The sequence below is a fragment of the Mesorhizobium sp. LNJC394B00 genome (assembly GCF_000502555.1).
Taxonomy (GTDB): Bacteria; Pseudomonadota; Alphaproteobacteria; order Rhizobiales; family Rhizobiaceae; genus Mesorhizobium.
In genome coordinates this window covers 220441-330529 of the sequence record NZ_AYWH01000003.1, presented here as the reverse complement: position 1 = coordinate 330529, position 110089 = coordinate 220441, and the positions used below count along the sequence as shown (strand labels likewise).

Sequence of the window (110089 nt, the reverse complement as noted above, 5' to 3'; positions counted from 1 at the left end):
AAACGACATCAGTGACTTACCTGCGCGCACCAGTTTCGTGAGCGCGAAAGCATGCTCGAATCGTTCGATTAATTTCGTTTGTGAGCCGGTGCAGCTCGGGCTGCCTGGTCTGCCGACTGCAACGGCTTGCTGCCGGCATTGCGGCGAGATGTTCGCGGTCGGCCAAGCGCGCCGCGGTCGGCCACAGGCATTCTGCTCGCCTCCTTGCCGCCAGGCGCATGGCGCCGCGCAGCGCGAGGGGTGGCGAATAGCGCGGGGCGACGGATCATCCTCGCCGCATGCCGAGGGCCAGACCGGCGAAACCGCCGGTTGCTGGACCTGCGGCAGCGCGTTCGCAACAGCGCCGAAACGTGCTGGCCGCCTGGCTCGTTTCTGTTCTCCGGCGTGTCGGCACAAGGCCGTGCTACGTCGCCGGGCGGCGTGGCGCGCGCGCCGCCGTCGGATCCCCGCGCCGTGAAATCCGATTTGCTGATTTTCAACTGCGCCTTACGGGATGAATTGATCCGCCGCGCTTATGCAGGCGACAAAACGGCGCTTCGCCTGCTAATCCCCGCGCTGCCAACAGACATGCCGCCTTCTGTGGTGACGGCATTTCGAGACCACCACCTCCGCGAGCTTCGGCGATGGCTGCAGGCAGAGATACCGAACGTCACAAAACATCGCTGTGCAACCATCATCACGGCGGCCGCCGCCAGTCTCCTTGCTGGCCGCGGCCTAAGCGATCGGTCCCCGTTCGATCTGCTGAAAATCGAAGAGCGGTCCTATCTCGAGGCGGCGGTCTCCGAGTTGATACACTGGACCCGGAAGTGGCCGCGCACCGTGAAAGCGATTACGAAAATCATCGGCTAATGTTGGAACTTTTTCACCCTTGAAACTTCCAAGATATTTCGGCGACGGTCGCGGAATGAACCTGTTCAGCAAACCATCATCCGACACTGATCTGACAGCATTTGTTGCCGATCTACGCCAGAAGTTGTCCAACGCAAAGCCGGGCCAACTGCTCGCCGCTGAGCGCCGATTGACGCTCGCGCGCGGCGCCAGAGCGGAGATCAACGAACGGCTCCGTGATCTAATCCGAACTTCGCGGGAGGATGGCGCTGGAGGCCGGGAAACAGTGAAGGCGATTAAGACGATCCAAGAGGAGCTCGCAGCTGCCGACGAGAAGATCGGCAAGTTGCGGGTTGAACTGAAGACGGAGCGCGAGCGGTTCGAACCGACCCTAATGAAGGTGATTCAGCCCTATCGTACCCGTATCGCGGACCTGATCGCCACGGCGGTCATTCACGTGGCGGCGGCCGCCGAAGGGCTGCGCACAATGGAGGAATTCCAAGCCGCCGCGGGAGCGCCTATGGCCCGATCATCCGATCGTTTGCCCAATGTGGCCATTCTCTGTCAACTCGCCGAGGAGCTTCGCAAGTGAGCGAGATCAGCCCTTGGACAATTCGCGGCTTGGCTTTGCCGTTCGACGAGGAAACCTGGTTCGCAGGCGCATGGGAAAGCGTGGCCCCATGCGCGATCACCCTCGGCGCCGGGAACGTTGGGATGTTCTTCGCAAGCCACAGCCAGCAAGTACCTTGGGCCTCGACAGGACGGAGCACGCTGCGATTGTTCACCGATGAGCGTGGCCTCTGGTTTGAAGGCGAGCTCGCCAACAGACCAGGTGGCGCCGAACTCTTGGCTTCCATTGGAAGCGGTGCCGTTGACGGCTGTTCAGTCTACTTTGCTTCCGAACTGCGAGGCAGGGAGGGTGTCGAAAGAGGAGAGCCGTTCAGGCGGATCCTTGAGGCCCGCGTCGACCACATATCGCTGTGTGCTGACCCGGCTTACTGCGGCACGGGCGTCTGGCGTGCTGACGTCGATGAGTACACCCTTCCTGCTCGACTGCGCTCCCTTGCCAGGCAATGGGTTGCGGCTGACAGAAAGTCTCAGCGGGAACATGGCCGTGCGCCCGCTGGCATGCGCGGCGGTGCCGCGACCTTGGCGGCGGGGAGCGTCCCTCGACAAGATGTTCCCCGCCGGTCCAAGGTGCCTGCATCTGTTCGAGCTATCTTGGCCGACCCAGAGATGGAAGCCGCGTTTCATCAGGGCCTTCGAAGCGCGTCTTCCCTGGTTCGGCGATGATGACCACCGCCCGCGATCTGCTCACCGCCGCGCACGAGGGCATGACGCCGGCCGAGATCGCCGCGCATGCGATCGACCGGGCCGACGAACTCGAGCAGATGCACCAGGCTTTCAACGCTGCCGCCTCAGCGCACAATGGCCTGGTGACCTCGCTCGCCAACCTGGTTGCCACCCAGAAATCGGCGGTGCCTGCCTGCCGGGACATGCAGAGGTCGATCAATGGTCGATAGGATGCCGGCGCCGGCCACCTTTCCGAACCTCTACCAGTCGCAAAGCGCTGGCGGCGATTGCCTGGGCTCTGCTTTGGCCGGCTCTCTATGGTCGGTGTCGGCGTTGGATGAGCCCAAGGAGGGCGACATCGTCGCGATCTGGCTTGTGCCAGGGCGCTTTTCAGACGGAACCGAGGGTGACAGCATCGGCCACCGCGTGGCGCGCGGTGAGGCCTGCCTGATGAAGGTTTTGCTCACCCAGGATGCCACCCGCATTACCGTGATGACGCTCAAGCCTTTGGCAACCGCGACAATCTTGAGAACCGACATCGTTGCGATGCACAGGGCATTCGCAGTCCGGACTCCGGACGGCATTCAGCGCTTCCTACGGCTGCAGGGAGCCGGTTGATGGTCTGGTTTGCAACGCCGGACAGTTCAAATGTCGGGTCGTCTTGGGGCGGCTGGGGTTCCGAGCAGACGACAAAGCAGCCCGACCCCGTTTCTTCTGCTGCACCTTTTTCTTTTTCGTCAGTCCTTGGCCGACAGATCCCGATCGTTGTCGGAACCTATCCGGTCGATGGAATTCCGGTTATTGGCGGTGCCGCCACGGTCACCAACATATCAGGATACACGCAGGTCAAGTTGACCTCACTGCAGGGCTTGAGCGACGTCGGCGGCACGGGCTGGCTGAACAATGACCCGTTCTCCCGCGTCGCGCTGGTGCCGATCCAGGGCGCGAGCCAGGTCGCATCCATGGGGTATCTGCTGGCCTACGATCCCTTCGGGGACGGTTACAAGCTTGTGCAACTCAAGGTCAACGACGAGGTGGTCTTCGACGCCGAGAAAGGTTTCGGAGCATCGACCACGTTCCGCTTTTATGGGGGCACGCAGACCGAAGCCGACCCGATCACGAAGGCTGTCATCGGCACCAATGCCGGAGCATGGCAGAACTTCGCCATGGTCTATCTCGACGGCTTTTCGGCAACCAGCCCGCCGACGGTGAAGGCGGTGATTTCCAACGCGGCAACGGAGACGGGCACAGGCGGCGATATCGCGTGGACGGGTGAGGCACCAAGCGGAATTCTGAACGCCTTCCCAAATGGTTCGGCCTATGATCCGGCCGAGGGTGTGATCTATCAGATCTTCGACCCGACGGATATTCCCAGCCTCACTCAAATCTATCTTGCGGTGCTGGACGTCGACACACTTCAGGAGCGCTATCGGGTGCCGCTTGAAGGCTCCGAACCCTATGCCGTCGGCCGGGATGTCAACGATTCTCAGCTGACCATTCCGATTGCGATGGCGGGCACCGGTTTGCTCTTGATCCAGTTGTACGGCGCGGAGGCGACGCCTCGTCTATCCGGGATCTACGATTCTGCGACTGGGCACCTCATCGCGTCTCAAATCGACACCGCCAATATGATCTGGCTGACGGTGCAGCAGTTCGGTCAACTTTGGATCTTTATCGGTCACAATTTCGACGCCGGCATGGGAGTCACCGGCATCTTTGATCCCGCCGAGGGAACTTTCGAAGTCGATCCTGAAGGTTTCCCCGGCAGATATCTGGTTGTGAACGGCAGGGTGACCACTGAGTTCACGTCTTTCTTCACCGCAACGTCGAGCTTTACGGGCGATGCAGACATCTACGAGTTGCGCTTCAACGGTGATGCCTGGACCTCAACGCTGCTGCACTCGCTCACTGGCCTGTCCGGCTTGTCGGCAAGCGTGCTCTGGTTCGACCCGGCAACCGGCTATCTTGTGGTCGGCTCCGCTCTGGACGGCTCGATCAATCGATGGCTCTACATCGACCCTGAAGACGGGTCGGTGATCGACACCTTCGACACGGCCAAGATGGGGTTCAATTCGGTCTTCACACTGCCCCGCTTGCACAACCGCCTAATCAGCCTGCCTGGCTTCGTGATGATGCTCTGGTCCGACGGCGATCCCGACGAGCCCGCTTATGAAATTATCACGCTGGATATCCAGGCAAAGACGATTTCCACCTTCGCCGATGAAGTGGTGCCGAGGTTCACCGTTGGCGAATTTTCATACCTGATCGCCGACCAGGGCCGATCGCTCTGGATGAGCGCCCTTGGCGAATATGTGTGGACGGTTCACAGGCAGCCGAACACCATTCCTGGCTCGGTCAGCCTCAGGTGGATGCTCACCAAGATCATGTCTCTGGCTGGCTACACTCCAGAGGAACTTACCTTCGACGGTCCCGACTGGGGCGGCGACCCCGACCCAGAACCAGATCCGGATCCTGAAGAACCCGAAGACGCCTTGGTCGCTCTCAAGTTCCTGACCGAGGTCTACACCGTTCATGGCGACACCGCGGCGGCCGCCGATGTCATCGACAAACCTGAGCGCGTCGGTGCCAGCGGTCTTGAGATCCCGTTGGAGGAAGCCGACGGTGTCGTCTCTGCGATCGGCGATTGCCTGGCCGATCTGCTCACGATGTACTGGACGGTCGTGATCGAGTGGGAGGAGCTGACCACGGATGGCGCCACCTATCTGCTGTATCTGGCCGATGTCGATGACAATCACACGATAGTCATTGAGCGCAGCACCGCTTTCACCGGCCTGCGTGTTGACACGCACGAGGCGAGCAACAACACCCGGAACGTTGAGATTAACACCTCGCATGGCCCAGGCGTCCACAAGATCGCGGTGACCAGGACCGACGCCTTCATCAGCATGTCCTGCGACGGCAGCGATGTCGTTACCCAGGTGGTCGCGCCGATCTCGATGAACCCAATGGCAACGGCTTCGTTCGGCGGTGACCCAACCGAGGGTTATGGGAGCAACAACAACACCTTCATCCGCAAGTTCTACCTGCTGCCGCCGCGGGACGACGCCGATCTGCCGGGGCTTTCGATAGTGGTGCCGTGAGGTCCGCAACGCCTTGGCTCGCCTTCGCGCTGTTCGCTGGTGTCGTGCTGGCGCTGGCAATGGCCGTTCTGGTCCGCGTCTCCTCCAAAAATCCCCCAGTTTGCTTTGCAACCAGGAACGGATTATCCATATACGCATTGCCATAAGGGATGCCGCAGACGTCCTTGGAATGGTTTTGAGGGACGAAAGGGTCGAAGAAGATGGCGGCGGCGGCTAGTAAGGTCACGCTTTTCGAAGGAGTTCTGGGGCTCGCCGTCGCGGTGTCGGTAGGCCTGCTCAGTGTCATTGTCGGATATCAGATTTCACAGGCTGGCACCCTCGGTGAACATTCCGAAAAGCTGAATGCGCTTCAGGCGTCGATTACGACCCGCATTGACACGCTCGAAACAAATCTCAGCGCAAAGCTTGATGACGCGGGCGCGACGCAGAAAACTATCCTCAAGGCCATGGACGTCAACGCCAATGATCCAACCAAGTTGCTCGTCCAAATGGGGGTTATTGGACAGGGCGATGCGTTCGCGGCGACTGTCCATGATGGAGGACTGTGGGTCATTCCGGTCCAAGACGCCGTTGCGGCCAAAATCGAAAAGGCGGGCTTAAAGCGACAGCAGATCAACAACGGCGTGACCGGCTATCGGGTCCTGGACCTGAAAGCAATGGCACCGCCATCGTTATCTGTCCAACCGCAATAGCCCGACGGCCAAGCCGAAATTCGCGACACCTAACTCACACCCCGCTGGGCTGGACTGGCTTGCCTATAAGCCGCGACTTATGCAATATCGCCACGTTCTCCAAAGCGAGGCGCGGCATGCTGGCACGGACAGATCGTCATCCCTGCGATATCCACGCCATTGCCCGCACATGCGGCGTCACCCTGCACGACAGCGCCGATAATCGGTCGACCGGCCGCAAGCCTGGCCACTGCTACTGCAAACCCGCGGTCCGCGACATAGGGCGCCGGTACGGGGAATCGCACCTCGCCCTGGTGCTGAAGCTCATCAACTCGACTGGCAACGGCCTTGAGCTCCATGCCGCCACGCTGCAGGCTGTTTCCTATCTGGTCCGGATCGAGGTCATGCCGATCGGCTCGGGCTTGTTCGAGGCCCTCGACAGGATCGACCTTGGCCACGTCCGTCGGCTTGCCAAGGCGATGCCAGGCAGCACGGCAAACAACATGGTGGCGATGCTGTATCCGATGCTGGCCGGAACGGCGCTGTTCGAGAAGGTGGCAGCATGACCGAGATCGAGGGTGTGGGCACCTATCGCCTTCCCAATCAATGGCAGGGGCAGCGGCTGAGGCGCCTTCGAGGCGATGAACGCCATACCGCTGTGCTGGCGATCGGTTGCGGGATGACCGTCAGGCAGTTCAACAAGCTCCCCGCCGACAAGCAGCAAGAAGTGCACAAGGCTTATCTGGCGCTGATGTCGCCATCCAATGTCGTGCCTCTGGCGGAGCCGGCCGCAACACGCGCCATCCCCCGCGGGCATCTATCCGACGGTCAGAAGCTCGCCATCGGCCGCTGGCTGCTGCACCATAAGGCCTCTCTGCCTCACGGTCATTTCGGGCCATGGCTCGACAAGCAGGATGGCGTGCTGGCGGGCTTCTGTGAGGCACCCACATTCAAAGGCGACAGGGCACCTGTTAACGAGCACATCGCCGCATGAGGTACGCAAAATCCTCGAACCGTTCTGTGAATTCTTTCAACGGCCCGAGCGCCTGATCTTTGGCGGCCACCATCGCGTCGAAAGCTTCAAGCTCCGTGCCGTGCAACTGTGGCCGCGCAGAGGGGTAGTCCACGCTTTCGAGCGCTTGAACAAATTTGCGGCTACCTCCAGCCGCCTCGTCCGACGGTCCAGCGAGGGCTTCACATATCGAGGTATCGGTCTGTGCGGCGGCGGCAGATAAGCCGGAAGCGACAATCAGAATTGCTGCTAGTATAGACGTCTTCATCCTATGCGGCACAGTAATACCCCTCCCGTTATTTCCCCGCTTCAGCATCGCGCAACTGGCAGGCGCGCGCAAGCGTCGCCTCGAAACACTTCGGGCGGTCGCACTGTTCGCATTTCAGTGTCTCCCAAAGCTGCCCACTACCTGAAATTGTGGTGGGCTTTTTTGACTATTAGCGGAACCTGAAATTTGGGGGCTTGTTGATAGACCGGCAGCGAGTGGGTGTTCGCTGCTGGTCGAGGTCCCGCAAGACTCGGCCGGGCTCGCATCACCTACCCCGGTCGGTGCGAGCCCACTGTTGGGACCTGCATCCGCCCCTATTTGATACTAGGGGACGGTGGTTTCACCATCACGCGCAATTGCATCTGGTCGATCGTTGCGACGATGGCAGCCGCCAGCGCTTCCGCCTCATCCATGAGCCCCGGCCCATAGAGACCGTTCACCGCTTCCTCGCTGGGCAGCACGCCGGGCGGGCAGTGGTCCTCGATCGTGCGCCGGATGAGCGTCAACGCTGCCCGGCATTCGTCTGCTTCGATCTCCATAATTCTTGAAACATGCATTTGAGCTAAAATGTTCCGGAACCGATTTCAGGTTCGCGGCTTGAATCGCCGGACGGTGGGTCAGTGCATGCGTTTGAAGTTCGTCGCGCCGTTGATGCCGACCCTGGTGGAGAAGCCTCCCGAGGGCGACGACTGGATTCACGAAGTGAAGTTCGACGGCTACCGTTCGCAGCTCATCATCGATGAAGACGGGATCCGGATTTACACACGCAATGGCCACGACTGGACGGCGAAATACCGCGACCTGGTGACAGAGGCCAAGACCCTGGGCGCCGAAAGCGCGATCATCGACGGCGAGATCATCGTGTTGAACGATGCCGGCCTGTCCGACTTCGGCGAGCTGCGCAAGGCGATCACCCGCCGCCAGCAAGACCTCTATTTCGTCGCCTTCGATCTGTTGCACCTCAACGGGCACGATCTTCGCGATATGGCGCTCGAGGAGCGGCGCGAAATCCTCGCCAGTATGATCGAGCCGGGCGGCCGGATCCAGTTCAGCGAGCCGCTGCCGGGTGAAGCCAAGGCCATCTTTCACCTGGTCGACCAGGCCGGGCTCGAGGGAATGGTGTCGAAGCGCCGCGACAGCAAATACCGCAGCGGAGCGTCGACCAACTGGCTGAAGGCCAAATGCTATTCGATCGACGAGTACGAGCTGCTCGGCGTCGAGCGCGAGGCAGGCAAGCCGGCGTTCGCTCTCATGGCCGAGCGCGGCACCGGGCGCTATGTCGGCAGCGCTTTCGTCACCTTGAACCGCGAGATGCGCGAACGGCTCTGGAAACGCGTCCAGGAACACCCAGGAAAGGCGCCGAAGGGGATGAAGCGTCCGGCGACGCAGTGGGTCAAGCCGGGGCTGATCGGCCGCGTGAAGCACCTGCGCGGAGAGGAAGACCTGCGCCATGCCTCTTTGCAGGATTTCAGGGAAGAGACGCCTTAGCCGGGCGGCTTCTCACGCGGCTGTGCCGGCCCTGTTCCGTTCCATTGGATAAACTGCGCCTTTTGTCCGGTGATGGTCTCGATCGACTTCAACAGCGGTCGATGGACTTCACGCAGGGCTTGGTAGTGCTCGCTGTGGTACGCCAGAAGCGGCCCGACGATGCTCTTGTGCAGCGCTTCGGCTGCCGCCAGGAAGCGGTCGATTTCAGCCCGGGAAAGCTGTTCGGAAGGTTTGGTTCTGGCCATTTGGCGCTCTCCATTGAAGGGGGTCGCCGCAACGAGGACAATAATCCTACAGGCCGGGCCGGTTGGCAAGCGCAGTGTTGAGGACCCTCTACCGCCGGGCCTTCCGCCAGCCGGCGGCCCGTGCCTCCGCCTCGCTGCAGAACCAGCGCTCGCCGTACTGAGGACTGATCTTCGTCTCCCAGTAATGCTCCTGCCCTGGGACGTGATAAATCCGCTCGCCCGTATTGATAGAAATGTTGCCCTTGATCGCAGCTGCCGGCGCCGGCCGTGCGGGTGCCACTCAGCCAGCCAGTTGGGACGAGCCCGACGGCATTATCGAGCGCTTGTGGGTTCACGGTGAAAAACGCAGTCAAGGGAACCATCACCAGCGCCGGCAGATATTGCCATCGCCACAACCGCCGCCGCCTGGCGTTCTTGCGCCAGCGGTCGGCCTGATCCGCACCTCGATGACGCTGGACTTTGCCCACGCCTTTTGTTCCCCCGTGTGGGGGAAATGCGTCCATTGCGGGGGAGAGTCCAGCCTCCCAGCGACGACGGCATTCCATCGGGCGCGTAGGGACGCGCTGGCGGGTCTGTTCCTGCGGCGGTAAGCTGCCGCCGCAAAATGGGGGACAGGGCAGAATGACACGGGCGAGCATGGCATGAGCGCTGGCTACGTCGGGATACTGGTCGGCCTGCTGTTCGGCTTCATCGTCGCCGCCACCATTTGCGGCACGCTGGCAACGCTGATCCTGATCGAAAACCATCTGCGGAATTTGCTGGAGAGCGACCTGCGTCAGTGGCACGTTTCACGTGACCAGCACTGAAACAGTCACTCATCGGAAAAATTCTCCTCTCGATCGAGAGCGGACATGTACCTTGCGGATGCAGGCAAGATCCCGCAGCGACGGTCGAAGAAAATGTCGACCGCGCGACGGTCAGTTTTGTTAATCAGGCTGTCCTTAACGGGGAATTTGCGAGTCGCTCGGAGACGGTCGAGAGCCCGCACCGACAACCCGAAGAAAGCGCGCAGCTCCGTGTCGGTCATGAAGCGCGGTGCGTGAAAACATTCCCGTCCGGAATGTTTTTCGGCCACGTTGAAGGTTCGATCCATAAATGGTCCCATACTTTGCCGGGTCTGCAAATTTGCAGACCCGGCAAGCTCGTTTTTAGGCGGCGTTTGCAAGCCCTGTTGGGTACCAGATTGTGTGGTCGCCAGACGTCGACACCAGCTGGATGCCATGGAGGCAGTCAGCTTTGCGAATGTACGCCTCGCTCGACACGGCGATCGCCCTGCCATTCACGGCATGGTAGGTCCACCGCCATTGGCCGGCGCTGTCCTTGTAGACCCAGTACGAAGGAAAGGTGCGGTCGGCCATCAGATCGCTCCTCCCACATGGCCGGCCGATGCTCGGCTGCCGACATGCTTCCGTTCTTTCAGCACATCGTTGACGCGAGCCGGGTTCACACCGAACTTCGCCGCGATGTTGTGCTGAAACCAGCCTTCGGCCCGTAGTTTCCAGACCTCGATGGCTTCCGAGTAGGTGAGAGACTTGCGCATTTCATGTGAGGCCATTTTGGCGCTCCTGTTCACATTGTGTGATCTCAGGCTTGACCGATGGCTTTCACCCGGACATGCTTGTCCGGCTTTCAACAGCCTCGTCCCGCGCCTTCGATCGATTGAGCGGGATGCGATTTTGGAGAGCCGTCGCTTGGGAGGGAAACCGTGCGACGGCCTCTTCGAATCGCATTCACCCGAAAAGATATCATGGAAATTTCGGGGCTCGAGAGAGCCGTTCCCTATTTGATCTCAAATGGTCAAAAACCAGCATCAAAACAGCAACTTGAAGGGTGTGGAAACCGGGGGAAACGCCGCGCGTGGGACTGATCGGTTCCCGCTTAAGACCTATTTGACCCGAATCACCGCTTTAGAGCGGGCTGCTTTCTGAGCCGCACGCCTGGCCCTTCGCCGTTCTCAGCGACAAAGATCACGCCTGCCGATTCCAGAGCGGCTTGAATTGCTCGCGCAGAATCGTCGGAAATCTGCCGGCGGCTTTTTTCGAAGTCGACCACGGTGGAAAGCCCAAGGTTCGACGCTTCAGCCAGCCTCGGCTGCGTCCATTCGATCAAGGCCCGTGCGGCCCGGGATTGGCTGGGTGTAATCATTTCAACATTTTCTGTTGACGGCATTTGACCCGCAGCGTATCAACATAATCTGTTGATTGCAACGCTACTGGAGGAATTGAAATGCCGAACACGTCTGTTCGGGCAGCCGCCGAAGGCTTGCCCAATTATCCCCGAGAGTCACACGGCCTCGGCTTCGTACGTAAGCTGCTGATGGCCTGGGCTTCGCGTGCGGGAAACGAGCCCGCGGCGCGTAAACCAGTACAGGAGAGTTTCATGTATCAGCACGTCCACCGCAGAGCCTTGATCGCAGCTTCGACAGGCGCAGCATGTGCTTTGGCCGTCGCCGGGCCGCACAGCTCAGCGATAGCGGCGCCAGAGAGCTTCGAGAACTTCCGGCCCGACCCGGCGTTTGCCGCGCTCGATCGTCTCAAGGCCGCCGACCGAGCACTCAGCCGTTCTCATTGGCGTTTAGAAAATGCTGAGGCCCGGGCCCGCCCAACGCACGGGTTTTGGCCGAGTCGGCTGATTGCCTGGCGCCACTATTCCGCGATCGGCGGACGAGAAATTGAAAAGGCGCGCATCGAATTCCTGGGCCATCCGGGCGCCGACCTTGTGCGGATCGAGGAGGAGTATCACGACGCCAAAAAGCGCTATCGTGCGGCACTGCGGGCCGGCGATGATTGGGACAGGCGGGCAGGGCTGACCGAGGTTCGAAGCCGCGCACGCGAAGCCGGGAAAGCGTTCAGACGTGAGACGCGTCGACTTGCGCAAACGCAGGCAACGACGCCGGCGGGCGCAGCTGCCATGATCGATTTCGTGGCTCGCGACATGCAGACCGGCGATACCGAATGGCATCTTCCCGCTCTCAAGGCAGCCGCTGTCGCACTGCGCAAGATGGCTTGAAGGCTGTTTCAGGGTGACTGCTGCTGTAACCGCCTGAAGTGGTGGCTAATTTAGCCAGCGTCCCCGTTTAAAACCGTTCCCGACCGGAACGGTTTTTTTGATTGTCACAGGAAAGTATTCCGGGCGGGAAGACTTTAATGTTCCAGCCTGGAACATTTTCAATCAGGTGCTATCGGTCCGGCAGGTTTTTAGGTTTGACAGAGCGCCGAATCGAGGCGTAGAAAGTTCGTCAAAACCTAGAGGGCTTTTAGCATGCCATCCATTGGCGAGTTTACGCGATCGTTCGCCGCTATCATTGGCACCGAATTCGGCAGCGTTATGAAATTGCAACGTGTCCTTCGCGATGCCGGCCTGCTCACCACAGGTGCCAGGGGCATCAACGCGCCCGAGTTGGTACCATTGGACGCAGCGCGCATGCTGATCGCGGCCCTTGTCACCGACAAACCCTCGCTAGCCCCTTTGGCAGTGGTGGAGTTCGGCAATTTGCCCGCTGCCGATGCGATGTTAAGTGCGAGATCCGAGGAAGGGGAGATTTTCGCCGGCTGGACGGACAAAATGACGTTCGAGCAAGCGCTCGCTTTTTTGATCGAGGCCGCATCGACCGCGCCACCAGAGCATCGGCAAATCCTGACACGAAATATACAGGTTACGTGCGATCCAACTGAAATGAAGGCGACGCTGAGTTGGCGCGACGGATCATGCAGTTATAGCGCCGGGGGACCGTGGCTGATGCTGCTGGCCGAAGGAAAGACGGACCGGCTTGACGAAGTGGCCGCAGCGCAAGAGTCGGCCAGACTGCGTGCTCGGGCATTTGCGGGATACAGCGCGCGAATCTCAATTAATCGCAAAATGGACGGCGATCTCTTGTTGGAGGTGGCCGATCTGTTCCGCTCCAACAACATTGAAGCTGCCTCCGAAGCGCGGAGGGCTGGCTAATGACAGTTCGGTCTACATTGCTCCCGGAATACACGACGCCGGAACAGCTGGCCGAACACCTCGGCGTGTCAGCGCGATGGCTAAAGGAGAGAGCCCGCGAGCTCGGCGCCTGCTCTCAATTCGGCAAACGGATGATCCTCACCGAAAGCGACGTCAGCCAAATCATGGAGGCCACGCGGCCATGCCCCTCAAGCTCTACAGACGGCCAGGCGGGGAAATCTGGCATTACCGCGGCACAGTTGCCGGCCGGCGGATACGCGGCACTACGGAAACTGAGGACAAAACAAGAGCGCAAAGGATCGCGGCCGAAAGAGAGCGGCGCGAATGGACGCGTCATCTCGATGGACCTGGCGCGACGCTGACATTCGCCGACGCTGCAATAGCCTATCGCGAGGCAGGCAAGCCGACGCGCTTCCTCGAAGCAGTTGAGGACCATTGGAAAGACACCCCGATCAGGGAGATCACCGAGAATGCCGTGCGCCGCGCTTCTATTAAGCTCTATCCGATGGCCGGGCCCGCCACGCGCAACCGCCAGGCGATCGTGCCGACGCAAGCGGTGATCAATTTCTGCGCCGAGGAAGAATGGTGCCCCCGGCTGCGCGTCCGGCGCTTCAAGGTGAATACGAAAATCAAGGATCCGGCAACTCTAGCTTGGGTAACTGCTTTCGTGGCCAATGCATCGCCTCACCTTGGCGCGCTCTGCATGTTCATGTTCGCCACCGGCGCGCGCGTCGGCGAGGCCGTGAGCGTCGAATGGACCGACGTCGACCTCAACGCTCGCACAGTCAAGATCCGGCAGACGAAAGTTGGCGCTGAGCGGATTGCGCATCTGCCACCGCAGCTCGTAGCGGCGCTGTCAAATATCCCGTCGAATCGCAATCCAGAAGATCGGGTGTTCCGCTATGTCAGCCGCGAGAGCGTGCGGCAGGTTTGGGATGCCGCCATTAAGCGCGCGGGCATCAAGAAACTGTCGCCGCATTCATGCCGTCACGGCTTCGCAACGACGATGCTGCAGAGCGGAATCGACGTCAAAACCGTGGCGAAGCTGGGCGGATGGAAAGACGTCGCCACGCTGGTCAAAACCTATGCACACGCGATGTCTGATCTGACCCTTACAAACGTCATTTTTGGCACAAATCTGGCACAGCCTGAAAATAGCAGGGTAGTAAGGGGTTGAAACATAAAAAGAAATTGGAAAGCGGCATCAACCCTCGTTGGGGAGGGGTGGCCCACGGACGGCGATATGCGTTCAGCCCTCAGGCGTCAAGAGGAAAGTTTTTGTCGCTGGCGGGATACCGGCGATACGGGATCAGCATGTCGTGGGCTAAAACGCAAACAGCGGATCGAAGAGATCCGCCGTTGGGCTTCCGAACAGCAAGCTTCCTACCAGAGGTCGTAGCGCAGGCCGAGCTTGACCTGATGATTGCTGATGCCCTTGCGGATCGGATAGGAGGTCAGGCTCTCGGCCGTGACATATTCGGCATCCGGCGCGGAGAAGTACTGGTAGCCGAGATCTACAGAAACATTCTTGGTCACCTGATAGGCCAGGCCCGCATCCAGCGTGTAGGCGAGGGAATACTGGGTCTTGTTGTCGTTCCGGACGAAATCATCCGTAGGGTCGACATTGTCGGTGAAGTAACTCGCCGACAGCTTGTATTTGCTCCGGACCAGCCCAATGCCGGCGCCGAGGTAGGGCGTGATCCCGACATAAGTGCCGAGATCGACATAGCCATTGACCATGCCCGACAGGGAATAATTTTGCAGCGATGCCGACGCGATGGTCGCACCACCCGGCGGCGGCGTCGCCGAATCGTCAAAGCCGACGCCGATCTTGTTGCCGGGCAGATAGCCAAGATTGACGTCGCCGCGCAGATAGTCGTTGAAGTGGTAGCCGAAGCCGATGCTGGCAAAGGCCGGATCCTGCTTCTCGCTGAAGCTCGCGGGGGCGAAGGTGAAATCCTGATCCTCGTAGCTCTTCTGCGCCAGATAAGAGACGTCGCCGCGCAGATACCAGCCCGAGCCGACCTCGACCGGTTGATAGTCCGGCGCCTGATCGACATAGATCGGCGGATCGTAGTCCGCGGCCTGCGCCGGCGTCAGCGGCACAAGGACGAGTGCGGCGAGCGCCGGCGCTGTCAGCGATTTGAAATTCATGGGTCCCCGGCTCCTGAAATTGGCGCCCGTCATTTTGATCGCAAGCGCCGTTTCACCAAGCATTGTTAACCATAGTGGTTAAGTCAGGGTTAAGGATAACGCGGCGTACCGAATTGATTTCGATTGGGTTTCTTCGGCACACGCGGCCGGTTGAAAACGCGCAAACATCGGCAAACGAAAACCGCCCGGCAAGACCGGGCGGTTCGCGAATTCCTAGATTTCGAAGCGACTACTTGGTGTAGATCGGCTCCGGCTCTGGAACGTAGGGCTCCGGCGATGTGCAACCATTATTGCCGCCGAACTGATAGCGCAGACCGCCTCGTACCTCATGTGTGTTGATGCCATGGTCGAAGCCGGGCCCGGAACTGCTCACGTCGAAGTCGAACATGCGGCCCCCCTCAATGTGAGAGTAGCGATAGCCGGCATCCAGGATCACCCTGTCGGTAAGGCAATAGGACGCGCCGGCCATGAGCGCGTAGGCAAAGCGCCAATTCTTCGACCCGGGGTTGGTCTCGGTTGTGTTCGGGTCGTGGACGGTATCCCATTTGACGTGCGCGCCGCCGATGCCAGCGCCAACATAAGGCGTGATGCCGTGCCAGGTGCCGATATCGTAATAGGCGTTGGCCAAGAGCAGCAATGCGCTCATTTTCGACACTTCGACGGAGGTCGTAACGCCATCGTTGGTTGATCCGTTGAAGTCCGAAGCGAACCAATAGTCGGCTGTCAGGTCGGTACGGAAATGATCGTTGATCTTGTAGCCAATGCCGGCGCCGAGTGAGAAGCCGCCCTTAAGCTCGCCGGAATCGAAAACATTGCTGCCGGGAGGCGGCCCGTAAGTGATATAGTCGATGCCGCGCAAATCCGATTTATGATAGTCGATGTCGCCGCGGATGTACCAGCCGCCGAAATCGGCCGGCTGCTCGTAGGCGATCGGCGCCGGCGCCTCTTCGACCACCGGCGGCTCCGCCAGATCGGCGGCGAATACTGGCCCGGCCACACCTGCGAACAGCGCGGCAAGGAGGGCCTTTTTTGCTGTATTGAACATGTTTGTCACCCCTGAGAACCGTCGGGAAAGTCCAACTTGCCCGAATGTGATTGACCTCAGTTGTGGATAATGAATTGGAAAAGTTAAAAGGCGTTTAACCCTGTCGATTAACCACGAATTCTCGACATTTTAGCAAACAGTCTCCGCCGGCATAACGCTGGGACCAACCCTGGCCGAAACAAAAAGCCCGCCTGCAGGCGGGCTTGAAGTCTTGAGCCGGCAGTTCGCCCCTGCCGTTGGAGGCAGCGCAATCAGGCGGCGCTGCGCGTTTCCGAAATGATGTCGACGATGTCGTTGACCACGGCCTCGACCAGCTGTGGGTCGTCGCCCTCGGCCATGACGCGGATCAGCGGCTCGGTGCCGGAGGGCCGTATGACCAGGCGGCCGGCCTTGCCAAGACGGTTGCGCGCATCTTCGATCGCCGCCTTGACCAAGGCTTCTTCAAGCGGCTTGCCGCCGGCGATGCGGACATTCTTCAACAGCTGCGGCACCGGCTCGAATTTCTTCGACAATTCGCTAACCGGCCGGTTCTGCCGCTTGATGCAGGCCAGCACCTGCAGCGCCGAGACCAGCCCGTCGCCAGTGGTCGAGAAATCGGACAGCACAATGTGGCCCGACTGCTCGCCGCCGACATTCAACCCATGCGCGCGCATATGCTCAACGACATAGCGGTCGCCGACCTTGGTGCGATGCAGCTGCAACTTCATGTCGCCAAGGAAGCGTTCGAGGCCGAGATTGGACATCACCGTCGAGACGACGCCGCCGCCGGCCAGTCGCCCGCTCTGGTGCCAGGACTCGGCGATCAGCGCCATGATCTGGTCACCGTCGACGATGGTGCCGTTCTCGTCGACGATGACGACACGGTCGGCATCACCGTCGAGTGCGATGCCGATATCGGCGCGCACTTCATGCACCTTCTTCTGCAGGCCGGCCGGATGGGTCGAGCCGCATTCCTTGTTGATGTTAAAACCGTTCGGATCGACATTGATGGCAATGACCTCGGCGCCCAGTTCCCAAAGTGCGGCAGGCGCCACCTTGTAGGCTGCGCCATTGGCGCAATCGACGACGATCCTGAGACCCGACAGCGACATCGAGCGCGGCAGCGTGCGCTTGGCGAATTCGATGTAGCGGTCATGCACGCCGTCGACGCGCTTGGCGCGGCCGAGCCCGTCGGAATCGGCGAGCGCCAGTTCGATATCCTTGTCGAGCATGCTCTCGATGCGCTCCTCGATCTCGTCGGAGAGCTTGTAGCCATCGGGACCGAACAGCTTGATGCCGTTGTCGTAATAAGGGTTGTGCGAGGCCGAGATCATGACGCCGATATCGGCGCGCAGCGAGCGCACCAGCATGGCGACCGCCGGTGTCGGGATCGGGCCGAGCAGGAACACATCCATGCCGGCCGCGCACAGGCCGGACACCATGGCGTTTTCGATCATGTAGCCGGACAGCCTGGTGTCCTTGCCGAGCACGACGCGGTGGCGATGGCTGCCGCGCTGGAACGACAGGCCGGCGGCCATGCCGACCCGCATCGCGATCTCAGCCGTCATCGGAAACTTGTTGGCGCGCCCGCGAATGCCGTCGGTGCCAAAATAACGTCCTGCCATGCTTGCCAGAATCCCCGTCGGTTTTCAGCCGGCTCGTAGTGCCACAATTGGTCCGAGCCCGACTATCACATTGTGTGATTGTATATTACCAATTCTTAGAAAATCATTGTAGCAGGCTGTTCGGAGCGTTGGCAGCGTATCATGACACGGTGTTGCCGCAATATAGCATTCACACTGGGCCACACTGCGCAGATTGGGCCGGTAAGGCGGACTGTTGGAGGGGCAGATCGCAAGGGTCCATCACCTTATCGGGAGAACGCCGTTTAGCATCTGGCGCAGCCTAGCGTTGAGAGCTATTGATTGACACAGGTACAACCTATGGGCGCAGCAACGGGAGAAACGCCATGCTCATCCACCGACTTGCAACTTTGACGGGTCTTGCCGTCGCAACCTTGTTCATGGCGGCGCCCGCCAACGCGCTGACCATGGCCCAGTGTAGTACCAAGTATAAGGCCGCCAAGGACGCCGGCACGCTGAACGGGCAGACCTGGAATCAGTATCGGAAGGCCGAGTGCGGCACCGACGCGGCGGCCACCACCGAGACCGCAAAGCCGGCGGCCAAGAAGGCCGCTGCGGCCAAGACGGACACGACCAAGGCCGCCGCCGCTGCTGATGACGGTGCCAAGGGTCTGACGGCCAAGGAATGCAGCGCTAAATACCAGGCTGCCAAGGCCGCCGGTACGCTCAATGGCGCGAAGTGGAACGACTTCCGCAAGACCGAATGCGCCGCCGGCGCATCCGCCGCGGCAGAACCCGCCAAGGCCACGACCAAGGCCGCAGCCACAACCGACGATGGCGCCAAGGGCCTGACGGCCAAGGAATGCAGCACCAAGTACCAGGCGGCAAAGGCCGCCGGTACGCTCAATGGCGCAAAGTGGAACGACTTCCGCAAGACCGAATGCGCCGCCGGGGCCTCGGCCGCGGCAGCACCCGCCAAGGCAACCACCAAGGCAGCTGCCGACAGCAGCGGCAAGGGCCTGAGCATGGCCGATTGCAGCGCCAAGTACCAGGCTGCCAAGTCTGCCAATACTCTGGGCGGCAAGAAGTGGAACGACTTCCGCAAGGCCGAATGCGGCGCAGGCGCAGATGACGACGACACCGTGCCCGCTCCGAGCGAGGCGACCTATACCAGCGAGCCCGAGAAGCCCTCGGTCACCGCTCCCAAGGGCGTGAAGTTCCCGGCCGCGATCTCGAAGAAATACGCCGGCGAGACGCCGGCCAAGGGCCGCATGCACACCTGCCTCGAGCTCTACTACGCCAATAAGGATGCCAACACGCTGAATGGCCTGCGCTGGATCCAGAAGGGCGGCGGCTTCTACAGCCTCTGCAATGCCAAGCTGAAGAGCTGATCGCGTAGCCATATTCTCCAGACAGAGGCCCGCGCATCGCAGCATGCGCGGGCCTTTTTATTGCGCTCGAACACACCCGGCGTTGATCGACGTCTACATATCGCGGAAGCTGTCGGCATCATCTATTCGCCCACACTGCCCACCCCAGACATATCGGTGGTTCGCAAAGATTTCAATTGAACATATGCAGAACAAATGGTATACAAAAGGACATCGAACTTTTGTCAACCAGGAGGGTCTTATGTCCCGATTGAAATTGGCGGCATTGGCTGTGACGGCATGGATTGCGTGGAGCGTCACCCCTGCAAGCGCACTGACAATGAAGGAATGCGGCGAGGCCTATCGCACAGCCAAGGAAGGCGGCACTCTGAACGGCATGGATTGGACCGCTTTCCGCACCGAGAAGTGTGCGACGTCAGCTGCGGAGAGTGCCAATGCGGATGCGGTCAAAACCGAGCCGCAGCCGCAGAAGGAAACCAGCGCGGCGGTCGCCCCCGCTGTAGCGCCGACGGGCGTGACATTCCCGACCACCCTCGCCGCCGAATTCAAGACCGAGAAGCCCTCGAAGGCGCGGATGAAGACCTGCCTGCAGGGCTACCACGGCAACAAGGACGCGGGTACGTTGAACGGCCTTCGCTGGATCCAGAAGGGCGGCGGCTATTACAGCCTCTGCAACGCCAAGCTGAAGAGCTGATCGACCAGCAGCGTTTGAAGATCGAAGGCCCCCAACCGCAAAGGTTGGCGGGCCTTCTCTTGGGTCTTGCCCCGTCAAGCGCCTTGTTTCGAGAGCAGTGCGACCAGGCTTGTAAGATCGGCATCGGCCTGGCCGGCAGCCACCCCGCGCTTCATCAGGCTTTGCATCGGCAAGACGAGTTCGGTGCTGACATCAGCCGACCTGCTGGCATCGATGAGATTGACGTAGGCATCAGCCTGCATGCCCAGGTTGGAAACGACATTGCTGGTGTGATCGCCACTGTCGATCTGTTCCGCCCATTTCGGCAGCAGGCCTTGCATCGACTGAAGCCAGGAGGCCAGCAGCGGCATGAACTCGCCGGCAGGGATTCCTGCTGCGCCCGTCAATGCCAACGCTTGCAGAACGCCCGCGAACATGCCGTACATGCCGGTCAGAAGCGAAATATCATAGAGCGGCGCGAGGCCTGGATCCTCACCGAGATATTTGCTGGTGCCGAGCGCTCCGAGCTGCCCCGAACAGGCATCGAACGCCTGGCGCGAACCGCTGTAGAGAATCAAGGCGTGCGGCCCGCCCACCATCGGCGGCACCGCCATGATGCCGCCGTCGATATAGCTGGCGCCCTGGCTCACCGCCCAACCCGACATCGCCCGCGCCTGCTCGGGCGTGCCGTTGGTGAGATTGACCAATGTGCGGCCCGACAGCGCGTCTCGGCTTGGGCCGAGCACCTCACCAACGGTGTCATAGACAAGCAGGCACGCCACGATCAGTGGACTCGATCTGACGGCTTCCTCGACACTCTTGGCCACAGTGGCGCCCTTGGCTGCCAAAGCCTCAGCCTTTGCCGGAGAACGGTTCCACACCGTCACCGCATGTCCCTGGTTCAGAAAGGCTTCGGCAAGCGCCGTGCCCATGGCGCCGAGACCGATCACTGTTATGTCGCTCATTCTGCTTCTCCTTGGTTTCGTTGCGCGGTTACGCCGGTGTCGGGCTCAGGTCCTGGCCAAGGCCACCGTCCACGGTCAGCCGCGCGCCCGTGGTGAAGGTCGCGTCGAACGCCAGGAACAGCACTGCGCGCGCCACCTCCTCCATCGTGCCGTGGCGCTTCATCGGCGTGACCGCGTCGCCGATCGCCATGAAGGCGGCCCGCTCCTCGGCCGAGGCGTCCGCCACACCCATCGTCGGCGTATCGATGAAACCAGGGCTGACCACATTCACGCGGATGCGGCGCGGCAGAAGCTCGGCGGCCAGGACCTTGGCGAAGGCGCGCAGTGCCGCCTTCGATCCGGAATAGACGCTCATGCCGCCGGTGCCGGATTCGTCGGCGATCGACGAGGTGAAGACTATGGCGCCACCATCCCTGATGAGGGGCAGCAGGCGCTGCGCGGTGAAGAATGCGCCTTTGGTGTTGATGTCGAAGGTGCGATCGTAACTGTCCTCGGTGACCCGCTCCACAGGTTCGAGATTGGCCACCCCGGCATTGACGTGAAGGAAGTCGATCTGGCCAAGCTTCTGCCCCACTTCGGCACCGAGCGTGACGATATCGGCCATGTCTGAGATATCGGACCGCACGACATGAGCTCGCGAAAGCAGCTTGGCTCGCGCGGCCTCGATGTTGCGCTGGTCGCGGCCGGTGACCAGGACCTCGGCGCCGCTTTCGATCAGGGCTTCGGCAACGGCGAGCCCCATGCCGTGCGTCCCGCCGATGACAACGGCCTTCTTGTTTGCGTATCGTGTCATGATCCATCCGTTTTTGACAAAATCCGGCCGCCGACGGCCTTTGCAGGTCGAAGCGAGGTACCGATATGATGTTGTGGTGTTCGCCGATGCCGGCGAGCTGGTTTGAAGCTATGGACCGGCTTGGTTTTTCTCAAGTACCGACAAAAATGTAAGCTACCCACCGATTGCTCAGAATTGGATGAAACATGGGAAAGAAACAGCCAGATAGTTGCGGATTGGGGCCGGCGCTGGAGGTCATCAGCGGCAAATGGAAGGCGCTACTGCTCTGGCAGATTCACAAGGCGCCGGCACGATTCGGTGAGCTGAAGCGGCTGGTGCCTGACATCAGCGAAAAGATGCTGATCCAACAGCTGCGCGAAATGGAGGCCGACGGCATCGTCCATCGCGAAATCTTTCCCGAGGTGCCGCCGAGGGTCGAATACTCGATTACCGAATTCGGCATCGAGCTGGACAATGCCCTGATCCCGCTGGCCAGATGGGGCAAGCAACATGCTGGCCGGACTGACGGTGTGCGCCCCGGCAAAGCAAATGCATCCGTCCCGCATGCTCTTTGAGAGACCCTGAATAGCAAAACGCCGCGGATTGAGCCGCGGCGTTTTCTTGCATCAAGTGATGTCAGCTCAGCTCGACGGCTGAGGCTCCATGCCGCCTTCGGGCTCGGGACCCTTCTTGCGGCGGCCGGACTTCGGCACAGCCGAGCCGCGGCTTGTGGGGGTGTCATCCCCCAAATCTCGCGCGGGCTTCTGCCCGGCGATCAGCTGCTTGATCTCTTCGCCCGAAAGCGTCTCGTATTCGAGCAGGCCCTGCGCCAGAGCGATCCATTCCTTCTTCTTCTTGGTCAGAATGGACTTGGCCGTGACATAGGCCTCGTCGATCAGCCTGCGCACTTCGGCGTCGATGATCTGCGCGGTCTCTTCCGAGACGTTCTGCGTGCGCGCCACCGAATGGCCGAGGAAAACCTCTTCCTGGTTGTCGCCATAGGCGACATGGCCGAGCTTGTCGGAGAAGCCCCAGCGCGTGACCATGGCGCGCGCCAGTTTGGTCGCCTGCTCGATGTCCGAGGAGGCGCCCGAGGTGATGTTCTCCTTGCCGAACTTGAACTCCTCGGCGACGCGGCCACCCATCATGATGGCGAGCCGTGAGATCATGTATTTGTAGCTCATCGAATAGCGGTCGCCTTCCGGCAGTTGCATGACCATGCCGAGCGCGCGGCCGCGCGGGATGATGGTCGCCTTGTGCAGCGGATCGGCCGACGGCACGTTGAGCGCCAGGATGGCATGGCCGGCCTCGTGATAGGCCGTGAGCTCCTTTTCGGCCTGGGTCATGGCCGACGAGCGGCGCTCGGCGCCCATCATGATCTTGTCCTTGGCGTCCTCGAACTCGGCCATGGTGACAAGGCGCTTGTTGCGGCGCGCCGCCATCAGAGCGGATTCATTGACCAGGTTCATCAGGTCGGCGCCCGAGAAGCCCGGCGTGCCGCGTGCGATCACCTTGAGGTCGACATTCGGCGCCAGCGGCACGTTGCGCACATGCACCTTGAGGATCTTCTCACGACCGACGATGTCGGGGTTCGGCACCACCACCTGGCGGTCGAAACGGCCCGGACGCAGCAGCGCCGGGTCGAGCACGTCGGGCCGGTTGGTGGCGGCGATCAGGATGATGCTCTCGTTGGACTCGAAGCCGTCCATCTCGACCAGCAGCTGGTTCAGCGTCTGTTCGCGCTCATCATTGCCACCGCCGAGGCCGGCGCCGCGATGGCGGCCGACAGCGTCGATTTCGTCGATGAAGATGATGCAGGGAGCATTCTTCTTGGCCTGGTCGAACATGTCGCGCACACGGCTTGCGCCGACGCCGACGAACATCTCGACGAAGTCCGAACCGGAGATGGTGAAGAACGGCACATTGGCTTCGCCGGCGACGGAGCGGGCGAGCAGCGTCTTGCCGGTGCCGGGAGGTCCGACCAGAAGCACGCCGCGCGGGATCTTGCCGCCGAGGCGCTGGAACTTCTGCGGATCGCGCAGGAACTCGACGATCTCTTCCAGATCTTCCTTGGCCTCGTCGACGCCGGCGACATCCTGGAAGGTGACGCGGCCATGCGCCTCAGTGAGAAGCTTGGCCTTCGACTTGCCGAAACCCATGGCGCGGCCGGAGCCGGACTGCATCTGGCGCATGAAGAATATCCACACGCCCAGGATCAGGATCATCGGCAGGTAGGAGATCAGATAGCTGAACAGCGAGTTGGAACCGTCCGACTCAGGCCGCGCATTGATGGTGACGTTCTTGTCCTGCAGCCGCGAGACCAGCTGCGGATCGCCAGGCGAATAGGTCTGGAAGCCATTGGCGTTGTCGGCGTAGGTGCCCGTGATGCGGGCGCCGGCGATGACCACCGTCTTGACCCGGCCGGCCGCGACCTCTTGCAGGAACTGCGAATAGGGAACGTCGGTCGAGGCCCCGCGAGTCTGCGGCGTCTGGAACAGATTGAAGAGAGCAATGAGCAGGACCGCTATGATCGCCCAGAGCGCGAGATTGCGATAATTCGGATTCATCAATTGTCCCGTTGGTGCCCGCTGGGACACGCGTCATGAGAGGAAACTTGCGCCTAACATAGGGAGAGCGCCCCCCCTTGCCAAGCATAACAGCACGTCTGGGTTAAGCTTTCGCGCCATGATCAACCGGCACTGTGGCGGCCAAAGGGCAAGCCGAGACAGGCGGTGCGCCGATCAACTCGGCCACGGCCTGCGCCAACACCAGATCGAAGCACGGCAGGAAACGGGCAAAGGGCGCAACGACCGGGCTGACGGCGATTGCCGGCGCCGCCGCTACATCCCCTGCAAAACCACGGCATTCGCCGCCGCGCCACAGCGCCGGTTCCGCAGCCAGGGCGGCGCGCACAAGGCTTGGCGGCGCGCCATCCCCGGCAATCGGCGTTTTGGCGGCGGCAGCGGCGCCAAGCGGCGCGATCAACCATGCACCCGGACTGTCGTCCAATGTGATCGCCCCGGCTTCGATGTGTGGCGTGATCCGCCGGCGACCGTCCCAAAGCAGAGTGCCAGCTACCGGCGCGGGACGCGGCAGGTCGCGCGATTCACGGCGCAGGAAGATGCCGTTTCGCCTGATATCGACGACCGCCCGCGACAATGTGGCGCAAAGCCGACCGGCCCGCATTTGCTCGAACAGCGCTTCGCTGCGCGCCTGGTCCGGCAACAAGGCGGTGCCGCCCGTCACCGCCAGCAGAACACGCAGCGCATAGACCGCGGCTTGCGTGTCATCCGCTTCCGCCAAACCGAGATCGAGACGGATGAGACCCCTCGCCGGCCGGCTGGCAAATTCACCGATCAGGGCGGCGGCGCGGCGACCGAGTTCCTCGCGATCGCCGGCAGCCCGCCCAGCCAGGCCGATTGCCTCGGCAAAACGCTGCCCGCTCCGGTCTTCGCCGAGCACGGCCCGGATGCGCGGGCGTTCGAAATTCGTGTCGATGTTGGTCGGATCCTCCGCCCAGCCGACATGTTCGCGCTGCAGGAAGGCGCGCAACGCCGCGCGCCGTACGCCGAGCAGCGGCCGCGCGATCCAGATCCGCCAGTCATAGAGGGTGGCCGGCGCCATGCCGGCGAGACCTCGGCCTGCAAGCTCTCGCCCGTCATTCCGCGCGACTCGCATCAGGACGGTCTCGGCCTGGTCGTCGGCGGTGTGGCCGGTCACGATCACACCGATGCCTTGCGCCTGCGCTGCCTCGGCCAGCAACCGGTAGCGCGCCTCGCGCGCCGCCGCGGGCAGGCCGGCCGACGGCTTGGCGCCGGACCAGTTGAGCGTCCGGTGCGCGATGCCGCGCTCGGCACAAAGCTTTGCCACGCTGCGCGCTTCGACTGCTGCTTCCGGACGCAGGCCGTGGTCGATCGTCACCGCCAGCAGCCGGGCTGTCGGGGCGCTGCGGTCGAGGTGAGCCTTGAGGAGAAGAAGGAGGGCGGTCGAGTCGCTGCCGCCGGACACGGCCGCAAGCGCGCCGTTGGTAAAGTCGATCTGCGAAAAATTCGAAAGGTCAGGCTCGGTATCGAGCATCAATGCATGTCGCGCAAAAGTGGTCCCGGTTCTGGGACAACACGGCAAAGACTAGCACGCCGCCAGCGCCCTCTCCTGCTTGACGCGTTCCTTGAGCGCGGCCGAAATATCGGGATAGCGCTTGCCGATCTCGCCGAAGGTGGCGCAGGCGACATCCTTCTGCTTGAGGCCGACCAGCGACACGCCAAGCTTCAGGAGCATGTCAGGCGCCTTCTTGGCCTTCGGATAGTCCTTGCTGGCGGAGAGGAAAACCTCGGCAGCGTCATGATACTTCTGCTGGCCAAGCAGCGATTCGCCAAGCCAGTAATGCGCGTCCGCCGCCTTGGCGTCCTTCGGGAAGCGGGCGATGTGGTCGCGAAAACCCTGCTCGGCGGTGCTGTAGTCGCCCGACAGGATGAACTGGTAGGAGTTGCGGTAGATCTCTTCCGGGTTGTTGGTGGCAGGCAGCGCCGCCACCACCGTGCCGTCCGACTTGCCGGTCTTAGCCCCGGCAGCCGGCGCCTCGGCGGCGGGAGCCGCACCTTCCGCCGGCGCCGCTGCCTGCGTGTTGCCGCCGGCGTCGATTACATTGCCGTTCTTGTCGACGGTAATGGTGCCGAAGGTCTTGGGCGGCGTGCCGTTGATCACCTTGCCGGGATCGCCGGTCTGCGATTCGACGATGACCTCGCCGACGCTCTGGCCGCCATCCGGCTGCGCGCCGGCATCGGCCGGCGCCTGGTCTGCCGGGGCCTCGGCGACGCCGGTGCCCGCGCCACCGTCCTGCGGCGCGGCCTCCGATTTCTTCTGGGCCGGCGGCTGCCCGCTGGAGCCGCCTTCCAACTGCTGGAAGCGGAACTCGTTGTCTTCCTGCTGCTTGCGCATCTGCTCCTGCATCTGCAGGATCTGGAAGTTGAGTTCCTCGAGCTTGCCGTTCATCTGCCGGAGCTGATCTTCCAGCCCCGCGGCGGCGGTGCCGTCCTGCTGCTGCGCGATCTGTTGCTGCTCCGGCTTCTCCTTCTTGCCGAAAATGCCGAGCGTCGGCAGATGGAAGGAAAAGCCGCTATCCGCGGGTTGTCCGGTGCCGCTCGCGGAAGCCGCGAAGCCTGATACGAGCAGCAGCGCAAGCGTGCCGCTCAAGACCGATCTGAAATGCATGTGCCTCTCGCCGTGAATATCGTGAGCCTGTTCGCGCCTTCCGATCACAGTGGGACCGGCACGACGCCCTCGGCTCTTAGCAGGAGGCGAGACTTCGGCCAAATTTTGTTTCCGGGTTTGTTTCCGGGACCGAAACTGAAAAAGGCGGCCACAAGGCCGCCTTTCGCATGGAAGTGTTGCAATTATGCGACTAAGGCCGCCGTCTTACTCATCAGGAGCCGGCGCCGGAGAGCGTGGTGACGGCGCGGCGATTCTGCGACCAGCAGGAGATGTCGTCGCAGACCGCGACCGGACGTTCCTTGCCGTAGGAAATGGTCTTCAGGCGGCTCGCCGAAACGCCCCTGGCGACCAGGAAGTCGCGGGTGGCGGCGGCGCGGCGGGCGCCGAGAGCCAGATTGTATTCACGCGTGCCGCGTTCGTCGGCATGGCCTTCGACGACGATGGCGTACTGCTTGTACTGGTTGAGCCACTGCGCCTGGCGCGACAGCGTCGTCTGCGCATCGGCGCGGATCGCGGTCGAGTCCGTGTCGAAGAAGATGCGGTCGCCAATGTTGACGGTGAAGTCCTTCGCCGAGCCGGGCGTTGCCGCACCCGCGCCGTTGAGGCCGAGCTCTTCAGCGCTGTTCGGGGTTTTCTTCGAGGCGCAACCGGTGATGGCGAGCATTGCGATCAGGGCGATCATCGCCGGGTTTCTGGTAAGTGCTGCGATACGGCCCATGCCGCCTCTCCTTCGTATTCGAGTGATCGTATTTCGAGTGATTTCGTTGATCACCCAGTAACCACGTTTGGGTTAACCGGCATTCAAGAAATACGGTTAATGTTTGGTTTCGATCGTCCGTCCACGACCTTCAAATCCACGGTCACAGTTGGCGCGGACCCTAGGCGGAAATGCGGCCGAAACGCGACTAATGAATGGAAAAGGGGCCAAACGGGCCCCTTTTTAGCAGGTGTGGCAATTCGGCCGAACCTACTCCAGCAGCGGCGACCAGGCGGGATCCGACGCGAAATTCGCGGTCGGGATCGACTGTTCGTTGCGGCCGGTGAGATCGACGGAAACCAGTTTTGGGCCGCCGGCGGAGTCGCGGAAGAACATCAGCACGCGGCCGTTGGGCGCCCAGGTCGGTCCCTCCTGCTGGAAGCCCGAGGAAAGGATGCGCTCGCCCGAACCGTCGGTCTTCATGACGCCGATCTGGAATTCGCCGCCGGTCTGCTTGGTGAAGGCGACGAGGTCGCCGCGCGGCGACCATACCGGCGTCGAATAGACGCCGTCGCCGAACGAAATGCGGGTCTGGCCCGAGCCGTCGGCGCCCATCACATAAATCTGCGCACGGCCGCCACGATCGGAAGTGAATACCACCTTGCTGCCGTCGGGCGAATAAGAGGGCGAGGTGTCGATGGCGGTCGAGTTGGTCAGCCGGGTGGTCGAGCGGCTTCGCAGGTCCATGGCGAAGATGTTGGAATTGCCGTCATCGCGCAGCAGGCTCATGATCACCTTCTGGCCGTCGGGCGAGAAGCGCGGCGCAAAGGTCATGCCGGGAAAGTTGCCGACCAGTTCGCGCTGTCCGGTCTCGATCTGCAGCAGATAGACCCGCGGCTGGCCGCTTTCATACGACATGTAAGTGATTTCCTGCCGATTCGGCGAGAAACGCGGCGTCAGCACGATCGAGCGGCCATCGGAGAGATAGCGCACATTGGCGCCGTCCTGGTCCATGATGGCGAGCCGCTTCTTACGCGCATTCTTGGCGCCGGATTCGTCGATGAAGACGACGCGTGTGTCGAAATAGCCCTTCTCGCCGGTGAGCTTCTCATAGATCGCATCGGCGATGATGTGGGCGACACGGCGTTGATTTGCGTCGTTGGCGAAAAACTGCTCCCCGGCTATCTGCTGGTTGCCAAAAATATCCCATAGTCGGTACTGGGCGCGGATTCGGCCGTCCGCCTCCTTGCTCACGCTGCCGGTGACCAGCGCCTGCGCATTGATCACCTTCCAGTCGTCGAAACGGGGCTGCGCATCCGGATTGGCGATCTTCTCGATGAAGGCGTTCTTGTCTATCGGTGCGAAGAGACCGGAGCGCTTCAGGTCGGCGGTGACGATCTCGGAAATCTGCGCGCCGAGCCCTCCCTGGAAATCTGGGATGGCGATCGGCATCGGTTCGACATTGCCTTTGTTGACGTTGAGCTCGAGGGTTGCTCGAGCAGGCAAGGTGACGACGGCGTTCATGCCCATCGCCATCGCGGCGACCATCAGGAGCGGCTTGAGGATGGATTTCATGTCTTCTCGCTTCTCTTGCTGATTTCTGGGTGCTCAGGCTACAGGCCAAGCATCGCTCTGGGATCGAAGTTGACGCGAACGTCGGACCAAATGTCATGCTTTCCGGCGGGCACCTGCAGGCCGGCGACATCGCATTTCTGCACAGCGCGAACCGCGCTGCTGTCGAATTGGGGGTTGCCGCTGGACTTCTCGACGGTCGGACGGCCCTCCAGCTTGCCGGAGGCATCCAGGCTGAAACGGATCACCACGGTGAAATCCTCAGAACCCTCAAGCCCAACCGGGAGGGTCCAGCAGCCACCGAGCTGTTCTTCCAATGCCCCTTGCTCGGACTTCGACAGCTTCTGGCCTTGATCCTTGTCGCCGCCTAGCGATGCCTGCTGGGTCGAGCGCTTGGCGCCGCCGCCGGATGGCTTCTGCTTGTCGAGCAAAGCCTTGATGTCAGCCTCATTGAACTGCTTGTCATCCGACTTCGGCTTCGACGAGGCTTCCTTGACCGGCTTGTCGGTGTCCTTGCGGTCCGGAGCCTTCGCGCTTTCGGCCTGCGCCGGCTGCGGCTTCGGCCGTGCTTCGGGAGCAGGAGCGGAAGTCGGAAGCTGCGCTTCTTCCAGAGGCTGCTGATCCGATATGGCTTCGGCGACCGCATCGGGCTTCACGCGTGGCTTCGGCTCTATGGCGGCGGTCGTGTCCGGCTGCGGTGTTGGTGCAGGCTCCTTCACCGGGGTCGGCTTCGGTTCAACCTGCTTCACCGGCTCGGGCTTGACCTCTTCCTTCGGCTGCGGCTCCGGCGCCACCTCCGTCGCAGGTGTCGGCTTCGGCGCTTCCTTCGGCTTCGGCGTGTCCTCGGTCTTCGGCTTTTCGGTCGGGGTCGGCGCCGGAGCAGCCGTCGCTGTTTTCTCCACCGGCTTCGGCTTGGGCTCGTCCGTCACCGGCTTGTCGGTATCAACGCTGTTCTCGCCGATTTTCTGTGCATCTGGCACGATGTCGGGACGCTTGGTCGGCATCGGCGCCGATTTTTCGTGCATCACCGCCTTCTTGTCGCCCTGCAGCGTCTGCGCAATGGCTTCCATGGGAACGATGTCGACCGCTATCGACTCGACATCCGTAGACGGCAGCGCGGCCGGCGCCGACAGGGTGAACAGGCCGAAAGCCAGTGCCACCGTATGCAGTATCACCGATGTGGTGAGGCCGGTCTTCATCGTGCGTCTACTGATCCTGTTGCTGCAGTGAAATCAGGCCGATATTCTTGTAGCCGGCGGCCTGGATGAGGGCCATGACCTCCATCGCGGCGCCATAGTTGGTCGCCTTGTCGCCGCGGATGAAGATGCGCTCTTCGTAGCCGGTCTTGGAAATCGCCTGCAGCTTGGCGACCAGCTCTTCCCTTGGGATTTCGGTCTCCTGCAGGAAAATCTTGCCGGCCGCGTCGATCGAAACGGTGATCGGCTGGGTGTCGGCGTTCATAGCCTTGGCCTTCGTCTCCGGCAGGTCGACCGGCACTCCGACCGTCAACATAGGTGCGGCGACCATGAAGATAATCAAGAGCACCAGCATCACGTCGACCATCGGCGTGACGTTGATTTCCGACATCAATGCATGGTGGCGGCCGCGCCGCCTGTGTCCGCGCCCGCCGCGTCCTGCCATGCCAACCGACATACCCATCTTCTTACCTCAGCCCTTAGGCGCTACTTTTTCATCGATTTGGCGCGAGAGTATGGCGGAGAACTCATCCGAGAACCCTTCCATCCGCACCGCGATCTTGTTCGCGTCGGATGACAGCTTGTTGTAGGCGATAACCGCCGGTATGGCGGCGAGAAGACCGATGGCCGTCGCCAGCAGCGCTTCGGCAATGCCGGGTGCAACAACCGCGAGACTGGTGTTCTTCGAACCGGCAATCGCCTGGAACGAGGTCATGATGCCGATGACGGTGCCGAACAGGCCGATGAAGGGTGCAGCCGAACCGGTGGTGGCGAGAAAGCCGAGACGGCCCTCCAGCTTCTCCATCTCGCGCGTCAACGCCAGGTCCATCGCCTTGTCGATGCGGGTCTGCAGGCCGAGCGGCGATTTGGCCCCCTTCTCGAAGCTCTTCTTCCATTCGCGCATGGCGGCGACGAAGATCGCACCCATGCCCGTGGTCTTCCGGTCGGCAAGCGTGCGATAGAGCTCTTCCAGCGACTGCCCCGACCAGAACACCTGTTCGAAGCGATTGAGCGACAGACGCATGCGGGCATAGCTGACCAGCTTGTCGACGATGATCGCCCAGGTCCAGACCGAGGCGCAGAGCAGACCGATCATGACCAGCTTGACCACCCAGCTGGCCTGTGTGAACAGCGCCCAAATCGACAATTGCGCTGCCGGATCGGCGAGTGCGGTAGTTTCCATGCTTCAGTCCTTAAGATTTTCCGGGCATCGCTGGCGGCTGGCCCATGGGCATCCCTTGTGGTCCGTTCGCGCTTGGCTTCCGGATTAACCCCAAAATGCACCGTTGGCGGCCTTTTCAGGGCAAATATTGGTGAAAGGAAGGCGCGCGGATTCTTCCAATCTTCACCGATCTCTTCATGAACCGTTATGGTTAAGGATGGGTTAGGAAATATGGCGCGGCGCATTGCCGCGCCCAGCGACGCCGCAGGCCGTCCATCCACAATCGAATGCGCTGCCGATTGGCCGCTCGTTGCCGGCCGCCAGACCTTGATATCAGCTTGCTCTCGGTAGAAAGGCCGCGATCCATTCTTTCGGAAAGCGTTTCGGCCTGCCGTTCTCGCCGATGATCGCTGCCTCGACCTTTGCCTCGACCAGCACCTCTGTCCCGCGTTTCAATTGCTGCGCCATGACGATGCGGGCGCCGGAAATATCCTGCGTTGATGTGTCGATGGTCAGGATATCGTCCATGCGGGCAGGTGCACGGAAGTCGATCTCCATGCGCCGCACCACCCAGACGATCCTCTCGCCGTGCTTACCTTGGTGAAGTTCGGTGTGGTGGACGCCGGCCAGCCTGAGATAGTCCGAGCGGCCGCGCTCGAAGAATTCCAGATAGCGGGCGTGATAGACCACGCCGGAGAAATCGGTGTCGGCATAATAGACCCGCGCCATCAGCCGATGGCCGAATTCCATCAGCGCGCCCGAAAGCCCGGCAGCGAGTGCCGCCGATTCACCATGATCGTCCATCGCGCTTTCCTTTTTGCCCCCGGCGGGGCACCTGTCTTGCCAAAATCACCAGCGCAGCAAACCGGATGGCACTGTTGACGGCGATGATCAAGACCGTGATGGCAGCGCTGCTGGTGCTGGCGGCGTCTGCGCTGCCCGGCCATGCCGCGAGCTTTTCGATCAAGCGCGGCCTCAACCTCGACCAGTGGACGACCTGGGTCGGGGAAGACAAATGGAACGACCGACAAGCCATCCTGCCCTATCCGGAATGGCGCAAGTTTCTCCACGAGGATGACCTCAAGGCGCTGAAGGCCGCCGGTTTCGACTTCCTGCGCATGCCAGTCGATCCCTCGCCGTTCATGTCGGACCAGACGCTGGCGCTGCGCGACGATCTTTACGCCAGCGTGCGGGACTCGGCCCGCATGATCAACCGCGCCGGTCTGAAAGTGATCGTCGACATGCACCTGATCCCCGCCGGCGGCGGCCGCGAGATCGGCATGGGCCAGGTCATGGACGATCCCGCCACCTTCGACGCCTATGTCGAGGTCATCCGCAAAATTGCGCGCACGCTGGCCTCCGAGGACCCGGCGCAGGTCGCCTTCGAGCCGATGAACGAGCCGATCGTCGACTGCGACAGCGATGGCACCAGCCTCTGGCCGGAGCGTCAGCAGAAGCTGTTCGCGGCCGCGCGCGCCTCGGCTACCAGGCTGACGCTGATCCTGACCGGCGCCTGCTATTCCAACGCGGCCTCGCTGGTCAGGATCGATCCGAAGACCATCCCCGACGACAACATCATCTGGACCTTCCACTCCTACGACCCGTTCGTGCTGACCCATCAGGGCGCGACCTGGGCCGGCGATTTCATTCCCTATGTCACCGGCCTGCCCTATCCGCTGACCGCGGTGCCGCGCGCCGAGCTCGATGCGACGCTGGATGCGATCCGCGCCAAGATAAAAGCCGAGGCGCCGTGGACCAGACGGAACGGCCTGCTCGCCTATCTCGATGAACAAGTCGCCAGCATGGACACGGGCGAAAAGCTGCTCGGCGTCATGGATGCGCCGTTCGAAAAGGTCGAGGCCTGGGCGAAGGCCAACGCCATCAAGCCGGAAAACATCACACTTGGCGAGTTCGGCATGGTCCGCCAGGAGTATGGCAATGCCTATGTGATGCCGCCCAAATACCGCGCCGCCTATGTCAAGGACATGATCGCGCGCGCCGAGGCGCATGGTTTCTCATGGTCGGTGTGGAGTTTTGGCGGCGCCTTCGGCATCGTCGACGCTTTCAACGGCGAAAAGGCCGAACCCGCCGTGATGGATGCGATCCGCTCGCTCCATTAGCCCTAGGGCATGTCGAGATTCAGGTCAGGCCGAGTCGAAAATGAGGGGTCCGAAAACCGGAACGGAGCGGACTTTGGTCCGTGACTACCGGAAGCGCAGGAACACCTCATTTGCAGGCCGGCATCACCTGAATACCGGCATGCTCTAACCGAGGTCGATCTGTAGTATTTCCGGCCGCATGCCGAAGCGCACCGGTGCGATGCTGAAGCCGAGCCCGCCTGACACGATCAAATTGCGGTCATTCTCGACGACATGGCCATAGGCGAAACGGTTGCCGAAGCGGGACGGAACCACCGGTGAATAGCCGAACAGCCTGACCTGCCCGCCATGTGTGTGGCCCGACAGCGTCAGCGAAACCCGCCCCGGCACTTTCGGGAAAATATCCGGCTCATGCGCGAGCAGGATGACGGGCGCCTGGTCGATGATCTTGGCCAGCGTGCCGTCGAGATCGTCCAGGCCTTCAAATCTGTCGCGGCCTGCGGCCTTGTTCGGTAACAGGGCCAGCTGGTCGGCGAGTCCGGCGATCCAGAAGCCGTATCCATTCTTTTCCAGACGCACAGCGTCGTTCTCCAGAACCGAGATGCCGGCCCTTGCGCGCCACAGTCGGCCCCGCTCCGGCCTGCTGCGCGAAAGGATCGTGCCACCAATCGTGATTGCCGAGGATCGACAGGACACCAAGCGGCGCCTTCAGTCCTGACAAGGCCGTCGCCCATTCATGGGCTTCCATCCGGTGCATCAGCAGGGACATGCCTGAGATATAGTCGCCGAGCAGTACGATCAGATCGGGCTGCAGCACGTTCGCACCCTCGACGAGCGAAGCGATCCGCTCAGGCGTCATCCAGGGGCGGCAGGCGTGAATATCGGCAAGTGCTACAACGCGCAGCTTCAAGCCCGCCGGCCAATGCGGCGGCGTCAGCTGGTAGCGCTTCACATGCGTCAACAGCATCGGCTCTATGCCGACCGCATAGGCACTGAGCGACGCCAGCGAGAGGAACGAACCCCCGACGAATTTCAGGAACCCGCGTCTGGTGATCACTTTTCTGGCTCCGACGCTTGATCGGAGCAGTTCGCGCCGACACTACGACGCCCGATAGCATCCAGGAATGCGCCTTCACGCTGGCAGGCTTGAGGAAATTCTGCGCAGACAGCCCGTTCCGGAGGACAAATCTCCGTTACTCTTCCTGGAACAGGTTGATCTGCTGCTGCGCCAGATCCTTCGGTGCGTCGAGGCCGAGATGGCGCCAGGCATTGGCGGTCAGCACGCGGCCGCGTGGCGTGCGTTGGATGAAACCCTGCTGGATCAGATAGGGCTCGATAATGTCCTCGATGGCGTCGCGCGGCTCGGACAGGCCGGCGGCGATGGTTTCGATGCCGACCGGCCCACCACCGAAATTGCGCGCGATCATCGAGAGATAGCGGCGGTCGAGCGCGTCGAGGCCGAGCGCGTCGACCTCCAGCCGCGTCAGGGCTTCGTCGGCAACCTGCTTGTCGACGTGACCGTCGCCGGCAACGGAGGCGAAGTCGCGCACCCGGCGCAGCAGCCGGCCGGCGATGCGCGGCGTGCCGCGGGCGCGACGTGCGATCTCCAGCGCGCCATCGTCGCCAAGCGGCATTTGCAGGATGCGGGCGCCGCGCCGCACGATCTGCTCCAGTTCCTCGACAGAATAGAAATTGAGCCGCACCGGAATGCCGAAACGGTCGCGCAGCGGGTTGGTCAAAAGGCCGAGCCTGGTGGTGGCGGCGACGAGCGTGAAGCGGGCAAGATCGATCTTGACCGAGCGTGCCGCCGGACCTTCGCCGATGATCAGGTCGAGCTGGAAATCCTCCATCGCCGGATAGAGGATTTCCTCGACTGCCGGATTGAGCCGGTGGATCTCGTCGATGAACAGTACATCGCGGTCTTCCAGATTGGTGAGAAGTGCGGCGAGATCGCCGGCCTTGGCGATCACCGGACCGGAGGTCGAGCGGAAATTGACGCCGAGCTCGCGCGCCATGATCTGCGCCAGCGTTGTCTTGCCAAGCCCCGGCGGCCCGACGAACAGCACATGGTCAAGCGCCTCGCTGCGGCCCTTGGCGGCCTCGATGAAGACTTTGAGGTTGGCCCGCACCGCGGCCTGGCCGACGAAATCGGCGAGCGTCTGCGGCCGCAAGGTCTGCTCAGCATCCTCGCCGCGCTTTTCCGGGGCAATGAGGCGGGGTGAAAGGCTCATGCGGCCTTCCTCGCACAGGGCAAAGGACCGGACAAGCAATCACTCACCGCGCCAGTTCCTTCAGCCCGAAACGAATGAGCTTCGAGGCATCGGCGTCCTCGCCGGCCGTCTTCAGCGCCGCCGCGACAGCATTGGCTGCGGTGTCGCGCGAATAGCCGAGATTGACCAGCGCCGAGACGGCGTCGGTGATCGGCGCCGGCGCCACGCCTTCCCCGAGTTCCTGCTTAAGGCCGATGGCGCCGGAGGCGGTTCCGGCATAGGCCGGCGCCTTGTTCTTCAATTCGGTGACGATGCGCTCGGCCACCTTCTTGCCGACGCCGGGCGCGCGGCTGACCATGGCGATGTCGCGCAGCGCGATCGCATTGGCGAGGTCGGCCGGCGCCAGCGTCGACAGGATGGCCAGCGCCACCTTGGCGCCGACGCCTTGCACATTGCTCATCAACAGCCGGAACCATTCGCGCTCAAGCACCGATTGGAAACCGTAGAGCCGGATCATGTCCTCGCGCACATAGGTCTCGATGAACAGCACCACCGCCTCGCCGGGCGAAGGCAGCGCGGCCAGCGTGCGCGCCGAGCAATAGGCGACATAGCCGACGCCGTGCACATCGACGAGGCAGAAATCCTCGTCGATCTCGTCCAGCGTGCCTTTCAATTTGCCGATCATGCGTGATCCCTCATGCCAGCGCCATCCTGTAGGCGACGCTTTGCCGGTGATGCGCGTGGCAGATGGCGATAGCTAGCGCGTCGGCGGCATGTTCGGTGTCGAAAACGGCTTTCGGCAACAGCACCTTGACCATCATGTGGATTTGCTTCTTGTCGCCATGGCCAACGCCGATCACCGCCTTTTTGACGGCATTGGGGGCATATTCGGCGACGACAAGGCCGGCGAGCGCCGGCACCAGCATGGCTATGCCGCGCGCCTGGCCGAGCTTCAGTGTCGCCACCGCATCCTTGTTGACGAAGGTTTGCTCGACGGCCGCTTCCTGCGGCATGGCCGCATGCAGGATCTCGGCCAGCCCGTCATGCAATTGGCAGAGCCGTGTCGCCAGCGCCGCCTTGTCGTCGGAGCGTACAGTGCCGGAACTGATAAAGCGCAGCGAGTTGCCGAGGCTCTCGACGATGCCCCATCCGGTGCGCCTCAGCCCCGGATCGATACCGATAATGCGAATCGCTTCCCTCATGCGCGAAGTCTACCTCCGGCGCACAGCGATGTCAGGGAAATGTGAACAAACCGGAAACGGGAAGCGTTTAACCTCGAGCGAAAGCCGTATTCAGCAGCGTGATCTGGTCGGAAACCGGATTGGCGCGGCGGCCTGTTACCGGCGTCTCGGCAAACGCGCCGCCATAGATCTCTTCGTCCATGCGGCGCACCAGCGCCTGCAGGCGCAGCGAGCGGGTGACGAGGTCGAGGAAATCCTTCGGCAGTTCGCCCCAGCCGACCGCTTCGTCATGCGCCGAGGCGGTGTCGAGACGCACCTTGGATTTTTCCGAGGCGACCTGGTCGCGGGTCATCTCGCCGGAATTTGCCGCCCGCTGCAAAAGCAGCCAGGAGGCGACCTGCATCAGCCTTGTGGTCAGCCGCATCGATTCGGCCGCATAGAGCGTCGCCGCCAGTCTGGACAGCTTCTTGGCCTCGGCCCGGCCCTTGCCGTCGAGATATTCCGCTGCTTGCTCAACCAGGCCCATGCCTTCCTGGTAGAGCGGTTTGAAGGATTGGGAGAAAACCCGGCGTTCCGCCAGCTTGATGGTTTTCGCGCTGCCCTTCGAAGGCTCGTTCATCGATACGCCCCTGCACTGCCCCGTCGGCTGATTCGGCTTCATCGCCGTCACGCCGGCACCCTAGATGACTGAAGCTTGAAAATGCGCTTCGCCGCCGGCGAAGGCAAGCACATGTTTAACAAACGGTTAACGCCTGCGCAGGGGCGCCAAGCGGACCAAAAGCAGACAAAAAAAGAGCCGCGGATAAGGCGGCTCTCAGGAGTTTAACAGGGAGGCGTCAAACGAAGTGGCTCCAACCACTCGGTAAGAATCCAGATCACTGGATGGACATAGTAAACACCTGTAAAGCTTAATGAACCCTTAACGCGCGGATATTTCTTGTTCGACCGCTGCCCTTCTGTGCCGTGTCAGCACAACGGCCCCCGAAGCCTGGTCGTCAGCTTGTTCATGCCTTCTTCCATACAGCCGGCAAGGAAATGAAGGCGAACAGCAGCATTGCCGCATAAAAGCCCATCGAGGAGGAAGCCAGCACCGGCTCGATCTCCGGATGGCCGGCAAGTTCAAAGTAAAGCCCGATCATCAGTGCGATTCCGCAGATTGCTGTCAGCCAGAAATGCACGACGGCAATCGTCTTTTGCCCGACCGCTGGAAACAGGTGGTAGAAGAAAGCAAACACCGCCGACATCAGCCAGCCCGCCACCATGGTGTGCGCGTGGGTCGGCATCTGCCCATGGTCATTGGAGATCGCCATATGCAGGCCGAGCGCCATGCCGCACAGGGAATAGATGACGGCCAGGGTGAAGAAATTTCGTGCTACGCCTTGCATGGGATACCCTCGTTGGTTGTTGCAGACTTGGTCCGACCGCGCGCGGCCAAAATGGAGCGTCGGTCGCGAGCGGCTTAGTCCCCGCAGGTTTCAGGATCATGCCGCGAACCAGCCAATGCCGACACGGCGTCTATCCGGCAAATGCCGGGTATTGTGCGGGCTGGCGGTAAAATCCGGCGACGGCGCCACCGCAACAAGCCGGCACCCACGCGGCATCTTCTGGATACATGTACGGAGATAATCCGCCCTCCTTCGGAAGCAGACGCGCGAAAGCAGCGTTTACCCCCGGAACGATGCACAAGGAGCGGCAATGGACTGGTATTCTCTCTTCAAATTCCTGCATGTCATGGCAGCGATCCTCTGGCTCGGCGGCGGTTTCGCCATGCTGCTGGTTTCGATACTCGCCGATCGCGACGGCGACGACGAGACGCTGATGGTCATGCTGAGAACGACGGACAAACTCGGCTTGCGTCTGTTCGTGCCGGCGTCTATCGCGACCCTCGCTTCTGGTCTGGTGCTGACTTCGCTATGGACCGGCTTCTCCGACCTTTGGGTCGTCATCGGCCTTTGCGGCTACGCCGCCGCGTTTCTGACCGGTATCCTCGTGCTGAAGCCTTCGTTCGAAAAGCTTGCCACAATGCTTGCCGCGGACGGCATGACCCCGGCTGCCATATCGTTTGGGCGCCGCATGATACGGATCGTCAAGTTCGATTTCGTCATCATGATCGTCGTCGTCGCCGACATGGTGCTGAAGCCGACCGCGCACGACATCGCCACTCTCGGCGCCATGGCGGTCGTGGTCGTTGGTGGTGCATCGCTGACCTTTGCGAGCGCCCCGCGAACCAAACCGGCAGCCGCCTGAGCGGGATTTAGAGCAGGCCGGCGATCCCGTCCCAAAGCAGCTTGACCGCGACCACGGCCACGGTCGCGTAGGTGAAGGGATAAAAAATCTCCGGCCGCATGCGCCGCACCAGCCAGGCGCCGGCGATGGTGGCCAGCGGCGCCAGCGGCATCAGCACGGCCGACGCCGTCAGGTTGGCGGTGTCGAACTGGCCAAGCGCGAAGTAGGGGATCAGCTTCAGCGCGTTGGTGGCGGCAAAGAAGATCGCCGATGTCCCCGACAGCACCTTCGGATCGAGCCGGATCGGCAGCGCATAGACCTGGAAGGGGGGCCCGCCGACATGGGCGACGAAGCTGGTGAAGCCGGCGACGGTGCCCCAGAAGGCGGCGGCGATGCGGTTGGGCGCCGCCGCATGGTCGGAACCGTGGCGGAACTGGAGATAGAGCCAGCGCAGCACGAAGATCAGCGCGACAGCGCCGACGATCAGCCGCACCATCTCTTCGGTTACGAGCGCTGCCGTCAGCCAGCCGAGCCCAATGCCGATCACCGCGCCCGGCATCATGTCGACCAGCATCTTTCTGTCGTAGACGCCCCACCACGTCCACACCGAAACGATGTCCATCAGGCACAGGATCGGCAGCAGGATGGCCGCCGCCTGCACCGGCGGCATGGCCAGCGCCATCAAAGGCACGCCAACGAAGCCGACAGCGCCGCCGAAGCCGCCTTTCGACAGCCCGACAAGTATCACCGCCGGAATGGCGGCGGCATAAAACCACGGATCGGCGAGCAGACCTGACATGAACTGGAAATGCTGGAGGGAAGACGGTTGCCCTGCAATAGCCCAGAAACCCTTGCGCCGCGACCGGGAAAATGCCGGCCGTGTCGATCAACTGTGCGTAAAGCGACGGTTCCGGATTTACGGCAAGATCGCCGCCGATGCATAAGGGCGCCGTCCGATGCACATCAGGTTTTGACCCCAGGTTTTGGCCCCAGGTTTTGACCCCAGGTTTTTGACCCCAGGTTTTTGACAATGAGCGAACCCCACATCCGCCGCGCCGAAGCGGCCGACCTGCCTGCCATCGTAGCCATGCTCGCCGACGATCCGCTTGGCCGCAGCCGCGAGGATGCGACCGAGCCACTCGCCAAGGCCTATCGCGACGCCTTTGCCGCCATCGACGCCGACCCCAACCAGTTTCTTGCCGTGATGACGGATAGCGGCCGCGTCATCGGCACGTTGCAGATCAGCTATCTCGCCGGGCTGTCGCTGCAGGGCGCCTTGCGCGGCCAGATCGAGGCTGTGCGCGTCGCCGCGGACCGCCGCGGCGAACGGCTGGGACAGCGTCTGCTGGAATGGGCGGTCGAACAGTGCCGTGAACGCGGCTGCAAGATTGTCCAGCTGACCACCAACAAGAGCCGCCAGGACGCGCATCGCTTCTATGACCGGCTCGGCTTCAAGGCCAGCCACATCGGCTACAAGCTGGAGCTTAATTCAGTGGCGGCGGACGGCGCCGGATCGGCTGCGCCTTGATGATGGCGGTGCTGGTCTCCGCCTTGTCGGCGATGCGGTCGAGAAGCTTGTCGAGCTCGCCGATGGAGCGCACGTAGAGCCGGGCCACGAAACAGTCGTCGCCGGTGACCTTGTCGCATTCGCCGAATTCCGGGATCTCCTCAATCAGCTTCTGCACGATGTGCAGCTTGCCCGGCAGTGGCCGCACCCGCACGATCGCCTGCAGCGGAAACCCCAGCGCCTCCGGGTCGATCTCGATGGTGAAGGCGCGGATGACGCCGCGTTCCTCGAGCCGCCGCAGCCGTTCCGAGACGCTCGGCGACGACAGCCCGACCTGCTGCGCCAGATCCTTCAACGAAGTCCGCGAATCCAGGATCAGGATGTCGAGAAGCTTTCTGTCCAACTCGTCCAGCATTTTCATCTCCTAGCAAAAGGGCAGCGCGCGCCTTATTAAATAAGGTGTTGTGCGCTTATCACCTTTCATAAGGCATATAAACCCTCAAGGCGGCATGAGATTATGGCCTCAACAGATAGAGGTATTGTCATGGACAACACGGTACGCGGCACGATCGAGATGACGGCGGCGATGACGATCGTCGGCACGATCGGCTGGTTTGTCGTCATGTCGGGCCAGCCCGTCATGGACGTGGTGTTCTGGCGCTGCGCTTTCGGAGCGGTGGCGCTGCTGATCACCTGCGCGGCACTCGGGCTGCTGCGCGGCAGGCTGACGCTGCGCATTGTTGCCATCGCCGCTCTTGGCGGCGCGGCCATTGTCATCAACTGGCTGTTGCTGTTCAGCGCCTTCTCCCGCGCCTCGATCTCGATTGCCACGGCGGTCTACAACACGCAGCCCTTCATGCTGGTCGGCTTCGGCGCGCTGTTCTTCGGCGAGCGGCTGACCCTGGCCAAGCTGACCTGGCTCGGCATCGCCTTCGCCGGCATGCTGCTGATCGTGCAGACAGGGCCCGATGCGGGTGTCGGTTCCGGCATAACCGGCACAGATTATGTCATCGGCATCGTCATGGCGCTCGGAGCGGCCTTCTTCTGGGCTGTCGCGGCAATCGTCGCCAAGAAGCTCAAGGGCACCCCGCCGCATCTGATCGCGCTGATCCAGGTCTGCGTCGGCGTCGTCATGCTGGCGCCCTTCGCCAACCTCTCGCATTTGCCCGCAGATGCCTGGAGCTGGGCCATGCTGGCCACGCTTGGCGTCGTTCACACGGGCCTGGTGTACATATTGATGTACGCCGCCATCCAGAAACTGCCGACGCATCTGCAGGGGTCGCTGTCCTTCATCTATCCTGTCGTGGCGATCCTGGTCGATGTCATGGCTTTCGGCCACCGGCTGCATCCGGCCCAGCTCGTCGGCGCCGCCGCGATCCTGGTCGCCGCCGCCGGCATGAACCTCGGCTGGACTTTGTGGAAAGCCAAACCAACGGTCGAAAGCCCGCAAGCCGTCAAATGAGCGGCAGAGCGTCTTCTTGCGGGCTATCGTAAACCAAAGCCATCTCATCGATCCCCGCCCGCCTGTTCAAGGCGGGCGCTTTGTTCTATGCCGCAATGCAACCATCTTCGCCCGGCATAGGCGAAACCCGGGATCGAAAGCCATGAACGACGCAACACCCCCCAACCGCTGCCGCATCGTGCTGATCGCACCCAAGGACGCTCCGGCGCAGCGCATTGCGGCTGCCTTCGACGGCGGTGATATCGCTTCGCTGATCCTGCCTGAAAACGGCATGGACGAGGCTGCCTTCCAGGCTTTTGCAGAACAGATCGTACCGGCCGCGCAAGCGGCCGGCATCGCCGTCATCATCGCCGGCGATACCCGCATTGCCGGCCGTGTCCAGGCCGACGGCATTCATGTCGAGGTTTCCAAGGACGCGCTCGCTGAGACCATCGAACACTTCCAGGGCAAGATGATGGTCGGCGCCGGTGGCGCCAAGACGCGCGACGACGCGCTGGAACTCGGCGAAACCAGGCCCGACTACATCTTCTTCGGCCGCTTCGGCTACGACAACAAGCCGGAACCGCATCCGCGCAACCTGTCGCTCGGGCAATGGTGGGCGGACGTGATTGAGATCCCTTGCATCGTCATGGCCGGTTCCGCCATCGCTTCGGTAGAAGCAGTGGCCGCCACTGGCGCCGAGTTCGTGGCGCTGTCCAGCGCCGTCTTTGCCGAAGGCGCCGATCCGAAGGCGGCGATTGCCGCCGCCAATGCGCTGCTCGACCAAACCGCGCCGCGCTTCGAGGGCTGACGTGCGCCGACATGGACTTCCTCTCGCGGTTCTCGTTGCGGCCTTGATGAGCGGGGCAGCGATCGCGGCGGAGACCGTTCCGCTGCCGCAGCCGAGGCCGGACACCAGCGCGCCCGCCCTCAGCGTGCCGGATGCGATCGCTCCCGATGCGGGTGCTCCAAAAGCCGGTGCCACCGATTCCGGCGTCCATATCGAAAAGCCGATCGACACCCCGCTGCCGCAGCCCGCGACAACCGCGCCGCTGCCGTCGGCCGACGCGATCAACCCGGAGCGTTTCGGCGCCAAGCCGGCGGACCCCGCCTATGGCGCTTTCCAGCGCGGTCTTTACAAGACCGCCTACAATCTGGCGCTGGTGCGGGCCAAGAATGGCGACCCGGCGGCGCAAACGCTGGTGGCCGAGATTCTGTCGCGCGGGCTGGGCGTACCGCTTAATCCCGCAGAGGCGGCCAAATGGTACGCGCAGGCCGCCGAGCAGGGAATTCCTGAATCGCAGTTCCAGTATGCGCTGATGCTGCTCGACGGCCGCTACGTCAAGAAGGACGAGAAGGGAGCCTACGCGCTGATGCAGGCCGCCGCCGAAGCCGGCAACCGGCTGGCGCAGTTCAACTTCGCGCAATTGCTCGTGCAGCAGGATCCGGGCGATGCCGGCATCGCCAGGGCTGTGCCTTATTATGAGCGTGCCGCGGCGACAGGGCTTGCCGATGCCCAGTATGCGATGGCGCAGGTCTATGCCAATGGCGTCGGCGGCAAGACCCGCGACGATGCAAAGGCCCGCAGCTTGCTGGCACAGGCTGCCAGGCAGAACTACGACACCGCGCAGATCGATCTTGCCGCCTGGATGATCGAGGGCCGGGGCGGTGTTCGCGACCTGAAATCCGGCTTCAACTGGATGAAGCAGGCAGCTGAAGGCGGCAATGTCGCTGCCCAGAACCGGTTGGCAAAGCTTTATATGGGCGGCATCGGAACCGACCCCGACCTGATCCTGGCCGGGGCCTGGTATGTGGTCGCCCGCCGCGCCGGCCTTATCGATCCGGAGATGGACGATTTCCTGCAAGGGCTGACCGACGATCAGACAAAGCAAGCCTTGCAGAAGGCCAACCGCCTGCCCTGACACGCAACGTCACTGTGTATGATCCAGCACGACCTTGCCGAAGGGAGAGCCGTGTTCGAGATGGCGAAAGGCCTGCGCTGCCTCTGCCCATGGGAAGACCCGGTCGATCACCGGCCGCAGCCCATTGACGGCGAGCGCCCGGTTCATCGCTTCGAAGGACTCGCGCGAGCCGACCGGTATGCCGCGTGCTTTCACCTGGCGTCGGAAGATGTCGAGCGGATTGATCACCCCTTCGCTGCCGCCGAGATAGCCGATGACGTTGATCTGGGCGCCGCGCGCCGACGCCTTGAGCGACTGCGCGAAACTTTGGGGACCACCGACTTCGATGATGTGATCGGCGCCGCGGCCATCGGTCAGCGCCAGCACGGCCGACGACCAATCCGGATTGTCGCGGTAGTTGACGCCATCATGCGCGCCAAGCCCCTTCGCCCGGGCAAGCTTCTCATCGCTGCTCGACGTAACAATGACGCGCGCGCCGGCCGCCCTTGCCAACTGCACGGCAAACAGCGACACGCCGCCGGTGCCGAGGCTGAGCACGGTTTCGCCTGGCTTGAGCTTGCCCTCGGTGAACAACGCATGCCAGGCAGTGACGGCGGCGCAAGGCAATGTCGCCGCCTCGACATCGCTGAGATGTGCCGGGACGATGACCGCCGCCTGTTCGTCCAGCCGGGCGAATTCGCTCAGCAAACCGTCGATCGGGCCGCCGCGCTGGTAGGAAGGTTCGGCCATGGCGAAGCTGCCGCCGACCCATCGCTGCCAGAACGTGCCGCAGACCCGGTCGCCGACCTTGAAGCGGCTGACCTCGGGGCCAAGCGCCACGACCTTGCCGACGCCGTCGGAAAGCGGCACCAGCGGCAAGGGGAATGTCGTGTGATAACTGCCGCGCGCGATCTCGACATCGCGATAGTTGAGCGCCGTCGCCTTGACGCGGACGATCATCTCCTGACGGCCGGGCTCCGGCATTGGTCGTTCGACCATCTTGAGATTGTCGATGCCGCCCGGCTTCTGCAGTTCGATTGCCTTCATTGTCGTCGTCCTTTCGTTTGAAAGGAAAATTGCTTGCCATGCGATGGATTTCAAATTCATAATGTTTACAATGATTATGCTTACGAGACATAGTTCTAGCTATGCTTGAGGAATTGCGCACGCTCGCCCTGTTTGCCGAGGAGGGCTCGATCCAGAAGGTCGCCCGGCGCCTGCCGCTGACGCAGCCGGCTGTGACCCGGCAAATCCAGCGGCTGGAGGACATGCTTGGCACGACGCTGCTCGACCGCCGGCAAAAGCCGCCGCGACTGACGCCGACGGGGCTGGAAGTGCTGGCGCGCGGACGCGATATCATCGCTTCCGTAGAAGCGCTGAAATCCTTCGCCGGAAAGACCGAGCCGGAAGGACTGTTCCGCCTGGGTCTCGCCCATGGCCTCTCGGACCGCGACATCGCCGGGGCCATCGCCAACGCCGCGGCGGCGTTCCCGAAAGTGTCGCTACGGCTCAAGACGGGCTGGAGCGCCGAACTAATCGGTCAATTCGAACGCGGCGAGCTCGATGTGACGATTGTTCTGCGATCGTCGGATAAGCCAGGCCCGGAAGCGCTTGGCACTGAACGTCTTGGCGTCATAGCTGCGTCCACCGTCCCCGATCCGGAAGACGGTGGCCGGACACCCATGCCGTGGGTGCTTAGTCCGGCCCCTTGCGACGCGCGCCAGAAACTCATGTCCGTTCTGGTCGGCGGAAGGCGTTATTTCGAGATCGCGGCGGAGATACAGGATCCGGCCTTGCAGATGGAATGGGTCCGTCGGGGGCACGGCCTTGGGCTAGTGCCGTTGCGTCTTGCAAGGCGCGGACTTCCCGACGGCCTCATGCTGGTCAACACGGAAGATGTCGACCTTTCCTTGCAGGTCGCCGCACTTCGTTCGCCTCATCTCAACCGGCTGACTGAGGCTGCGGACGCCATCGTCGAGGCTGTCGGCAGAGTCATTGCGGCCCAGGTTTGAGGCTACCAGCCCTTGTCGGGCGATCTGGCATCCCCTTGCCTCTCCTGCCGATTTGTGGTCTTGGGAGCCCGAAATCGCTTGTCCAGCGACCATCCCCATACCAACGGCCAAGCCGTTGGTAGCATCCCGGATCAATCTCATCATGGCCAAGATCAATGGCAACGAAATCCGTCCCGGCTATGTCATCGAGCACGATGGCGGCCTTTGGGTGGCGGTCAGGACCAACACCGTCAAGCCCGGCAAGGGCGGTGCCTATAACCAGGTCGAACTGAAGAACCTGATCAACGGCACCAAGCTCAACGAGCGCTTCCGCTCGGCCGAGACCGTCGAGCAGATCCGGCTCGACCTGAAGGATTTTTCCTTCCTCTACGCCCAGGACTACGCACTGGTGTTCATGGACACGCAGAGCTACGAGCAGCTCGAGCTGGCGAAGGATTTCGTCGGCGACCGCGCCGCCTTCCTGCAGGACGGCATGATGGTGACGGTCCAGCTCTATGAGGACAGGCCGATCGGCATTTCGCTGCCCGACCAGGTGACGCTGACCATCACCGAGGCCGACCCGGTGGTGAAGGGCCAGACGGCCGCGTCCTCGTACAAGCCGGCGGTGCTGGAAAACGGCATCCGCGTGCTGGTGCCGCCATTCATCGGCGCTGGCGAACGCATCGTCGTCGACACCAACGAACTCACCTACATGCGCCGCGCAGACTGACGCGTAGGCAGGAACAGATACGATGGCACGCTCCGCACTTCTCAATGTCATGGTCCAGGCCGCCATGAAGGCCGGCCGCTCGCTGTCGCGCGACTTCGGCGAGGTGCAGAACCTGCAGGTGTCGATGAAGGGACCGGGCGACTATGTCAGCCAAGCCGACCGCAAGGCCGAGGACATTCTGTTTGCCGAACTGTCGAAGGCACGGCCGGGCTATGCCTTCCTGATGGAAGAGCGCGGCATGATCGCAGGGGACGACGACCAGCACCGTTGGATCGTCGACCCGCTCGACGGCACCACCAATTTCCTGCACGGCATTCCGATCTTTTCCATCTCGATCGCGCTGGAGCGACAGGGCCAGTTGGTCGCCGCCGTCATCTACAATCCGGCAATGGATGAGCTCTACACCGCCGAGCGCGGCGGCGGCGCCTTCATGAACGATCGCCGGCTGCGCGTTGCCGGCCGCAGCAAGCTCACCGACTGCGTCATCGGCTGCGGCGTGCCGCATCTCGGCCGCGGCCAGCACGGCAATTTCCTCGTCGAGTTGCGCAATGTGATGGCCGAGGTCTCGGGCGTGCGCCGCCTGGGTTCCGCCGCGCTCGATCTCGCTTATGTCGCCGCCGGCCGCATGGACGGCTTTTGGGAAACCGGCCTTTCGGCCTGGGACATTGCCGCCGGCCTGCTGCTGATCCGCGAGGCCGGTGGCTTCGTCTCCGACATGGATGGCGGCCAGGATATGCTCGAAGCGGGTTCGCTCGTCGCCGGCAACGAGGTCATACAGCGCGCGCTGCTCAAGGCGGTGAAGAAGCCGCTTTCGGCGCGCTGATCACTTGGCATGCCGGCGCGGCGTGCTGAAGCGCCGCAGTCGCAAAACCGCAATCAAAGCTTGAAATACTGCCCAGCGGCCGCCCAGATAAGGGTGACGCAGGATTTTTTATGACGAGCATACCTTCACTATCCTCGCGAGAAGCGCAGCCAGACCAGCCAGTTGAAATCCCTTATGTCGGGCGTTGGCACTACTCGCGTGCGGAGATGATCGCCGATGGCATCGTCCATGCGGTCGGCATCGTGCTGGCGATAGCCGCCGGCTCGGCGTTGCTGGCGCTGGCCGCCTTCCATGCCGGTCCCGGCGAATACATCGCCGCCGCCTTCTTCGTGGTGTCGCTGCTGACTGTGCTGTCGATTTCGCTGACCTACAATCTGTGGCCGGTGACGTCGCCGGCGAAGTGGATCTTGCGGCGCTTCGATCATGCGGCGATCTACCTCCTGATCGCCGCGACCTACACGCCCTTTCTGGCCCAGCTCGACGGCTCGCCGCTGGCGCTGCCGATGATTGTCCTTGTCTGGACCGCTGCTTTGACCGGCATCGCCATGAAAGTCTTCCTGCCCGGCCGCTTCGATCGTCTGGCCATTGTCTTCTATCTCGCCATCGGCTGGAGCGGCGTCGTCCTGGTCAAGCCGCTGGTGGCGGGACGTTGCCGACGACCTCGATCGCGCTGATTGTCGCCGGCGGCATCGTGTACTCCTGCGGCGTCATCTTCTTCGCCTGGAAACGCCTGCGCTTTCACAATGCCCTCTGGCACGGCTTTGTCGTCACCGGCGCCGGGCTGCATCTTGCCGCCATGGTCGACTGCCTGGTCGTCAACCGCCTCTGAACGGCGTGGTGCGGCCCGACAGTCGGGCAATATTGCCAAGCGCCATTCAATTTGGTCACAATTCCGTTTAGAGTCGCGAATTACGTGATCGGCGGCACTGGAGCGGTTCCAGGGAAGTATGAGCGGCTTCCCGTTCGGAATTGCGTCAAGGCAAATAGAGCATCGGAAACGGGGCACGGATGGCTTTTCTCAGATCCTTCGGCGTGGGCAGGCGTTCTGATGTCCTGATGTACGATCCGCACAAACTGTCGAGCCCGCAGGTCTTCCTCCTGACCATGGTCATCTTCCTGGTCATCGTCGCCTTCATCGCCGCCATCCTCACCCGCCAGATCTCGACCGCTTTCGGGAGCAATCCCGGCCTCAACGGCCTGATCGTCGGCGTCCTTGTGGTCGGCATCCTGCTTGCCTTCGCCCAGGTCGGACGACTGTTTCGCGAAGTGCGCTGGGTCAATTCCTTCCGCGCCGGTTCCGAAACCACCGAGCCGGTGCTGCTGGCGCCGATGAAGGCGATGATCGGCCGCTCCTCGACGGTGGCCTTCTCGACGTCTTCGATGCGCACCATGCTGGATTCGATCGCCACCCGCCTCGACGAAAGCCGCGACACCTCGCGCTATCTCGTCGGGTTGCTGGTGTTCCTCGGTCTGCTCGGCACCTTCTGGGGCCTGCTCAACACCATCGGCTCGATCCGCGAAACCATCGAATCGCTCGATCCCGGCACCGGCGACGCGGCCGCCGTGCTCGATTCGCTGAAGCAGGGGCTGTCGGCGCCGCTGGCCGGCATGGGCACGGCCTTTTCGTCCTCGCTGTTCGGTCTTTCCGGGTCGCTGGTGCTAGGCTTCCTCGACCTGCAGGCCGGCCGCGCCCAGACCCGATTCTATACCGAGCTTGAAAACTGGCTGTCCTCGGTCACCGATCTCTCCTCCGACATCGCCGTCGCCGACCCGGCCAAGACTGAATCCTCCGACGAGATCCGGGTCCTGTCGGAACGGCTGCGCAGCATGCAGGAAAGCGGCGGCGGCTCCAATCCGCGCGTCGCCACCGCCATGGCCAATCTCGCCGACGGCATTTCCGGCCTGGTCAAGAACATGCGCTCCGAGCAGCAGATCATGCGCGACTGGGTCGAGGCCCAGTCGGACGAGCAGAAGGCGATGCGCAACACGCTGGAAAAGATCGCCGACGCGCTGAAGAAACCCGGGGTCCACTAGCATGGCTCTCGCCAGGGGCCGGCGCACCGATCGCCGGATCGACTATTGGCCGGGCTTCGTCGACGCGCTGTCGACGCTGCTGCTCGCCATCATGTTCCTGCTTACCGTTTTCGTGCTGGCGCAGTTCCTGCTCGGCCGCGAACTCTCCGGCAAGGATACGGCGCTCACGCGCCTCAACTCGCAGATCAACGAACTGACGCAGCTGCTGGCGCTGGAGCGTTCGACCGCGCAGGACAAGGACGATTCGCTGGCCAATCTGCAGGCGTCGCTGTCGGCGGCGGAAGCAGAAAGGAGCCGGCTCGAGCAGTTGCTGGCGCAAGGCGCCGGCGCCGGCGACGCCGCCAACCAGCGCGCCGCGGAGCTCGGCGGCGAACTCGACAGCCAGCGCCAGATCAGCCAGCAGGCGCTGAGCCAGGTCGAGATCCTGAACCAGCAGATCGCGGCACTGCGCAAGCAGATCGGCGCGCTCGAGGACGCCCTCAACGTGTCCGAAACGCGCGACCGCGATTCCAACACCAAGATCGCCGATCTCGGCCGTCGGCTCAACGTCGCGCTGGCGCAGCGCGTGCAGGAACTGAACCGGTACCGCTCCGACTTCTTCGGCCGCCTGCGCGAAATCCTCGCCGATCGCGAGAACATCCGCATCGTCGGCGACCGCTTCGTCTTCCAGTCGGAAGTTCTGTTCCCGACCGGGTCGGAAGTGATCAACGATGCCGGCAAGGTCGAGATGAAGAAGCTCGCCGATGCCATCATCGAGTTGCAAAAGGAAATCCCGCCCGAGATCAACTGGGTGCTGCGCGTCGACGGCCACACCGACAACAAGCCGCTGTCCGGCGCCGGCCGCTATCGCGACAATTGGGAATTGTCGACGGCGCGTTCGACCTCGGTGGTCAAGTTCCTGATCGAGAACGGCGTCCCCGCCAACCGGCTGGTTGCGGCCGGCTTCGGCGAATTCCAGCCGCTCGACCCCGCCGACACCGAAGACGCCCGCAACAAGAACCGACGCATTGAACTGAAGCTCACCGAACGGTGATTTTCAGTCACGCGAAATTGTTTGCCGGCTCAACTCTAGGGCGCAACGCCAAGTCGGCAAGGCCTGAAAACATTATCTTTCTTTAATTACACTTCGCGTTTCCGGGCTCCTACTTTGACGCGCAGGGCCGAGAACCGCCGGCGATGCCTCCCATCGCGACGCGACGGAACCGGACGGCCCGCTTCCGGAAGGCGGAGCGAAAGCGCTTGCCCCTTCCATAGCAGGAGGAGACGCACATCATGCGCTCTTTGAAGACTCTCAGGACCGCAACCCTCACGACACTTCTGATCACTGTTCCACTCGCCGGCGCCTATGCCGCCGGACATCACAAGGGCGCCCTCGACGCCAGCGACCCGACCGAAATGACCGGTCCGCGCGTGACGGGCCTGATCGAGCAGGTGCGGGGCGTCGAACAGGGCATCACGGATGCGCGCGAGACGAAGGGCATCTCGACCTCGGAAGCGCAGTGGCTGCATCTGCGTGCTGCGCATATCGGCCAGGCCGCCGAACGGGTCGCCGCTTCTGACCATGGCCGGATCCCGGCCGCGCAATATCACGATCTGCTGCGCCGCCTCGACAATGTCGATCAGAGGCTGATGTCCGACACCGGCAGCGGCTTCATGATCGGCGATGGCTCCGACGGCGGGAATTATCCGAACGGCTGAGATCCGCTCTGATATCTCCAGGAATGAGGAAGGGACTGTCTGACGCCCCCGGATCTGGCTCCGAGGGCGTCTTTTTTGTCACCAGCCCAGCCACAGCGCAGCGAGGGCCAGCACCGCCGGCACGGTCTGAATATAGAGGATCTTCCGGCTGGCAGTCGCCGCGCCATAGAGGCCGGCGATGGCGATGCAAAGCAGGAAGAACACCTTGATCTGGAATCCCGCCGCGCCGAGATAGAGGCCCCAGATCAGCCCGGCGGCAAGGAAGCCGTTGTAGAGCCCCTGATTGGCGGCGAGCACCTTCGATGCGCTGGCGAAGTCCGGCTTGAGGTTGAACGCCCTGTGCCCGCGCGGTGTGTCCCACGCCACCATTTCCAAATAGACGATGTAGAGGTGGATCAGGGCCACCAGCCCGACCAGGAAACTGCCGATCATCTCAGTCTCCCCTCCGGCGGTGTTCCACCGCAAGCCAGCATTCCACGCACAAGCTCACCGGCGCAAGCTGCATCGGCGATAGCCACCTTTGAGGGTTGCCAATCCTGGCGCGTTGGTATCTTTTCCCGCGGTCCAAAACGCGGAACCTGTCATGTCTTTTCAGAAGCTCGATGATCTCGGCCACAAGCTCGAAGCGCTGGAACATGCGCTCGCTATCCTCGGCGCCGACGAGGCGACCCACATGGCCGTCGGCGGCGGCGAGAAGCGCGCCGAAGCGATGTCTTCCCTGGCCGGGATGCTGCATGTCAGGGCAACGGCGCCGGAGATCGCCGACTGGCTCGCCGCCGCCGAACAGGAGGCGCTGAACGAGGAGCAGCAGGCGGCGGTCCGCGAACTGCGTCGCCAATACACCAACCTGACCTGCCTGCCGGTCGAATTCGTCGAGCGCCAGACGGTGGCGCGTATGCGCTCCGAGCAGCTCTGGCGCGACCTGCGCGCCAAGAATGACTGGGCCGGATTCCTGCCGGCGCTCGAAGGTGTCATCGCGCTGGTGCGCGAGGAAGCCGCCCTGCGCGCCGACGCGCTCGGCCTCGATCCCTACGACGCACTGATGGAGCAATACGATCCTGGCAACCGCGCCGCCGACATCACGCCGGTCTTCACCGAGCTGAAGACATTCCTGAAGGGCTTCGTGCCGGAAGCGCTGGCCGTACAGGAAGCGCGACTGGCCAAGCGCCCGCTGAAGCCGCTCTCCGGCAGCTATGCGATCGACAAACAGCGCGAGCTTGGTCTCGCCATGATGGCTTCGGTCGGCTTCGACCTCACCCATGGTTCTCTGTCGGTATCGCACCATCCCTTCTGCGGCGGGGTGCCGAGCGACGTTCGCATCACCACCCGCTACAAAACGTCCGATTTCCTGTCGGCTTTGATGGGCGTGCTGCACGAGACCGGCCATGCGCTCTACGAGCAGAACCTGCCGAAGGCCTGGGCGCACTGGCCGCTCGGCAAGGCGCGCGGCATGGCGGTGCATGAAAGCCAGAGTCTGTTCGTCGAGAAACAGGTCGGCCGCAACCCCGAATTCTGGCGCTGGGCGCTGCCCGTGGTCGAAAAGCATCTCGGCGAAGCCTGGTCGCTCGACGACATCCTGCCGCATGTGCACCGGGTCGAGCGCGGCCTGATCCGCGTCGACGCCGACGAGGTCACCTACCCGCTGCATGTCATCCTGCGCTACGAGTTGGAGCAGGAGCTGGTCTCGGGGCGGCTGCAGGCGGCCGACCTGCCCGAAGCCTGGGACGCCAAGATGCGGGAGTATCTTGGCCTTTCGACGATCGACAACCCAGCCGACGGACCGATGCAGGACGTGCATTGGCCGGGCGCCGCCTTCGGCTATTTCCCGTCCTATACGCTGGGCGCTATGATGGCGGCGCAGCAATGGGCTGCGCTGACGCGCGACCATCCTTCAGCCGACAGCGACCTCGCCAAGGGCAATTTCGCCGCCATCAATGACTGGCGCCGCGACAATATCTGGTCGCAGGGATCGCGCTGGTCGACGCCCGAACTGCTTGAGCGCGCCACCGGGGAAAAGCTCAACGCCGCGTATTTCACCGAGCATCTCCGCAAGCGGTATGGTCCCGCCTGATTGCGGGTTGCTACTCCGCGGCACCCCTGAAGGCGCTTGCTCCGGTTTCGAACTGCAGCTTGGCCAGCCTTGCATAGATGCCGCCCTTGGCGACCAGGCTCTGGTGCGTGCCTTCCTCGACGATGCGGCCGCCATCCATGACCAGGATGCGGTCGGCCTTCAGCACGGTCGCCAGCCGGTGGGCGATGACGATGGTGGTGCGGCCCTGCATCAGCCGTTCCAGCGCCGTCTGCACCAGCGTTTCGCTTTCGGCGTCGAGCGCCGACGTGGCTTCGTCGAGCAGCAGGATCGGCGCGTCGCGCAGGATGGCGCGGGCGATCGCCACGCGCTGACGTTGGCCGCCGGACAAGGTGACGCCGCGCTCGCCGACCTGGCTATCGTAGCCCTTGTCGAGCCGCAGGATGAATTCGTCGGCCAGCGCATCCCTGGCGGCGGCCTCGATCTCGGCATTCGTCGCGCCCGGCCGGCCAAAGCCGATATTGTCGCGCGCGCTTGCCGCAAAGATGGTGACATCCTGGGGCACGATGGCAATGCGCTCCCGCACTTCAGCCGGATCGGCTTTGCGCACGTCGACACCGTCAATGGCGATGCGGCCGGTTTCGGGATCGTAGAAGCGCAGGATCAGCGAAAAGACGGTGCTCTTTCCGGCGCCCGACGGGCCGACGATCGCCACCGTCTCGCCGGGCTTGACCTGAAAACTCAAGCCGTGGACGGCGGCACGGTCCGGCCTTGCCGGGTAGGAGAAGGAGACGTCGTCGAAACTGATCGCGCCTGTCGCCTTGGCGGGCAGCGGCAGCGGATTGGCCGGCGGTTGAATCGCCGGCGTCTCGTCGAGTATCTCGGTCAGCCTTTCGGCCGCACCCGCCGCCTGGGCAAGCTCGCCCCAGACTTCCGACAGTGCGCCCAGCGCGCCTGCGGCAAACACGGAGTAAAGCAGGAACTGGCCGAGCGTACCGGGCGACATCGTGCCGGCAAGCACGTCACGCGAGCCGAACCACAACACCGCCACGACCGAGGAAAAGATCATGAAGATGGCAAAGAAGGTGAGCAGCGAGCGGGAGAAGATCGACGAGCGCGCCGCTTGGAAGGCGGCTTCCACCGCGGCCGAGAACCGCCCGGTGACCAGCGTCTCGTTGGTGAACGCCTGCAGCGTGCGCACCGCGCCGATCTGCTCGCTGGCATAGGCGGTCGCTTGCGCCAGCGTGTCCTGCGCCTGCCGTGACCGGCGCCTCACCGAACGGCCGAACGCGACCAGCGGCAGCACGATGAGCGGAATGGCCGCGATCACCAGGCCCGACAGTTTCGGGCTGGTGACGACCATCATCGCCACCGCGCCAAGGCCGAGGATGACGTTGCGCAACGCCACGGAGGCGGTGGCGCCGACGGCGGATTTCACCTGCGTGGTGTCGGCGGCAAGCCGCGAGACGATCTCGCCCGACTGGGCGGTGTCGAAGAAGGACGGCGAAAGCGTCGTGACATGCGAAAACACGTCGCTGCGGATGTCGGCAACGACCCGCTCGCCGAGCGTGATGACGAAGTAGTAGCGTCCGGCCGATGCCGCCGCCAGAATGGCTGCCATCGCCACCAAAGCGGCGAAATATTCGGCGATGAAGACGGTGCCGGAAGCGCTGAAACCGTGGTCGATCATGCGCCGCACGGCCAGCGGCAGCGCCAGCGTCGTCGCTGCGGCGATGGCGAGCGAAATGAGGGCGCCTATGACCAGTTTGCGGTAGCGGAATATGTAGGGATATAGGCGCCTGAGCGGCCCGAGCGAGCGCCTGCGCCCGTCTTGCTCGCCGCTGATGTCCGCCATGACCGTTTCCTCTGGCCGCTCCAGGTGGGCGCGTTCAATATGCGCCTGCCGTGGCCTTGTGATTCAATTCCGGCTGATGTATAGGCTCGCCGACCGTTTTAGAAGCCGTGGCTTTTCAATAGCTGCGGCTTCGAGTTTTAAAAAGGGGCGCATCGACGCAGGCCGCGGGCCCGTCTGTAGCGCCGCAAGCCAGGAAGCACGACAATGAAGGCCGATATCCATCCCGACTACCACACCATCAAGGTCGTCATGACCGATGGCACCGAATACTCGACCCGTTCGACCTGGGGCAAGGAAGGCGATACGATGAACCTCGATATCGACCCGACCACGCACCCGGCCTGGACCGGCGGCCAGCAGACCCTGCTCGACCGCGGCGGCCGCCTGTCGAAGTTCAAGAAGCGCTTCGAAGGGTTCGGCCTTTAAAGTTTACCTGTATCGCTGAATAAAGAACCCGCCTTTGTGGCGGGTTTTTTGTTGCCGTCAAAGTCAGTCGCTTCAAGCTAACGCGCCGATACCTCCCGCTTGTGGGGAGGTCGGCCCAAGGGTCGGGTGCGGTCCGACGCCTCCACCCTGCTGCTTCGAAGCGACCCTTCCCAGAGTGGTGCGAGCCTACCCGTCCACCAATTCCCGCAGCGCCATGCGCTTGTAGGCGGCGACCAGCCTGTCGCCCTCCTGCCGGTCGACCGAGATCGCCAGCCGCACGGCAGCCTCGCCCATCTGCCAGACGAGGAAGGCCGTCGTCTCCAGCGCCACCGGATCGGCGCCGGGATGCAGCCGCTTCAGCACCATGGTCAGGAATTCGGCATTCGCTCGACTGTCGGCGAGCTCGAGCTGGCGCAGCGCCTTGTCGGCCTGCGTGCCCGACCAGATGTCGCGCATCACCGGCTCGGCCAGGAACAGCCGGTAGTAGATATCGACCAGCTCCGAAAACGCCTGCCGCAGCCCTTCGGCGTCGACGACGTCCTTGAGCGCCGAAGAGATGCAGGCCTGGCTTTCGGCGGTGTAGCGCTCGGCCAGCGCCCAGACGATCGCCCGCTTGTCGGGAAAGAACTGGTAGAGCGAGCCGATCGACACCGCGGCCCGTTCCGCCACCTCGCCCATGCGCATGGCGTCGCTGCCTTGCTCGGCAATCAGCGCGGAGGCTGCGCCCAGCATGCGCTCGACCCGCTCGCGGCTGCGCTGCTGGGTGGGCGCCCGCCGCGGCGATGCTACCTGCTCCTGGGCAGATGCGGGCGCTGCTGTGTCTTCCATGACTGCCTCCGGTTCCGACAAAATTGCCAACAAACGGCTTGACTCGCAAAATACGAGGGTTTATCACGTTTTGCAAATGTGAGGATTACTCATATTTTCAAGCAAAGGAGAACCACAATGACTGACACCAAACCAATCCTGATCCTCGGCGGCACTGGCAAGACCGGCCGTCGCCTCGCAGAGCGGCTGACCGCACAGGGCGTTCCCGTGCGCATCGGCTCGCGCTCCGGCAGCCCCCGCTTCGACTGGGAGGTTCCGGCGACCTGGGAGCCTGCCATGCAAGGCGTGAGTGCCGTCTACATCAGCTACTATCCCGACATCGCCGTGCCGCGCGCCGCCGAGACAGTCGGCGCCTTCGCCAGGCTTGCGTGGCAAATGGCGTCACCCGCCTGGTGCTGCTCTCCGGCCGCGGCGAGACCGAGGCCCAGCGCGCCGAAGAGATGGTCAAAGCCTCGGGCGCCGACTGGACGATCCTGCGCTGCGCCTGGTTTTCGCAGAATTTCAGCGAAGGTTTTCTCGTCGAGTCCCTGCTGCAAGGCGAAGTGGCCTTGCCTGTCGGCCCTGTTGGCGAGCCCTTCGTCGATGTCGACGACATCGCCGATGCTGCCTTCGTCGCGCTGACCGAGCCGGGCCATGTCGGCCAGCTCTATGAGCTGACCGGGCCGCGGCTGCTGAGCTTCGCCGACGCGGTCGCCGAGATCGCCAAGGCGACCGGCCGCGACATCCGCTATATCAAGATCTCGCATGACGAATTCACCGCCGCGACGGCGGCACACGAACTGCCGCCCGAAATCGCCTGGCTGCTCAACGAGCTGTTCACCGAAGTGCTTGACGGCCGCAACGAGACGCTGACCGACGGTGTCCAGCGTGTGCTCGGCCGCGCGCCGAAAGACTTTTCCGCCTACGCAAATGAACCCGCCGCAATCGGCATCTGGAGCAACTGAGATGATCAAGCTTCTTCCCACCCTCACCATCATCGCCGCAATCGGCTCGGGCGTCGTCGGCGGCGTGTTTTTCGCCTTTTCCAATTTCGTCATGGCAGCACTTGCCCGGCTGCCGGTCCCCCAAGGCATCTCGGCGATGAATTCGATCAACATCACGGTAATCACGCCCACCTTCATGACGGCGCTGTTCGGCACCGGCCTGCTCTGTCTGGTGCTTATCGCCGCCGCCATCATGGGCTGGAGCCAGTCCGGCTCGCACTGGTTGCTTGCCGGTGCCGTGATCTATTTGATCGGCAACCCGATCGTGACCATGGTCTTCAATGTGCCGCTCAACGATGCGCTCGCCGCCGTCGACCCGGCCAGCGCCAATGGCGCAGCCGTCTGGGCGAACCATCTGAACCAGTGGGTGATGTGGAACCACGTCCGCACCATCACCGCCATCGTGTCGATGGCCTGCTTCATCTTCGCATTGCTGTGAAAGTCGTCAAGCAAGGTAAGCTGTGTTGAGATTCAGGTCAGGTCGAGTCGAAAATGGTGGCTTCCGAGAACCGGAGCGGAGCGTACTCAAGTACGTGTGCACCGGAAGCGCAGGAAGCCGTCATTTGCAGGCCGGCCTCACCTGAATCTCGACGCAGATTAGGCCTTGCGGTCGGAATGGCCGAGATCCCGGTCCGGATCAATGACGTCGCGCACCAGCTGCTTGAGCTTGGCTGCATCGGGAAAGCCGCCGTCGCGCTTGCGGTCCCAGACCAGCACATCGTTGCAGGAAACGGTGAAGATGCCGCCTGTGCCCGGCACCAGCGTCACTTCGCCAAGATCCGTGCCGAAGGTGGAGAGCAGTTCCTGCGCCATCCAGCCGGCCCGCAACAGCCACAGGCACTGCGTGCAATAGGTGATGATCACGCGGGGCCTCTCCGACACGCTCATGTCTGGGTCTCCTGTATGCGCACCGTGGTCTTTGCAAATCGATCGTGTATCGGATCGTCGCCCAGAGCTATGGATATCGCGATCCAGACCGGCCAGATCAACACCGAAACGAGGGCGGCGGACGCAACCACTATTTCCAGGCTGGAGTAGTCCTGCACGCCACCGGCAGGGGTGCCCCAGGTCTGAAAAGCATACCAGGCCCCCGTCAGAACGATCGGCAATGCGCCGAGAAACTTCATAAATTGCCGTCGAACAGCCTTCCTCGCCGGCAGGCCGACCCTGTGTCTGTCGTCCTCATCGTGGACAATGAGGTCAGCGAACCGCTTGCCGATAGGTCGACCGGACTTCAACTCCATAATGAGAAGGTACGATGCGAGAGCGATCAGCTCGAGGAAACCCAGGTTCAGCGCCGCAGGCCTGAAATTCCCCTGCATATCCAGATCGATCGACATGGAGGATGTTTCTCCAGGTTTCGAGCCAGCTGCCGTTCCCACGGCCCATTTGGCGACAGGCAAACCGAGTACTGATGTCCTGCATACCTGCCAGTCATAACGGGCAAGCGTCGGGTCACCGTGAACCGTACCCTCCTGGCATAGTTTCCAGTTCAGCCAAAAGCTGCCCTTTACGCCACCGTTGGTCAGCAGAAATAGAGCCCCTACGAGCAAATAGAGGGCGATCAGGATTACAAGGTAGTCGATGAGTGCAGCGAGAAACCGTCGCCATATGCCGGGCCGGCGAGGCCAGGCCACCGCATCGGCAAAACTTGCCTCTTTATAGTCGGTCATCGGCCCCCCGTGATAACTGACTAATCTATAGGCAGGCCGCCGTCAGACAGCAATATTCGCATCCGACTGTATTGCACGGACCTACGCCGCGCTGAGCTTGGCCATGGTCTCGTCGTCAACCTCGAAATTGGCGTAGACGCTCTGCACGTCGTCATCGTCCTCGAGCGTTGCCACCAGTTTCATCAGCGATTGCGCCCGCTCTTCGTCGACCGGGACATTGTTCTGCGGCTGCCAGATCGGCTTCACCGATTCGGCCTCGCCAAGCGAGGCTTCCAGCGCCTTAGACACTTCGCCCATACTCTCGAACGCACAGTAGATGGTGTGGCCTTCCTCGTCGGACTCGACGTCATCGGCGCCGGCCTCGATCGCCGCGTCCATCACCTTGTCGGCGCTGCCGGCGGAGGCCGGATAGTAAATCTCGCCGGCGCGGTTCCACATGAACGACACCGAGCCGGTTTCACCAAGCGCACCGCCGGCTTTGGTGAAGGCGGCGCGCACATTCGAGGCCGAGCGGTTGCGGTTGTCGGTCAGCGCCTCGACGATCAGCGCCACGCCGCCCGGCCCATAGCCTTCATAGCGCACCGCTTCGTAATTCTCGGCATCGCCCATTGACGCCTTGTTGATGGCGCGCTGGATGTTGTCCTTCGGCATCGACACCGCCTTGGCGTTCTGGATGGCCAGGCGCAAACGCGGGTTCATCGATGGGTCGGGCGTCCCGCTCTTGGCGGCGACGGTGATTTCGCGCGCCAGCTTGGAAAACATTTTTGACCGCACCGCGTCCTGCCGGCCCTTGCGGTGCATGATGTTCTTGAACTGTGAATGGCCAGCCATGGCACCCCTGTCGTCTTCGGCTAGAGCATCCCGAGCGAGGTGGTCTCACCTCGTCCTCCTGGGTACTCGAATTCAAATTCTCAGAGCCGTCCAAGGTGCAACGCGATGGATGCACGGCGTTCTCTGTCGGAATGGCCGGCTTATAGATAAATCGGCTCAATTCGTCCAGCCGCGCCGGTTCAGCCCTCCAGATCGGACTTCAGCCGGTCGATAATGCTGAGCGCATGGCCGGCATACTGGCTGATCCAGCGGTCGTGGATGTGCTTGATCGGCAACGCGTTGAGATGGTTCCAGCGCTCGCGCCCTTCGCGCTTTGCCACCACCAGTTCGGCTTCTTCCAGCACCTTGAGATGCAGCATGACGGTGCAGCGATCGATGTCGGGAAACGCCTCGCACAACATGCCGGTCGTCTGCGGCGCATCCTTCAGCCGATCCAGCAATTCGCGACGGCGCGGATGCGCCAACGCCTTGAAAACGTGATCGTCCGCAGTTTGGCTTGACATGTTATGTTTCTATAACATATCGTCGAGCCAATCAAGGAAGGAGCTGTGGATATGTCTCTTGGATTCAGAGTTTCCGGGCGCATCGGCAAACCGGTCGCAGAAGTCTTCGACGCAGTCGTCAATCCGGTGAAGCTCAGCGGCTATTTCACCACCATCGGCGGCGCCAGCGCCCCGCTGGAAGCCGGCATCGGTGTCGTCTGGTGGGGAAAAGTGCCGGTCGAGGTCGATGAAGTGGTCAAGGACAGCCGCATCGTGTTGCGCTGGGATGCCACAGATGCCGACGACAGGCCGGCCTACAAGACACGCATCGTGATGAACTTCGAGCCGCTGGACGATGGCGGCACCCTTGTGACCATTGCTGAATCCGGCTGGCCGGAAGGCGTGGTCGGCCTGCAGAAATCCTACCTCAATTGCGAGGGCTGGTCGCAGATGCTGGCTTGCATGAAGGCCTATGTCGAATACGGCATCAATCTGCGCGACGGCTACTACCGCGGCGAGATGAGGGGCGAGCCGGCCAACGAGACAAACAGATGAACAGCGCAACGGAGCCCGCAATGACCGCGAAAATGACCGGCGGCATCAACATCGCCATGAAAGTGCCCCCGCATCAATACGAGGCGACGATCGCCTTCTATCGTGATGTCGTCGGCTTGAAGCCATTCACCGCCAAGACGCCAGCCATCGGCTTCGAGCTTGGCCCAAACCGTCTGTGGATCGACGAGGCGCCGATGCTGAGCCAGGCCGAAGTCTGGCTTGAGCTTTTCACCGGCGATTCTGCAGCCATTGCGGATCATCTCGCCAAGGCCGGCGTCGTCCGTTGCGACGCGGTCGAGCCCCTGGGCGAAGGCTTTCGCGGCTTCTGGATCGCCAACCCGGCCAGCATCGTTCACATGGTGCGCGAGCCCGACGCCTGGTGAGCGCAAACCGGACAAGGAAGGAGCATCGATGGAAATTCACAAAACGCCGACTGCCGAAGCCGGCATGCTGATCAGGCGGCCGGTCGCCGATGTCTTCGAGGCGATCGTCGACCCGGCCATCACCACGAAATTCTGGTTTACCCACAGTAGCGGCCGGCTGGATGGCGGCAAAGAGGTTCGCTGGGAGTGGCGCATGTATAGCGCCTCGGCGATGGTCAATGTCAGCGAGATCGTCGAGAACAAGAAGATCGTCATGCAATGGAGCGATCCGCCGACCACTGTGGTCTGGACATTCACGCAGATGCCCGGCGCCGAAACGCCTGACGGTGCGACCTTTCTTGAGGTCAGCAATTTCGGCTTCGCCGGCACCGCCGACGAGCAGGTCAAGCAAGCGATCGGCTCGACCGACGGCTTCGCACTGGTTCTTGCCGGCGCAAAGGCATGGCTGGAACAGGGCCTTTCGCTTGGCCTGATCGGCGACCGCTACCCAAACGGCGTGCCGGGGCGCTAGGGCCGCCCCCGCGGCGCCAGCATCAATGCCCGCCGCCGGATTTCTTGCGCCGCCGCGCCAGCATGTTCAGGCCCTCGACCAGGGCGGAAAAACCCATGGCGGCGTAGATGTAGCCCTTCGGCACATGATAGCCCATTCCGTCAGCGATCAGCGTCATGCCGATCATCAGCAGGAAGCCCAGCGCCAGCATGACGATGCTCGGGTTCTTGGCGATGAAATTGGCCAGCGGCCCTGCCGCCAGCATCATCACGCTCACCGCCACGATCACGGCGATGTACATTATGGCAATCTCGTCGGTCATGCCGACGGCGGTGATGATCGAATCGATCGAAAAGACGAGATCGAGCAGCAGGATCTGGAAGATGGCGCCGGCAAGCGAGATCTGCAGCGTCTCGCCCATCATCGTATCCTTGTGGTCGTCGGGATCGACGGTGTGGTGGATTTCCTTGGTCGCCTTCCAGACCAGGAACAGGCCGCCGGCAATCAGGATCAGGTCGCGCCAGGAAAAGCCATGGCCGAACGCTGTGAACACCGGCGTCGTCAGCTGCACGATGATGGAGATGGTTGCGAGCAGCACCAGCCGCATGATCAGCGCCGCCGAGATGCCGAGACGCCGGGCGCGGGCGCGCTGCGCTTCCGGCAATTTGTTGGTTAGGATCGAGATGAAGATCAGATTATCGATGCCGAGCACGACCTCGAGCACGATCAGCGTCAGCAACGCGACCCACGCGGTGGGGTCGGAAACAAATTGAAAATGCGGCGCCAGGAACTCAACGAGCTGCATGGAGGTCGTCCCCTCTACGATCTAGAGCAGTTTCGTCGCCAGTTAGGTACTATATTCCACCATATCAATGTCACGACCAGAACGATGGCGCGGTTTCTTCAAGCCGCGGCCCGCGACGAAACGGCGCGATCTTTTCGGCCAGGCCCGTCCGGTCGGAAATGTCGAGGCCGACGCCGCACAATGTCGCCGGTCCGGTCGCCGCCTCGAAGCGACCTTTCGGAACTTTCGACAGGAAGCGGTTGAGCGGCTCTTCCTTGTCCATGCCGAGCGAGGAATCATAGTCTCCGCACATGCCGGCATCGGACATGTAGCCGGTGCCGCCATTGAGGATCTGGTGGTCGGCCGTCGGCTGGTGCGTATGGGTGCCGATGACGAGGCTGGCGCGGCCGTCGACGAAATGCGCGAAGCACATTTTCTCCGAGGTCGCTTCGGCATGGAAGTCGATGACCACGGCATCGGCCTGCTCGCCCAGCGGACAGGCGGCCAGCTCGCGCTCGCCGGCCTGGAACGGATCGTCGAGCTCGGGATGCATGAACACCCGGCCCATGATGTTGGCGACCAGCACGCGCGCGCCGTTTTTGGCGATATAGACGCCGGAACCGCGCCCCGGCGTGCCCTTGGGGAAGTTGGACGGACGCAGGAAGCGCTCCTCGCGCGGCGCGAAGACCAGTGCGTCGCGCTGGTCCCAGACATGGTTGCCGGTGGTGACGACATCCGCACCGGCGGCGATGGTGTCGCGAAAAATGTCTTCGGTGATGCCGAAGCCGCCGGCGGCGTTCTCGCCATTGACGATGACGAAGTCGAGTTTGAAGTCCGAGATCAGGCTGGGCAGTTGTTCCCACACCGCCGTACGTCCCGATTTGCCCACCATGTCGCCGAGGAAGAGAAGTCTCATGCCCACTTCTATCCAGAGGCACGGACGCTAGGCAAGCGCTACCCGGGCGATTGGCGCTAACGCCGGCCGAAAGTACCACGCTGCTGTTGAGGCGGCTTTGCGCTCGCGCCCGCGACGCGAACTGCCGAAGGCATCATCGGTGACGCCGGCGGTGCGGCGCGTCCGCGCAGCCAGAAGAACCAGACGTAGAAACCAGTGAACCCACCAGTAGCGGCCAGGAGCAACAGCCCGCCGCGCCAGCCCTTCATCGCCGCGGTATCGAGGATAGATGGATTGGCAGGGTTGTAATACAACTTCACCGCGTCGCCTTTGGACGCCGTGTAGAGGCCGATGTCCTTTCCCTTGCCGGACCACGTCATCGGTGCATCGTTCGCGACATAGGTGACAGCGACGTTGATGCCTTTCGTGGTGAGGCCATTACCCTGGGCTTCGCTGTAGGAACTGACATCCGTCACTGTGGCAACCGTCTGATGCCAGGCGAACTGGTGGTGCAGGGCCGTTCCGGAAATGTGCAATGCCATCGCGAACAGCGTTACCGCTATGAGGACGAACGGCATCAGCAGGAAGCGTGCGAAGACAAACATGATGGCCGCCATCGGCTCGGACTGTGTTGCCGGAATACTATCCGGCACGTCTTGGAAACGCGTTAAGCGGGATCGCGGTCTTTTAAGCGATATCGAAGCGGCGCAAACCGCTCTCGGTCAGTATTTCCGGGATGATGACGTCGTGCGCCTCATCCGGCACCAGACCCACCTCCTGGCAATCGAAGGCGATGCCGATCAGTCGTGGCGGCTGGCCCTTGTCGATCAGCTTGGCGATGGCGCGGTCGTAATAGCCGGCGCCATACCCGATGCGATGACCGCGGCTGTCGAAGGCCGCGAGCGGCACCAGCATCACCGCGGGATCGAGAACCTCGGCCTCCGCATGCGGACCGACCGTGCCAAAACCCATCTCGACCATCGGCGCGCCGCGCACCAGTTCGCGAAAGACGATGGTGGTCTTGTCGAGGATGGCCGGCAGGCAAAGCCTGGCCCCCTTCTCGCGCAAGGCGAACATCAGCGGCCTGACGTCGACTTCCGATCGCATCGGCCAGAAAGCTGAAACGATCTGACCCGGCTCGATGGCGAGGTGGTCGCGCGCCGTCTCGGCCATTTCAAGCGCGATCTCCACCCGCCACAGCGGATCGAGCGCATCGCGACGGCCGAGTGCCTCGAGGCGCAACTGCTTTTTCAGGTCTTTGGGAGATGTCATGCGCGGACGATAGAAAAGGTCGGATCTGGGTGACGTTTCATGAGCGACGTTTTCTACCACATCATCCGCCAAACTGGGCGGATACAGGTAAGTGACGATCCACGCAACCGGTGGAGAGAGCGATCCCGGGAACCTACAAAGTAGGTGGGCGCCGTATGAGAAAACCCACGGGTCTTCCCAGGGACAGCTCCCTAAGGATCGTTAAGGCCCCGGGGAAAATGTTCTCCTGCCGGGAAGCGCAGACCGCCAAGCCCAATATAGGCGGCTGGTCGGTCAAGCGCTAGTGACATGAGGTAGTGTCTCAGTTTGAAATTTGAAATATGCGAAAGCGCCTATCCGGGTTTGCCCGCATAGGCGGAAACGCCTATATGCTTAGCGGAAAGCATGGAGTGGTTGTGTGGCGATCCGTTGCCTTGTTAAAATTGAAAACGAAGCGTCGATGTGGACCTTCGCGTCAACGCCTGTGATAGGCGACTGGGTGCACATGCCATCCGGCGATAGTCTGGCCATCTACGCGGTAACCGAGATAACACATGTGCCGCAGCCGGCGGACGTGGAGAAGGTGCCGCTGGTGTTTGTCACTCTGGAAAGCACATAGGAGTAGCAATGCCAACCGGACCTAAAGGCCAGAAGCGCCCCGCCGACGTGATCGGCAACGCCGTCCGTGTCATGCGCATTGCCACTGGCGATGAAGACGACACCGTGATCGACGACGGCAAAGACCCCGCTGCGAAGGCGCTGGGCGCCAAGGGCGGGAAGAAGCGCGCCGAGAACATGACGCCAGAGCGGCGCGCTGAAATTGCCAAGAAGGCAGCGGAAAAGCGGTGGGCTAAGACTTAATTTCGAGTTTGCGGGCCGCCTTCACTCTCTTTTCGACTACCCTGATCGGCTCGGCAACCGGAAGGTTTTCCGGCATCGTTGAGCCGTTTTCGCGCATCACCTTCCGCACGTCCTGCGCAATCTTCTTATTGCGCTTTGGTCGCAGCCGGCTCGCCCTTGCACAGGTCAAGCAGCGTCCTTACGCTCGCGCTGACCAACCGAGGAGCAAGTATGCGTTTCGAAGGCACGGCGGCCTATGTCGCCGACAAGGATCTGATGGTGGCGGTGAACGCCGCGATCGCGCTGGAGCGGCCGTTGCTGGTCAAGGGCGAGCCGGGCACCGGCAAGACCGAGCTTGCCCGCCAGGTGGCATCGGCGCTCGGCCTCGACCTGATCGAATGGCACGTCAAGTCGACCACCCGTGCGCAGCAGGGACTGTATGAATATGATGCTGTCTCGCGGCTGCGCGACAGCCAGCTCGGCGATGCCAGGTTCAACGACATCAAAAACTACATCAAGCGCGGCAAGCTCTGGCACGCCTTCGCGGCCGGTAAGAAGGTCGTGCTGTTGATCGACGAGATCGACAAGGCCGATATTGAATTCCCCAACGACCTGCTGCAGGAACTCGATCGGATGGAGTTCTTCGTCTACGAAACCGGCGAAACGATCCGCGCCGCTGTGCGCCCCATCGTCATCATCACTTCCAACAATGAGAAGGAACTGCCCGACGCCTTCCTGCGCCGGTGCTTCTTCCACTACATCCGCTTTCCCGATGTCGACACGCTGCACAAAATCGTCGACGTGCACTATCCCGGCATAAAGCAGAATTTGGTGCGTGCTGCCCTGACCCAGTTCTACGAGATCCGCGACGTGCAGGGGTTGAAGAAGAAGCCGTCGACCTCCGAGGCGCTCGACTGGATCCGCCTGCTGGTCGCCGACGACATCGCACCCGAGGATCTGCGCGCCGACCCCAGGAACGCGCTGCCGAAACTGCACGGCGCGCTGCTGAAGAACGAGCAGGACGTGCATCTGTTTGAGCGCCTTGCTTTCATGGCCAGGCGGCAGGGATAAGGATCGTCGGGCGGGCTGAGCGCTATGAGCGGGCTTCGGCCGATCACTCGGCCGCCGCAAGCCCTGTCTCCTGCGGCGCGACGCGCTTCGGCCCGAAGATGACGAAGCCGATGACCGACAGGGCGAGAACGCCGATCCCGCAATAGAGCATGACCCAGCCGAAACCGTTGACCAGGGCGGCATGCACGATGGCGCCGGATGGGTCGAGGGCTGCGAGCTTCGGCGTCCCCTGCGCAAGGCCCTCCAGATTGCCGGTGGCGACCCTTTCCGCCAGTGCCCGCAACTCATCCGGCTCCAAAGCCGCGCCGAGTGTGGCCCGCAGGTGGGAAACGATACCTTGCGTCAGCAGCAGGCCGAGCACCGCGATGTTGATAGCGAGCGTGATCAGGCGTGCGCTGATGTCGATGCCGGACGCCATGCCGGCACGATCCGGCGATACCGCGCCGGTCGTGGTATTGGTGGTCGGCGAATTGGTGAGACCGATGCCGATGCCGGCAATCAGCGTGCCGGGCAGCATGGTCAGCCAGGTGGCGCCCTCGAGCCTGGAGCCGATCCACATGGCGATGAAACCGATCCCTAGCGTCAGCAGACCGAGCGGGATGGCAATTCGTGCCTGATAGCGCGCGCGAATGCGCTCGGCGATCGGCGGCATCACCATGAAGGGCAGCGTGTAGACGAGCAATAGCAGGCCGGTCGTCGTGCTGTCGTAGCCGAGAACGCCGGAATAATAGATCGGCAGATAGATGATGAACGGCCAGTAGCTGAAATTCATGCCGATGGCGCCCATGATCGCGCCGGAAAACTGGCGGATGCGGAACACGGAGAAATCGAACATCGGATAGGGATTGACCCTCTCGGCGACAAGGAAAGCGATGAACGCAGCCACGGAGGCTGATATCACGCCGATGCGGGCGCTGGTCCCGAGATCCGCACCCTGCGTAATCAGATAGGAGAAGCCGAACACAGAAGCCGACAGCGTCAGCATGCCGGCCCAGTCGAGCTTCTGGGCATTGTGATCGCGCGATTGCGTGACACCGGCGCCGATAAAGGCGAGCGCCAGGAGCGCCAGCGGCACGTGGATGAGGAACACCCACTGCCAGTTCGACAGCGCCACGATCAGGCCGCCAATGGCGGGACCGAAACCAAGCCCGATGCCTGAGACGACGCTCCAGGCGACAAAAGCCTTGCCGCGTTCGCGGCCGTCCTGGAACTGATGCGACAGCACGGCGACGCTGCAGGTCAGCATCGCGCCGCCGGCGAGACCTTGCAGGAAGCGGGCGGCGATCAGCAGCGCCGCACTCGGCGCCAGGCCGCACAGCAGCGAGGCGAGGCCGAAGGCGACGGTGGTGATCACCATCACGTTCTTGCGGCCGAAACGGTCGGCCAATGTCCCTGTCGCCATCAGCACCGTGGTGCAGGCAATGGTGTAGGCGTTCATGATCCATTGCAGGTCTTTGAAATCGGCGGCGAGCACGCTTTCCAGTTTCGGCAGGATCACCGGCACGCTGGAGATTTCGAGCCCGAACAGCAGCGACGCCAGGCACACGCCGGTGAGCGCTATGGTGTTTCGTTGAATTGGCATATCGATCTCTTTCCAGCCGAGCATGAGGCGCTCTTCAAACCGCGACCAGTTTGAGATAGAGGAGACTCGACCATGAAAAAAGGCTATGCTCGGCTATATCAGAAATGACAAAACGGAATGATTGGCCCAATGGAGTGCTGCGATGACCAGTCTTGATGTGGACGCCGTACGAACCTTTGTGATGGTGGCCGATCTGCAGAGCTTCACCCAGGCGGCATCGGCGCTCGGCAGCACGCAGGCGACGATCAGCGTCAAGCTGCGCCGCCTTGAGGAGAAGCTGGGCGCGCGATTGATTGAAAGAACGCCGCGCCGCGTCAGCCTGTCGGCACGAGGCGCCGTCTTCCTCCCCGCCGCGCGCGACTTCCTTGCCGCGCACGAGCGCGCCATGGCGGAGTTTGCGTCAGCACCGTGCCGGCTTGCGCTCGGCTTTGTCGATCATGCCGCCGGTCCGGCGCTGTCCATTCTGATTGCCCAGCTCCATGCGCACGATCCATCGCTGACGCTCAGCTTGAGGATCGATACCAGCACGGTGCTCAAGGAAGCTTTCGATCACGGCGAGCTCGACGCGGTTATCGTGCACCGCGAAGGCGACAGCCGTCCTGGCCGGACCTTGTCGCGCAACCACTATGGCTGGTTCGCCGCACCTTCCTTCGAATGGCAGCGCGGAACGCCGTTGCGCCTCGCGCTTTTAAGCACCGTGTGCAACTGTCCGGATCGTGTGCGGGCGGTCGAGGCGCTGGACAAAGCAGGCATCGCCTGGGAGGAGGCCTTCGTCGGCGGCGGCGGCGCGGCCGTCAACATTGCGATATCGGCGGGCTTTGCCGTTTCGGCGCTGGCTCACTGCGTCGCTCCGCCCGGCCTGATCGAGGTTGGCCGCAAGCTCGGCCTGCCGTCGCTTGACCCCTCCGAAGTGGTCCTGCATTCGCACAATCTGGCGCCGCGGGCGCGTGACGCGCTGCAAATGCTGGCGACCGCATTTCGCGAGTACAATTCGCCGGTGGATTAGGCGAGGGTGTTTCCGATCTGATTCCGCCGGAATCCGATAAGGCTTTGGAGGAACCGAAATGACCGAGATCACCGTCCGCCCGCTGGCGCTGGCCGACCATGCCGACTGGCGGCGGCTGTGGACTGCCTACCTCACCTTCTACGAGACCAAGCTGCCGGACGAGGTCTACGACATCACCTGGAAACGACTGTTCACGGAAGGTGAATTCGAACCGAAGGGGTTTATCGCCACGCTCGACGGCAAGGCGGTCGGCCTGACCCATTATCTCTATCACCGCTCCGGCTGGTCGGAGAAAAACAACTGCTACCTGCAGGACCTGTTCGCCGACCCTGATGTGCGCGGCAAGGGCATCGGTGCGGCCCTCATTGAAGCGGTCAAGCAGGAAGCCGGCAAGATCGGCGTCAAGAACGTCTATTGGATGACCCACGAAACCAACGCCACAGCGCGCAAGCTCTACGACCATGTCGCGCGGCGGACAGGTTTTATCGAGTATGATCTGCTATGATGCGAGCGCGATCGAAATAACGCGGAAGGAGCCGAATGATCCGCTATGTCGGAATCCTGGATGGCAGTGACGGCGTTTGGGCAGTGCGGATGCCCGATCTCGCCGGCTGCCACGGGGCCGGCGCAAACCCGGCTGAAGCGATAGCCGATGCCGCGTCGGCTATGCGCGAATGGGCGGAAGCCCGCATCGCAAAGCACTTGCCCATGCCCAACCCACGTACTGTGGCAAATCTTCTGCAATCCGGCGAAATCGACAGTGCCCGTGGCGACTCCGCCGTGACCGTTCGGCATAGATAACGGCCAACCATGTTCCTCCCCTTCTTTCTCGAACTGAAGGCCGCGCGGGTTCCCGTTTCGCTCAGGGAATATCTGTCGCTGCTGGAAGGGCTGGAGGCCGGGCTGGTCGACTATGACGTCGAGGGGTTTTACTACCTCGCGCGCGCCGCTTTGGTGAAGGACGAACGCCATATCGACCGCTTCGACCAGGTGTTTGCGCATGTCTTCAAGGGGATCGAGGCGCTCACCGGCCCCGATGCCGTCGGTGTCGCCAACATCCCTGAGGAATGGCTGCGCCGGCTCGCCGAAAAGCACCTGACCGAGGAAGAGAAGAAACTGATCGAGGCGCTCGGCGGTTTCGACAAGCTGATGGAGACACTGAAGCAGCGGCTGGAGGAACAGAAAGGCCGCCACGAGGGCGGCTCGAAATGGATCGGCACCGGCGGCACTTCGCCTTTCGGCGCCTATGGCTACAATCCCGAAGGCGTGCGCATCGGCCAGCATGAAAGCCGCAATCGCCGTGCGGTGAAAGTCTGGGACAAGCGCGAGTTCAAAAATTTCGACGACGCCGTCGAGCTCGGCACCCGCAACATCAAGGTGGCGCTGAAGCGCCTGCGCCGCTGGGTGCGCGAGGGTGCGGAGGAAGAGTTCGACCTGCCCGGCACCATCCATGCCACCGCCGAGCACGGCTATCTCGATGTGCAGACGCGCCCCGAACGGCGCAACGCCGTGAAGCTCTTGATGTTCTTCGATGTCGGCGGCTCGATGGACGACCACATCAAAAGCGTCGAGGAGCTGTTTTCGGCCGCCCGCGCCGAATTCCGCCAGCTCGAATATTTTTACTTCCACAACTGCCTTTACGAGGGCGTCTGGAAGGACAACCGGCGCAGGCCTGCCGAGACCATCCCGACCGTCGATCTGCTTCACAAATACGGCCCCGACTACAAGGTGATCGTCGTCGGCGATGCCTCGATGAGCCCTTACGAGATCGCGCATCCCGGCGGTTCGGTCGAGCATTGGAATCCGGAAGCCGGCAGTGTCTGGCTTGGCCGCCTCATCCAGCAATGGCCGAATGCGGTCTGGCTGAACCCCGAAAACCAGAAAAACTGGGGCTTCACCCATTCGATCGCGATGATCCGCGATCTCTTCGGCGGCCGCATGTTCCCACTGACGCTGGCCGGGTTGGAAGCCGCGACGAAGCAGCTCTCACGCAAGCATTGATATGAGAGGAAAACCGATGACCTGCTTTCTTTGCCCGCAATGCGGCGTCCAGTTCGCGGCAACGCAGACCCCTCCAGAAAATTGCCCGATCTGCGAGGACGAGCGGCAATATGTGCGCTGGGAAGGCCAGGCCTGGATCACTGGGGAAGAACTCTCTGCCGGGCATAGGCTTGTGATGAAGGACGATGCCGGCGTTCTCGCTTTCGGCATCGAGCCGCGTTTTGCTATCGGCCAGCGGGCGCTGCTGGCGCAGACGCCGCATGGCAATGTGCTGTGGGATTGCATCTCGATGGTGAGCGACGAGGCGGTAGCCGAAATCAACCGTCGCGGCGGCCTGGCCGCGATCGCCATTTCGCACTGCCACTATTATTCGGTGATGGTCGAGTGGAGCGAGGCGTTTGGCGGCGTGCCGATCTATCTCCATGCCGACGACCGCCAGTGGATCATGCGGCCGCACAACGCCATCGTCAGCTGGGCGGGCGAGACGCTGGCCATAAACCCGTCGCTGACACTCGTGCGTTGCGGTGGCCATTTTGCCGGCGGCCAGGTGCTGCATTGGAAACGCGATGGCGGTAACGCCCTGCTGTCCGGCGACATATTGCAGGTGACGCCGACGCGTCGCCATGTCAGCTTCATGTACAGCTATCCGAACTACATTCCGCTCAATGCGCCGGCCGTGCGACGCATCGCGGCGGCACTTGAGCCTTTCGAATTCGACGACATCTACGGCGCGTGGTGGCAGCAGAACATCATCGGCGGCGCAAGAACGGCATTTCATGCGTCGATCGCCCGCTATCTTCAGGCGATTGGGTAGGAACTCGGCTGAAAATGCGAGCAAAACACGTAACAAACGCCTATCTCTAAGCGAATATTGCTTGCAACCAACAACAAGCCGCCAAGGCTGAGGAGATCAAATGGACACCCACACCTACCCTGTCACCCGCACCGACGCCGAATGGCGCGCCCGCCTGACGCCCGAGCAATATGCGGTCATGCGCGGCCATGGCACCGAACGGCCCGGAAGCTGCGCGCTGCTCTACGAAAAGCGCGCCGGCACCTTTTCCTGCGTCGGCTGCGACCAGCCGCTGTTCGAATCCAAGCTCAAGTTCGAGAGCGGCACCGGCTGGCCGAGCTTCAATGATCCGGTGCCCGGTTCGGTCGAAAACACCGTCGACCGCAGCTACGGCATGGTCCGCACCGAATGCCACTGCGCCCGCTGCGGCAGCCATCTCGGCCATGTCTTCGAGGACGGCCCGCCGCCGACCGGCCTGCGCTATTGCATCAACGGCGTGGCGCTGAAATTCGAGCCGACGGCTTAAACCGCGGTTCGGTCATTGTCTCTTGCGAAGGGGCGGCTTTTGCCGCCCCTTTTCGTTCGACGATCGACTCAGGCGACGGCCGTCAGGATCAGCCAGAGCGCGGACCCCAGCATCATCAGCGAGGCCTTGGTGCCGCCGGACTTCTCGGCGGTTCGCCACACGGCCAGCGTCAGGAAGATGTTGTAGGGCACCGGCGAAAAATGCACGGCCAGAACCAGTGCCAGCGGCTGCTTCACCCCAAGCAGGATGAGTGCGGCCACCGACGATGCGATACTGATGGCGGTGCCGACGACAACCAGGTCGCGCCAGAACAGCCGGTCGAGCCGCACGGCACCTTGCCAGCGCGAGCGGAAGAAGGAGCCGACGGCGGACATCGGCGACCTACCTCTGTCCCAACACGTCGGTGACGGCGCGCTCGAAGCGCGAGCATTCCGTCACCAGCCAGTCGGCCATGGCCGGCCAGTTGTCCTCGGCATAGCAGTTCACCCGCCACATCGAATTGATGCCGAGGCCCTCGCAGCTCTGCTCCGGCCTGAGCTTCAGCCTGTCTTCGATTGCCGGTTGGAACGGCTTCAGCCGCGACCAGACCCCGGTCGCGCCGAACTTCCCGTTACGGCCGAAAAAGACGCCAACTTGGCTTTGCGCCGGCGCGACATACATGGACAGGACCAGAGCGAAGTCAGGCAGCCCGCGCTGCCAGAACCAGGGTCCGCGCCGCGCCATGGAAGCGCGTTCCTCCGGATGCCGTTCGGCGAACAGCGCCCAGAAGCTGCGTTGGCGAAATTCAGAGGCGCGGCGGGCGCCGAAGTCGAATTCGCTCATGGTTCGATGCCCGTTCCAGCATCATTCCTTGGCCCGAGACTGTTTCGAAATTCGCTCCGGCGATATCAACCGGAGTAGAATTTCCACACAGCCTTACACCATGCCGAGCGCGGCCTTGTAGAGATCGAGGATGGTTTCCTCTTCCTGGCGCTCGGCCTGGTCCTTCTTGCGCAGCCGGATGATCGACCGCATCGCCTTGGTGTCGAAGCCGGTGCCCTTGGCCTCGGCGAACACTTCCTTGATGTCGTCGGCGATGGTCTTCTTTTCTTCCTCGAGCCGCTCGATGCGCTCGATGAAGGCGCGCAACTGGCCGGCGGCAACAGTCTGGCTGGTATCTGTGATGTCGTCGGCCATGTTTTTTCTCCGCTACTTTTTAAGCACCGCGATTCTGGCGCGGTAAATTGGGAGCGGGTTCGATGCCCGAGCGGGCGCGGCGGGTCAAGCCATTATCGGCGCTTCGTGAACGGCTGCTGCCAGCCGTCCCCAGTGTGATGGATTCGCGCGTCAGCCAAACGCGATCAACAGATCCTTCGCATCGATCTGATCGCCGGCCTTGACCAGCACTTCGGCCACTGTGCCGTCGCGCTCGGCATGCAGGGCCGTCTCCATCTTCATGGCTTCGATCGACAACAGCACGTCGCCGGCCTTGACCGCTTGGCCGGCGGCAACCGAAAGGGCGGAGACCACGCCCGGCATCGGCGCGCCGACATGCGCCTCGTTGCCGGGCTCGGCCTTGCGCCGTGCCTTGGCTGCCGAGGCGCCATGCGCCCTGTCCGGCACCCTGACGCGGCGCGGCTGGCCGTTGAGCTCGAAGAACACGGTGACCATGCCCTTCTCATCGACATCGCCGATCGCAAGGCAGCGCACCACAAGCGTCTTGCCTTTCTCGATGTCCAGGAAGATCTCGTCTTCGGACTTCATGCCGTAGAAATAGGTCGGCGTCGGCAGCACACTGACCGGCCCGTAGGTTTCCTGCGCGGCGGCGAAGTCGGTGAACACCTTCGGATACATCAGCCAGGACGCGAATTCGTACTCCGAAAGCTTGCGCTCCAGCTTCGCCTCGATCTCCTTGCGGCTGGCCTTGAGGTCGGCCGGTTTGAGCAGCGAGCCCGGCCGCACGGTGATCGGCTTGTTTTCCTTCAGCGCCTTCTTCTGCAGCTTCTCAGGCCAGCCGCCGGGCGACTGGCCGAGATCGCCGCGCAGCATCGAGACGACCGAGTCCGGGAAGGCGATGTCCTTGGCCGGGTTTTCGACGTTGGCAACGGTCAGGTCCTGGCTCACCATCATCAGCGCCATGTCGCCGACCACCTTGGATGACGGCGTCACCTTGACGATGTCACCGAACATCAGGTTGACGTCGTGATAGGCTTGGGCCACCTCGTGCCAGCGCGTTTCCAACCCGAGCGAACGCGCCTGCTCCTTGAGGTTGGTGAACTGGCCGCCCGGCATTTCGTGCAGATAGACTTCCGAGGCTGGCCCCTTGAGATCGCTTTCGAAGGCGGCATACTGGTTGCGCACCGCTTCCCAGTAGAAGGAGATGTTGCGGATCCATTGCGGATCGAGGCCGGGATCGCGCTCGGTTCCCTTCAGCGCCTCGACGATCGAGCCCAGGCAAGGCTGCGAGGTGTTGCCGGAGAAGGAATCCATCGCCGCGTCGATGGCGTCGACGCCGCTTTCCACGCCCGCCAGCACCGTCGCCGCCGACAGGCCTGACGTGTCGTGGGTGTGGAAATGGATCGGCAGGTCGGTGGCTTCGCGCAGCGCCTTGAACAGCACGCGGGCGGCGGCAGGCTTCAAAAGCCCGGCCATGTCCTTGACGGCGATGATATGGGCGCCGGCGGCCTGCAATTCCTTCGCCAGCCCGACATAATATTTGAGATCGTATTTGGCGCGCGCCGGATCGAGGATGTCGCCGGTGTAGCAGATCGCTGCTTCGACCAGCTTGCCCTCGGCGCCCACCGCGTCCATGGCGACGCGCATATTCTCGACCCAGTTCAGGCAGTCGAAGACGCGGAACAGGTCGACGCCGCCGGCCGCTGCCTGGCTGACGAAATGTTGCACGACATTGTCGGGATAGTTGGTGTAGCCGACGCCATTGGCGCCGCGCAGAAGCATCTGCAGCAAAAGGTTGGGGGCCGCTTCGCGCACTTTGCTCAACCGCTCCCACGGATCCTCGGTGAGGAAGCGCATGGCGACGTCGAAAGTGGCGCCGCCCCAGCATTCCAGCGACAGCAGCCGCGGCAGCGCGCGCGCATAGGTACCGGCAATGCCGGCAATGTCATGCGTGCGCATGCGGGTGGCGAGCAGCGACTGGTGACCGTCGCGCATCGTCGTGTCGGTGACAAGCACCTCTTTTTGCTCACGCATCCAGGCAGCGAATTTCTCCGGCCCCAACGCGTCTAGCTTCTGCTTGCTGCCATCAGGCACATTGCCGTTGAGATAGGGCACGACAGGCGCTGCCGCATCGGTCTTGGGCATCGGTCGGCCGCGGGTTTCGGGATGGCCGTTGACGCTGACGTCGGCCAGATAGTTGAGCAGCTTGGTGGCGCGGTCCTGCCGCTTCACCTGCGCGAACAGCTCCGGCGTCGTGTCGATGAACCTGGTCGTGTAGGAATTGTCGGCGAAGCGCGGGTGGTTGATGATTGCCTCGAGGAAGGTGAGGTTGGTGGCCACGCCGCGGATGCGGAACTCGCGCAGGGCCCGATTCATGCGGGCGATCGCCTCGGCCGGTGTCGGCGCCCAGGCAGTCACCTTCTCCAGCAGCGGATCGTAGAAGCGGGTGATGACCGCGCCCGAATAGGCGGTGCCGCCGTCGAGGCGGATGCCGAAACCGGCGGCTTCGCGATAAGCGGTGATGCGGCCGTAGTCCGGAATGAAACTATGCTCCGGATCCTCGGTCGTGATGCGGCACTGCAGCGCATGACCGTTCAGCCTGATGTCGGCCTGCGCCGGCACGCCCGACTCTTTCGTGCCGATGGCAAAGCCGTCCAGTATGTGGATCTGCGCCTTGACGATGTCGATGCCGGTCACCTGCTCGGTGACGGTGTGCTCGACCTGGATGCGCGGATTGACCTCGATGAAGTAGAATTTGCCGGTGTCGGCGTCCTGCAGGAATTCCACCGTACCGGCGCCGATATAGCTGGTCTCGCGCGCGATCTTGAGCGCATAGCCGCAAAGCTCCTGGCGCAATGCCTCGCTGAGATAGGGCGCCGGCGCCCGTTCGACGACCTTCTGGTTGCGGCGCTGGATCGAGCAGTCGCGCTCGAACAGATGTACAGCGTTGCCATGCGTGTCGCCGAGCACCTGGACCTCGACATGGCGGGCGCGCTCGATCAGCTTTTCGAGATAGACCTCGTCCTTGCCGAAGGCGGCCTTGGCCTCGCGCTTGCCTTCCATCACCTCGCGGGCGAGGTCGGCTTCCGCGCGGATGGCGCGCATGCCGCGCCCGCCGCCGCCCCATGATGCCTTGAGCATCACCGGATAGCCGACTGTCTTGGCGAGCTGCTTGACTGCTTCCATGTCGTCCGGCAGCGGTTCGGTTGCCGGCACCACCGGCACGCCGACCTCGATGGCCAGATTGCGCGCGGCGACCTTGTTGCCGAGCCGGCGCATCGTGTCGGGCTTCGGTCCGATGAAGGTGATGCCGGCCTCGGCGCAGGCATCTGCGAATTCAGGGCTTTCCGACAGAAGGCCATAGCCTGGATGGATGGCGTCGGCGCCGGACAGCCTGGCGACCCGGATCACTTCCTCGATCGACAGATAGCTTTCGATCGGCCCCATGTCCCTGGCCAGATGCGGCCCGCGCCCGACCTGGTAGCTTTCATCGGCCTTGAACCGATGCAGCGAATATTTGTCCTCCTCGGCCCAGATCGCCACGGTTTTGAGGCCGAGCTCGTTGGCCGCGCGAAAGACGCGGATGGCAATTTCGGACCGGTTGGCGACGAGGATCTTCGTGATGGCCAAGGAAGCAGGCTCCGGACAGGAGGGTGGGGCAGAGGCATGATTAACGCGAAAATGCTGCAGTGCAACCAAAATCGGGGAGAGGTTAAACCGATTTAAATGCGATTCTAGCACCACCGATCGAAAAGATGCGTGCGATTGGCGTCGCGAGGTGACGCTAATTGTCGTGCCCGCACAAATTCGACCCGGCTAGCGGCTTATCCAGCCACCCTCGCTGCGCCCTGTCACCAAAGAAAAATGCCCGGCGCGAGCGCCGGGCATTCCATAGAGCTGTGTCCCGAATTACGACTTCGGGAACCAGGAGATCTTGCCGTCCGGACCCTTCTTCCATTCGTACATGATGTAGCCCGGGAGCTTCGGATCGCCCTTCGCGTCATAGGCGAGATCGCCCAGAACGGTCTTGAACGGACCCTTCTCGTGCAGCGCCTTGGCCACTTCCACGGGGTCGTTCGACTTGGCCACGGCAGCGGCCTCGGCGATCACCTGCATGGCGGCGTAGGAGTAGAGAGTGTAGGCTTCCGGCTCGAAGCCCTGGGCGCGGAACTTCTCGACCAGTGCCTTGTTCTCGGGGATCAGACGCGGATCTGGACCGAAGGTGTTGAGCGTACCGATAACCGCATCGCCGGCGATCGCAGCCAACTCGTCGGTGACGATGCCGTCGCCTGACATCAGGGTAGCCTTGAGGCCCTGGTCCGCCGACTGGCGGATGATCAGGCCGGCTTCAGTGTGCAGGCCGCCCCAATAGATCAGGGTGACGCCGGCGTCCTTCATCTTGGCGATCAGCGCCGAGAAGTCCTTGTCGCCGACATTGACGCCTTCATACATGACTTCGGTCAGACCGGCTGCGTTCATCGCCTTCTTGGTCTCGTCGGCAAGGCCCTGACCATAGGGGGTCTTGTCGTGGATGACGGCAACCTTGGCGTCCTTGAAGTTGGTCGCGATATAGCCGCCGGCGATGCCGCCCTGCTGGTCATCGCGTCCGCAGGTGCGGAACACGTTCCACAGGCCGCGCTCGGTGAATTTCGGGTTGGTCGCCGCAGGCGTTACTTCGACGATGTTGTTGTCGACGTAGACTTCCTGCGAAACCGGGATCGAGACGCCCGAGTTGAAGTGGCCGATCACGAACTTCACGCCGTCGCCGACGAACTTGTTGCCGACCGAAATGCCCTGCTTCGGATCGGAGACGTCGTCGCCGACTTCGAGCTTGATCTGCTCGCCGTTCATGCCGCCTGCGGCGTTGATGTCGGCAACGGCCGCTTCCGCACCCTTCTGCAGCTGCGCACCGAAGGCCGCATTCGGACCGGTGATCGGACCTGCGACGCCGACGATAACGTCAGCCCATGCATTGCCACCGAACGCGACAAGCGCGGTCAGGGCAACGGCGGACAAAAGTGATTTCTTCATTTAAACGCTCCCATTTACGAGGTGGGCGTGGATGAAACTTTCATGCGATGCCCACCCTTATCGCAGAAAGCGTACTTTGCCGATTTTCAGGCCCTTGTCACGCCGATTCATCCCCGGAACGGCGTTAATGATGAACGTCAACCTTTCGGTTTCCAGCTTAAGATCGAAGCCCGTTCGTAAAGCCAATTATACTGCGTCACCATCTGGTTCGTACGCGTGTATTGATAGCCGACAAACCCCAATATCATGAGCACGATTGTGTCCACGACATAGTATTGCAGCGAAAACATCGTGCCGCCGAACAAGGCATGATGGATGAACCTGATGCCGATGCCGAGGCCCAGCAGATAGGCGAACAGCGCCGGCAGGCTGCGCCATGTCTGGGCGCTGGCCTTGCCGGTCATCCATGCCGCCCAGCCGCCGAGCAGACAGGTGACGAAGAAGAACTGCCAGATGGAAGGTTCCTCGTGAAGAATGCCTTGCATGATGAAGACTCCCTAGCATGATCCCGAAAAGTTGCAGACTTTTCGGACAAAGGTCATGCGACAAACAAACAAGTTGGAGCGGAATACCGTATGCATACATTCCGCTCCAAAATCAGTGATGGCCGCCTTCGAGATAGGCCGCCCGCACTTCCGGATTGGCGAGCAATTCCTTGCCTGTGCCGCTCATGGTCACGTTGCCGTTGACCATGACATAGCCGCGCGTGGCGAGCTTGAGCGCGCCGAAGGCGTTCTGCTCGACCAGGAACACAGTCAGCCCTTGCGTGCGGTTCAGCTCGCGGATGGCATCGAAGATCTGCTTGACGATCAGCGGCGCCAGACCCAGCGACGGCTCGTCGAGCAACAGCAGCTTAGGCCGCGCCATCAGCGCACGTCCGATCGACAGCATCTGCTGCTCACCGCCCGACAGCGTGCCGCCGCGCTGGGCAATGCGCTCCTTGAGGCGCGGGAACAGCGCGAACACCTTCTCGGCATCCTCGTCATAGTGCTTGAGATTGTCGAGACCGGCGCCCATCTGCAGGTTTTCCATCACCGTCATGCGCGGGAAAATGCGCCTGCCTTCCGGCGACTGCGCGATACGCATGCGGGCGATCTCGTGCGTCGGCATCTGGGTGATGTCGGTGCCGGCGAAAGTGATTGAGCCGGCACGAGCGCGCGGCGCACCGAAGATGGTCATCATCAGCGTCGACTTGCCGGCACCGTTGGCACCGATCAGCGCGACGATCTCGCCCTGGTTGACGTGGACATCGACGCCGTTCAGCGCCTTGATGTTGCCGTAGTAGGTCTCGACGCCCTTGATGTCGAGGAGCGTTGTCTCGGCCATCACTTACGCCCTCCGCGCGGCTTGCCTGTCGGGGATTTGGTGGCCGCCGGCTTGGACTTGGCCGTTAGACGCTCGGACGGTGCTCTTGGCGCGGAGTTGGCTCTTGTATCGTATTGGGTGGCTTTTGAAGCTCCCTTCGACACTGTGACCCGCTCGCCCTGGCTGTGGCCGATCGTGTCGCTTACCGGGCCGGCGAGATAGGAAGACGATGTGCCTGGTCCGTGAGCCGAATCCGGCCCGATGTCCAGCTGCTCGATGACGTCTTCATCGCCAACCTCGGTCAGCACCGTCTCGACCTCCTCGTCGTCGACGCCGAGATAGGCGGCGATGACGCGCGGGTCGGTACGCACCGATTGCGGGCTGCCGTCGGAAATCTTGCGGCCATATTCAAGCACCACGACATGGTCGGAAATCTGCATGACCACCGACATGTCATGTTCGATCAGCAGGATCGAGGTACTGCTCTTGATGTCCATCAGCAGCGAATTCAGCGCAGCCGACTCCTTCGGATTGAGACCGGCCGCAGGCTCGTCGAGGCACAGAAGTTCGGGCCCTGTGCACATGGCGCGCGCAATCTCGAGGCGCCGCTGCGCGCCATAGGGCAGGTCGCCGGCCGGATCGTCGGCGCGATCGACAAGATCGGCCTTCTCCAGCCAGTGCTTGGCAAGCTCCACCGATTCAGCCGAGGCTCTGCGGTAGCCGCCGATCCCGAACAGGCCCAGGATCGTATAGCCGGATGCCTTCATCAGCTTGTTGTGCTGCGCAACCAGCAGATTCTCCAGCAGCGTCATGCCCGAGAACAGGCGGATGTTCTGGAAGGTGCGCGCCACCTTGGCGCGCGCCGGGATCTCATGATTGGGCAGCCGTTCGAGCAGGAAGCTCGAGCCGTCGGCCCGGTTGAGCGTAATCATGCCTTCCGACGGCTTGTAGAAGCCGGTGATGCAATTGAAGACGGTGGTCTTGCCGGCGCCATTGGGTCCGATCAGAGCGGTGATCTCGCCGCGCTTGGCCTGGAACGACAGATCGCCGATGGCGATCAGGCCGCCGAACTTCATCGAAAGATGCTCGACCTGGAGGATGGCGTCTTTCATACCCGGATTGGTCTTCTGAATGGAGGTCGCGCTCATCAGCCGTGCCCTTCCTTGGTGAAGGAGGAGGAGACCGCTTTTCGTTCACTGAGGAAGGCCGTCGGTTCACGGCTGCCGACAAAGCCGCGCGGCTTCCACAGCATGACGATGACCATCGCCATGCCGAACAAAAGCATGCGGTAAAGCTCCGGCGTGAAATCTTTTCCGAAGACACTTTTCAGGAAATCGAGTTCGCGCAGTGCCTCGGTGCCGCCGATCATCACCAGCGCGGCGACCGCGATGCCGACCAGCGAGCCCATGCCGCCGAGCACCACGATGGCCAGGATGATCGCCGATTCCAGGAAGACGAAGGATTCAGGGCTGACGAAGCCTTGCCGTGCGGCGAAGAAGGCGCCGGCAAAACCGCCGAACATGGCGCCGGTGGCAAAGGCGGTGAGCTTGGTGGTGGTGGTGTTGATGCCAAGCGAGCGGCAGGCAATCTCGTCCTCGCGCAGCGCCTCCCAGGCGCGACCGACAGGCATGCGCCTGAGCCTGATGGTGACGAAGGCGGTCAGCAGCGCCAGCCCGAGAATGAGATAGTAGAGGAAGATCTTGTAGTAGGCGCTTGACTGGGCGATGTGCAGCACCTTGCCGATATAGTTCGGGTCCGTCGAATTGAACGTCATCAGGCCGAAGAAGGTGACCTTCGGGATGCCGGAGATGCCGGCCGAGCCGTTGGTGACTTCACGCCAGTTGATCAGCACCAGGCGGATGATCTCGCCGAAGGCCAGCGTCACGATCGCCAGGTAATCGCCACGAAGCCTGAGCACCGGAAAGCCGAGCATAACGCCCCAGAAGGCGGCCATGGCGCCGGCGGCGGGCAGCAGGATCCAGAACGACAGGCCGTATTGCGAACCGAGCAACGCATAGGCATAGGCACCGACCGCGTAAAAGGCGACGTAGCCGAGATCGAGCAGGCCGGCGAGGCCGACGACGATGTTCAGCCCCCAGGCCAGCATCACATAGATCAGGATCTGGATGCCGAAATTGTCGACCCACTTCAACGAGCCCTGCAGGCCGCCGGTTATCGACCACGCGTAGATCGACAGCACCACGACGACGAGGATCGGGTATAGCACCAGCGCCGCAATCCCGAGCTTGGTGAAATTGGCGTGGATGAAGGAGCGGAAATAGAAGATCACGCAAGCGAGCGCGTAAATGACGGCCAATGCGCGCAGGAACTGAAGGTAGCCGGCCAGATCGGGTCCCACCAACACCGGCAGGGCGCTGCCGAACGCAACCAGGACAACCGCCAGCACAACGGCGACGATGAAGGCCGGAAGCAGGAAGAAGCGCGACGCGACGCTCGCCGGCAACAGGCCGGTGGCGACATTGGTGATCTTCTGATTGGCCATGAACGGCTGGCCATAGGCAATGTAGAAGAAGCGGCCAAGCATGGTCAGCACGACCACGGTGATGAGCAGCAACCAGCGCTGCACCAGGATCAGCTGGTTGCTTATGTTCTGGTCGGTCTTCAGGCCGATGAAGAGAATGAACAACCCCAGCGAGATGGCGCCGGCATAGAACGCTTCGCGCAATGCACGCTGCACGGGGGAGGCGACGGTGTCGCGCTCCGAGGATACGGAAACCGCCATTGTCTCAGACCTTTTCGACTTCTGGCCGGCCCAAAATGCCGGAAGGCAGGAAGATCAGCACGATCGCCAGGATCGAGAACGCCGCGACGTCCTTGTAGTCGATCGAGAAATACGCCGACCACATGCTCTCGATGAAGCCGATCAAAAGCCCGCCAAGCACCGCGCCCGGCAGAGACCCGATGCCGCCGAGAACGGCCGCGGTGAAGGCCTTGACCCCCGGCACAAAGCCGTCGGAAAAGGCGATGACGCCGTAATACATCAGGAACAACGTGCCCGCGACGGCCGCAAGCGCTGCACCCATGATAAAGGTGATCGAGATCGTACGGTCGACATCGACACCGAGCAGCGCCGCCATCTTGCGGTCCTGCTCGCACGCCCTTTGCGCCCGGCCGAGGGAAGTCCTGTTGACCAGGTACCAGAACAGCGCCAGCAGCAGGGCGGTGACGACGACGATGATGATCTGCTTCAGCGACACGCTGATGCCGTTGATGTTGTAGACTTGGCTGACCATCGGCGGGATCGGCTTGTTGCGCGGACCTTGCGTCACCTGGATGAAGTTCGACAGCGCGATCGACATGCCGATGGCGGTGATCAGCGGCGCCAGCCGGAACGAACCGCGCAGCGGCCGGTAGGCCACCTTCTCGATCGTCCAGTTGTAGAGGCTGGTGAGCAGCATCGCCACGATCATCATGATCAGCAGCGCCAGGACGACCGGGACCGAATAGAACAAGGAGCCGAGGATGAGGAAGACAACGAGGGCGGCGAATGCCCCGACCATGAAAATGTCGCCGTGGGCGAAGTTGATCATGCCGATGATGCCGTAGACCATCGTGTAGCCGATTGCGATCAGCCCATAGATCGATCCCAGCGTCAGCCCATTGATAAGCTGCTGGACAAAGTACTGCATGTGTACATGGCTCCCCTGGAATGTCGCCCATGCAGACGCATTCCTTTTCGTATTTCCCCTAGTCGTAAAGTTTCGAGCCCGGATTGCAACGTGATTTTTCAAACGTCGAGCGTGTTTTGCCGGCACGCCTTCCGATTGCCCGTTTTTTTGCTCCCGACCCCTGGACTATCGCGGACCCTATCATTGGCATAACGCAATGTCTTTGACGATTCAGCCGGACCAGCGACCTCATTTCGAAGAAATCCCGGTCAAAATTAGGTGATGAGACGAATCTTTGCGTTGTTGGCGGGTTTCGTTTTTTAGCCACATTCCGTACTGACCAGCTGCAACATGGGTTACTTCCGACTATGGCGGTGGATGCCTCGCCCAACGCGCTAACCTTTCGCTGACTGGTTTCGCCAAGAGGTCCCGCTCTGGGTCCAAGTCTTCGTCTCGGTGGATGATCGGCAGCCTACCGTATCACTTAACCACAAAACCGTGCGCGAACGGATCGCGGTCGTCGATGAATATGGTGTTCAGGCCGGTCATCCGCGCCCAGCCGCCGATCGAGGGAATGATGGCCGGCTTGCCGGCAACAGTGACGTCCTTCTCGACCTTGCCCTTGAACAGCGAGCCGATGATCGATTCGTGGACAAAACTGTCGCCGGCCTTGAGCTTGCCCTTGGCATGGAGCTGCGCCATGCGCGCCGAGGTGCCGGTGCCGCAAGGTGAGCGGTCGATCGCCTTGTCGCCATAGAAGACGGCGTTGCGCGCATCCGCGCCCGCCACTGTCGGCTCGCCCGTCCACAGCATGTGGGACAGCCGGTTGATGCCGGGGTTTTCCGGATGCACGAACGAGTACTTCTCGTTGAGCCGCTGCCGCACCACAGGGCTCCAGGCGATGAAATCGCCGGCGGAATAATCAGCCATGTCGCGAAAATTCGCCTGCGGCTCGACGATTGCGTAGAAATTGCCGCCATAGGCGACATCGACAGTGATCTCGCCAAGCTGTGGGCAGTCGACCGTCAGTCCCTCGGCATAAAGGAAGGACGGTACATTGGTGATGCGCACCTCCTCGACATAGTCGCCGACTTGCTTGTATTCGGCGATGACCAGCCCGGCCGGTGTGTCGAGCCGGAGCACGCCGGGTGTCTTCGGCTTGATCAGCCCATGTTCGATGGCCATCGTCACCGTGCCGATCGTGCCGTGGCCGCACATCGGCAGGCAGCCCGACGTCTCGATGAACAGGATGGCTATGTCGCAATCCTCGCGCGTCGGCGGATAGAGGATCGAGCCCGACATGACATCGTGGCCGCGCGGCTCGAACATCAGCCCGGTGCGGATCCAGTCATACTCCGCCAGGAAATGCGCCCGCCGCTCCATCATCGTCGGCCCCTGAAGCAAAGGGCCGCCGCCGGCGACCAGCCGCACCGGATTGCCGCAGGTATGGCCGTCGATGCAAAAGAAGGATTTTTTGGCCATGATTTCCTCGGACTCAAAACCGTTGCGGGCTGAAGGGGGCAAGATCGATCGGCGAAGTTTGCCCGAGAACAAGATCGCGGATCAAGCGGCCGCTGGCCGCCGCCTGGGTCAGGCCGAGATGGCCATGGCCAAAGGCGTAGACGACGTTGGACGCGGTGCGCGCCGTGCCGATGACGGGCAACGAATCCGGCAGCGACGGGCGACACCCCATCCACTCGCGGCCACCTGACGCGTCCAGCCCCGGAAGGAATTGTCTGGCTTTTTCCAGCATGGCCTTCGAACGCGCAAAATTCGGCGGCCGGTCGAGACCGCCCAACTCGACGGCGCCGCCGACGCGCAAGCCCGTCTCGAGTGGCGTGATGACGAAGCCATGGCCGGAAAAGATCAGCATCCGCTGCACGTCGAAAGCGGTCTTCGGCAGTGTCGTGTTGTAGCCGCGCTCGGTTTCGAGCGGGATGGTGTCGCCAAGCGCCTTCGTCAGCAGATGCGACCATGCCCCGGCGGCCACGACAAGATGTCTTGCCTGCCTGGTCGTGCCGTCGGTCAGCGCCAGCGTCGCGCCATCAGGATTGGCGGCGACGCGCTCTATGCGCGCCTTTTCGAAACGCGCGCCCAACCCTTCGGCATAGGCCCACACCCCCTTGCCGAGCAGTTTCGGATCGGCGACGGTCTTCCAGCCCGGCACGAAGGTGCCCTTGATGAAGCGCGGCGACAGTCCCGGCTGCAGCCGCGCCAGTTCGTCGCGTTCGACATGGCGAAAGCCGATGCCGAAGCGCTCGCGCGCCGCCCAGCCCGGCAGCCCGGCCTGAAATTCGGCCTCGCTTTCATAAAGCTCCAGCGAGCCGTCCTCGCGCAGCATCAGCCGCGTGCCGGAACGGTCGAGCAGGCCCATCCATTCAGCCTCGGCGAGCTTCATCATGCCTGCCTGAGCAGCAAGGCTCGCCTCATATTTTTCTGGTGCGCCAGCGCGCCAGAAGCGCAACAGCCAAGGCAACAGCTTCGGCAAGTAGGCCGGCGGGATGCTGAGTGGCCCGAGCGGATCGGCAAGCCATTTCGGCAAGTGCCGCATCATGCCCTTATGCGCCAGCGGCAGCACGTCGGAGAAGGCGAAGGCGGCGGCATTGCCGGAGCTCGTCTCCTCGCAGATGCCGGTGCGGTCGAAGACCGTGACGCTGCGCCCGGCCTCGGCCAGCATGGCCGCCGCGCAGATGCCGACGATGCCGCCACCGACAATGGCGATATCTACCCCTTCTCCCCGTTCACGGGGGTGAGGAGTGGTCCGCGAAGCGGTGGAAAAGCCGACTGCTTGGCTTTCCGAACGACGAACGCCCGGAGCGCCAGCGAAGGGCTGCGGGGCCCTAAGGGCGGATGAGGGGCGGCGGCCCTCCTCTGTGTCCCTGGAATTTCCTTGCACGTCGGCGCTGCCCCTCATCTGGCTGCCGCCATCTTCTCCCCGTGCACGTGCACGGGGAGAAGAAAGCCTTCAGAACTGCGGCAGCTTCGGCCGTACCGCCAGCGCGTCCTTGACGATCTTCTCGACCGCTTTGCGGCGCTCGCCCGACAGCGGCTGGCGCGGCATGCGCACGCGGTCATTTGTGTCGATCGCGAGCACTTCGGCAAGCTTGATGTTTTGGACCAGATAGGTCGAGACATCGAGATCGAGCAGCGGCCGGAACCAGCGATAGATCGAAAGCGCCTCCTCGCGGCGGCCCTGCTTCATCAACTGGTAGATGGCGACGGTCTCGCGCGGGAAGGCGACGACCAGACCCGCCACCCAGCCGATGGCGCCCACCGACAGCGCCTCGAAGGCGAGATTGTCGACGCCGGTGAACAGATCGTAGCGGTCGCCGAAGCGGTTGATGATCTCTGTCGAGCGGCGGATGTCGTCGGAGGACTCCTTGATGGCGACGAAGCGCTTGTCGGCGGCCAGTTCTTCCATCTGGCCGACGGTGACGTCGACGCGGTAGGCGAGGCGGTTGGAGTAGATCATCACCGGCAGGTCGCCGGCCTGAGCGACGGCGCGCAAGGCGGCGACCGTCTCTTCCGGGTTGGTGTGATAGATCGGGCTCGGCACCACCATCAGCCCGTTGGCGCCTTCCCGGCTCGCGCGCTTTGCGATGCTCGCCGCCTCCCGGGTGCCTGCCTCGTTGACCGTCAGCAGAACCGGCTTGCTGCCGGCAACTTTCTGGGCAGTCTTCAGCACCTCGATCTTCTCGTCATGCGACAGCATCGGCCCTTCGCCGAGCGAACCGCAGACGATGATACCGTCGCAGCCTGCCTCCATCTGCAACGCAAAGCAGCGCTCCATTTCGGCATGGTCGAGGCGGCCGTCTTCGGTGAATTTGGTCGTGACGGCGGGGAAAACTCCGGTCCACATGATCGTCTCTCCATCTGATATATCAGGCGTATATCTGTTGGAAAACCGGCTGTCAATGCGGAATCCGTTGTGATATATGGAAGATATATCAGGAGCCCACCTTTGATATTCAGTGAGACAGCATACCCCGAGCCGGCCGCCGCCAAGGCCTACCATGTACTCGAGCATATGATCGTGACGCTGGAACTGGCGCCGGCGAGCTTCGTGACGGAAGGCGCGCTGATCGAAAAGCTGGCGCTAGGACGCACGCCGGTGCGCGAAGCGATCCAGCGCCTCGCCTGGGAAGGACTGCTGGATGTCAGGCCACGCGCCGGCATCGCCATTGCCCCGCTGCATCCCGGCGACTGGCTGCGCGTGCTGGATGCCAGGCGCGGTGTCGAGGTGGTGCTGGCGCGCTCGGCCGCCCGCTTCGTCACCCGTGAGGCCGCCGACCTGTTTCATGAGGCAGCCCTTGCCATGCAGAAGGCCGTCATCTCGGGCAATGTGCTGGCCTTCATCCAGGCCGACAAGGCGCTCGACGAGGCCTTGGCGATGGCCGCCGACAACCCGTTTGCGGCCCGTCTGGCCGCGCCCCTGCAGACCCACAGCCGCCGCTTCTGGTTCCGCTACAAGGCCGACACAGGACTGGCCGAATCGGCCGAACACCACGTCGCGCTAATCCGCTCGATCCTGGCCGGTGACGAAGAGGCTGCCGCCAAGGACGCCAAACGCCTTATGGCACTGCTGCGCGGCCATGCCGAAGTGGCCGCCACACGCTGAACTCCGTCTCTGCTCCAGACTTCCGACCGGTCTTTATCAGGTGCCCGGCAAGACTGCTGCCATAGCCGCCCCGTCCCAGCCTTCGCCAGCCGTGATGATGCAGCTTTGGCCGCGTGTGTCGGTGGCCAGGATGGTCCAGGTGCCCTGGTCGGAGACGAAGATCTCAAGCACCACATTCGGGTTCACCAGGCCACGTGCGGCTTGGCTTTCGTGGAACTTCTCGCCGAGCGCCTTGACCAGGTCGGTCCGCGCCGCGCATTGATCGGCTTTGGCCTGGGCGATGCCGGACATCGCGAACACCGCAAAGAACATCGCCGCCACAAGACGTCGTGTCATCTGACACCTCCTTGCGCCAGACGAGAACCCCGGCTGCAACCGGCGCTATTTTGATGGCCTGCACCACGGCAGGAATGCAATTTAAGGCAGATGACAGGCTCTTGGTTCCATCGCTTTAACGTGATGGCCAATGTCGGTTTCGTACAAAGAAAGGCCCAGGACGTTGAACCCAGGCCTTCTTGCCGATCTTCGAAATCGTCCGGTCAGTTCATCGTCGGGATGACGAACTCGGCACCGTCCTTGACGCCGGAGGGCCAGCGCGAGGTCACCGTCTTGGTCTTGGTGTAGAAGCGGAACGCGTCCGGGCCGTGCTGGTTGAGGTCGCCGAAGGACGACGCCTTCCAGCCGCCGAACGTGTAGTAAGCGATCGGAACCGGGATCGGCACGTTGATGCCGACCATGCCGACCTGGACGCGCGAAGCAAAATCACGAGCAGCATCACCGTCACGGGTGAAGATGGCGACGCCATTGCCCATCTCATGATCGTTGGCGAGCTTGATGGCGCTCTCATAGGTCGGCGCACGCACCACCGACAGCACCGGGCCAAAAATCTCTTCCTTGTAGATGCGCATGTCGGCGGTCACATTGTCGAACAGGCAGCCGCCCATATAGTAGCCATCCTCGTAGCCCTGCATGGAGAAGCCGCGGCCATCGACGACCAGCTTGGCGCCTTCCTTGACGCCGGTGTCGACATAACCCTTGACGCGTTCCAATGCCTGCGCCGTGATCAGCGGGCCGAAATCGGCGGACGAATCCGTCGACGGGCCGACTTTGAGGCTTTCGACACGCGGGATCAGCTTTTCCATCAGCCGGTTAGCGGTGTCGTTGCCGACGGGAACGGCAACCGAGATCGCCATGCAGCGCTCGCCGGCCGAGCCGTAGCCCGCGCCGATCAGCGCATCGACGGTCTGGTCCATGTCGGCGTCGGGCATGATGACCATGTGGTTCTTGGCGCCGCCAAAGCACTGCACGCGTTTTCCCGCCGCCGTGCCGCGCGAATAGATGTAATGCGCGATCGGCGTCGAGCCGACAAAGCCGATAGCCTTGATATCAGGATCGTCGAGGATGGCGTCGACGACGTCCTTGTCGCCATTGACGACGTTGAGGACGCCAGCCGGCAGGCCAGCCTCGAGGAACAGTTCGGCGATGCGCATCGGCACGCCAGGGTCACGCTCGGAAGGCTTCAGGATAAAGGCGTTGCCGCAGGCCAGCGCCGGGGCAATCTTCCACAGCGGGATCATGGCCGGGAAATTGAACGGGGTGATGCCGGCAACGACGCCAAGCGGCTGGCGCATCGAATAGACATCGATGCCGGGGCCGGCGCCGTCGGTGAACTCGCCCTTCATCATGTGCGGCGCACCGATGCAGACTTCGACGACTTCGAGGCCGCGCTGGATGTCGCCCTTGGCGTCGGCGATGGTCTTGCCGTGCTCGCGCGCCAGGAGATCGGCCAGTTCGTCATAGTCGCGGGCAACCAGTTCCAGAAACTTCATCAGCACGCGCACACGCCGCTGCGGGTTGGTCGCAGCCCATTTGATCTGTGCTTCCTTGGCATTCAGGACAGCCGCACGCAGTTCCGCCGGCGAAGCCAGCGCCACCGTGCCGCGCACCGAGCCGTCCATGGGCTGCATGACGTCCTGCTTGCGCCCGCTGGTCCCGGCGACATGCTTGCCGCCGATGAAATGACCGTATTCGATCATGGTTTCTCTCCCTGAGTTTGTGATGAAGCATTCAACGCCTTTGCAGGCGCGAAGGCAACGCGAGGGGAAACGCAACCGTTGTGCAAGAAATAGACAACGGAGGACGAGTGTGCATTAATTGCCGCAAATTACAGATTGCTGAAGGCCCGAAGGTTGCGCTCCGTCACACCCCCCTCTGTCCTGCCGGACATCTCCCCCGCAAGGGGGGAGATCAGATGTGGCCGCCGCCTTCGCAAATCTTCAACGCAGCAAAAGAGACGCAGGTGGCGGAGCTGCCAATCTCCCTCCTTGCGGGGGAGATGGCCGGCAGGCCAGAGGGGGGTGGGCGGGAACGCCGCGTTCGCCGCTAGCCCGGACCACCCCCATGAACTGGGATGACGTCCGCATCTTCCTCGCCGTGGCCCGCGCCGGGCAGATCCTTGGCGCCGCCAAGCGGCTGGAACTCAATCACGCCACCGTCTCGCGCCGCATCGCAGCGCTTGAGGATGCGTTACGCACAAAACTGTTTCGCCGGCTTACCACCGGCAGCGAGCTGACGCCGGCCGGCCAGCGCTTTCTCGACATTGCCGAGCGTATGGAAGCCGACATGATCGCCGCGCGCTCCGCCGTGTCGGGCGAAGGCGACGATATCTCCGGCACCGTGCGCATCGGCGCGCCCGACGGGTTTGGCGTTGCATTCCTCGCCACGCGTCTTGGCGCGCTGACCGCGCTGCACCGCGAACTCACCATCCAGCTGGTGCCGGTGCCGCGTTCCTTCTCGCTGTCGCGGCGCGAGGCCGACATCGCCATCACCGTCGAGCGGCCGACCGAAGGCAGGCTGGTGGCGGGAAAGCTGGTCGACTACACCCTCGGCCTGTTTGCCTCGCGCGACTATGCGCAGGCGCACGGCTTGCCACAAACGTCAGCCCAACTCGGCGAGCATACGCTGATCGGCTACGTCCCGGACCTGATCGTCAGCCCTTCGCTCGACTATGCGGCGGAGTTCAGCCCGGACTGGCGCACCAGCTTCGCCATCTCCTCAGCGCTGGGCCAGGCCGAAGCGGTGCGGTCGGGCGCTGGCATCGGCATCTTGCACACCTTTGTCGCCCGCTCGATGCCGGAGCTGATCCCCGTCGACATCGTGACGCCGATCCGCCGCGCCTACTGGCTGGTCTATCATGAATCGGTCCGGCCACTGCGCCGCGTGCAGATCGTCGCCAACTTCATCACCAAGGCAGTCGAGAGAGAGCGCGGGCTGTTTGTCTGATGGCCGCGCCGCCTTGCCCTCGCCACAAAATCGGCCAGTGTGGCAACAAGCGCGATGTCGCCTATCATTAAGGATTGGCTGCGCGGGGTGGGACACTTTTTTGCAAAGCTGGTGCGGATCAAAATGCGAGCGGTGCTCGCCATCTTGCCGCTTGTCGCGCTTTCCGCCTGCGCCAATCCATGGACCGAAGTTCCGGAAGCCGAACTGCCCAAGCCGGTCCGCATCGCAATGGCCCGCCCGTCGCCTTTCGTCTTCGGCAATTATTGCGGTCCCGGCACCCGCACCGGCGACCTCTCGGCTCGCCCTGTCAATCGCCTCGACAGCGCCTGCCAAATCCATGACGCCTGCTACATCGCGCGCCATAATCATTGCGACTGCGACGGCGCGCTCGTCGCCTCGGCAAAGGCGATCCGTGATGACAAGACAGCGCCGAAAAAGGAGCGCGGCGAGGCCGAGCTTTTGATCGCCACTTTCGCACTTCCCGTCTGCAAGGTCTTTCCGCAAGGCTTTATGCCGCCGCGCGACCCGGCTGAGCTGAAGACGATGAACGGGGCCACGGGATGAACCGCGCCATCTGCCTGGCTCTGGCCGGGCTGGGGCTGGCGGCCCTTGCCGCTTGCGCCGCCCCGATCCGGCACAGCTGCGATTTCTTCCCCGATGCGAAGGATTGCGGCCGGCCGTCGGTATCGGCCGGCACGCCCGGACCGCAGACTGCAGCAGCAGCGTTTTTCGGCGATGCCGGTGCCAGCGACTATGAAAGGCAGTTTCTGGCGCTGCTCGCCCACAACCAGATCGGCGCCATCGACAGGGCGAACGGCACCGGTCCGTTCGGCCATGACCGCCACGCCATCGCCAACCGCGATTTCCAGGCCACCTACCGGACGCTGGAACAGCTGGCGAAGCCGGTTAGCGCCGAACAGATGCCGGCAGGTAGGGGCACCGGCGAAGGCCATTTCAACGGCCGTTGGCGCGTGTCGCGGCAGACGCTCTATGTCAACGCCGCCGCGCGGCCCTCCGCGCCAAAGACGTTCAGCTTTTCCGGCCTGCAGGCGCGCTCGATCGAGATCGTGATGCGCCAGGCGGGAAAGCGGCCGGTTGAGATATCGGGCGCCTGCGACGGGGCGCTGGCGATTCGCGCCGGCGGTGGCTCGCGCAGCGTGGCGAGCGGTGCCGCCTTCCGCCTCCGCCTGTCGGCCGGGCAAACCGCCAGCCTGTTCCCCAGCGATGGTTTGAACCGCTGCAGCCTCAAGCTCAGCTCCAGTCTGGCGCCGGCAGGCGCCCCGCTCACCATCCTGCGCGAAGAGGTTGCCTATCCGGCGATAGCCGCGCTCGACAGCCGCTACGAGCGTTGTCCAGTGCCCGATCCATCCGGCCTGGATGAACTCGCCCGCGTCTTCTATGCCGGCCGCTGGCTGTCGCAGACTTGTTCGCTGCCGCTCGGGTCACCGCGCCTGTTACGCAAGTCGCGCGACGGTTTCAATGCCAAGGTCGAAGCGCTGCTCGGCGCGCCTTTACCCGACAGCGCCTTCGACAAGGCCGACCCCGAACTGCCGCTCGATTTCTCGCGCGCGCCGAAACTCAAGCTGGTCTATCTGTCGTCGCTGGAGTTCAAGGCCGATTTTTCCGGCCGCGTCATCGAGCGGCTGATCCGCCATCACGCAGGCCTCGGCACCAAAGTGCGCATCATGGTCACAGACGTGCTGGAGCGCGACAAGGACGACGCGCTGCTGCACCGGCTGGCGGCCGATTATCCCAATGTCGAGTTGCAGGAATATCGTTGGCGGGCCGACCACGGCGCGCCGGTCGACGAGCAGCTGTCACAGCTGCACAAGACCCATCACGTCAAGATGCTGGCGACACTTGCCGAGGATCCCGCCCGCTCGCGCGTCATCATCGGCGGCCGCAACATTCATGACGGCTTCCTGTTCCACAGGCCGATCGACCTGTCGCGCTATCCGAACCTCGAGCAATACGGCAAGACCGACGGCCTCTCGCTCAACTACTATTCGAACTGGAGCGATTTCGACATCGAGTTTGCCGACCCGGCCACGGTCGAGACGCTGGCCGCGCATCTCTCGACATTGTGGCTGCGCGACGCCGACACCAACATCGCAAGACCCTTCTCCATTCCGGTGCGCTCCGACAGCCGGCGCCCGCCGGGCACGGTGCGCCATTTCATTTCCGTGCCCTACGAGGACAACCATGCGCTAGAGACCTATTTCGTCGAGCTGATCGACACTGCCCGGCACCATATCGAGATCGTCAATCCCTACCTTAATCTGACGCCGAAGCTCAGCCTGGCCATCGAGCGGGCGCTGGCGCGCGGCGTCAGGATCGACATTGTCGGCCGCATCGACCTCAAGGGCGATATTGGCGGCAAGCTGCTGACCGCGCTCAACAAGCTGTTCGTCGAGAGATATGGCGACCGCATCAACATCCGCGAATTCAAGGCGCCCGATGTCGTGCTGCACTCCAAGATCATGATGATCGACGAAAGGCTGGTGACGATCTCGTCGGTCAATCTCAACAACCGCAGTTTCTTCCACGATCTGGAGAACGGCATGACGGTGCTCGACCCTGCCTTCTACGCCAGGATGCAGCCGGTCTATGACGACTATGTCGCCCATTCGAACCCGGTATCGACCAAGGTGACGATACCGTGGGCCTACCGATGGCTGTTCTCGAAGGGTTGGGTGAAGGAGGCGTTTTGAGGGGCTGGCGAGGCTGAAGGAATGNCCCCCTCTGTCCGGTAGGACAGAGGGGGTGCTGGCCCGCGAGCTTTAAAAAGCACCCCTACCTCAAATACCGCTCCGGCCCCAGCTCCCGCACATCGATATCAGGCACCTTGCTGGAGATGATGTCGGACAGCACCTTGGCCGAGCCGCAGGCCATGGTCCAGCCAAGCGTGCCGTGCCCGGTGTTGAGATAGAGGTTGGAGAACTCGGTGCGGCCGACCAACGGCGGCCCGTCCGGCGTCATCGGCCGCAGTCCGCACCAGAAGGACGCTGCCTTGAGGTCGCCACCATCCGGGAACAGATCGCCGACCGAATGTTCGAGGGTGCGCCGGCGCGATTCGTGCAGCCTGAGATCGAAGCCGGAAATCTCCGCCGTGCCGCCGACGCGGATGCGGTCGCCGAGCCTGGTGATCGCCACCTTGTAGGTTTCGTCCATTACCGTCGACACCGGGGCGGCGACCGCGTCCTTGATAGGAACGGTGATCGAATAGCCCTTGACCGGATAGACCGGGATCGGGCGCCTGAGCAGGCGCATGAAGCGCGCCGAATAGCTGCCCAGCGCCAGCACATAAGCGTCGGCCGCGCGCGAGCGCTGGTCGGTGCCGACGCTGACGATCCGATTGCGGTTCTTGGAGAAGCGCCGGATCTGCGTGCCGTACTCGAACGTGACGCCGCGCGCCACGCAGAGCTCGGCCAGCCGATCGGTGAACATCTTGCAGTCGCCAGTTTCGTCGCCGGGCAATCTCAGCCCGCCGACAAACTTTTCCCGCACGCCGGCCAGCGCCGGCTCGGCCCCAATGCAGCCTTCGGGATCGAGCAACTCGTAGGGAACGCCATATTTCTTCAGCACTTCGACATCGCCGCCGGTGCCGTCGAGCTGCTTTTGCGTGCGAAACAGCTGCAGCGTGCCCTTGGTCCGCTCATCATAAGCGATGCCGGTCGCCTCGCGCAGCGCCTTCAGCGTGTCGCGGCTGTATTCGGCGAGCGGCACCATGCGCGCCTTGTTGATGGCGTAGCGATCCGCGGTGCAATTGCGCAGCATCTTGATGAGCCATGTCCACATATACGGATCGAAGGCCGGCCGCACCACCAGCGGGCCATGCTTCATCAACAGCCACTTGATTGCCTTCAGCGGAATGCCGGGGCCGGCCCAGGGCGAAGCATAGCCCGGCGAGATCTCGCCGGCATTGGCGAAGCTGGTTTCCAGCGCCGGCCCTTTCTGGCGGTCGAACACCGTCACCTCGTGGCCGGCCTCAGCGAGATAATAGGCAGTGGTGACCCCGATAACGCCGCCGCCCAACACGAAGATCTTCATCGCATCACTCTCCACGACGACTTCCGTCAGAGGGCCGCCGCCTCCTGTCTGCCGGATTCTGCGGCGTCCGCCAAGGGGCGGCGTGTCGCGGCTCTATTCGTTGATATAGCGGCGGTGGAAGCGGGGGCCGAGACTGGTCAGGATTTCATAACCGATCGTGCCGGCATGACCGGCGGCGTCATCGACGCTCTGCGAGGGGCCCAGGAGTTCGACAAGGTCGCCCTCGCGCAGCCGGCCGGCCGGCAGGGCCGAGATGTCGAGTATGATCGAATCCATCGACACCCGCCCGACAAAGGGCAGTCGCACGCCGTCGAGCCAGGCAGCCGAAGCCGCGCGCCGGTGCCAGCCATCGGCATAGCCGAGCGAGATCGTGGCCGCGCGCAAGGGACCGCTGGCCAGAAACGCATGTCCGTAGCCGACGCCCGCGCCCTTATCGATGCCGCGTGTCTGGATGATCTTTGCCTCGAGCCGCACCACCGGCAGCATCGGGTTCGCCTCATCAGGCGTCGGATTGATGCCGTAGAGCGCAGCGCCCGGACGCGCGAGGTCGTACTGATAGCGCGGCCCAAGAAAGATGCCGGAGGAATTGTCGAGCGACGCCGGCGCCTTGGGCAGCATTTTGCGCAGCCGTTCGAACTCTTTGAGCTGCGCGTCATTGGCCGGATTGCCCGGCTCGTCGGCGCGGGCCAGATGGCTCATGACGAGGACGACATCGACGCCGGCGAAAGCATCGGCCGTAAGCGCCTCGACCTCTGCCGGCGCCATGCCCAGCCGCGACATGCCGCTGTCGACCTGGATGGCGGCCTTGAGCTTGCGGCCGGCCTTTTGGCCTGCCTCGCTCCACGCCTTCAGTTGCCCGGTGCTGTTGATGACGGGAACAAGGTCGGCGGCCACCGCTTCAGGTTCCGAGCCCGGCGGCAGGCCGTTCAGCACATGGATTTCCAGCTTCGGTCCGAGTGCGTCGCGCAGCGCGACACCCTCGGTGAGATGCGCGACAAAGAAGCTGTCGCAGCCTTCGGCAACCAGTGCCGCCGCCACTTGCCGCGCGCCGAGCCCGTAACCGTCGGCCTTGACGACGCCGGCGCAGCGCACGCCGCCGAGCTTTGCCTTCAGCCGCCGGTAATTCTCCCTGACCGCGCCGAGATCGATGGTGAGAATGGCGCCGGCCGCCGCTTCGCTGATCGGCTGCAAGCCGGCTTCCGGTGCAGAATGCAATGACTTCCCTGAGGCGCTGCTCATCCCCGCTCCTGACCAGAGCACGAAACAAACCCTATCAGTAAGGACAGATCATGGACGTCGCAACAGCGAGCCGCCTAAGCCAAATGCCGGAACGCCGCCACCACATCCTCATAGACCTTCCGTTTGAACGGCACGATCAGATCGGGCAGGTCCTGCATCGGCCGCCATGCCCATTCATCGAATTCGGCGGTGTGGCCGCCCGGCGGCGGATTGATCTGGATCTCGCTGGTCCCGCCGTGAAAGCGGTAGGCGAACCATTTCTGCGTCTGGCCGCGATAACGCCCCTTGAGGGCTATGCCGACCAGATCGGGCGGCAGGTCGTAGTTGATCCAGTGCGGCGCCTCGTCGAGCAGCGTGACCGAGCGCATGCCGGTCTCTTCATAGAGCTCGCGCCCGGCCGCCTGCAGCGGCTCCTCGCCCTCGTCGATGCCGCCTTGCGGCATCTGCCAGAGCTGCGTGGTCCCGGCAAATTCGCTGTCCGGTTCGGCGATGCGGTGCCCGACCCAGACCAGCCCGTCGCCATTGAGGATCATCAGTCCTACGCAAGGGCGGTAAGGCAGCGTCTCGGGGTCGACAGGTTTCTTCGTCATGATCAGCCTTTTTCCGGGTCGATGGCCACCGCCGAGATCGGCACGATCTCGATGCCGCGCTTTTTTGCTTCGACCACCCAGGACGCCACGGTATCGACGGTGAGGTCGAAGGCCGAGCCGATGCCGACGGCGGAGCCTTTGGCACGCGCGGTCGCTTCCAGCGCGTCGAGCTTTTTCAGGATGGCGCCGCGGTCCTGCACGGCGTCGATTGCCGTATCGCCGGCGACGAACGGCACACCGTCCTTCAAGGCGAGATCGGACGCCAGGCTCCGCGCGGACGAGCCGTCATCGACATAGGCAAGGCCGCGCTTGCCAAGCTCGGCCATGAACGGCCCCATCGCTGTCGCGTCGGCCGAAAAGCGCGCCCCCATATAGTTCATGACGCCGGTATAGTTGGTGGTCCGCGACAGCGCCCAGCGCAGATTCTTCAGATTCTCGTCCGGGCTTGCCGCCACTGTCAGCGTGTTGCGGCCGGGATTGACGTTGGGATAGTCGAACGGTTCGAGCGGCACCTGCATGACCACCTCATGCCCGCTCTGCCGTGCCGCCTGCATCCACCGGCCGATGCTGTTGCCTTGCGGCGCAAAGGCCAAAGTCACTTCAGCCGGCAGCTTGGCGATCGCCGCCTGCGTGCCGGTCTGCGACACCGCAAGCCCGCCGATGACGATTGCCACGCGAGCGCCGCGCGAACCCGACCACGGCCGCGCATAGACATCGAACGGCCGCCGGCCGTCAGCGGCGCGAACCGGGAGTGGGCCGGTGTCGCTGGCCTCGATCAGCGCCCTGTCGGGGATATGCGCGATCTTCAGGTTCTGGCCGATTGTCGACGGGTCGTGGATGACAATGGCTGCATTGGGCGGGCCGTCACCCTCCTGGGTTTGCACATGGATGATCTGCGGACCGCTGGCCTTGGGCGTTTCCGCCTTCGGCGCTGCCGCCGTCGCTTGAGCAGTGGGTGCTGCGGGCGCGGGCTCGGCCGCCGCCGTCACCTTCGGCGTCGAGACCGCGATTGCTTCCGTTTTGCGGAACGGCTTCTCGCGCAGCGCGATCGCGCCGGAGATGCCGACCGCGGCCAGCACGACCAGCGTCGCCGCGACGGCGCCAGCGCTGATCCCGCGCGACGCAGCACGCGGTCGGACGGTCTGTCCGAGCGGGCGTTCGATGTCCTTGCCGACGTCAGCCAAGCCGCATCCCCGGGCGCGTGATCAGCGAAATCTTTTCGCCATGCGCAGATCCAAAACTGACGGCGCGTCCCCTGCGCCTTTTGAGGCGCAGCGCCCAGCTGCCCCCGAATCAAACTGCCGGAACCTCACGGTCCCGGCAGCATTGCATCGCTTCGATTGGGCAGCCAGAGCTACCAGTCGATTTTATTGGTTAAGCACTGCCTTCTCCGGATTCGGCGGGAATGCCGGGTCGGTCTTCTGGCCGCGCAGCAGCTGTTCGGCATAGATCAGCTGCAGATCGTCCTTTGGATCCGGCGGCACATAGGCAGCCGAGCCCGAACCGGTATCGCTCTCGTCGGCGCCCTTGATGTGGCCCTTGAGGTCAGATTCACCGCGCGTCAGGTCCCTGCCCTGCAGTTCGGGCGGCAGCGGCTGGTCGACCTTGATGTCGGGCGTGATGCCCTTGCCCTGGATCGACTTGCCGGACGGCGTGTAATAGAGCGCCGTCGTCAGGCGCAGCGCGCCGTTCTCGCCAAGCGGGATGATGGTCTGCACCGAGCCCTTGCCGAAGGACTGCGTGCCGACCACTGTGGCGCGGCGCAGGTCCTGCAGCGCGCCGGCGACGATCTCGGAGGCGCTGGCCGAACCGCCATTGACGAGCACGATCAGCGGCTTGGCGCCGATGTCGTCGCCTGCCTTGGCGTCGAAGCGTGTGACGTCCTTCGGGTCGCGGCCGCGGGTCGAGACGATCTCGCCACGGTCGAGGAAGGCGTCGGACACGCTCACCGCCTGGTCGAGCAGGCCGCCCGGGTTGAGCCTGAGATCGAGCACATAGCCCTTGAGCTTGTCGTTCGGCACCTGCTTCTTGATGGTGTCGATGGCGCTCTCGAGGTCGTCATAGGTCTTTTCGGTGAAGGAGGTGATCTTCATGTAGCCGATGTCGTTCTCGACCCGGAACTTGACCGCCTTGACCTTGATGATGTCGCGCACCACCGTCAACTCGATCGGCTTGTCGGCGCCCTGGCGCAGGATGGTCAGCTTGATCGGCGTGTTGACCAGGCCGCGCATCTTTTCGACCGCATCGTTAAGTGTCAGGCCGCGAACCTCTTGGCCGTCGATCTTGGCGATATAGTCGCCGGCCAGCACGCCTGCCTTGGCAGCCGGGGTGTCGTCGATCGGCGTGATCACCTTGACCAAGTCGTTCTCCATGGTGACCTCGATGCCGAGGCCGCCGAACTCACCCTTGGTCTGCACGCGCATGTCCTGCGCCTGCTCGGCATTCATGTAGGAGGAGTGCGGGTCGAGCGAGGTGAGCATGCCGTTGATGGCGTTTTCGACCAGCGACTTGTCGTCCGGCGGCGTCACATACTGCGCCCGCACGCGCTCGAAGATGTCGCCGAAGATCGCCAGTTGCTTGTAGGTCTCGGAGCCTGCAGCGTTCGCCGTCGAGCCGGGCGCGCCATAGACCAGGCTCATCGCTGACGCGCCCATCAGCGCACCGGCAATAAGAAGCGACAGTTTCCGCATCATTTCACGTCCTTCCAGAGAAGCGGTCCGCCCACCATGGGGTCGGATCGACGGGTTTTCCATCCTTGCGGAACTCGACATAGAGTTCCGGCGTGGCATTTCCATTCTTCGAGGCCGAGGTGCTTGCCACCCGGGCCTCTCCCATCGCGCCGACCGGCTCTCCTGCGAGCACCGACTGGCCAGACGCGACGCTGATTCTGCTCATCCCCGCCAGGACGACATGATAGCCGTCTCCCGCATTGAGGATCAAGAGTTGACCATAGGAGCGAAAAGGCCCCGCATAAAGCACATTTCCGTCCGCCGGTGCCGTGACGATGGCTCCCGATTGTGTCGCAACCATGTCGCCAAGCATCACCGCGCCGTTACCGTCATCGGCCCCGAAACGCAGCTTGATCTTGCCGGTGACCGGCAGCGAGACTTGTCCCTGAAGTGCCGAAAACGGCGCGGCGGCGGTGAGGCGGTTGCCTTCCGGCACGGGCAGCGAAGCCAGCTCCGTCGACGCGGTTGTGCCTGCATCGGCGTTATCGGCGTCCGGCTTATCGCTGTCGGCCGCTTTCTGTTCGCCTGCCTTGACGGCATCCGCCGCCTTGCGGCTCTCGTCGGCTTCAAGCGAAGCGATCAGCTCTTTCAGGCTGCCGGCCTTGGCCGCAAGCGCCTGGGACCGCTGCTTTTCAGCGGCCATCGCCGTCCACGTGTCCGCCTCGAGCTTCTGCTTGGCTTCGAGCAGCATGGAGAGGCGTTTCTTTTCCGCCGTCTGCTCGCCGACCGCCGCCGTCAGCCGCGTCCGCTCGGCCTCGATCGAGGCCGTCACCCGGGTCTGTTCCCTGAGGTCGGCCAGCAATTTGTCGGTCTGCTGGCGCAGTTCCGGAACCACTGCGCCGAGCAGGATGGCGCTGCGCACCGACGACAGCGCGTCTTCCGGCTTGACCAGGATCGCCGGCGGCGGATTGAGCCCCATGCGCTGCAGCGCGCCCAGCACCTCGGCCAGCACGTCGCGCCGCGCCGCCAGCGAGACACGGATCTTCTGTTCCTCGCCCTTCAGTCCTTCGAGCCTGGCGCCGATATCCTCGATGTCCTGGCCGAGCTTCTGCTCGGTCATAGCCGACTGGATAAGCGCCGCGGTGATCGAGGCATGGTCCTTCTTGACCGAAGCAATGTCGGCGGCGAGCTTGGCCAGCCGTTCGGACGACAGCGTGATCTCGGCCGACACCTTCTCATATTCGGCACGGCTCAGATCGGGGTCGGGCGCCACGTCCAGCGTATTTTCGGCCCGTGCAAGCCCGAGCGACAGCAAAACCACCGCCGCAGCGATGCCGCAGCGCGCGTGCCGGAAGCCCGTTCGTGATTTCCCGTTGTCAGCCATTGAAGCCCGACTCTATGCGTGGCTTCGTTAACGAACCATCAACCATGATCGAACCGAAGCCTAGCACAAAACAGCCGCGCATTGGGGCGGAAATCCGGACGATTGACCCTCGACCCACTGATTTACGAACGGTGGTAGGGATGTCCCGAAAGAATCGTTGCCGCCCGATAGAGCTGCTCGCCCAGCATGACACGCACCAGTTGGTGCGGCCAGGTCGCCGCGCCGAACGAGACCATCAGCTCAGCCTGATCGCGAATCGACTGGTCGTGCCCGTCGGCGCCGCCAATGGCGATGACCAACGCCTTGCGTCCGCCATCGCGCAGCTGGCCGATACGGCTGGCGAAATCGTCTGAGGACAGGTTTTTGCCGCGTTCGTCGAGCAGGAACAGCGCCGTGCCCGGCTGCAGCTGTGCCTGCAGCTTCTGGCCTTCCTCGCGGCGGCGCTCATTGGCGTTCTGGGCTCGTCCCTCGGCGATCTCGGCGACACCAGAGAATTCGAACCCGATCGCCGGGCCGCTCTTGGCGAAACGCTCGAAATAGCGGTCGGCGAGCTCTCTCTCGGGGCCGGCCTTCATCCGGCCCACGGCATGAACTGCTATCTTCATCCCTGCCTCGGCGAGCTTTCAATCCATGTCGCACCCAGGATGGTTACGACATGAGACGAAGCTCAGTGCAAGGTCTCTTCCTCGAGGTCCGGCGCCTGCCACATCTTTTCAAGATTGTAGAATTCGCGGACTTCTGGGCGGAAGACATGGACGATGATGTCGCCTGAATCGATCAGGACCCAGTCGGCGCCGGACAGCCCCTCGACGCGCGCCGTGCCGAGACCGGCATCCTTGAGCGCCTTGAGCAGGTGGTCGGCGACAGCCGAGACATGACGGTGCGACCGGCCCGACGCGATGACCATATAGTCGCCGAGGCTCGATTTCCGCTGAATGTCGATTGAGACAATATTTTCGGCCTTGGAGTCTTCCAGACTGGCAAGGACTGTCTTGATGGCACGGGACACGGCGTCATCTACGCTGATCCTGGCCGGCGAAGGCATGATGTCAACCTTCTTCCGCAATGCTGTTCTCAGTGTATTTCCTTTCGCAGCAAGAACAACCAAATCACCCACGAAATCAGGTGACACCCTATAGATAGGCAGAGTTCCCTTGCAGTTTCAAGACGGGAGGCCCTGCCACCGCGAACGCAGTGCACGACTTCCGGTTCCGGAGCCTTGAGAAAAATCGGAACCCATGGCCGCGGCAGGGGTTATCGACACACCCCCCAAACGGATTTTCCTGATGCCAATCGACCCCCAGAACACGCTGCTCACCGTGCAGGCTGGCCTTGCGCAACTCAGCACACTGATCGTTTCCTATTCCTTCTCCGCCATAGGCGCCATCATCCTGCTGGTCGTCGGCTATCTCGTCGCCGGGCTCGCAGAACGATCGATCTCAGCCGGCCTCGGCCATATCCATGGTTTCGACGCGACGCTGCGCCATTTCTTCTCGAAGATCGTGCGCTACGCCATCCTGATCCTGGTGGTCATCATGGTGCTCGGCCAGTTCGGCGTTCAGACGGCCTCGATCATCGCCGCCATCNATCGGGCTGGCAATCGGCCTGGCGCTGCAAGGCACGCTGCAGAACATCGCCGCAGGCATCATGCTTCTGGCGCTCAGGCCATTCCGCATCGGCGAATATGTCGAGGTCGGCGCCATTTCCGGCACCGTCGAGGAAATCGGCCTGTTCGCCACCAAGCTCCGCACGACAGACGGCGTCTATGTGCTGGCGCCCAATTCGACGCTGTGGAACCAGCCGGTGCGCAATTTTACCCGCAACGGTGTGCGCCGCGGAGACATCACGCTGAGCATCGGCTCCTGGAACGACATCGACCTGGCGCAGAAAACCATGCTGGGCGTTGCCGGCGGCGAGCGCCGCGTCAAGCGAGAGCCGGCGCCGATCGCCTTCGTCGCCACGGTGGGCGATGCCAGCGTCGCCATCACCTTGCGCTACTGGACCACGGCGGCGGATTTCTTCGCCACCCAGATCGATCTCACCAAACGCGTCAAGCAGGCGTTCGACGCCGAAGCCATTTCGGTTCCCGCACCTCCGCCGGAGGCTCGACAGGAAACTGCCGCCACCAGGCAGTAGGAGCTGTGAAACCGTTCAGCGCTTATCTTCCGGGGCGTAGGCGAGCTCCACCGGCAGCGGCGCCTGCGCCGACATCGGCGCGAAACTGCTGGTCTCCGTAGCGGGGACGGCGCGCGTGGTGGCCACTCGCCACAGCACGAACAGGCAGAAGACAGTGGCGATGACGATGGCCACATAAATGAAGGCCTGCGTGCCATAGACAGCCGACAGGGCCGTCACGATACCCGGCACGATGAACCCCGACAGCGACCAGGCAAACAGCAACGAACTCGACAGCGCCACCATGTCGTCCTTGCCGGCGCGGTCGGCGGCATGCGCGCTGGCCAGCGAATAGATCGATTCCGAGGCGCCGTCCCAGACGATGTAGATCACCACGAGCACCATCAGCGCGCCGCCGTCGAAGCCGATGGCCAGAATACCGGCGACGATGGCCAGTGCCGCAGCGCCGGCCAGCACGTAACGGCGATCGGTACGGTCGGAAATCCAGCCGAGCGGTATCTGCAGGATCAGCGTGCCGACGGGCATCGCCGACAAAAGCAGCGCCACATCGGCCTGGCTATAGCCTTTGGCCGTGGCATGGATCGGTGCGAACCCGGCGATCGCCATCGACAGACCGCCGACGGCCAGCATGCCGGCCACCCCGACCGGCGAGATCCGCCAGGCGCGGCCAAGCGCCACGGAGGCTGCGCGAGGTGGCGGCGGTTGAGCCAACCGCGTCATGCCGACCGGCAGGATCGACACTGCGGTGAAGGCAATGTCGATCAGCGGCGCCTGCGCCGTCGCGATGTCGACCGCCGCCAGCAGGGCATAGCCGACGCCAAGTCCGGCGACATAGGCGACGTAAAACACCGCCATCACCCGGCCGCGAATGGCGTTTGCGACGGCATCGTTGAGCCAGCTCTGGGCGACGATGAACAGGCCGCATATTGCAAAACCGTAAAGCGCGCGCGCCGCGATCCACAGCAGCGGGTAGGTGCCGGCGCCAATGGCAGCATTCGACAGCGCTATCAGCGCCGACAGCACCATGAAGGCGCGGGCGTGCCCGACGCGGCGCACCAGCGGCCCGGTCAGGATACAGCCGGCAAGTCCGCCGGCAGACAGGCCGGTGATGATCAGCCCGGCCCAGGTCGGATCGAAGCGCTCGACGCCAAGCCGGACCGGGATATAGGCGAACATCAACCCGTTGCCGACCGCGATCAGCGCCATCGACACGATTACGCTGGCAATGGCGATCACGGGCCCCGGCGGGGCGCCATGATTGGGGCCGATGTCGGTCTGGTTCACTGAAGTGGCCATATCCGGCGCAGCATCGCCCAGCCAATCGCGAAAGGCCGCCGTAAAAGCGACATCGGCGATCTGGTCTTACGGAGTTACCCCTTGGCTTGCTGGCGAATAGCACTCGATGACAGCGACGAACGCGGGCCGTGAATAAAAGTCCAGGCCGGCGCCTTCATGCGGGCGAGCCGGGGCGCGTCACCCTCGTCGACGCGGGCATAGTCGAAGGTCTTGGCCACGACCGAGGACAGGAAGGACAGCGTCGCGCCCGGGCGGTCGATGACCGCGATGGGGAAGGTCATGACGATCTGGCGCCAGCGCTGCCAACGGTGGAAATCGCGGAGTGAGTCGGCGCCCATGATCCAGACGAAGTCGACGCCGGGATTGCGTGCCTTGACCAGCGCCAGCGTGTCGGCGGTGAAGCGAATATGATACGCCGCCTCGAAGGCGGTGACCTTGATCTTCGGGTTCTTGGCGATCTGCTCCGACTGGAGCAGCCGGTCGCTCAGCGGCGCCAATTCCCTGGTGCTCTTCAGCGGATTGCCTGGCGTCACCATCCACCATAGCTGGTCGAGCGCCAGCCGCCTGAGCGCGATTTCCGCCACCAGCGCATGGCCGGCATGCGGCGGGTTGAACGATCCGCCGAACAGGCCGACGGCGAGGCCTTTCTCGGCATGCGGCATACGGAGGTAGTGCGAGGGGATGGCGGGCTGAAGGGACGACAGCATGGTGCTAGGCACCCCCCTCTGCCCTACCGGGCATCTCCCCCGCAAGGGGGGAGATCAGTAGCTTCGGCAAAGGCACTTTTCTTGCAACGTTAGTGATTGGCGAAAGCGGAAGAAAAAGCTGATCTCCCCCCTTGCGGGGGAGATGTCCGGCAGGACAGAGGGGGGTGTCTGGGCTCAATGCCTCAAGCCCTGACGCGAATGATTCAAGGCCTCACCTGTCCCGACCCGCGCACGCGGTATTTGAACGAGGTCAGCTGTTCGACACCAACCGGTCCGCGCGCGTGCATCTTGCCGGTGGCGATGCCGATCTCGGCGCCCATGCCGAATTCGCCGCCATCGGCGAACTGCGTCGAGGCATTGTGCAAAAGGATCGCCGAGTCGATCTCGTTGAAGAACCGCTCGACCGCTTTGGTATCCTCGGCGATGATCGCCTCGGTGTGGTGTGAGGAGAACGTCTCGATATGGTCGATGGCACCGGCAATTCCGTCTACCAGCTTTACCGCGATGATGGCCTCGAGATATTCGGTCATCCAGTCGGCATCGGTCGCCGGCTTGGCGTCGAAGAACAGCTTCATCACTTCCTGATCGGCATGGATCTCGCAGCCGGCGGCGCGTAGCGCGTCGAGGATCGGCACCAGATGTGTGGAGGCCACCGCGCGGTCGACCAGCAAAGTCTCTGCAGCGCCACAGACACCGGTGCGCCGCATCTTGGCGTTGACGGCGATCCTGACCGCCATGTCGAGATCGGCCGAGCGGTCGATGTAGAGATGGCAGATGCCTTCAAGATGGGCAAAGACCGGCACCCGCGCCTCGCTCTGGACGCGCCCGACCAGGCTCTTGCCGCCCCGCGGAATGATGACGTCGAGATTGCCGCCAAGCCCTTTCAGCATCTCGCCGACGGCGGCGCGGTCGGTGGTCGGCACCAGCTGAATGGCGTCTTCCGGCAGGCCGGCGGCCTTCAGCCCCTCGACCAGGCAGGCATGAATGGCGGCGGACGAATTGAGCGAATCCGAGCCGCCGCGCAGGATCACCGGATTGCCGGCCTTGAGGCAGAGCGCGCCGGCATCCGCCGTCACATTCGGCCGGCTTTCATAAATGACGCCGACAACGCCGAGCGGCGTGCGCACGCGCTCGATCTGCAGGCCGTTGGGGCGATCCCAGGCGGCAATCACATCGCCGACCGGGTCCCTGAGCTCGGCGATTTCACGGATGCCATCCGCCATGGCACGGGTGCGCGCCGGATCGAGCTTCAACCGGTCCATGAAGGAGCCGGACAAGCCCGATTCGTGTCCGTTAGAGACATCGATGGCGTTGGCATCGAGAATCTGCTGCTGGCGCGCGATGATCGCGTCGGCCATGGCGAGAAGTGCGGCATCCTTGGCGGCGGCGGTCGCAATCGCCAACGGTCGGGCGGCCGCGCGGGCGCGGCGGCCGATATCAGCCATCAGCGCGACGGTGTCATCCCCGGATTGTTCATGCAACTTCAGCATGTCTCATCCTCCGCTTACCTCGCCCCCGGCCCATAGCTGGCCGGCAGGCCGTATCTGGTCACCCGGATCGCTCACCACCAGATCGTCCCTGTGGATCATCGCCGAGCGCGCCTCGTAGCCGAGCACGGTTTCGATCTCGGCGGTCTTCAGGCCTGCGATCCTTACGGCATCGGCGGCATCGTAGGCAACAAGCCCGCGCGCGATCTCGCGCCCTTCCGGCGACAGAATGGCCACCGTGTCGCCGCGCGAGAAATTGCCGCTGACCAGCCTGACGCCGGCCGGCAGCAAAGATTTGCCGGACAGCAGCGCACCGATGGCGCCGGCGTCGACGGTGAGCCGCCCGGCCGGTTCGAGCTGGCCGGCGATCCAGGTCTTGTAGCCTTTCACCGGATTGGCGCTCGGCCTGAAGAAGGTGGCGCGCTCGCCACGTTCGATCGCCATCAGTGGCGACAGCCTGGTGCCCGAGGTGATGATCATGGCGGTGCCGGCGGCGGTGGCGATCTTGCCGGCATCGAGCTTGGTGCGCATGCCGCCGCGCGACAGTTCGGATGCGGCCGCCCCGGCCATAGCCTCGATATCGGGCGTGATGCGGTCGACCACCGGAATGAATTTTGCATCGGGATCGCGCGCCGGCGGCGCCGTATAGAGCCCGTCAATGTCGGAGAGCAGCACAAGCAGGTCGGCGCCCATCATCGTCGCCACCCGGGCCGCCAGCCGGTCATTGTCGCCATAGCGGATTTCGGAGGTCGCCACCGTGTCGTTCTCATTGATGACCGGCACCGCCTTCATCTTGAGCAGCGTCGAGATCGTCGCGCGGGCATTCAGATAGCGGCGGCGCTCTTCGGTGTCGCCCAGCGTCAGCAGGATCTGGCCCGATTTCAGCGAACCCTTGCCCAGCGCATCCGACCACGCGCCGGCCAGCGCGATCTGGCCGACGGCCGCAGCCGCCTGGCTTTCTTCCAGCTTCAGCGCCCGTTTGCCGAGACCGAGAATGGTGCGGCCGAGCGCAATGGCGCCGGACGATACGACCAGGATCTCGGCGCCGCCATTGGCGAGCACCGCAATATCCTCGGCAAGCGAGGCAAGCCAGTCGCGCTTCAGGCCGCTGGTGCGGTCGACCAGCAAGGCCGAACCGATCTTGACTGTGATGCGCCGGTATTTTGTCAGCGATTGCGCCGTCATCGCTATTGGTCCCAGCGGGTCTCGACGGGAGCGGCAGCCCTGTCGCGCGCTTCGCCGACAACCGCCATCAGCGCCCGCAGCACCGCTTCGACGCCCTCGCCGGTGGCCGCCGACAGCAGCATCGGCGCGCGGCCGGCAGCGCGTTTGAGCGACGCAACCTTCTTCTTGCGCTCATCGGCATCGAGGATATCGACCTGGCTGAGCGCCACGATCTCGACCTTCTCGATCAGCCCATTGCCATAGGCGTCGAGCTCGGCGCGCACGGTCTTATAGGCTTTGCCCGGATTTTCCTCCTGCGCCGAAACCAGATGCAAAAGCACACGCGTGCGCTCGACATGGCCGAGGAACCGGTCGCCGATGCCGACACCCTCATGCGCGCCCTCGATGAGGCCCGGAATGTCGGCGATGACGAATTCGCGCGCATCGATGCGGGCAACGCCGAGACCTGGATGCAGCGTGGTGAAGGGGTAGTCGGCGATCTTTGGCTTGGCTGCGGTGACGGTTGCCAGAAAAGTCGACTTGCCTGCATTGGGCAGCCCGACCAGGCCGGCGTCGGCAATCAGCTTCAGCCGCAGCCAGACATTCATCTCTTCGCCGGGCTGGCCGGGATTGGCGCGGCGAGGCGCCTGGTTGGTCGAGGTCTTGAAATGCTGGTTGCCGAAACCGCCATTGCCGCCCTTGGCCAGCAAGAAGCGCTGGCCGACCACGGTCAGGTCGCAGATCAGCGTCTCATTGTCCTCGGCAAACACCTGGGTTCCGGCCGGCACCTTGAGCGTCACATCGGCGCCCTTGGCGCCGGTCATGTTGCGGCCCATACCGTGGACACCGGTCTTGGCCTTGAAGTGCTGCTGGTAGCGATAGTCGATCAGCGTGTTCAGCCCATTGACCGCTTCCAGCCAGACATCGCCGCCGCGGCCACCGTCGCCGCCATCCGGGCCGCCGAACTCGATGAATTTTTCGCGCCGGAACGACACAGAGCCGGCGCCACCGTCGCCGGAGCGGATATAAACCTTGGCTTGATCGAGAAATTTCATTGGACTACGCAGTTTCTGTTGGCCTTGCGGCTTTGCTTTAGATCTTGCGCCTTGCTCTAAACCAAGGCGCGGCCAAGGGCGAGGCCGTTTTGCGACTAAAGCGCCGGATGCCCTTTTGCCGGGGACGCGGTAGCAGTGTTCGCGGACGGAGCTTGAGGGGCGCGGGAATGAAGGTTGTAAGCTACAACATCCAGTACGGTATCGGTCTGGATGGCCGCTACGATCTCGGCCGCATCACCGCGGCGGTTCGCGGCGCCGACGTGATCGCGCTGCAGGAAGTGACCCGCAACAATCCGAGGAACGGCAACCGCGACATGGTCGCCGAGATCGGCGAGGCGCTGCCCGAATATTTTGCCGCCTACGGCAGCAATTTCGAGGTCAATGTCGGCTCGCGCCTAGAGGCCGGCCGCGCCATCACCACCACTTTCCAGCTCGGCAACATGGTGCTGTCGAAGACGCCGATCCATCTGTCGCGCAATCTGCTTTTGCCGCGCAGCCGCAGCCTTGAGGCGATGAACTTCCAGCGCGGCGCACTCGAGGCGCTGGTCGAGACCCCGCTCGGCTTCATCCGCTTCTATTCCACGCATCTTGACCATCGCAGTCCGGTTGAGCGCGCCAGCCAGATCCGGTTCCTGCGCCAGCGCCTGTTGAACTATGCCTTCGAGGGCGGCGGTCTCTCCGGCATTCCCGAGATCGGCCTGCCGGACCTGCCCTATCCCGAAGCCTTCATAGTCATGGGCGACTTCAACATGCTGCCCGGCTCGCCCGAATATGTCGAACTCGTCGGCCGCCCGGACCATGAATTCGGCATGCCGCTGACCGCCGATCTCGCCGTCGACGTCGCCCAGCGCCTGAACACACCAGACGTCGTCACCTGGGTCGATCCCACGCGACCCGAAGACACAAGCCGCCACAA

Annotated in this window: 116 protein-coding genes, 1 other RNA gene and 6 pseudogenes (1 of these 123 cut by a window edge); 52 read left to right on the top strand and 71 right to left on the bottom strand. The window is 62.9% G+C overall.

The features are described from left to right. Window positions 1-309 precede the first annotated feature (309 nt). The 8 genes from X751_RS148115 to X751_RS148155 all read left to right on the top strand — a co-directional run bounded on the left by X751_RS148115 (window position 310) and on the right by X751_RS148155 (window position 6887). Window positions 310-849 (top strand): hypothetical protein, encoded by a 540-nt coding sequence (locus X751_RS148115; RefSeq protein WP_023745012.1) that lies wholly within the window; start codon window positions 310-312, stop codon window positions 847-849. Window positions 850-904: 55 nt separating this feature from the next. Further along, window positions 905-1420 (top strand): hypothetical protein, encoded by a 516-nt coding sequence (locus X751_RS148120; protein ID WP_023745011.1) that lies wholly within the window; start codon window positions 905-907, stop codon window positions 1418-1420. 700 nt (window positions 1421-2120) lie between these two features. Further along, the gene (locus tag X751_RS148130; protein ID WP_156936384.1) at window positions 2121-2351 is read left to right on the top strand and encodes a hypothetical protein; all 231 of its coding nucleotides are present in this window, start codon (window positions 2121-2123) and stop codon (window positions 2349-2351) included. A 1-nt stretch (window position 2352) separates the two neighbouring features. Beyond that, complete coding sequence (locus X751_RS148135) at window positions 2353-2739, top strand: hypothetical protein (RefSeq protein WP_031247118.1); 387 nt, start codon at window positions 2353-2355, stop codon at window positions 2737-2739. After that, window positions 2739-5222 carry a hypothetical protein gene (locus X751_RS148140; RefSeq protein ID WP_023745007.1) on the top strand — a complete coding sequence of 828 codons (2484 nt, stop codon included), beginning with the start codon at window positions 2739-2741 and terminating at the stop codon, window positions 5220-5222. Before X751_RS148135 ends, X751_RS148140 begins: the two co-directional genes overlap by 1 nt. A gap of 200 nt (window positions 5223-5422) precedes the next feature. Beyond that, window positions 5423-5914 (top strand): hypothetical protein, encoded by a 492-nt coding sequence (locus X751_RS148145; protein ID WP_023745006.1) that lies wholly within the window; start codon window positions 5423-5425, stop codon window positions 5912-5914. Between the two features lie 116 nt (window positions 5915-6030). After that, window positions 6031-6459 (top strand): hypothetical protein, encoded by a 429-nt coding sequence (locus X751_RS148150; RefSeq protein WP_023745005.1) that lies wholly within the window; start codon window positions 6031-6033, stop codon window positions 6457-6459. Continuing rightward, window positions 6456-6887: a hypothetical protein gene (locus X751_RS148155; RefSeq protein WP_023745004.1), complete on the top strand. Its 432-nt coding sequence runs from the start codon at window positions 6456-6458 to the stop codon at window positions 6885-6887. Before X751_RS148150 ends, X751_RS148155 begins: the two co-directional genes overlap by 4 nt. 600 nt (window positions 6888-7487) lie before the next feature. On the opposite strand, the gene X751_RS148165 is transcribed toward X751_RS148155, so the two are convergent. Continuing rightward, on the bottom strand, window positions 7488-7712 hold the full coding sequence (locus tag X751_RS148165) for a hypothetical protein (protein WP_032892860.1): 225 nt from the start codon (window positions 7710-7712) through the stop codon (window positions 7488-7490). 85 nt (window positions 7713-7797) lie between these two features. On the opposite strand from X751_RS148165, the gene X751_RS148170 reads away from it, so the two are divergent. After that, window positions 7798-8661 (top strand): ATP-dependent DNA ligase, encoded by an 864-nt coding sequence (locus X751_RS148170; RefSeq protein ID WP_023745001.1) that lies wholly within the window; start codon window positions 7798-7800, stop codon window positions 8659-8661. Here the strand turns inward: X751_RS148170 and X751_RS148175 are convergent. Together X751_RS148175 and X751_RS1000000167980 are read right to left on the bottom strand one after the other, a co-directional pair. Beyond that, on the bottom strand, window positions 8658-8906 hold the full coding sequence (locus X751_RS148175; protein WP_023745000.1) for a hypothetical protein: 249 nt from the start codon (window positions 8904-8906) through the stop codon (window positions 8658-8660). The genes X751_RS148170 and X751_RS148175 overlap by 4 nt on opposite strands. An 88-nt stretch (window positions 8907-8994) precedes the next feature. Then, window positions 8995-9373: pseudogene (locus X751_RS1000000167980) on the bottom strand (hypothetical protein). A gap of 174 nt (window positions 9374-9547) precedes the next feature. On the opposite strand from X751_RS1000000167980, the gene X751_RS1000000167005 reads away from it, so the two are divergent. After that, window positions 9548-9712: a hypothetical protein gene (locus X751_RS1000000167005; protein ID WP_023744999.1), complete on the top strand. Its 165-nt coding sequence runs from the start codon at window positions 9548-9550 to the stop codon at window positions 9710-9712. A gap of 5 nt (window positions 9713-9717) precedes the next feature. Here X751_RS1000000167005 and X751_RS148180 read toward each other — a convergent pair whose 3' ends face one another. The 4 genes from X751_RS148180 to X751_RS148195 form a co-directional block, all read right to left on the bottom strand. After that, the gene (locus X751_RS148180; protein ID WP_156936383.1) at window positions 9718-9999 is read right to left on the bottom strand and encodes a hypothetical protein; all 282 of its coding nucleotides are present in this window, start codon (window positions 9997-9999) and stop codon (window positions 9718-9720) included. Between the two features lie 55 nt (window positions 10000-10054). Then, window positions 10055-10264, bottom strand: coding sequence for a DUF1508 domain-containing protein (locus X751_RS148185; protein ID WP_023744997.1), 210 nt, complete (start codon window positions 10262-10264; stop codon window positions 10055-10057). Next, a complete protein-coding gene (locus tag X751_RS148190) occupies window positions 10264-10461 on the bottom strand; it encodes a hypothetical protein (protein WP_023744996.1) in 198 nt (65 codons plus the stop codon). The genes X751_RS148185 and X751_RS148190 overlap by 1 nt, the downstream gene beginning before the upstream one ends. Window positions 10462-10805: 344 nt before the next feature. Continuing rightward, window positions 10806-11075 (bottom strand): helix-turn-helix transcriptional regulator, encoded by a 270-nt coding sequence (locus X751_RS148195; RefSeq protein WP_031247114.1) that lies wholly within the window; start codon window positions 11073-11075, stop codon window positions 10806-10808. A gap of 210 nt (window positions 11076-11285) precedes the next feature. On the opposite strand from X751_RS148195, the gene X751_RS148200 reads away from it, so the two are divergent. The 3 genes from X751_RS148200 to X751_RS148210 all read left to right on the top strand — a co-directional run bounded on the left by X751_RS148200 (window position 11286) and on the right by X751_RS148210 (window position 14028). Further along, entirely contained in the window at window positions 11286-11915 is a 630-nt protein-coding gene (locus tag X751_RS148200; protein ID WP_156936382.1) for a hypothetical protein, read from the top strand. A 252-nt stretch (window positions 11916-12167) separates the two neighbouring features. After that, window positions 12168-12851: a hypothetical protein gene (locus X751_RS148205; protein WP_023744993.1), complete on the top strand. Its 684-nt coding sequence runs from the start codon at window positions 12168-12170 to the stop codon at window positions 12849-12851. 181 nt (window positions 12852-13032) lie between these two features. Further along, on the top strand, window positions 13033-14028 hold the full coding sequence (locus X751_RS148210; RefSeq protein ID WP_023744992.1) for a site-specific integrase: 996 nt from the start codon (window positions 13033-13035) through the stop codon (window positions 14026-14028). A gap of 206 nt (window positions 14029-14234) precedes the next feature. Here the strand turns inward: X751_RS148210 and X751_RS148215 are convergent, their stop codons facing one another. From X751_RS148215 to glmM, 3 genes are all read right to left on the bottom strand, one after another. After that, window positions 14235-15005 carry an outer membrane protein gene (locus X751_RS148215; protein ID WP_023684192.1) on the bottom strand — a complete coding sequence of 257 codons (771 nt, stop codon included), beginning with the start codon at window positions 15003-15005 and terminating at the stop codon, window positions 14235-14237. A 229-nt stretch (window positions 15006-15234) separates the two neighbouring features. Continuing rightward, window positions 15235-16050 carry an outer membrane protein gene (locus X751_RS148220; protein WP_023684191.1) on the bottom strand — a complete coding sequence of 272 codons (816 nt, stop codon included), beginning with the start codon at window positions 16048-16050 and terminating at the stop codon, window positions 15235-15237. 251 nt (window positions 16051-16301) lie between these two features. Beyond that, window positions 16302-17654, bottom strand: a complete 1353-nt coding sequence (glmM, locus tag X751_RS148225; protein ID WP_023704880.1) for a phosphoglucosamine mutase — start codon at window positions 17652-17654, stop codon at window positions 16302-16304. A 344-nt stretch (window positions 17655-17998) separates the two neighbouring features. Here glmM and X751_RS148230 point away from each other — a divergent pair, with 344 nt between their 5' ends. Next, entirely contained in the window at window positions 17999-19003 is a 1005-nt protein-coding gene (locus X751_RS148230; protein ID WP_023744991.1) for a hypothetical protein, read from the top strand. Between the two features lie 241 nt (window positions 19004-19244). Next, window positions 19245-19697, top strand: a complete 453-nt coding sequence (locus tag X751_RS148235; protein WP_023744990.1) for a hypothetical protein — start codon at window positions 19245-19247, stop codon at window positions 19695-19697. Window positions 19698-19771: 74 nt separating this feature from the next. Here X751_RS148235 and X751_RS148240 read toward each other — a convergent pair whose 3' ends face one another. After that, entirely contained in the window at window positions 19772-20641 is an 870-nt protein-coding gene (locus X751_RS148240) for an NAD(P)-binding domain-containing protein (RefSeq protein WP_023744989.1), read from the bottom strand. Window positions 20642-20669: 28 nt separating this feature from the next. Further along, complete coding sequence (locus X751_RS148245; protein WP_023744988.1) at window positions 20670-21434, bottom strand: SDR family oxidoreductase; 765 nt, start codon at window positions 21432-21434, stop codon at window positions 20670-20672. 185 nt (window positions 21435-21619) lie between these two features. On the opposite strand from X751_RS148245, the gene X751_RS148250 reads away from it, so the two are divergent. Next, window positions 21620-21988 carry a helix-turn-helix domain-containing protein gene (locus X751_RS148250; RefSeq protein WP_023704885.1) on the top strand — a complete coding sequence of 123 codons (369 nt, stop codon included), beginning with the start codon at window positions 21620-21622 and terminating at the stop codon, window positions 21986-21988. Between the two features lie 66 nt (window positions 21989-22054). Here X751_RS148250 and ftsH read toward each other — a convergent pair whose 3' ends face one another. The 9 genes from ftsH to ybgC all read right to left on the bottom strand — a co-directional run bounded on the left by ftsH (window position 22055) and on the right by ybgC (window position 32055). After that, window positions 22055-23980, bottom strand: a complete 1926-nt coding sequence (gene ftsH / locus X751_RS148255; protein ID WP_023673598.1) for an ATP-dependent zinc metalloprotease FtsH — start codon at window positions 23978-23980, stop codon at window positions 22055-22057. A 103-nt stretch (window positions 23981-24083) separates the two neighbouring features. After that, window positions 24084-25490 (bottom strand): tRNA lysidine(34) synthetase TilS, encoded by a 1407-nt coding sequence (tilS, locus tag X751_RS148260; protein WP_023744987.1) that lies wholly within the window; start codon window positions 25488-25490, stop codon window positions 24084-24086. Between the two features lie 51 nt (window positions 25491-25541). Further along, on the bottom strand, window positions 25542-26624 hold the full coding sequence (gene ybgF, locus X751_RS148265; protein ID WP_023694601.1) for a tol-pal system protein YbgF: 1083 nt from the start codon (window positions 26622-26624) through the stop codon (window positions 25542-25544). Window positions 26625-26835: 211 nt separating this feature from the next. Then, entirely contained in the window at window positions 26836-27342 is a 507-nt protein-coding gene (gene pal, locus X751_RS148270; protein ID WP_027050585.1) for a peptidoglycan-associated lipoprotein Pal, read from the bottom strand. A gap of 249 nt (window positions 27343-27591) precedes the next feature. Then, the gene (tolB, locus tag X751_RS148275) at window positions 27592-28896 is read right to left on the bottom strand and encodes a Tol-Pal system beta propeller repeat protein TolB (RefSeq protein WP_023673841.1); all 1305 of its coding nucleotides are present in this window, start codon (window positions 28894-28896) and stop codon (window positions 27592-27594) included. Between the two features lie 38 nt (window positions 28897-28934). Continuing rightward, on the bottom strand, window positions 28935-30092 hold the full coding sequence (locus X751_RS148280) for a TonB family protein (RefSeq protein WP_023711977.1): 1158 nt from the start codon (window positions 30090-30092) through the stop codon (window positions 28935-28937). A 7-nt stretch (window positions 30093-30099) separates the two neighbouring features. Continuing rightward, window positions 30100-30552: a protein TolR gene (gene tolR / locus X751_RS148285; protein ID WP_023673843.1), complete on the bottom strand. Its 453-nt coding sequence runs from the start codon at window positions 30550-30552 to the stop codon at window positions 30100-30102. Window positions 30553-30561: 9 nt separating this feature from the next. After that, a complete protein-coding gene (gene tolQ / locus X751_RS148290; RefSeq protein ID WP_023673844.1) occupies window positions 30562-31272 on the bottom strand; it encodes a protein TolQ in 711 nt (236 codons plus the stop codon). Window positions 31273-31584: 312 nt separating this feature from the next. Further along, the gene (gene ybgC, locus X751_RS148295) at window positions 31585-32055 is read right to left on the bottom strand and encodes a tol-pal system-associated acyl-CoA thioesterase (protein ID WP_023711978.1); all 471 of its coding nucleotides are present in this window, start codon (window positions 32053-32055) and stop codon (window positions 31585-31587) included. 65 nt (window positions 32056-32120) lie between these two features. Here ybgC and X751_RS148300 point away from each other — a divergent pair, with 65 nt between their 5' ends. Further along, on the top strand, window positions 32121-33371 hold the full coding sequence (locus X751_RS148300) for a cellulase family glycosylhydrolase (RefSeq protein WP_023711979.1): 1251 nt from the start codon (window positions 32121-32123) through the stop codon (window positions 33369-33371). Between the two features lie 144 nt (window positions 33372-33515). Here X751_RS148300 and X751_RS1000000168615 read toward each other — a convergent pair. The 6 genes and pseudogenes from X751_RS1000000168615 to X751_RS148325 all read right to left on the bottom strand — a co-directional run bounded on the left by X751_RS1000000168615 (window position 33516) and on the right by X751_RS148325 (window position 38126). Then, a pseudogene (locus X751_RS1000000168615) lies at window positions 33516-34407 on the bottom strand (metallophosphoesterase). A gap of 136 nt (window positions 34408-34543) precedes the next feature. Beyond that, on the bottom strand, window positions 34544-35581 hold the full coding sequence (gene ruvB, locus X751_RS148305) for a Holliday junction branch migration DNA helicase RuvB (protein WP_023688958.1): 1038 nt from the start codon (window positions 35579-35581) through the stop codon (window positions 34544-34546). Window positions 35582-35624: 43 nt separating this feature from the next. Further along, window positions 35625-36245 (bottom strand): Holliday junction branch migration protein RuvA, encoded by a 621-nt coding sequence (gene ruvA / locus X751_RS148310; protein ID WP_023684176.1) that lies wholly within the window; start codon window positions 36243-36245, stop codon window positions 35625-35627. Between the two features lie 10 nt (window positions 36246-36255). Further along, window positions 36256-36762: a crossover junction endodeoxyribonuclease RuvC gene (gene ruvC / locus X751_RS148315; protein ID WP_023688957.1), complete on the bottom strand. Its 507-nt coding sequence runs from the start codon at window positions 36760-36762 to the stop codon at window positions 36256-36258. 67 nt (window positions 36763-36829) lie between these two features. Beyond that, window positions 36830-37360, bottom strand: coding sequence for a DUF1465 family protein (locus tag X751_RS148320; RefSeq protein ID WP_023688956.1), 531 nt, complete (start codon window positions 37358-37360; stop codon window positions 36830-36832). A 385-nt stretch (window positions 37361-37745) separates the two neighbouring features. Beyond that, window positions 37746-38126 (bottom strand): hypothetical protein, encoded by a 381-nt coding sequence (locus X751_RS148325; protein WP_023668767.1) that lies wholly within the window; start codon window positions 38124-38126, stop codon window positions 37746-37748. A gap of 310 nt (window positions 38127-38436) precedes the next feature. On the opposite strand from X751_RS148325, the gene X751_RS148330 reads away from it, so the two are divergent. Further along, entirely contained in the window at window positions 38437-38988 is a 552-nt protein-coding gene (locus tag X751_RS148330; protein ID WP_023711980.1) for a DUF2269 family protein, read from the top strand. 7 nt (window positions 38989-38995) lie between these two features. On the opposite strand, the gene X751_RS148335 is transcribed toward X751_RS148330, so the two are convergent. Then, on the bottom strand, window positions 38996-39766 hold the full coding sequence (locus X751_RS148335; RefSeq protein ID WP_023668765.1) for a sulfite exporter TauE/SafE family protein: 771 nt from the start codon (window positions 39764-39766) through the stop codon (window positions 38996-38998). A gap of 231 nt (window positions 39767-39997) precedes the next feature. Between X751_RS148335 and X751_RS148340 the strand changes: the two genes are divergently transcribed. Further along, on the top strand, window positions 39998-40495 hold the full coding sequence (locus X751_RS148340; protein ID WP_023728625.1) for a GNAT family N-acetyltransferase: 498 nt from the start codon (window positions 39998-40000) through the stop codon (window positions 40493-40495). On the opposite strand, the gene X751_RS0133480 is transcribed toward X751_RS148340, so the two are convergent. Then, a complete protein-coding gene (locus tag X751_RS0133480; protein WP_023704892.1) occupies window positions 40452-40889 on the bottom strand; it encodes an Lrp/AsnC family transcriptional regulator in 438 nt (145 codons plus the stop codon). The genes X751_RS148340 and X751_RS0133480 overlap by 44 nt on opposite strands. Before the next feature lie 129 nt (window positions 40890-41018). On the opposite strand from X751_RS0133480, the gene X751_RS148345 reads away from it, so the two are divergent. From X751_RS148345 to X751_RS148355, 3 genes are all read left to right on the top strand, one after another. Further along, on the top strand, window positions 41019-41936 hold the full coding sequence (locus X751_RS148345) for a DMT family transporter (RefSeq protein WP_023684172.1): 918 nt from the start codon (window positions 41019-41021) through the stop codon (window positions 41934-41936). 142 nt (window positions 41937-42078) lie between these two features. After that, on the top strand, window positions 42079-42726 hold the full coding sequence (locus X751_RS148350) for a thiamine phosphate synthase (RefSeq protein ID WP_023668761.1): 648 nt from the start codon (window positions 42079-42081) through the stop codon (window positions 42724-42726). Between the two features lie 46 nt (window positions 42727-42772). Beyond that, a complete protein-coding gene (locus X751_RS148355; protein WP_198022448.1) occupies window positions 42773-43837 on the top strand; it encodes a tetratricopeptide repeat protein in 1065 nt (354 codons plus the stop codon). A gap of 9 nt (window positions 43838-43846) precedes the next feature. On the opposite strand, the gene X751_RS148360 is transcribed toward X751_RS148355, so the two are convergent. Then, the gene (locus tag X751_RS148360; RefSeq protein WP_023744985.1) at window positions 43847-44863 is read right to left on the bottom strand and encodes an NAD(P)-dependent alcohol dehydrogenase; all 1017 of its coding nucleotides are present in this window, start codon (window positions 44861-44863) and stop codon (window positions 43847-43849) included. A 101-nt stretch (window positions 44864-44964) separates the two neighbouring features. Here X751_RS148360 and X751_RS1000000164770 point away from each other — a divergent pair, with 101 nt between their 5' ends. From X751_RS1000000164770 to X751_RS148385, 7 genes and pseudogenes are all read left to right on the top strand, one after another. After that, complete coding sequence (locus tag X751_RS1000000164770) at window positions 44965-45828, top strand: LysR family transcriptional regulator (protein ID WP_023694589.1); 864 nt, start codon at window positions 44965-44967, stop codon at window positions 45826-45828. A gap of 142 nt (window positions 45829-45970) precedes the next feature. Further along, window positions 45971-46537 carry an elongation factor P gene (efp, locus tag X751_RS148365; RefSeq protein WP_023744984.1) on the top strand — a complete coding sequence of 189 codons (567 nt, stop codon included), beginning with the start codon at window positions 45971-45973 and terminating at the stop codon, window positions 46535-46537. A gap of 22 nt (window positions 46538-46559) precedes the next feature. Further along, entirely contained in the window at window positions 46560-47360 is an 801-nt protein-coding gene (locus X751_RS148370; RefSeq protein WP_023684166.1) for an inositol monophosphatase family protein, read from the top strand. 110 nt (window positions 47361-47470) lie between these two features. Beyond that, window positions 47471-48189, top strand: a pseudogene (locus tag X751_RS01000000163870) (hemolysin III family protein). 179 nt (window positions 48190-48368) lie between these two features. After that, entirely contained in the window at window positions 48369-49394 is a 1026-nt protein-coding gene (locus X751_RS148375) for a MotA/TolQ/ExbB proton channel family protein (RefSeq protein ID WP_023668754.1), read from the top strand. Between the two features lies 1 nt (window position 49395). Further along, the gene (locus X751_RS148380) at window positions 49396-50427 is read left to right on the top strand and encodes a peptidoglycan -binding protein (RefSeq protein ID WP_023716065.1); all 1032 of its coding nucleotides are present in this window, start codon (window positions 49396-49398) and stop codon (window positions 50425-50427) included. Between the two features lie 239 nt (window positions 50428-50666). Continuing rightward, window positions 50667-51092 (top strand): hypothetical protein, encoded by a 426-nt coding sequence (locus X751_RS148385; protein ID WP_023744983.1) that lies wholly within the window; start codon window positions 50667-50669, stop codon window positions 51090-51092. A 78-nt stretch (window positions 51093-51170) separates the two neighbouring features. Here the strand turns inward: X751_RS148385 and X751_RS148390 are convergent, their stop codons facing one another. Next, window positions 51171-51524 carry a DUF1304 domain-containing protein gene (locus X751_RS148390; protein ID WP_023744982.1) on the bottom strand — a complete coding sequence of 118 codons (354 nt, stop codon included), beginning with the start codon at window positions 51522-51524 and terminating at the stop codon, window positions 51171-51173. 151 nt (window positions 51525-51675) lie between these two features. On the opposite strand from X751_RS148390, the gene X751_RS148395 reads away from it, so the two are divergent. After that, entirely contained in the window at window positions 51676-53163 is a 1488-nt protein-coding gene (locus X751_RS148395) for a carboxypeptidase M32 (RefSeq protein WP_023744981.1), read from the top strand. Window positions 53164-53173: 10 nt separating this feature from the next. Here X751_RS148395 and X751_RS148400 read toward each other — a convergent pair whose 3' ends face one another. Then, window positions 53174-54976: an ABC transporter transmembrane domain-containing protein gene (locus X751_RS148400; protein WP_023744980.1), complete on the bottom strand. Its 1803-nt coding sequence runs from the start codon at window positions 54974-54976 to the stop codon at window positions 53174-53176. 204 nt (window positions 54977-55180) lie between these two features. Here X751_RS148400 and rpmE point away from each other — a divergent pair, with 204 nt between their 5' ends. After that, window positions 55181-55402, top strand: coding sequence for a 50S ribosomal protein L31 (gene rpmE, locus X751_RS148405; protein ID WP_023668748.1), 222 nt, complete (start codon window positions 55181-55183; stop codon window positions 55400-55402). Between the two features lie 186 nt (window positions 55403-55588). Here the strand turns inward: rpmE and X751_RS148410 are convergent, their stop codons facing one another. Next, window positions 55589-56230 carry a TetR/AcrR family transcriptional regulator gene (locus tag X751_RS148410; protein ID WP_023744979.1) on the bottom strand — a complete coding sequence of 214 codons (642 nt, stop codon included), beginning with the start codon at window positions 56228-56230 and terminating at the stop codon, window positions 55589-55591. A gap of 117 nt (window positions 56231-56347) precedes the next feature. Between X751_RS148410 and X751_RS01000000163865 the strand changes: the two are divergent. Both X751_RS01000000163865 and X751_RS148415 read left to right on the top strand, forming a co-directional pair. Then, window positions 56348-57174 (top strand): annotated as a pseudogene (locus tag X751_RS01000000163865) (NAD(P)H-binding protein). 1 nt (window position 57175) lies between these two features. Further along, complete coding sequence (locus X751_RS148415; protein WP_023733001.1) at window positions 57176-57652, top strand: DUF1772 domain-containing protein; 477 nt, start codon at window positions 57176-57178, stop codon at window positions 57650-57652. A 158-nt stretch (window positions 57653-57810) separates the two neighbouring features. Here X751_RS148415 and X751_RS148420 read toward each other — a convergent pair whose 3' ends face one another. The 4 genes from X751_RS148420 to X751_RS148435 all read right to left on the bottom strand — a co-directional run bounded on the left by X751_RS148420 (window position 57811) and on the right by X751_RS148435 (window position 60220). Then, a complete protein-coding gene (locus X751_RS148420) occupies window positions 57811-58101 on the bottom strand; it encodes a SelT/SelW/SelH family protein (protein ID WP_023744978.1) in 291 nt (96 codons plus the stop codon). Continuing rightward, on the bottom strand, window positions 58098-58886 hold the full coding sequence (locus X751_RS148425; protein WP_023744977.1) for an RDD family protein: 789 nt from the start codon (window positions 58884-58886) through the stop codon (window positions 58098-58100). The genes X751_RS148420 and X751_RS148425 overlap by 4 nt, the downstream gene beginning before the upstream one ends. A gap of 81 nt (window positions 58887-58967) precedes the next feature. Beyond that, window positions 58968-59717, bottom strand: coding sequence for a YebC/PmpR family DNA-binding transcriptional regulator (locus X751_RS148430; protein ID WP_023668740.1), 750 nt, complete (start codon window positions 59715-59717; stop codon window positions 58968-58970). A gap of 179 nt (window positions 59718-59896) precedes the next feature. Further along, complete coding sequence (locus X751_RS148435) at window positions 59897-60220, bottom strand: helix-turn-helix domain-containing protein (RefSeq protein WP_023744976.1); 324 nt, start codon at window positions 60218-60220, stop codon at window positions 59897-59899. A 51-nt stretch (window positions 60221-60271) separates the two neighbouring features. Between X751_RS148435 and X751_RS148440 the strand changes: the two genes are divergently transcribed. Genes X751_RS148440 through X751_RS148450 form a run of 3 tightly spaced genes read left to right on the top strand, consistent with a single transcriptional unit; the run spans window position 60272 to window position 61648 of the window. Further along, complete coding sequence (locus X751_RS148440) at window positions 60272-60754, top strand: SRPBCC domain-containing protein (RefSeq protein WP_023744975.1); 483 nt, start codon at window positions 60272-60274, stop codon at window positions 60752-60754. A gap of 20 nt (window positions 60755-60774) precedes the next feature. Next, window positions 60775-61137, top strand: coding sequence for a glyoxalase/bleomycin resistance/dioxygenase family protein (locus tag X751_RS148445; RefSeq protein ID WP_023744974.1), 363 nt, complete (start codon window positions 60775-60777; stop codon window positions 61135-61137). 28 nt (window positions 61138-61165) lie between these two features. Next, window positions 61166-61648 (top strand): SRPBCC family protein, encoded by a 483-nt coding sequence (locus tag X751_RS148450; RefSeq protein ID WP_023744973.1) that lies wholly within the window; start codon window positions 61166-61168, stop codon window positions 61646-61648. A gap of 22 nt (window positions 61649-61670) precedes the next feature. Here X751_RS148450 and X751_RS148455 read toward each other — a convergent pair whose 3' ends face one another. The 5 genes from X751_RS148455 to ssrS form a co-directional block, all read right to left on the bottom strand. Continuing rightward, entirely contained in the window at window positions 61671-62432 is a 762-nt protein-coding gene (locus tag X751_RS148455) for a TerC family protein (protein ID WP_023744972.1), read from the bottom strand. 70 nt (window positions 62433-62502) lie between these two features. After that, the gene (locus tag X751_RS148460; RefSeq protein ID WP_023744971.1) at window positions 62503-63327 is read right to left on the bottom strand and encodes a YmdB family metallophosphoesterase; all 825 of its coding nucleotides are present in this window, start codon (window positions 63325-63327) and stop codon (window positions 62503-62505) included. A 56-nt stretch (window positions 63328-63383) separates the two neighbouring features. Continuing rightward, a complete protein-coding gene (locus tag X751_RS148465) occupies window positions 63384-63911 on the bottom strand; it encodes a DUF3592 domain-containing protein (RefSeq protein ID WP_198022447.1) in 528 nt (175 codons plus the stop codon). 82 nt (window positions 63912-63993) lie between these two features. Beyond that, complete coding sequence (locus tag X751_RS148470) at window positions 63994-64578, bottom strand: 5-formyltetrahydrofolate cyclo-ligase (RefSeq protein WP_023744969.1); 585 nt, start codon at window positions 64576-64578, stop codon at window positions 63994-63996. 92 nt (window positions 64579-64670) lie between these two features. After that, window positions 64671-64826, bottom strand: a non-coding RNA gene (gene ssrS, locus X751_RS1000000165695) — 6S RNA. A gap of 149 nt (window positions 64827-64975) precedes the next feature. Here ssrS and X751_RS1000000167000 point away from each other — a divergent pair. The 3 genes from X751_RS1000000167000 to X751_RS148480 all read left to right on the top strand — a co-directional run bounded on the left by X751_RS1000000167000 (window position 64976) and on the right by X751_RS148480 (window position 66468). Then, window positions 64976-65176, top strand: a complete 201-nt coding sequence (locus X751_RS1000000167000; RefSeq protein WP_156033771.1) for a hypothetical protein — start codon at window positions 64976-64978, stop codon at window positions 65174-65176. A gap of 8 nt (window positions 65177-65184) precedes the next feature. After that, entirely contained in the window at window positions 65185-65418 is a 234-nt protein-coding gene (locus X751_RS148475; protein ID WP_023732997.1) for a hypothetical protein, read from the top strand. A gap of 210 nt (window positions 65419-65628) precedes the next feature. Continuing rightward, window positions 65629-66468 (top strand): MoxR family ATPase, encoded by an 840-nt coding sequence (locus X751_RS148480; RefSeq protein WP_023694573.1) that lies wholly within the window; start codon window positions 65629-65631, stop codon window positions 66466-66468. A 43-nt stretch (window positions 66469-66511) separates the two neighbouring features. Here X751_RS148480 and X751_RS148485 read toward each other — a convergent pair whose 3' ends face one another. Further along, window positions 66512-68050, bottom strand: coding sequence for an MFS transporter (locus tag X751_RS148485; RefSeq protein ID WP_023744968.1), 1539 nt, complete (start codon window positions 68048-68050; stop codon window positions 66512-66514). Between the two features lie 142 nt (window positions 68051-68192). Here X751_RS148485 and X751_RS148490 point away from each other — a divergent pair, with 142 nt between their 5' ends. The 6 genes from X751_RS148490 (at window position 68193) to msrB (ending at window position 72376) form a co-directional block, all read left to right on the top strand. Beyond that, complete coding sequence (locus tag X751_RS148490) at window positions 68193-69056, top strand: LysR family transcriptional regulator (protein WP_023698426.1); 864 nt, start codon at window positions 68193-68195, stop codon at window positions 69054-69056. A 58-nt stretch (window positions 69057-69114) separates the two neighbouring features. Then, window positions 69115-69561: a GNAT family N-acetyltransferase gene (locus tag X751_RS148495; protein ID WP_023668728.1), complete on the top strand. Its 447-nt coding sequence runs from the start codon at window positions 69115-69117 to the stop codon at window positions 69559-69561. Between the two features lie 35 nt (window positions 69562-69596). Further along, on the top strand, window positions 69597-69857 hold the full coding sequence (locus tag X751_RS0133460) for a type II toxin-antitoxin system HicB family antitoxin (RefSeq protein ID WP_050592375.1): 261 nt from the start codon (window positions 69597-69599) through the stop codon (window positions 69855-69857). A 9-nt stretch (window positions 69858-69866) separates the two neighbouring features. Then, window positions 69867-71057: a VWA domain-containing protein gene (locus tag X751_RS148500; RefSeq protein WP_023744967.1), complete on the top strand. Its 1191-nt coding sequence runs from the start codon at window positions 69867-69869 to the stop codon at window positions 71055-71057. A gap of 16 nt (window positions 71058-71073) precedes the next feature. Continuing rightward, window positions 71074-71871 (top strand): hypothetical protein, encoded by a 798-nt coding sequence (locus X751_RS148505; RefSeq protein WP_023668726.1) that lies wholly within the window; start codon window positions 71074-71076, stop codon window positions 71869-71871. A gap of 100 nt (window positions 71872-71971) precedes the next feature. Beyond that, window positions 71972-72376: a peptide-methionine (R)-S-oxide reductase MsrB gene (msrB, locus tag X751_RS148510; protein ID WP_023688927.1), complete on the top strand. Its 405-nt coding sequence runs from the start codon at window positions 71972-71974 to the stop codon at window positions 72374-72376. A 68-nt stretch (window positions 72377-72444) separates the two neighbouring features. Here the strand turns inward: msrB and X751_RS148515 are convergent, their stop codons facing one another. The 13 genes and pseudogenes from X751_RS148515 to X751_RS148575 all read right to left on the bottom strand — a co-directional run bounded on the left by X751_RS148515 (window position 72445) and on the right by X751_RS148575 (window position 87355). Next, window positions 72445-72750 (bottom strand): hypothetical protein, encoded by a 306-nt coding sequence (locus tag X751_RS148515; protein ID WP_023744966.1) that lies wholly within the window; start codon window positions 72748-72750, stop codon window positions 72445-72447. A gap of 7 nt (window positions 72751-72757) precedes the next feature. Further along, window positions 72758-73198 (bottom strand): hypothetical protein, encoded by a 441-nt coding sequence (locus tag X751_RS148520; RefSeq protein WP_023744965.1) that lies wholly within the window; start codon window positions 73196-73198, stop codon window positions 72758-72760. A gap of 93 nt (window positions 73199-73291) precedes the next feature. Then, a complete protein-coding gene (locus tag X751_RS148525) occupies window positions 73292-73552 on the bottom strand; it encodes a DUF2312 domain-containing protein (protein WP_023668722.1) in 261 nt (86 codons plus the stop codon). A 150-nt stretch (window positions 73553-73702) separates the two neighbouring features. Then, window positions 73703-77161, bottom strand: a complete 3459-nt coding sequence (gene pyc, locus X751_RS148530) for a pyruvate carboxylase (protein WP_023744964.1) — start codon at window positions 77159-77161, stop codon at window positions 73703-73705. A 279-nt stretch (window positions 77162-77440) separates the two neighbouring features. Beyond that, window positions 77441-78562, bottom strand: coding sequence for a branched-chain amino acid ABC transporter substrate-binding protein (locus X751_RS148535; RefSeq protein ID WP_023668720.1), 1122 nt, complete (start codon window positions 78560-78562; stop codon window positions 77441-77443). Window positions 78563-78699: 137 nt separating this feature from the next. Beyond that, window positions 78700-79047 carry a DUF6867 family protein gene (locus X751_RS148540; RefSeq protein ID WP_023668719.1) on the bottom strand — a complete coding sequence of 116 codons (348 nt, stop codon included), beginning with the start codon at window positions 79045-79047 and terminating at the stop codon, window positions 78700-78702. A 112-nt stretch (window positions 79048-79159) separates the two neighbouring features. After that, entirely contained in the window at window positions 79160-79888 is a 729-nt protein-coding gene (locus X751_RS148545; RefSeq protein WP_023668718.1) for an ABC transporter ATP-binding protein, read from the bottom strand. 119 nt (window positions 79889-80007) lie between these two features. Beyond that, window positions 80008-81015: pseudogene (locus X751_RS148550) on the bottom strand (ABC transporter ATP-binding protein); the annotation flags it as partial. Then, on the bottom strand, window positions 81015-82610 hold the full coding sequence (livM, locus tag X751_RS148555; protein ID WP_023668716.1) for a high-affinity branched-chain amino acid ABC transporter permease LivM: 1596 nt from the start codon (window positions 82608-82610) through the stop codon (window positions 81015-81017). The pseudogene X751_RS148550 and the gene livM, both read right to left, overlap by 1 nt. A gap of 4 nt (window positions 82611-82614) precedes the next feature. After that, window positions 82615-83517, bottom strand: a complete 903-nt coding sequence (locus X751_RS148560) for a branched-chain amino acid ABC transporter permease (RefSeq protein WP_023668715.1) — start codon at window positions 83515-83517, stop codon at window positions 82615-82617. Window positions 83518-83976: 459 nt separating this feature from the next. Further along, the gene (locus X751_RS148565; RefSeq protein ID WP_023744963.1) at window positions 83977-84978 is read right to left on the bottom strand and encodes a 4-hydroxyproline epimerase; all 1002 of its coding nucleotides are present in this window, start codon (window positions 84976-84978) and stop codon (window positions 83977-83979) included. A gap of 13 nt (window positions 84979-84991) precedes the next feature. After that, window positions 84992-86410, bottom strand: coding sequence for an FAD-binding oxidoreductase (locus X751_RS148570; RefSeq protein ID WP_280806711.1), 1419 nt, complete (start codon window positions 86408-86410; stop codon window positions 84992-84994). A gap of 51 nt (window positions 86411-86461) precedes the next feature. Then, window positions 86462-87355: a dihydrodipicolinate synthase family protein gene (locus X751_RS148575; protein ID WP_023744961.1), complete on the bottom strand. Its 894-nt coding sequence runs from the start codon at window positions 87353-87355 to the stop codon at window positions 86462-86464. Between the two features lie 105 nt (window positions 87356-87460). Here X751_RS148575 and X751_RS148580 point away from each other — a divergent pair, with 105 nt between their 5' ends. Next, on the top strand, window positions 87461-88114 hold the full coding sequence (locus X751_RS148580; RefSeq protein WP_155922498.1) for a GntR family transcriptional regulator: 654 nt from the start codon (window positions 87461-87463) through the stop codon (window positions 88112-88114). Between the two features lie 36 nt (window positions 88115-88150). Here the strand turns inward: X751_RS148580 and X751_RS148585 are convergent, their stop codons facing one another. Both X751_RS148585 and X751_RS148590 read right to left on the bottom strand, forming a co-directional pair. Continuing rightward, window positions 88151-88450 (bottom strand): hypothetical protein, encoded by a 300-nt coding sequence (locus X751_RS148585; protein ID WP_023728657.1) that lies wholly within the window; start codon window positions 88448-88450, stop codon window positions 88151-88153. Between the two features lie 203 nt (window positions 88451-88653). Beyond that, on the bottom strand, window positions 88654-90150 hold the full coding sequence (locus X751_RS148590) for a CoA-acylating methylmalonate-semialdehyde dehydrogenase (protein ID WP_023728658.1): 1497 nt from the start codon (window positions 90148-90150) through the stop codon (window positions 88654-88656). A 364-nt stretch (window positions 90151-90514) separates the two neighbouring features. Here X751_RS148590 and X751_RS148595 point away from each other — a divergent pair, with 364 nt between their 5' ends. From X751_RS148595 to X751_RS148605, 3 genes are all read left to right on the top strand, one after another. Next, the gene (locus X751_RS148595) at window positions 90515-91396 is read left to right on the top strand and encodes a LysR family transcriptional regulator (protein WP_023744959.1); all 882 of its coding nucleotides are present in this window, start codon (window positions 90515-90517) and stop codon (window positions 91394-91396) included. A gap of 123 nt (window positions 91397-91519) precedes the next feature. Next, a complete protein-coding gene (locus X751_RS148600) occupies window positions 91520-91960 on the top strand; it encodes a hypothetical protein (protein ID WP_023737897.1) in 441 nt (146 codons plus the stop codon). Next, on the top strand, window positions 91957-94107 hold the full coding sequence (locus X751_RS148605; protein ID WP_023744958.1) for a phosphatidylserine/phosphatidylglycerophosphate/cardiolipin synthase family protein: 2151 nt from the start codon (window positions 91957-91959) through the stop codon (window positions 94105-94107). Before X751_RS148600 ends, X751_RS148605 begins: the two co-directional genes overlap by 4 nt. An 82-nt stretch (window positions 94108-94189) precedes the next feature. Here the strand turns inward: X751_RS148605 and X751_RS148610 are convergent, their stop codons facing one another. From X751_RS148610 to rsfS, 8 genes are all read right to left on the bottom strand, one after another. After that, window positions 94190-95446 carry a D-amino acid dehydrogenase gene (locus X751_RS148610; RefSeq protein WP_023668705.1) on the bottom strand — a complete coding sequence of 419 codons (1257 nt, stop codon included), beginning with the start codon at window positions 95444-95446 and terminating at the stop codon, window positions 94190-94192. Between the two features lie 93 nt (window positions 95447-95539). Next, window positions 95540-96685, bottom strand: a complete 1146-nt coding sequence (alr, locus tag X751_RS148615; RefSeq protein WP_023744957.1) for an alanine racemase — start codon at window positions 96683-96685, stop codon at window positions 95540-95542. A gap of 74 nt (window positions 96686-96759) precedes the next feature. Beyond that, complete coding sequence (locus tag X751_RS148620; RefSeq protein ID WP_023684128.1) at window positions 96760-97275, bottom strand: RNA pyrophosphohydrolase; 516 nt, start codon at window positions 97273-97275, stop codon at window positions 96760-96762. A gap of 2 nt (window positions 97276-97277) precedes the next feature. Next, entirely contained in the window at window positions 97278-98459 is a 1182-nt protein-coding gene (locus X751_RS148625; RefSeq protein WP_023684127.1) for a divergent polysaccharide deacetylase family protein, read from the bottom strand. Window positions 98460-98642: 183 nt separating this feature from the next. After that, window positions 98643-99968 carry a S41 family peptidase gene (locus X751_RS148630; protein WP_023684126.1) on the bottom strand — a complete coding sequence of 442 codons (1326 nt, stop codon included), beginning with the start codon at window positions 99966-99968 and terminating at the stop codon, window positions 98643-98645. A 1-nt stretch (window position 99969) separates the two neighbouring features. Beyond that, window positions 99970-101328, bottom strand: coding sequence for a murein hydrolase activator EnvC (locus X751_RS148635; RefSeq protein ID WP_023744956.1), 1359 nt, complete (start codon window positions 101326-101328; stop codon window positions 99970-99972). Window positions 101329-101450: 122 nt separating this feature from the next. After that, window positions 101451-101933 carry a 23S rRNA (pseudouridine(1915)-N(3))-methyltransferase RlmH gene (gene rlmH / locus X751_RS148640; RefSeq protein ID WP_023668699.1) on the bottom strand — a complete coding sequence of 161 codons (483 nt, stop codon included), beginning with the start codon at window positions 101931-101933 and terminating at the stop codon, window positions 101451-101453. A gap of 62 nt (window positions 101934-101995) precedes the next feature. Beyond that, complete coding sequence (rsfS, locus tag X751_RS148645; RefSeq protein WP_023668698.1) at window positions 101996-102373, bottom strand: ribosome silencing factor; 378 nt, start codon at window positions 102371-102373, stop codon at window positions 101996-101998. Between the two features lie 193 nt (window positions 102374-102566). Between rsfS and X751_RS1000000168610 the strand changes: the two are divergent. Both X751_RS1000000168610 and X751_RS1000000167965 read left to right on the top strand, forming a co-directional pair. Next, window positions 102567-102722, top strand: a pseudogene (locus X751_RS1000000168610) (hypothetical protein); the annotation flags it as partial. A 253-nt stretch (window positions 102723-102975) separates the two neighbouring features. Next, window positions 102976-103464, top strand: coding sequence for a mechanosensitive ion channel family protein (locus X751_RS1000000167965; protein ID WP_245263581.1), 489 nt, complete (start codon window positions 102976-102978; stop codon window positions 103462-103464). 15 nt (window positions 103465-103479) lie between these two features. Here the strand turns inward: X751_RS1000000167965 and X751_RS148650 are convergent, their stop codons facing one another. From X751_RS148650 to obgE, 5 genes are all read right to left on the bottom strand, one after another. Continuing rightward, on the bottom strand, window positions 103480-104760 hold the full coding sequence (locus tag X751_RS148650) for an MFS transporter (protein ID WP_023744955.1): 1281 nt from the start codon (window positions 104758-104760) through the stop codon (window positions 103480-103482). 74 nt (window positions 104761-104834) lie between these two features. Further along, window positions 104835-105467: a nicotinate-nucleotide adenylyltransferase gene (locus X751_RS148655; RefSeq protein WP_023744954.1), complete on the bottom strand. Its 633-nt coding sequence runs from the start codon at window positions 105465-105467 to the stop codon at window positions 104835-104837. Window positions 105468-105670: 203 nt separating this feature from the next. Then, the gene (locus X751_RS148660; protein WP_023744953.1) at window positions 105671-106957 is read right to left on the bottom strand and encodes a glutamate-5-semialdehyde dehydrogenase; all 1287 of its coding nucleotides are present in this window, start codon (window positions 106955-106957) and stop codon (window positions 105671-105673) included. Window positions 106958-106960: 3 nt separating this feature from the next. Next, window positions 106961-108139, bottom strand: coding sequence for a glutamate 5-kinase (gene proB, locus X751_RS148665; protein WP_023744952.1), 1179 nt, complete (start codon window positions 108137-108139; stop codon window positions 106961-106963). 2 nt (window positions 108140-108141) lie between these two features. Then, a complete protein-coding gene (gene obgE / locus X751_RS148670) occupies window positions 108142-109173 on the bottom strand; it encodes a GTPase ObgE (RefSeq protein WP_023693164.1) in 1032 nt (343 codons plus the stop codon). A 167-nt stretch (window positions 109174-109340) separates the two neighbouring features. Between obgE and X751_RS148675 the strand changes: the two genes are divergently transcribed. Further along, window positions 109341-110089, top strand: partial view of an endonuclease/exonuclease/phosphatase family protein gene (locus X751_RS148675; protein WP_023728671.1) — the 5' portion only. The gene runs 115 nt beyond the window's last position; only the first 749 of its 864 coding nucleotides appear in the window; the start codon lies at window positions 109341-109343; the stop codon falls past the right edge of the window.

Bases quoted from the DNA above. Each gene is read 5' to 3' on its own strand.
- X751_RS148120 (WP_023745011.1), top strand. From the start codon at position 905: ATGAACCTGTTCAGCAAACCATCATCCGACACTGATCTGACAGCATTT.
- X751_RS148130 (WP_156936384.1), top strand. From the start codon at position 2,121: ATGACCACCGCCCGCGATCTGCTCACCGCCGCGCACGAGGGCATGACG.
- X751_RS148135 (WP_031247118.1), top strand. From the start codon at position 2,353: ATGCCGGCGCCGGCCACCTTTCCGAACCTCTACCAGTCGCAAAGCGCT.
- X751_RS148140 (WP_023745007.1), top strand. From the start codon at position 2,739: ATGGTCTGGTTTGCAACGCCGGACAGTTCAAATGTCGGGTCGTCTTGG.
- X751_RS148145 (WP_023745006.1), top strand. From the start codon at position 5,423: ATGGCGGCGGCGGCTAGTAAGGTCACGCTTTTCGAAGGAGTTCTGGGG.
- X751_RS148150 (WP_023745005.1), top strand. From the start codon at position 6,031: ATGCTGGCACGGACAGATCGTCATCCCTGCGATATCCACGCCATTGCC.
- X751_RS148155 (WP_023745004.1), top strand. From the start codon at position 6,456: ATGACCGAGATCGAGGGTGTGGGCACCTATCGCCTTCCCAATCAATGG.
- X751_RS148165 (WP_032892860.1), bottom strand. From the start codon at position 7,712: ATGGAGATCGAAGCAGACGAATGCCGGGCAGCGTTGACGCTCATCCGG.
- X751_RS148170 (WP_023745001.1), top strand. From the start codon at position 7,798: ATGCGTTTGAAGTTCGTCGCGCCGTTGATGCCGACCCTGGTGGAGAAG.
- X751_RS148175 (WP_023745000.1), bottom strand. From the start codon at position 8,906: ATGGCCAGAACCAAACCTTCCGAACAGCTTTCCCGGGCTGAAATCGAC.
- X751_RS1000000167005 (WP_023744999.1), top strand. From the start codon at position 9,548: ATGAGCGCTGGCTACGTCGGGATACTGGTCGGCCTGCTGTTCGGCTTC.
- X751_RS148180 (WP_156936383.1), bottom strand. From the start codon at position 9,999: ATGGATCGAACCTTCAACGTGGCCGAAAAACATTCCGGACGGGAATGT.
- X751_RS148185 (WP_023744997.1), bottom strand. From the start codon at position 10,264: ATGGCCGACCGCACCTTTCCTTCGTACTGGGTCTACAAGGACAGCGCC.
- X751_RS148190 (WP_023744996.1), bottom strand. From the start codon at position 10,461: ATGGCCTCACATGAAATGCGCAAGTCTCTCACCTACTCGGAAGCCATC.
- X751_RS148195 (WP_031247114.1), bottom strand. From the start codon at position 11,075: ATGCCGTCAACAGAAAATGTTGAAATGATTACACCCAGCCAATCCCGG.
- X751_RS148200 (WP_156936382.1), top strand. From the start codon at position 11,286: ATGTATCAGCACGTCCACCGCAGAGCCTTGATCGCAGCTTCGACAGGC.
- X751_RS148205 (WP_023744993.1), top strand. From the start codon at position 12,168: ATGCCATCCATTGGCGAGTTTACGCGATCGTTCGCCGCTATCATTGGC.
- X751_RS148210 (WP_023744992.1), top strand. From the start codon at position 13,033: ATGCCCCTCAAGCTCTACAGACGGCCAGGCGGGGAAATCTGGCATTAC.
- X751_RS148215 (WP_023684192.1), bottom strand. From the start codon at position 15,005: ATGAATTTCAAATCGCTGACAGCGCCGGCGCTCGCCGCACTCGTCCTT.
- X751_RS148220 (WP_023684191.1), bottom strand. From the start codon at position 16,050: ATGTTCAATACAGCAAAAAAGGCCCTCCTTGCCGCGCTGTTCGCAGGT.
- glmM (WP_023704880.1), bottom strand. From the start codon at position 17,654: ATGGCAGGACGTTATTTTGGCACCGACGGCATTCGCGGGCGCGCCAAC.
- X751_RS148230 (WP_023744991.1), top strand. From the start codon at position 17,999: ATGCTCATCCACCGACTTGCAACTTTGACGGGTCTTGCCGTCGCAACC.
- X751_RS148235 (WP_023744990.1), top strand. From the start codon at position 19,245: ATGTCCCGATTGAAATTGGCGGCATTGGCTGTGACGGCATGGATTGCG.
- X751_RS148240 (WP_023744989.1), bottom strand. From the start codon at position 20,641: ATGAGCGACATAACAGTGATCGGTCTCGGCGCCATGGGCACGGCGCTT.
- X751_RS148245 (WP_023744988.1), bottom strand. From the start codon at position 21,434: ATGACACGATACGCAAACAAGAAGGCCGTTGTCATCGGCGGGACGCAC.
- X751_RS148250 (WP_023704885.1), top strand. From the start codon at position 21,620: ATGGGAAAGAAACAGCCAGATAGTTGCGGATTGGGGCCGGCGCTGGAG.
- ftsH (WP_023673598.1), bottom strand. From the start codon at position 23,980: ATGAATCCGAATTATCGCAATCTCGCGCTCTGGGCGATCATAGCGGTC.
- tilS (WP_023744987.1), bottom strand. From the start codon at position 25,490: ATGCTCGATACCGAGCCTGACCTTTCGAATTTTTCGCAGATCGACTTT.
- ybgF (WP_023694601.1), bottom strand. From the start codon at position 26,624: ATGCATTTCAGATCGGTCTTGAGCGGCACGCTTGCGCTGCTGCTCGTA.
- pal (WP_027050585.1), bottom strand. From the start codon at position 27,342: ATGGGCCGTATCGCAGCACTTACCAGAAACCCGGCGATGATCGCCCTG.
- tolB (WP_023673841.1), bottom strand. From the start codon at position 28,896: ATGAAATCCATCCTCAAGCCGCTCCTGATGGTCGCCGCGATGGCGATG.
- X751_RS148280 (WP_023711977.1), bottom strand. From the start codon at position 30,092: ATGAAGACCGGCCTCACCACATCGGTGATACTGCATACGGTGGCACTG.
- tolR (WP_023673843.1), bottom strand. From the start codon at position 30,552: ATGGGTATGTCGGTTGGCATGGCAGGACGCGGCGGGCGCGGACACAGG.
- tolQ (WP_023673844.1), bottom strand. From the start codon at position 31,272: ATGGAAACTACCGCACTCGCCGATCCGGCAGCGCAATTGTCGATTTGG.
- ybgC (WP_023711978.1), bottom strand. From the start codon at position 32,055: ATGGACGATCATGGTGAATCGGCGGCACTCGCTGCCGGGCTTTCGGGC.
- X751_RS148300 (WP_023711979.1), top strand. From the start codon at position 32,121: ATGGCACTGTTGACGGCGATGATCAAGACCGTGATGGCAGCGCTGCTG.
- ruvB (WP_023688958.1), bottom strand. From the start codon at position 35,581: ATGAGCCTTTCACCCCGCCTCATTGCCCCGGAAAAGCGCGGCGAGGAT.
- ruvA (WP_023684176.1), bottom strand. From the start codon at position 36,245: ATGATCGGCAAATTGAAAGGCACGCTGGACGAGATCGACGAGGATTTC.
- ruvC (WP_023688957.1), bottom strand. From the start codon at position 36,762: ATGAGGGAAGCGATTCGCATTATCGGTATCGATCCGGGGCTGAGGCGC.
- X751_RS148320 (WP_023688956.1), bottom strand. From the start codon at position 37,360: ATGAACGAGCCTTCGAAGGGCAGCGCGAAAACCATCAAGCTGGCGGAA.
- X751_RS148325 (WP_023668767.1), bottom strand. From the start codon at position 38,126: ATGCAAGGCGTAGCACGAAATTTCTTCACCCTGGCCGTCATCTATTCC.
- X751_RS148330 (WP_023711980.1), top strand. From the start codon at position 38,437: ATGGACTGGTATTCTCTCTTCAAATTCCTGCATGTCATGGCAGCGATC.
- X751_RS148335 (WP_023668765.1), bottom strand. From the start codon at position 39,766: ATGTCAGGTCTGCTCGCCGATCCGTGGTTTTATGCCGCCGCCATTCCG.
- X751_RS148340 (WP_023728625.1), top strand. From the start codon at position 39,998: ATGAGCGAACCCCACATCCGCCGCGCCGAAGCGGCCGACCTGCCTGCC.
- X751_RS0133480 (WP_023704892.1), bottom strand. From the start codon at position 40,889: ATGCTGGACGAGTTGGACAGAAAGCTTCTCGACATCCTGATCCTGGAT.
- X751_RS148345 (WP_023684172.1), top strand. From the start codon at position 41,019: ATGGACAACACGGTACGCGGCACGATCGAGATGACGGCGGCGATGACG.
- X751_RS148350 (WP_023668761.1), top strand. From the start codon at position 42,079: ATGAACGACGCAACACCCCCCAACCGCTGCCGCATCGTGCTGATCGCA.
- X751_RS148355 (WP_198022448.1), top strand. From the start codon at position 42,773: ATGAGCGGGGCAGCGATCGCGGCGGAGACCGTTCCGCTGCCGCAGCCG.
- X751_RS148360 (WP_023744985.1), bottom strand. From the start codon at position 44,863: ATGAAGGCAATCGAACTGCAGAAGCCGGGCGGCATCGACAATCTCAAG.
- X751_RS1000000164770 (WP_023694589.1), top strand. From the start codon at position 44,965: ATGCTTGAGGAATTGCGCACGCTCGCCCTGTTTGCCGAGGAGGGCTCG.
- efp (WP_023744984.1), top strand. From the start codon at position 45,971: ATGGCCAAGATCAATGGCAACGAAATCCGTCCCGGCTATGTCATCGAG.
- X751_RS148370 (WP_023684166.1), top strand. From the start codon at position 46,560: ATGGCACGCTCCGCACTTCTCAATGTCATGGTCCAGGCCGCCATGAAG.
- X751_RS148375 (WP_023668754.1), top strand. From the start codon at position 48,369: ATGGCTTTTCTCAGATCCTTCGGCGTGGGCAGGCGTTCTGATGTCCTG.
- X751_RS148380 (WP_023716065.1), top strand. From the start codon at position 49,396: ATGGCTCTCGCCAGGGGCCGGCGCACCGATCGCCGGATCGACTATTGG.
- X751_RS148385 (WP_023744983.1), top strand. From the start codon at position 50,667: ATGCGCTCTTTGAAGACTCTCAGGACCGCAACCCTCACGACACTTCTG.
- X751_RS148390 (WP_023744982.1), bottom strand. From the start codon at position 51,524: ATGATCGGCAGTTTCCTGGTCGGGCTGGTGGCCCTGATCCACCTCTAC.
- X751_RS148395 (WP_023744981.1), top strand. From the start codon at position 51,676: ATGTCTTTTCAGAAGCTCGATGATCTCGGCCACAAGCTCGAAGCGCTG.
- X751_RS148400 (WP_023744980.1), bottom strand. From the start codon at position 54,976: ATGGCGGACATCAGCGGCGAGCAAGACGGGCGCAGGCGCTCGCTCGGG.
- rpmE (WP_023668748.1), top strand. From the start codon at position 55,181: ATGAAGGCCGATATCCATCCCGACTACCACACCATCAAGGTCGTCATG.
- X751_RS148410 (WP_023744979.1), bottom strand. From the start codon at position 56,230: ATGGAAGACACAGCAGCGCCCGCATCTGCCCAGGAGCAGGTAGCATCG.
- X751_RS148415 (WP_023733001.1), top strand. From the start codon at position 57,176: ATGATCAAGCTTCTTCCCACCCTCACCATCATCGCCGCAATCGGCTCG.
- X751_RS148420 (WP_023744978.1), bottom strand. From the start codon at position 58,101: ATGAGCGTGTCGGAGAGGCCCCGCGTGATCATCACCTATTGCACGCAG.
- X751_RS148425 (WP_023744977.1), bottom strand. From the start codon at position 58,886: ATGACCGACTATAAAGAGGCAAGTTTTGCCGATGCGGTGGCCTGGCCT.
- X751_RS148430 (WP_023668740.1), bottom strand. From the start codon at position 59,717: ATGGCTGGCCATTCACAGTTCAAGAACATCATGCACCGCAAGGGCCGG.
- X751_RS148435 (WP_023744976.1), bottom strand. From the start codon at position 60,220: ATGTCAAGCCAAACTGCGGACGATCACGTTTTCAAGGCGTTGGCGCAT.
- X751_RS148440 (WP_023744975.1), top strand. From the start codon at position 60,272: ATGTCTCTTGGATTCAGAGTTTCCGGGCGCATCGGCAAACCGGTCGCA.
- X751_RS148445 (WP_023744974.1), top strand. From the start codon at position 60,775: ATGACCGCGAAAATGACCGGCGGCATCAACATCGCCATGAAAGTGCCC.
- X751_RS148450 (WP_023744973.1), top strand. From the start codon at position 61,166: ATGGAAATTCACAAAACGCCGACTGCCGAAGCCGGCATGCTGATCAGG.
- X751_RS148455 (WP_023744972.1), bottom strand. From the start codon at position 62,432: ATGCAGCTCGTTGAGTTCCTGGCGCCGCATTTTCAATTTGTTTCCGAC.
- X751_RS148460 (WP_023744971.1), bottom strand. From the start codon at position 63,327: ATGAGACTTCTCTTCCTCGGCGACATGGTGGGCAAATCGGGACGTACG.
- X751_RS148465 (WP_198022447.1), bottom strand. From the start codon at position 63,911: ATGTTTGTCTTCGCACGCTTCCTGCTGATGCCGTTCGTCCTCATAGCG.
- X751_RS148470 (WP_023744969.1), bottom strand. From the start codon at position 64,578: ATGACATCTCCCAAAGACCTGAAAAAGCAGTTGCGCCTCGAGGCACTC.
- X751_RS148475 (WP_023732997.1), top strand. From the start codon at position 65,185: ATGCCAACCGGACCTAAAGGCCAGAAGCGCCCCGCCGACGTGATCGGC.
- X751_RS148480 (WP_023694573.1), top strand. From the start codon at position 65,629: ATGCGTTTCGAAGGCACGGCGGCCTATGTCGCCGACAAGGATCTGATG.
- X751_RS148485 (WP_023744968.1), bottom strand. From the start codon at position 68,050: ATGCCAATTCAACGAAACACCATAGCGCTCACCGGCGTGTGCCTGGCG.
- X751_RS148490 (WP_023698426.1), top strand. From the start codon at position 68,193: ATGACCAGTCTTGATGTGGACGCCGTACGAACCTTTGTGATGGTGGCC.
- X751_RS148495 (WP_023668728.1), top strand. From the start codon at position 69,115: ATGACCGAGATCACCGTCCGCCCGCTGGCGCTGGCCGACCATGCCGAC.
- X751_RS0133460 (WP_050592375.1), top strand. From the start codon at position 69,597: ATGATCCGCTATGTCGGAATCCTGGATGGCAGTGACGGCGTTTGGGCA.
- X751_RS148500 (WP_023744967.1), top strand. From the start codon at position 69,867: ATGTTCCTCCCCTTCTTTCTCGAACTGAAGGCCGCGCGGGTTCCCGTT.
- X751_RS148505 (WP_023668726.1), top strand. From the start codon at position 71,074: ATGACCTGCTTTCTTTGCCCGCAATGCGGCGTCCAGTTCGCGGCAACG.
- msrB (WP_023688927.1), top strand. From the start codon at position 71,972: ATGGACACCCACACCTACCCTGTCACCCGCACCGACGCCGAATGGCGC.
- X751_RS148515 (WP_023744966.1), bottom strand. From the start codon at position 72,750: ATGTCCGCCGTCGGCTCCTTCTTCCGCTCGCGCTGGCAAGGTGCCGTG.
- X751_RS148520 (WP_023744965.1), bottom strand. From the start codon at position 73,198: ATGAGCGAATTCGACTTCGGCGCCCGCCGCGCCTCTGAATTTCGCCAA.
- X751_RS148525 (WP_023668722.1), bottom strand. From the start codon at position 73,552: ATGGCCGACGACATCACAGATACCAGCCAGACTGTTGCCGCCGGCCAG.
- X751_RS148535 (WP_023668720.1), bottom strand. From the start codon at position 78,562: ATGAAGAAATCACTTTTGTCCGCCGTTGCCCTGACCGCGCTTGTCGCG.
- X751_RS148540 (WP_023668719.1), bottom strand. From the start codon at position 79,047: ATGCAAGGCATTCTTCACGAGGAACCTTCCATCTGGCAGTTCTTCTTC.
- X751_RS148545 (WP_023668718.1), bottom strand. From the start codon at position 79,888: ATGGCCGAGACAACGCTCCTCGACATCAAGGGCGTCGAGACCTACTAC.
- livM (WP_023668716.1), bottom strand. From the start codon at position 82,610: ATGGCGGTTTCCGTATCCTCGGAGCGCGACACCGTCGCCTCCCCCGTG.
- X751_RS148560 (WP_023668715.1), bottom strand. From the start codon at position 83,517: ATGCAGTACTTTGTCCAGCAGCTTATCAATGGGCTGACGCTGGGATCG.
- X751_RS148565 (WP_023744963.1), bottom strand. From the start codon at position 84,978: ATGGCCAAAAAATCCTTCTTTTGCATCGACGGCCATACCTGCGGCAAT.
- X751_RS148570 (WP_280806711.1), bottom strand. From the start codon at position 86,410: ATGAGGGGCAGCGCCGACGTGCAAGGAAATTCCAGGGACACAGAGGAG.
- X751_RS148575 (WP_023744961.1), bottom strand. From the start codon at position 87,355: ATGTGGACCGGAGTTTTCCCCGCCGTCACGACCAAATTCACCGAAGAC.
- X751_RS148585 (WP_023728657.1), bottom strand. From the start codon at position 88,450: ATGACACGACGTCTTGTGGCGGCGATGTTCTTTGCGGTGTTCGCGATG.
- X751_RS148590 (WP_023728658.1), bottom strand. From the start codon at position 90,150: ATGATCGAATACGGTCATTTCATCGGCGGCAAGCATGTCGCCGGGACC.
- X751_RS148595 (WP_023744959.1), top strand. From the start codon at position 90,515: ATGAACTGGGATGACGTCCGCATCTTCCTCGCCGTGGCCCGCGCCGGG.
- X751_RS148600 (WP_023737897.1), top strand. From the start codon at position 91,520: ATGCGAGCGGTGCTCGCCATCTTGCCGCTTGTCGCGCTTTCCGCCTGC.
- X751_RS148605 (WP_023744958.1), top strand. From the start codon at position 91,957: ATGAACCGCGCCATCTGCCTGGCTCTGGCCGGGCTGGGGCTGGCGGCC.
- X751_RS148610 (WP_023668705.1), bottom strand. From the start codon at position 95,446: ATGAAGATCTTCGTGTTGGGCGGCGGCGTTATCGGGGTCACCACTGCC.
- alr (WP_023744957.1), bottom strand. From the start codon at position 96,685: ATGAGCAGCGCCTCAGGGAAGTCATTGCATTCTGCACCGGAAGCCGGC.
- X751_RS148620 (WP_023684128.1), bottom strand. From the start codon at position 97,275: ATGACGAAGAAACCTGTCGACCCCGAGACGCTGCCTTACCGCCCTTGC.
- X751_RS148630 (WP_023684126.1), bottom strand. From the start codon at position 99,968: ATGATGCGGAAACTGTCGCTTCTTATTGCCGGTGCGCTGATGGGCGCG.
- X751_RS148635 (WP_023744956.1), bottom strand. From the start codon at position 101,328: ATGGCTGACAACGGGAAATCACGAACGGGCTTCCGGCACGCGCGCTGC.
- rlmH (WP_023668699.1), bottom strand. From the start codon at position 101,933: ATGAAGATAGCAGTTCATGCCGTGGGCCGGATGAAGGCCGGCCCCGAG.
- rsfS (WP_023668698.1), bottom strand. From the start codon at position 102,373: ATGCCTTCGCCGGCCAGGATCAGCGTAGATGACGCCGTGTCCCGTGCC.
- X751_RS1000000167965 (WP_245263581.1), top strand. From the start codon at position 102,976: ATGCTTCTGGCGCTCAGGCCATTCCGCATCGGCGAATATGTCGAGGTC.
- X751_RS148650 (WP_023744955.1), bottom strand. From the start codon at position 104,760: ATGGCCACTTCAGTGAACCAGACCGACATCGGCCCCAATCATGGCGCC.
- X751_RS148655 (WP_023744954.1), bottom strand. From the start codon at position 105,467: ATGCTGTCGTCCCTTCAGCCCGCCATCCCCTCGCACTACCTCCGTATG.
- X751_RS148660 (WP_023744953.1), bottom strand. From the start codon at position 106,957: ATGCTGAAGTTGCATGAACAATCCGGGGATGACACCGTCGCGCTGATG.
- proB (WP_023744952.1), bottom strand. From the start codon at position 108,139: ATGACGGCGCAATCGCTGACAAAATACCGGCGCATCACAGTCAAGATC.
- obgE (WP_023693164.1), bottom strand. From the start codon at position 109,173: ATGAAATTTCTCGATCAAGCCAAGGTTTATATCCGCTCCGGCGACGGT.